At 58.3% G+C, this 115,343-nt stretch carries 107 protein-coding genes, 3 tRNA genes and 1 riboswitch (1 of these 111 only partly in view); of the genes, 41 read left to right on the top strand and 69 right to left on the bottom strand.

Annotation, left to right across the window (positions count from 1 at the left end; all coding sequences use genetic code 11):
* Positions 1–84: 84 nt before the first annotated feature.
* Genes CFA77_RS08145 through rsmA form a run of 3 tightly spaced genes read left to right on the top strand, consistent with a single transcriptional unit; the run spans position 85 to position 3,211 of the window.
* Complete coding sequence (locus tag CFA77_RS08145; RefSeq protein WP_206993026.1) at positions 85–1,329, top strand: peptidylprolyl isomerase; 1,245 nt, start codon at positions 85–87, stop codon at positions 1,327–1,329.
* Between the two features lie 38 nt (positions 1,330–1,367).
* Entirely contained in the window at positions 1,368–2,372 is a 1,005-nt protein-coding gene (gene pdxA / locus CFA77_RS08140) for a 4-hydroxythreonine-4-phosphate dehydrogenase PdxA (RefSeq protein ID WP_242517522.1), read from the top strand.
* The gene (gene rsmA, locus CFA77_RS08135; protein ID WP_206993025.1) at positions 2,372–3,211 is read left to right on the top strand and encodes a 16S rRNA (adenine(1518)-N(6)/adenine(1519)-N(6))-dimethyltransferase RsmA; all 840 of its coding nucleotides are present in this window, start codon (positions 2,372–2,374) and stop codon (positions 3,209–3,211) included. The genes pdxA and rsmA overlap by 1 nt, the downstream gene beginning before the upstream one ends.
* Positions 3,212–3,264: 53 nt before the next feature.
* On the opposite strand, the gene katG is transcribed toward rsmA, so the two are convergent.
* The 16 genes from katG to CFA77_RS08055 all read right to left on the bottom strand — a co-directional run bounded on the left by katG (position 3,265) and on the right by CFA77_RS08055 (position 20,678).
* Positions 3,265–5,478: a catalase/peroxidase HPI gene (katG, locus tag CFA77_RS08130; protein ID WP_206993024.1), complete on the bottom strand. Its 2,214-nt coding sequence runs from the start codon at positions 5,476–5,478 to the stop codon at positions 3,265–3,267.
* 260 nt (positions 5,479–5,738) lie between these two features.
* Positions 5,739–7,892 (bottom strand): sodium-translocating pyrophosphatase, encoded by a 2,154-nt coding sequence (locus CFA77_RS08125; protein WP_206993023.1) that lies wholly within the window; start codon positions 7,890–7,892, stop codon positions 5,739–5,741.
* 145 nt (positions 7,893–8,037) lie between these two features.
* Positions 8,038–8,973, bottom strand: a complete 936-nt coding sequence (thiL, locus tag CFA77_RS08120) for a thiamine-phosphate kinase (protein WP_206993022.1) — start codon at positions 8,971–8,973, stop codon at positions 8,038–8,040.
* A gap of 29 nt (positions 8,974–9,002) precedes the next feature.
* A complete protein-coding gene (locus tag CFA77_RS08115) occupies positions 9,003–9,962 on the bottom strand; it encodes an acetyl-CoA carboxylase carboxyltransferase subunit alpha (protein ID WP_206993021.1) in 960 nt (319 codons plus the stop codon).
* A 48-nt stretch (positions 9,963–10,010) separates the two neighbouring features.
* Positions 10,011–10,937 carry a type II secretion system F family protein gene (locus CFA77_RS08110; RefSeq protein WP_206993020.1) on the bottom strand — a complete coding sequence of 309 codons (927 nt, stop codon included), beginning with the start codon at positions 10,935–10,937 and terminating at the stop codon, positions 10,011–10,013.
* Between the two features lie 15 nt (positions 10,938–10,952).
* Complete coding sequence (locus CFA77_RS08105) at positions 10,953–11,927, bottom strand: type II secretion system F family protein (RefSeq protein WP_242517539.1); 975 nt, start codon at positions 11,925–11,927, stop codon at positions 10,953–10,955.
* A 21-nt stretch (positions 11,928–11,948) separates the two neighbouring features.
* Positions 11,949–13,334 carry a CpaF family protein gene (locus CFA77_RS08100; protein ID WP_206993019.1) on the bottom strand — a complete coding sequence of 462 codons (1,386 nt, stop codon included), beginning with the start codon at positions 13,332–13,334 and terminating at the stop codon, positions 11,949–11,951.
* Entirely contained in the window at positions 13,331–14,551 is a 1,221-nt protein-coding gene (locus tag CFA77_RS08095; RefSeq protein ID WP_206993018.1) for a hypothetical protein, read from the bottom strand. The genes CFA77_RS08100 and CFA77_RS08095 overlap by 4 nt, the downstream gene beginning before the upstream one ends.
* Positions 14,551–14,820, bottom strand: coding sequence for a hypothetical protein (locus CFA77_RS08090; protein ID WP_206993017.1), 270 nt, complete (start codon positions 14,818–14,820; stop codon positions 14,551–14,553). Before CFA77_RS08090 ends, CFA77_RS08095 begins: the two co-directional genes overlap by 1 nt.
* A gap of 2 nt (positions 14,821–14,822) precedes the next feature.
* Entirely contained in the window at positions 14,823–16,121 is a 1,299-nt protein-coding gene (locus CFA77_RS08085) for a type II and III secretion system protein family protein (RefSeq protein ID WP_206993016.1), read from the bottom strand.
* Entirely contained in the window at positions 16,121–17,005 is an 885-nt protein-coding gene (gene cpaB, locus CFA77_RS08080; protein ID WP_206993015.1) for a Flp pilus assembly protein CpaB, read from the bottom strand. The genes CFA77_RS08085 and cpaB overlap by 1 nt, the downstream gene beginning before the upstream one ends.
* A gap of 188 nt (positions 17,006–17,193) precedes the next feature.
* Positions 17,194–18,183, bottom strand: coding sequence for a threonine/serine dehydratase (locus CFA77_RS08075; protein ID WP_206993014.1), 990 nt, complete (start codon positions 18,181–18,183; stop codon positions 17,194–17,196).
* 49 nt (positions 18,184–18,232) lie between these two features.
* Positions 18,233–19,111 carry a UTP--glucose-1-phosphate uridylyltransferase GalU gene (gene galU / locus CFA77_RS08070; protein WP_206993013.1) on the bottom strand — a complete coding sequence of 293 codons (879 nt, stop codon included), beginning with the start codon at positions 19,109–19,111 and terminating at the stop codon, positions 18,233–18,235.
* A gap of 115 nt (positions 19,112–19,226) precedes the next feature.
* Positions 19,227–19,508 carry a hypothetical protein gene (locus CFA77_RS08065; protein WP_206993012.1) on the bottom strand — a complete coding sequence of 94 codons (282 nt, stop codon included), beginning with the start codon at positions 19,506–19,508 and terminating at the stop codon, positions 19,227–19,229.
* A gap of 77 nt (positions 19,509–19,585) precedes the next feature.
* A complete protein-coding gene (locus CFA77_RS08060; protein ID WP_206993011.1) occupies positions 19,586–19,822 on the bottom strand; it encodes a hypothetical protein in 237 nt (78 codons plus the stop codon).
* Between the two features lie 88 nt (positions 19,823–19,910).
* Positions 19,911–20,678, bottom strand: a complete 768-nt coding sequence (locus tag CFA77_RS08055; protein ID WP_206993010.1) for an SDR family NAD(P)-dependent oxidoreductase — start codon at positions 20,676–20,678, stop codon at positions 19,911–19,913.
* A gap of 59 nt (positions 20,679–20,737) precedes the next feature.
* Between CFA77_RS08055 and CFA77_RS08050 the strand changes: the two genes are divergently transcribed.
* The 3 genes from CFA77_RS08050 to CFA77_RS08040 are packed head-to-tail and all read left to right on the top strand — an operon-like array spanning position 20,738 to position 23,643.
* Positions 20,738–21,859: a Re/Si-specific NAD(P)(+) transhydrogenase subunit alpha gene (locus CFA77_RS08050; RefSeq protein WP_206993009.1), complete on the top strand. Its 1,122-nt coding sequence runs from the start codon at positions 20,738–20,740 to the stop codon at positions 21,857–21,859.
* Positions 21,856–22,221, top strand: a complete 366-nt coding sequence (locus tag CFA77_RS08045; protein WP_206993008.1) for a proton-translocating transhydrogenase family protein — start codon at positions 21,856–21,858, stop codon at positions 22,219–22,221. The genes CFA77_RS08050 and CFA77_RS08045 overlap by 4 nt, the downstream gene beginning before the upstream one ends.
* A gap of 3 nt (positions 22,222–22,224) precedes the next feature.
* Complete coding sequence (locus CFA77_RS08040) at positions 22,225–23,643, top strand: NAD(P)(+) transhydrogenase (Re/Si-specific) subunit beta (protein ID WP_206993007.1); 1,419 nt, start codon at positions 22,225–22,227, stop codon at positions 23,641–23,643.
* Here the strand turns inward: CFA77_RS08040 and folK are convergent.
* From folK to CFA77_RS08015, 5 genes are all read right to left on the bottom strand, one after another.
* Positions 23,640–24,164, bottom strand: coding sequence for a 2-amino-4-hydroxy-6-hydroxymethyldihydropteridine diphosphokinase (gene folK / locus CFA77_RS08035; protein WP_206993006.1), 525 nt, complete (start codon positions 24,162–24,164; stop codon positions 23,640–23,642). The two genes, CFA77_RS08040 and folK, sit on opposite strands and share 4 nt — an antisense overlap.
* On the bottom strand, positions 24,157–24,522 hold the full coding sequence (gene folB / locus CFA77_RS08030; protein WP_206993005.1) for a dihydroneopterin aldolase: 366 nt from the start codon (positions 24,520–24,522) through the stop codon (positions 24,157–24,159). The genes folK and folB overlap by 8 nt, the downstream gene beginning before the upstream one ends.
* Positions 24,519–25,355 carry a dihydropteroate synthase gene (gene folP / locus CFA77_RS08025; protein ID WP_206993004.1) on the bottom strand — a complete coding sequence of 279 codons (837 nt, stop codon included), beginning with the start codon at positions 25,353–25,355 and terminating at the stop codon, positions 24,519–24,521. The genes folB and folP overlap by 4 nt, the downstream gene beginning before the upstream one ends.
* A 384-nt stretch (positions 25,356–25,739) precedes the next feature.
* On the bottom strand, positions 25,740–26,141 hold the full coding sequence (locus tag CFA77_RS08020) for a hypothetical protein (protein WP_206993003.1): 402 nt from the start codon (positions 26,139–26,141) through the stop codon (positions 25,740–25,742).
* Positions 26,142–26,325: 184 nt separating this feature from the next.
* Positions 26,326–26,401, bottom strand: a tRNA-Lys gene (locus tag CFA77_RS08015).
* 98 nt (positions 26,402–26,499) lie between these two features.
* Between CFA77_RS08015 and CFA77_RS08010 the strand changes: the two genes are divergently transcribed.
* Positions 26,500–27,273, top strand: a complete 774-nt coding sequence (locus CFA77_RS08010; RefSeq protein ID WP_206993002.1) for a hypothetical protein — start codon at positions 26,500–26,502, stop codon at positions 27,271–27,273.
* Here the strand turns inward: CFA77_RS08010 and tgt are convergent.
* The 4 genes from tgt to CFA77_RS07990 all read right to left on the bottom strand — a co-directional run bounded on the left by tgt (position 27,179) and on the right by CFA77_RS07990 (position 30,834).
* A complete protein-coding gene (tgt, locus tag CFA77_RS08005; protein WP_206993001.1) occupies positions 27,179–28,321 on the bottom strand; it encodes a tRNA guanosine(34) transglycosylase Tgt in 1,143 nt (380 codons plus the stop codon). The genes CFA77_RS08010 and tgt overlap by 95 nt on opposite strands.
* Positions 28,322–28,366: 45 nt before the next feature.
* Positions 28,367–29,359, bottom strand: coding sequence for an amidohydrolase (locus CFA77_RS08000; protein ID WP_242517521.1), 993 nt, complete (start codon positions 29,357–29,359; stop codon positions 28,367–28,369).
* Between the two features lie 97 nt (positions 29,360–29,456).
* On the bottom strand, positions 29,457–30,344 hold the full coding sequence (locus CFA77_RS07995; RefSeq protein ID WP_051607668.1) for a division plane positioning ATPase MipZ: 888 nt from the start codon (positions 30,342–30,344) through the stop codon (positions 29,457–29,459).
* 40 nt (positions 30,345–30,384) lie between these two features.
* Positions 30,385–30,834: a hypothetical protein gene (locus CFA77_RS07990; RefSeq protein WP_206993000.1), complete on the bottom strand. Its 450-nt coding sequence runs from the start codon at positions 30,832–30,834 to the stop codon at positions 30,385–30,387.
* Between the two features lie 101 nt (positions 30,835–30,935).
* On the opposite strand from CFA77_RS07990, the gene panC reads away from it, so the two are divergent.
* Positions 30,936–31,805, top strand: a complete 870-nt coding sequence (gene panC, locus CFA77_RS07985; protein ID WP_206992999.1) for a pantoate--beta-alanine ligase — start codon at positions 30,936–30,938, stop codon at positions 31,803–31,805.
* Here the strand turns inward: panC and hisC are convergent.
* The 4 genes from hisC to xylB all read right to left on the bottom strand — a co-directional run bounded on the left by hisC (position 31,789) and on the right by xylB (position 36,955).
* Positions 31,789–32,880 carry a histidinol-phosphate transaminase gene (hisC, locus tag CFA77_RS07980; protein ID WP_206992998.1) on the bottom strand — a complete coding sequence of 364 codons (1,092 nt, stop codon included), beginning with the start codon at positions 32,878–32,880 and terminating at the stop codon, positions 31,789–31,791. The two genes, panC and hisC, sit on opposite strands and share 17 nt — an antisense overlap.
* A 52-nt stretch (positions 32,881–32,932) precedes the next feature.
* Positions 32,933–33,976, bottom strand: coding sequence for a LacI family DNA-binding transcriptional regulator (locus tag CFA77_RS07975; protein ID WP_206992997.1), 1,044 nt, complete (start codon positions 33,974–33,976; stop codon positions 32,933–32,935).
* 173 nt (positions 33,977–34,149) lie between these two features.
* A complete protein-coding gene (xylA, locus tag CFA77_RS07970) occupies positions 34,150–35,496 on the bottom strand; it encodes a xylose isomerase (protein ID WP_206992996.1) in 1,347 nt (448 codons plus the stop codon).
* 13 nt (positions 35,497–35,509) lie between these two features.
* Positions 35,510–36,955 carry a xylulokinase gene (xylB, locus tag CFA77_RS07965; RefSeq protein WP_206992995.1) on the bottom strand — a complete coding sequence of 482 codons (1,446 nt, stop codon included), beginning with the start codon at positions 36,953–36,955 and terminating at the stop codon, positions 35,510–35,512.
* A 224-nt stretch (positions 36,956–37,179) separates the two neighbouring features.
* On the opposite strand from xylB, the gene CFA77_RS07960 reads away from it, so the two are divergent.
* Complete coding sequence (locus CFA77_RS07960) at positions 37,180–38,067, top strand: aldose 1-epimerase (protein WP_206992994.1); 888 nt, start codon at positions 37,180–37,182, stop codon at positions 38,065–38,067.
* Between the two features lie 11 nt (positions 38,068–38,078).
* On the opposite strand, the gene CFA77_RS07955 is transcribed toward CFA77_RS07960, so the two are convergent.
* Together CFA77_RS07955 and CFA77_RS07950 are read right to left on the bottom strand one after the other, a co-directional pair.
* Positions 38,079–39,128 (bottom strand): LacI family DNA-binding transcriptional regulator, encoded by a 1,050-nt coding sequence (locus CFA77_RS07955; RefSeq protein WP_206992993.1) that lies wholly within the window; start codon positions 39,126–39,128, stop codon positions 38,079–38,081.
* A gap of 138 nt (positions 39,129–39,266) precedes the next feature.
* Positions 39,267–40,388 (bottom strand): endo-1,4-beta-xylanase, encoded by a 1,122-nt coding sequence (locus CFA77_RS07950; protein ID WP_206992992.1) that lies wholly within the window; start codon positions 40,386–40,388, stop codon positions 39,267–39,269.
* 132 nt (positions 40,389–40,520) lie between these two features.
* Between CFA77_RS07950 and CFA77_RS07945 the strand changes: the two genes are divergently transcribed.
* A complete protein-coding gene (locus tag CFA77_RS07945) occupies positions 40,521–42,230 on the top strand; it encodes a glycoside hydrolase family 43 protein (protein WP_206992991.1) in 1,710 nt (569 codons plus the stop codon).
* A 73-nt stretch (positions 42,231–42,303) separates the two neighbouring features.
* Here the strand turns inward: CFA77_RS07945 and CFA77_RS07940 are convergent, their stop codons facing one another.
* The 10 genes from CFA77_RS07940 to CFA77_RS07895 all read right to left on the bottom strand — a co-directional run bounded on the left by CFA77_RS07940 (position 42,304) and on the right by CFA77_RS07895 (position 56,910).
* Positions 42,304–44,880, bottom strand: coding sequence for a glycoside hydrolase family 3 protein (locus CFA77_RS07940; protein ID WP_206992990.1), 2,577 nt, complete (start codon positions 44,878–44,880; stop codon positions 42,304–42,306).
* Positions 44,881–44,956: 76 nt separating this feature from the next.
* Positions 44,957–46,384, bottom strand: coding sequence for a sugar porter family MFS transporter (locus CFA77_RS07935; protein ID WP_206992989.1), 1,428 nt, complete (start codon positions 46,382–46,384; stop codon positions 44,957–44,959).
* 229 nt (positions 46,385–46,613) lie between these two features.
* Complete coding sequence (locus CFA77_RS07930) at positions 46,614–46,994, bottom strand: hypothetical protein (protein ID WP_206992988.1); 381 nt, start codon at positions 46,992–46,994, stop codon at positions 46,614–46,616.
* 98 nt (positions 46,995–47,092) lie between these two features.
* Entirely contained in the window at positions 47,093–48,127 is a 1,035-nt protein-coding gene (locus tag CFA77_RS07925; RefSeq protein WP_206992987.1) for a DUF3137 domain-containing protein, read from the bottom strand.
* Between the two features lie 67 nt (positions 48,128–48,194).
* Complete coding sequence (ilvD, locus tag CFA77_RS07920; RefSeq protein WP_206992986.1) at positions 48,195–49,922, bottom strand: dihydroxy-acid dehydratase; 1,728 nt, start codon at positions 49,920–49,922, stop codon at positions 48,195–48,197.
* Between the two features lie 62 nt (positions 49,923–49,984).
* Positions 49,985–50,974: an isoaspartyl peptidase/L-asparaginase family protein gene (locus CFA77_RS07915; protein WP_206992985.1), complete on the bottom strand. Its 990-nt coding sequence runs from the start codon at positions 50,972–50,974 to the stop codon at positions 49,985–49,987.
* Positions 50,975–51,017: 43 nt separating this feature from the next.
* Positions 51,018–53,900, bottom strand: coding sequence for a valine--tRNA ligase (locus CFA77_RS07910; protein WP_206992984.1), 2,883 nt, complete (start codon positions 53,898–53,900; stop codon positions 51,018–51,020).
* An 81-nt stretch (positions 53,901–53,981) separates the two neighbouring features.
* Complete coding sequence (locus tag CFA77_RS07905) at positions 53,982–54,722, bottom strand: DUF2497 domain-containing protein (RefSeq protein WP_206992983.1); 741 nt, start codon at positions 54,720–54,722, stop codon at positions 53,982–53,984.
* Between the two features lie 95 nt (positions 54,723–54,817).
* Positions 54,818–56,125, bottom strand: a complete 1,308-nt coding sequence (locus CFA77_RS07900) for a TolC family outer membrane protein (RefSeq protein ID WP_206992982.1) — start codon at positions 56,123–56,125, stop codon at positions 54,818–54,820.
* Positions 56,126–56,256: 131 nt separating this feature from the next.
* On the bottom strand, positions 56,257–56,910 hold the full coding sequence (locus CFA77_RS07895) for a protein-L-isoaspartate O-methyltransferase (protein WP_206992981.1): 654 nt from the start codon (positions 56,908–56,910) through the stop codon (positions 56,257–56,259).
* 150 nt (positions 56,911–57,060) lie between these two features.
* Between CFA77_RS07895 and CFA77_RS07890 the strand changes: the two genes are divergently transcribed.
* The 3 genes from CFA77_RS07890 to CFA77_RS07880 all read left to right on the top strand — a co-directional run bounded on the left by CFA77_RS07890 (position 57,061) and on the right by CFA77_RS07880 (position 58,158).
* Positions 57,061–57,134: transfer RNA gene (locus CFA77_RS07890), tRNA-Cys, on the top strand.
* 325 nt (positions 57,135–57,459) lie between these two features.
* Positions 57,460–57,535, top strand: a tRNA-Asn gene (locus CFA77_RS07885).
* A gap of 104 nt (positions 57,536–57,639) precedes the next feature.
* Positions 57,640–58,158, top strand: coding sequence for a DUF3592 domain-containing protein (locus tag CFA77_RS07880; protein WP_206992980.1), 519 nt, complete (start codon positions 57,640–57,642; stop codon positions 58,156–58,158).
* A gap of 23 nt (positions 58,159–58,181) precedes the next feature.
* Here CFA77_RS07880 and CFA77_RS07875 read toward each other — a convergent pair whose 3' ends face one another.
* The 4 genes from CFA77_RS07875 to CFA77_RS07860 all read right to left on the bottom strand — a co-directional run bounded on the left by CFA77_RS07875 (position 58,182) and on the right by CFA77_RS07860 (position 61,637).
* A complete protein-coding gene (locus CFA77_RS07875; protein ID WP_206992979.1) occupies positions 58,182–58,772 on the bottom strand; it encodes an exopolysaccharide biosynthesis protein in 591 nt (196 codons plus the stop codon).
* Positions 58,772–60,148, bottom strand: a complete 1,377-nt coding sequence (locus CFA77_RS07870) for an L-serine ammonia-lyase (protein WP_206992978.1) — start codon at positions 60,146–60,148, stop codon at positions 58,772–58,774. The genes CFA77_RS07875 and CFA77_RS07870 overlap by 1 nt, the downstream gene beginning before the upstream one ends.
* 73 nt (positions 60,149–60,221) lie before the next feature.
* The gene (locus tag CFA77_RS07865; protein ID WP_206992977.1) at positions 60,222–61,403 is read right to left on the bottom strand and encodes an FAD-dependent monooxygenase; all 1,182 of its coding nucleotides are present in this window, start codon (positions 61,401–61,403) and stop codon (positions 60,222–60,224) included.
* Between the two features lie 30 nt (positions 61,404–61,433).
* Positions 61,434–61,637: a zinc-finger domain-containing protein gene (locus tag CFA77_RS07860; protein ID WP_034813464.1), complete on the bottom strand. Its 204-nt coding sequence runs from the start codon at positions 61,635–61,637 to the stop codon at positions 61,434–61,436.
* A 118-nt stretch (positions 61,638–61,755) separates the two neighbouring features.
* Here CFA77_RS07860 and CFA77_RS07855 point away from each other — a divergent pair, with 118 nt between their 5' ends.
* Entirely contained in the window at positions 61,756–62,709 is a 954-nt protein-coding gene (locus tag CFA77_RS07855) for an ABC transporter ATP-binding protein (protein ID WP_206992976.1), read from the top strand.
* A 54-nt stretch (positions 62,710–62,763) separates the two neighbouring features.
* Here the strand turns inward: CFA77_RS07855 and trxA are convergent, their stop codons facing one another.
* The 6 genes from trxA to tsaE all read right to left on the bottom strand — a co-directional run bounded on the left by trxA (position 62,764) and on the right by tsaE (position 71,976).
* Positions 62,764–63,084, bottom strand: coding sequence for a thioredoxin (gene trxA / locus CFA77_RS07850; RefSeq protein WP_034813468.1), 321 nt, complete (start codon positions 63,082–63,084; stop codon positions 62,764–62,766).
* Between the two features lie 61 nt (positions 63,085–63,145).
* Positions 63,146–66,673 (bottom strand): double-strand break repair helicase AddA, encoded by a 3,528-nt coding sequence (addA, locus tag CFA77_RS07845; protein WP_206992975.1) that lies wholly within the window; start codon positions 66,671–66,673, stop codon positions 63,146–63,148.
* Positions 66,666–69,722 (bottom strand): double-strand break repair protein AddB, encoded by a 3,057-nt coding sequence (gene addB, locus CFA77_RS07840; RefSeq protein WP_206992974.1) that lies wholly within the window; start codon positions 69,720–69,722, stop codon positions 66,666–66,668. The genes addA and addB overlap by 8 nt, the downstream gene beginning before the upstream one ends.
* The gene (locus tag CFA77_RS07835; protein ID WP_242517520.1) at positions 69,712–70,440 is read right to left on the bottom strand and encodes a nucleotidyltransferase family protein; all 729 of its coding nucleotides are present in this window, start codon (positions 70,438–70,440) and stop codon (positions 69,712–69,714) included. The genes addB and CFA77_RS07835 overlap by 11 nt, the downstream gene beginning before the upstream one ends.
* Positions 70,440–71,531, bottom strand: a complete 1,092-nt coding sequence (locus CFA77_RS07830; RefSeq protein WP_206992973.1) for an aminoglycoside phosphotransferase family protein — start codon at positions 71,529–71,531, stop codon at positions 70,440–70,442. The genes CFA77_RS07835 and CFA77_RS07830 overlap by 1 nt, the downstream gene beginning before the upstream one ends.
* Positions 71,515–71,976, bottom strand: a complete 462-nt coding sequence (gene tsaE / locus CFA77_RS07825; protein ID WP_242517519.1) for a tRNA (adenosine(37)-N6)-threonylcarbamoyltransferase complex ATPase subunit type 1 TsaE — start codon at positions 71,974–71,976, stop codon at positions 71,515–71,517. The genes CFA77_RS07830 and tsaE overlap by 17 nt, the downstream gene beginning before the upstream one ends.
* Positions 71,977–72,133: 157 nt before the next feature.
* Here tsaE and CFA77_RS07820 point away from each other — a divergent pair, with 157 nt between their 5' ends.
* The 3 genes from CFA77_RS07820 to CFA77_RS07810 all read left to right on the top strand — a co-directional run bounded on the left by CFA77_RS07820 (position 72,134) and on the right by CFA77_RS07810 (position 74,641).
* Entirely contained in the window at positions 72,134–73,381 is a 1,248-nt protein-coding gene (locus tag CFA77_RS07820) for an NAD(P)/FAD-dependent oxidoreductase (RefSeq protein WP_206992972.1), read from the top strand.
* A 17-nt stretch (positions 73,382–73,398) separates the two neighbouring features.
* The gene (locus CFA77_RS07815) at positions 73,399–73,719 is read left to right on the top strand and encodes a 2Fe-2S iron-sulfur cluster-binding protein (RefSeq protein WP_034813477.1); all 321 of its coding nucleotides are present in this window, start codon (positions 73,399–73,401) and stop codon (positions 73,717–73,719) included.
* A gap of 133 nt (positions 73,720–73,852) precedes the next feature.
* Entirely contained in the window at positions 73,853–74,641 is a 789-nt protein-coding gene (locus CFA77_RS07810) for a thioesterase family protein (protein ID WP_206992971.1), read from the top strand.
* 1 nt (position 74,642) lies between these two features.
* Here CFA77_RS07810 and CFA77_RS07805 read toward each other — a convergent pair whose 3' ends face one another.
* Positions 74,643–75,536, bottom strand: a complete 894-nt coding sequence (locus CFA77_RS07805) for a toll/interleukin-1 receptor domain-containing protein (protein ID WP_206992970.1) — start codon at positions 75,534–75,536, stop codon at positions 74,643–74,645.
* A 148-nt stretch (positions 75,537–75,684) separates the two neighbouring features.
* Between CFA77_RS07805 and ychF the strand changes: the two genes are divergently transcribed.
* The gene (gene ychF, locus CFA77_RS07800) at positions 75,685–76,782 is read left to right on the top strand and encodes a redox-regulated ATPase YchF (RefSeq protein ID WP_206992969.1); all 1,098 of its coding nucleotides are present in this window, start codon (positions 75,685–75,687) and stop codon (positions 76,780–76,782) included.
* Between the two features lies 1 nt (position 76,783).
* Here the strand turns inward: ychF and CFA77_RS07795 are convergent, their stop codons facing one another.
* Together CFA77_RS07795 and CFA77_RS07790 are read right to left on the bottom strand one after the other, a co-directional pair.
* On the bottom strand, positions 76,784–77,854 hold the full coding sequence (locus CFA77_RS07795) for an acyltransferase family protein (RefSeq protein ID WP_206992968.1): 1,071 nt from the start codon (positions 77,852–77,854) through the stop codon (positions 76,784–76,786).
* Positions 77,855–77,882: 28 nt separating this feature from the next.
* Positions 77,883–78,968 (bottom strand): hypothetical protein, encoded by a 1,086-nt coding sequence (locus CFA77_RS07790; RefSeq protein WP_206992967.1) that lies wholly within the window; start codon positions 78,966–78,968, stop codon positions 77,883–77,885.
* Positions 78,969–79,304: 336 nt separating this feature from the next.
* Between CFA77_RS07790 and cobT the strand changes: the two genes are divergently transcribed.
* The 11 genes from cobT (at position 79,305) to cobD (ending at position 90,485) form a co-directional block, all read left to right on the top strand.
* Positions 79,305–80,342 carry a nicotinate-nucleotide--dimethylbenzimidazole phosphoribosyltransferase gene (cobT, locus tag CFA77_RS07785; RefSeq protein ID WP_206992966.1) on the top strand — a complete coding sequence of 346 codons (1,038 nt, stop codon included), beginning with the start codon at positions 79,305–79,307 and terminating at the stop codon, positions 80,340–80,342.
* On the top strand, positions 80,339–81,097 hold the full coding sequence (gene cobS / locus CFA77_RS07780; RefSeq protein WP_206992965.1) for an adenosylcobinamide-GDP ribazoletransferase: 759 nt from the start codon (positions 80,339–80,341) through the stop codon (positions 81,095–81,097). Before cobT ends, cobS begins: the two co-directional genes overlap by 4 nt.
* On the top strand, positions 81,088–81,624 hold the full coding sequence (gene cobC / locus CFA77_RS07775; protein WP_206992964.1) for an alpha-ribazole phosphatase: 537 nt from the start codon (positions 81,088–81,090) through the stop codon (positions 81,622–81,624). Before cobS ends, cobC begins: the two co-directional genes overlap by 10 nt.
* Positions 81,621–82,223: a cob(I)yrinic acid a,c-diamide adenosyltransferase gene (cobO, locus tag CFA77_RS07770; protein ID WP_206992963.1), complete on the top strand. Its 603-nt coding sequence runs from the start codon at positions 81,621–81,623 to the stop codon at positions 82,221–82,223. Before cobC ends, cobO begins: the two co-directional genes overlap by 4 nt.
* A 56-nt stretch (positions 82,224–82,279) precedes the next feature.
* Positions 82,280–82,469, top strand: a riboswitch (cobalamin riboswitch).
* 162 nt (positions 82,470–82,631) lie between these two features.
* Positions 82,632–84,479 carry a TonB-dependent siderophore receptor gene (locus CFA77_RS07765; RefSeq protein ID WP_206992962.1) on the top strand — a complete coding sequence of 616 codons (1,848 nt, stop codon included), beginning with the start codon at positions 82,632–82,634 and terminating at the stop codon, positions 84,477–84,479.
* 9 nt (positions 84,480–84,488) lie between these two features.
* Positions 84,489–85,316 (top strand): ABC transporter substrate-binding protein, encoded by an 828-nt coding sequence (locus CFA77_RS07760; RefSeq protein ID WP_206992961.1) that lies wholly within the window; start codon positions 84,489–84,491, stop codon positions 85,314–85,316.
* A complete protein-coding gene (locus tag CFA77_RS07755) occupies positions 85,313–86,305 on the top strand; it encodes an iron ABC transporter permease (protein WP_206992960.1) in 993 nt (330 codons plus the stop codon). The genes CFA77_RS07760 and CFA77_RS07755 overlap by 4 nt, the downstream gene beginning before the upstream one ends.
* The gene (locus CFA77_RS07750; protein WP_206992959.1) at positions 86,298–87,059 is read left to right on the top strand and encodes an ABC transporter ATP-binding protein; all 762 of its coding nucleotides are present in this window, start codon (positions 86,298–86,300) and stop codon (positions 87,057–87,059) included. The genes CFA77_RS07755 and CFA77_RS07750 overlap by 8 nt, the downstream gene beginning before the upstream one ends.
* Positions 87,056–88,540 carry a cobyric acid synthase gene (locus CFA77_RS07745; RefSeq protein ID WP_206992958.1) on the top strand — a complete coding sequence of 495 codons (1,485 nt, stop codon included), beginning with the start codon at positions 87,056–87,058 and terminating at the stop codon, positions 88,538–88,540. Before CFA77_RS07750 ends, CFA77_RS07745 begins: the two co-directional genes overlap by 4 nt.
* Positions 88,540–89,490 (top strand): adenosylcobinamide-phosphate synthase CbiB, encoded by a 951-nt coding sequence (gene cbiB, locus CFA77_RS07740; RefSeq protein ID WP_206993195.1) that lies wholly within the window; start codon positions 88,540–88,542, stop codon positions 89,488–89,490. The genes CFA77_RS07745 and cbiB overlap by 1 nt, the downstream gene beginning before the upstream one ends.
* Positions 89,487–90,485, top strand: coding sequence for a threonine-phosphate decarboxylase CobD (cobD, locus tag CFA77_RS07735; protein WP_206992957.1), 999 nt, complete (start codon positions 89,487–89,489; stop codon positions 90,483–90,485). Before cbiB ends, cobD begins: the two co-directional genes overlap by 4 nt.
* Here cobD and cobU read toward each other — a convergent pair.
* The 9 genes from cobU to ccoN form a co-directional block, all read right to left on the bottom strand.
* On the bottom strand, positions 90,469–90,978 hold the full coding sequence (cobU, locus tag CFA77_RS07730) for a bifunctional adenosylcobinamide kinase/adenosylcobinamide-phosphate guanylyltransferase (RefSeq protein WP_206992956.1): 510 nt from the start codon (positions 90,976–90,978) through the stop codon (positions 90,469–90,471). The genes cobD and cobU overlap by 17 nt on opposite strands.
* Before the next feature lie 76 nt (positions 90,979–91,054).
* On the bottom strand, positions 91,055–91,207 hold the full coding sequence (gene ccoS / locus CFA77_RS07725; protein WP_084333195.1) for a cbb3-type cytochrome oxidase assembly protein CcoS: 153 nt from the start codon (positions 91,205–91,207) through the stop codon (positions 91,055–91,057).
* 6 nt (positions 91,208–91,213) lie between these two features.
* On the bottom strand, positions 91,214–93,457 hold the full coding sequence (locus CFA77_RS07720) for a heavy metal translocating P-type ATPase (RefSeq protein WP_206992955.1): 2,244 nt from the start codon (positions 93,455–93,457) through the stop codon (positions 91,214–91,216).
* On the bottom strand, positions 93,454–93,966 hold the full coding sequence (locus CFA77_RS07715; protein WP_206992954.1) for a FixH family protein: 513 nt from the start codon (positions 93,964–93,966) through the stop codon (positions 93,454–93,456). Before CFA77_RS07715 ends, CFA77_RS07720 begins: the two co-directional genes overlap by 4 nt.
* Positions 93,963–95,435, bottom strand: coding sequence for a cytochrome c oxidase accessory protein CcoG (ccoG, locus tag CFA77_RS07710; RefSeq protein WP_206992953.1), 1,473 nt, complete (start codon positions 95,433–95,435; stop codon positions 93,963–93,965). Before ccoG ends, CFA77_RS07715 begins: the two co-directional genes overlap by 4 nt.
* Positions 95,436–95,443: 8 nt before the next feature.
* A complete protein-coding gene (ccoP, locus tag CFA77_RS07705) occupies positions 95,444–96,328 on the bottom strand; it encodes a cytochrome-c oxidase, cbb3-type subunit III (protein ID WP_206992952.1) in 885 nt (294 codons plus the stop codon).
* Complete coding sequence (locus CFA77_RS07700) at positions 96,321–96,482, bottom strand: cbb3-type cytochrome c oxidase subunit 3 (RefSeq protein WP_206992951.1); 162 nt, start codon at positions 96,480–96,482, stop codon at positions 96,321–96,323. The genes ccoP and CFA77_RS07700 overlap by 8 nt, the downstream gene beginning before the upstream one ends.
* Before the next feature lie 12 nt (positions 96,483–96,494).
* Positions 96,495–97,265 carry a cytochrome-c oxidase, cbb3-type subunit II gene (gene ccoO / locus CFA77_RS07695; RefSeq protein WP_206992950.1) on the bottom strand — a complete coding sequence of 257 codons (771 nt, stop codon included), beginning with the start codon at positions 97,263–97,265 and terminating at the stop codon, positions 96,495–96,497.
* 10 nt (positions 97,266–97,275) lie between these two features.
* Positions 97,276–98,958 carry a cytochrome-c oxidase, cbb3-type subunit I gene (gene ccoN / locus CFA77_RS07690; RefSeq protein WP_339635980.1) on the bottom strand — a complete coding sequence of 561 codons (1,683 nt, stop codon included), beginning with the start codon at positions 98,956–98,958 and terminating at the stop codon, positions 97,276–97,278.
* A gap of 151 nt (positions 98,959–99,109) precedes the next feature.
* Here ccoN and CFA77_RS07685 point away from each other — a divergent pair, with 151 nt between their 5' ends.
* The 4 genes from CFA77_RS07685 (at position 99,110) to CFA77_RS07670 (ending at position 101,665) form a co-directional block, all read left to right on the top strand.
* Positions 99,110–99,376, top strand: coding sequence for a hypothetical protein (locus CFA77_RS07685; protein WP_206992949.1), 267 nt, complete (start codon positions 99,110–99,112; stop codon positions 99,374–99,376).
* A gap of 30 nt (positions 99,377–99,406) precedes the next feature.
* Positions 99,407–100,570, top strand: a complete 1,164-nt coding sequence (locus CFA77_RS07680; protein ID WP_206992948.1) for a PAS domain-containing sensor histidine kinase — start codon at positions 99,407–99,409, stop codon at positions 100,568–100,570.
* A 7-nt stretch (positions 100,571–100,577) separates the two neighbouring features.
* Entirely contained in the window at positions 100,578–101,198 is a 621-nt protein-coding gene (locus CFA77_RS07675) for a response regulator transcription factor (protein WP_206992947.1), read from the top strand.
* Between the two features lie 74 nt (positions 101,199–101,272).
* Positions 101,273–101,665, top strand: coding sequence for a response regulator (locus tag CFA77_RS07670; RefSeq protein WP_206992946.1), 393 nt, complete (start codon positions 101,273–101,275; stop codon positions 101,663–101,665).
* 23 nt (positions 101,666–101,688) lie between these two features.
* On the opposite strand, the gene CFA77_RS07665 is transcribed toward CFA77_RS07670, so the two are convergent.
* The 4 genes from CFA77_RS07665 to CFA77_RS07650 are packed head-to-tail and all read right to left on the bottom strand — an operon-like array spanning position 101,689 to position 106,610.
* Positions 101,689–102,015 carry a metalloregulator ArsR/SmtB family transcription factor gene (locus CFA77_RS07665; RefSeq protein ID WP_034813549.1) on the bottom strand — a complete coding sequence of 109 codons (327 nt, stop codon included), beginning with the start codon at positions 102,013–102,015 and terminating at the stop codon, positions 101,689–101,691.
* The gene (locus CFA77_RS07660) at positions 102,012–105,263 is read right to left on the bottom strand and encodes an efflux RND transporter permease subunit (protein WP_206992945.1); all 3,252 of its coding nucleotides are present in this window, start codon (positions 105,261–105,263) and stop codon (positions 102,012–102,014) included. Before CFA77_RS07660 ends, CFA77_RS07665 begins: the two co-directional genes overlap by 4 nt.
* Entirely contained in the window at positions 105,260–106,249 is a 990-nt protein-coding gene (locus CFA77_RS07655) for an efflux RND transporter periplasmic adaptor subunit (protein WP_206992944.1), read from the bottom strand. The genes CFA77_RS07660 and CFA77_RS07655 overlap by 4 nt, the downstream gene beginning before the upstream one ends.
* A 1-nt stretch (position 106,250) precedes the next feature.
* Positions 106,251–106,610, bottom strand: coding sequence for a rhodanese-like domain-containing protein (locus CFA77_RS07650; protein WP_206992943.1), 360 nt, complete (start codon positions 106,608–106,610; stop codon positions 106,251–106,253).
* Positions 106,611–106,753: 143 nt separating this feature from the next.
* Between CFA77_RS07650 and CFA77_RS07645 the strand changes: the two genes are divergently transcribed.
* The 3 genes from CFA77_RS07645 to CFA77_RS07635 are packed head-to-tail and all read left to right on the top strand — an operon-like array spanning position 106,754 to position 108,712.
* On the top strand, positions 106,754–108,031 hold the full coding sequence (locus CFA77_RS07645; RefSeq protein WP_206992942.1) for an NAD(P)/FAD-dependent oxidoreductase: 1,278 nt from the start codon (positions 106,754–106,756) through the stop codon (positions 108,029–108,031).
* On the top strand, positions 108,031–108,483 hold the full coding sequence (locus CFA77_RS07640; protein ID WP_366917504.1) for a co-chaperone YbbN: 453 nt from the start codon (positions 108,031–108,033) through the stop codon (positions 108,481–108,483). The genes CFA77_RS07645 and CFA77_RS07640 overlap by 1 nt, the downstream gene beginning before the upstream one ends.
* A gap of 25 nt (positions 108,484–108,508) precedes the next feature.
* Entirely contained in the window at positions 108,509–108,712 is a 204-nt protein-coding gene (locus CFA77_RS07635; RefSeq protein ID WP_206992941.1) for a DUF2892 domain-containing protein, read from the top strand.
* A 73-nt stretch (positions 108,713–108,785) separates the two neighbouring features.
* Here the strand turns inward: CFA77_RS07635 and CFA77_RS07630 are convergent, their stop codons facing one another.
* A complete protein-coding gene (locus tag CFA77_RS07630) occupies positions 108,786–109,424 on the bottom strand; it encodes a TetR/AcrR family transcriptional regulator (RefSeq protein WP_206992940.1) in 639 nt (212 codons plus the stop codon).
* A gap of 80 nt (positions 109,425–109,504) precedes the next feature.
* On the opposite strand from CFA77_RS07630, the gene CFA77_RS07625 reads away from it, so the two are divergent.
* Positions 109,505–110,935: a D-arabinono-1,4-lactone oxidase gene (locus CFA77_RS07625; protein WP_206992939.1), complete on the top strand. Its 1,431-nt coding sequence runs from the start codon at positions 109,505–109,507 to the stop codon at positions 110,933–110,935.
* 58 nt (positions 110,936–110,993) lie between these two features.
* Positions 110,994–112,208 (top strand): alanine racemase, encoded by a 1,215-nt coding sequence (locus CFA77_RS07620; RefSeq protein ID WP_206992938.1) that lies wholly within the window; start codon positions 110,994–110,996, stop codon positions 112,206–112,208.
* On the opposite strand, the gene CFA77_RS07615 is transcribed toward CFA77_RS07620, so the two are convergent.
* Positions 112,205–112,441, bottom strand: a complete 237-nt coding sequence (locus CFA77_RS07615) for a hypothetical protein (protein WP_206992937.1) — start codon at positions 112,439–112,441, stop codon at positions 112,205–112,207. The genes CFA77_RS07620 and CFA77_RS07615 overlap by 4 nt on opposite strands.
* 477 nt (positions 112,442–112,918) lie before the next feature.
* Between CFA77_RS07615 and CFA77_RS07610 the strand changes: the two genes are divergently transcribed.
* The 3 genes in view from CFA77_RS07610 to CFA77_RS07600 are tightly spaced (at most 58 nt apart) and all read left to right on the top strand, a layout consistent with a single transcriptional unit that may run on beyond the window.
* Positions 112,919–113,305: a hypothetical protein gene (locus CFA77_RS07610; RefSeq protein ID WP_206992936.1), complete on the top strand. Its 387-nt coding sequence runs from the start codon at positions 112,919–112,921 to the stop codon at positions 113,303–113,305.
* A gap of 58 nt (positions 113,306–113,363) precedes the next feature.
* Positions 113,364–115,205 (top strand): copper resistance system multicopper oxidase, encoded by a 1,842-nt coding sequence (locus tag CFA77_RS07605; protein WP_206992935.1) that lies wholly within the window; start codon positions 113,364–113,366, stop codon positions 115,203–115,205.
* A protein-coding gene (locus tag CFA77_RS07600) for a copper resistance protein B (RefSeq protein WP_034813580.1) crosses the window boundary here: on the top strand, positions 115,202–115,343 show its beginning. The gene runs 662 nt beyond the window's last position; only the first 142 of its 804 coding nucleotides appear in the window; it begins with the start codon at positions 115,202–115,204; its stop codon lies off the right edge, out of view. Before CFA77_RS07605 ends, CFA77_RS07600 begins: the two co-directional genes overlap by 4 nt.

Below are 115,343 nucleotides of genomic sequence, written 5' to 3'. Positions count from 1 at the left end.
TGCGTTGCGCGCGATTGCAGGACTTGTATGGTCCGGCAGTATAATTGCCACGGGGCCCGGCTGGGCACTCAATGGAGGCCATTCATGGTTCGTCAGATTTTCGCAGCTGTCCTTCTTGCAGCCATGCCTGTTGGCCTTGTTGCAGCAGCGCAGGAAGCAAGCGCACCAGAACGGCTGGCGCTGGAAGGTGTCGCCGCCATCGTAAATGACCAACCTATTTCCTATTCAGATGTTCGCCAGCGCGCACGACTACTACTGCTCAGCCTCGGTGGTCAGCAGCCGTCCCAGGAACAGATTCAGCAGATCACAGGTCAGGCTCTTGAACAGCTGATCGATGAGCGCCTCCAGCTGGAGAAAGCCGCCGAATTCGAAATGGAAATTGCGCCGGAAGAGATCAACGGGGCCGTAGACGACATGGCGCGCCAGTCCGGCGCAACGGGTGATCAGCTGAAGCAACAATTGCTGGCCGCTGGCGTGAACCCCACCAGTCTTGAAGAGCAGATGCGTGCCGAGATCGCCTGGAGCCGCGTGATGAGCGGATTGTACGGCTCACGTATCCGCATTTCGGACAACCAGGTGGAAGACCAGCTTAACCGCGTGCGCAGCTCCCTGCAGCAGACCCAGTACCGTGTTTCCGAAATCTTCCTCTACGCACCGGATCCGGAAACCAAGGATCAAGCCCTGCAAGCCTCCAGTTCGATTATCGAGCAGTTGAATCAAGGCGCCGATTTTCGCATTGCGGCACAGCGTATCTCTTCTGCGCCAACTTCGGCCACAGGGGGAGATATGGGTTGGATCACAATAGGTGACCTTGACCCTGTGCTCGCACAAGCCGTCGAAGACTCAGCTGGACCCGGCATCGTCGGTCCGCTCGCAGTCGAGAATGGAATTTACATTCTGAATATTGCCAGCAAACGTGAGCCAGCCAAACTGACAACCAAGGTCGACCTTATTCGCCTGCAAGTGACAGATGGCGATGAAGCCGTCCTCACAGAAGCCATGGAAGCCATCTCCAGCTGTGATGATGTTCAAAGCGTTTCCAATTCGAAATCGAACTTGCGGCATGCTGACCTGACAGACATAAACGTCGACGAGCTAGGCACTGAGGGCAAGGACCTCGTGCTTGCGGCAGACGTTGGCCAGCCCACAGAAATCTTTGCCGCCGGTAGCGGCCTTGCAGTCATGTACGTCTGCCGCCGTGAGGATGGTGCCGAAGCCCTGCCATCGCGCGATGACCTCAAGAGCCGCCTGAAAGATCAGGAACTCAGCATGATTTCGGAGCGAGAGCTGCGCGACATGCGCCGCGAAGCGACGATTATCTATCGCTAGGCCTTGCATGGCCGGCTGTTTGGGTGAAGACCCCCTGAGTGACCGATAAAAGCCGAACTCCACTCGCATTGACAATGGGCGACCCTGCGGGTGTAGGCCCGCCGATCACAGTGTCGGCGTGGAACGCACTAAAGCATGATCCGTCTTGCTGTTTCTTCGTGATTGGCGCGCCACGTTTGTATGCTCGGGACATTCCGGTGCAGGAAATTTCCAGCCCGGCAGACGCACAAGAGATATTCGCTCATGCGCTACCCGTCATTCCGTTGGAAGGGGTACCGGACATCCAGCCTGGACAGGCAGACGACCGCGCCGCCGCATCCATCATCAAATCCATCGAACTGGCCACCACCTTGTGCCTTGATCGCTCTGCAGACGGCATGGTCACCAATCCAATCAACAAGGCGCTGCTCTATGGGACGGGCTTTCGTCATCCGGGCCATACAGAATTCGTGGCCGCGCTGTGCGCGGAAGGCTCTCAGACTTCGTACCTACCGGTCATGCTGTTGACCGGAGGTGGTCTGCGCGTCGCACTCGCAACCATTCATGTCGCTCTGAAAGATGTGTTCAGTCATCTGAACACCAAAGACCTCGCCACACTTGGAGAAATTGTGGCGGAGTCAATGCGTGCGGACTTCGGCATTGCCTCGCCCCGCCTCGCCTTCACCGGATTGAACCCACACGCTGGCGAGAACGGCACGATAGGGCGCGAGGAAGTCGATATCATCAATCCTGCAGCCAGCGCCCTGCGCGCCGCCGGCATCGACATGTCAGACGCGCGGTCAGCTGACACAGTGTTCGCCGAATCTCTGGACGGACGGTTCGATGCCATCATCGCCATGACCCACGATCAAGGGCTCATTCCGGTCAAGACGCTGGACATGTGGGGCGGCGTCAACACGACGATTGGCCTGCCCATTGTACGCACCAGCCCCGATCACGGCACCGGCTATGATGCCGCCGCGAATGACACAGCTCGGCCTGACAGCCTGATCGCCGCAATCCGCCAGGCCCGAATGATCGCTGATAACCGAAAGAAAATTTGATGAGCCGTGACGAGACGCCTCCAGGCCTGACACAGGCAACTGCGCGCAAGGCGCTAGGTCAGCATTTCCTTTTCGATCCGGACATTTTGAAGCGAACGGCACTGGCCGCAGGACCGATAGAAGGCCGGACAGTCATCGAGGTTGGCCCAGGTCCGGGCGGGCTCACGCGCGCCTTGCTGGACAATGGCGCCGCCAAGGTCATCGCCGTGGAGGCTGATGAGCGATTTGCCCAGGCACTACAATCATGGCCAGAAGCCAAAAGCGGTCGTCTCCACGTAATCCTGAAAGACGCACGCAAAGTTCGCTGGGAAGAAATGCTGGCAGAACTTGGCGGCACCACACCAGCCATGATGATCTCCAATCTTCCTTACAATGTTGGCACGCCATTGCTCGTAGCCTGGCTGAAGTCAGGCCCCTGGCGTGGCGAGATGGCCCTGATGTTCCAAAAGGAAGTGGCTGAGCGCGTGTGCGCCAAACCGAATACGGATCAATATGGTCGCCTCGCCGTCCTGACCCATGCGGTTACCGATCCCCATATTGCCTTCACGCTGCCGCCGGGTGCGTTCCGACCCCCGCCGAAAGTGGACAGCGCCGTAGCCGTTCTGCACCCGTTGCCACCGGAAAAAGTCTTTCCCCATCTCGACAAGCTGGAAGAAGTGGCCGGTGCGGCGTTCGGACAGAGGCGGAAGATGCTGCGTGCGGGCCTGAAACCGCTTGCCAAGCGTCATGGGCTCAAAGCGGTGGAATGGCTCCAAAGCCTCGACATTGACCCGACGGCCCGTGCCGAGACGCTCAGCCAGGACGAATTCAGACGGATGGCCGCCTCCCTCGTCAAATAGAAAACGGCGCCCCGGTTTCCCGGAGCGCCGCGCTTTAGACAATCTGTAACCAACTAGTCGCGTTCAAGATCGAACCGATCGGCTTCCATGATTTTCGTCCAGGCCGCGACGAAATCGTGCACGAACTTCTCTTTCGCATCATCCTGGGCGTAAGTCTCCGACAGGGCCCGCAGTTGTGAGTTCGAACCGAAGACGAGATCAACTCGCGTGCCGGTCCATTTCACTTCTCCGGTATTGCGATCACGTCCTTCGAAGACATCCTGCTTCTCAGTGGCTGCTTTCCAAGCGACGCCCATGTCCATCAGGTTCACAAAGAAGTCGTTCGACAGCGTGCCGGGGCGATCCGTGAAGACGCCATGCTTGGAATTAGCATGATTGGCGCCGAGTACACGCAGGCCGCCGACGAGAACCGTCATTTCTGGTGCAGTCAGAGTCAGCAACTGCGCCCGATCCAGTAGCAATTCTTCAGTCGGAACCGAGAATTCGACCTGAAGATAGTTGCGGAAGCCATCGGCTTTCGGCTCGAGGAAGGCATAGGATTCAACATCCGTTTGCTCCTGCGAAGCATCCATACGGCCCGGCGTGAACGGTACCGAAACATTGATGCCCGCATCCTTGGCGGCCTTCTCCACGGCAGCAGAACCACCGAGCACGATCAGGTCGGCCATCGACACCTTCTTTTTGCCTGTCTGGGCGTAATTGAAAGCGCGCTGAACACTTTCGAGCAGACCGAGAACTTTGGCAAGCTTTTCAGGTTCGTTGACTTCCCAGTTCTTTGCCGGGTCCAGGCGGATACGGGCGCCATTCGCACCGCCCCGCTTGTCGGAGCCGCGGAACGTGGAAGCTGCGCCCCATGCCGTCGAGACCAGTTCGGACACAGACAAGCCCGAAGACAAGATCTTCTCTTTGAGATCAGCAATGTCACTGGCGTTCACCAGTTCATGGTCAACTGCCGGAATTGGGTCCTGCCAGAGCAATTCTTCGCTTGGAACTTCCTCACCAAGGTACCGAACGGCTGGCCCCATATCGCGATGGGTCAGCTTGTACCAGGCGCGGGCGAACGCGTCTGCAAACTGATCCGGATTTTCGTGGAACCTGCGAGAGATCTTCTCGTATTCCGGATCCATCCGCATGGCCATGTCGGCCGTGGTCATGATGGTGATCTGCTTCTCGGACGGATTGTGAGCCTTTGGCGCCATGTGCGCCTCGTCTACATCCTTTGGCTGCCATTGGAACGCGCCAGCGGGGCTCTTCACAAGTTCCCACTCATAGCCGAACAGCATATCAAAATAGCCATTGTCCCATTTGATCGGGTTTGGCGTCCATGCGCCTTCGATGCCGCTGGTGATCGTGTCATCGCCATGGCCAATACCGAACTTGCTCTGCCAACCAAGCCCTTGTTCGGCGATGTCGCCGCCTTCAGGCTCTGCACCGACCATCGCCGCGTCACCCGCACCGTGGCACTTGCCAAATGTGTGACCGCCAGCAGTCAGCGCAACAGTTTCTTCGTCGTTCATGGCCATCCGGGCAAACGTTTCACGGATGTCCTTTGCCGAAGCCAACGGATCAGGATTGCCGTCCGGGCCTTCGGGGTTCACGTAGATGAGGCCCATTTGAACGGCTGCGAGCGGGTTCTCGAGCACACGCTCGCCGCTATAGCGGCTGCCGGGCTTATCGCTGGTGGCCAACCACTCTTCTTCCGTGCCCCAATAGATATCTTTCTCCGGCTCGAAAATGTCTTCGCGGCCGCCGCCAAACCCAAACGTTTTACCGCCCATGGATTCAATGGCGCAATTGCCCGCAAGGATCATGAGATCGGCCCAGGAAATCTTGTTGCCGTACTTCTTCTTGATCGGCCACAGCAAACGGCGGGCCTTGTCGAGATTGGCATTGTCCGGCCAGCTGTTCAGCGGCGCAAAGCGCTGCGACCCGGAAGTCGATCCACCCCGGCCGTCACCTGTGCGATATGTACCGGCGCTGTGCCAGGCCATACGGATGAAGAACGGACCATAATGGCCGTAGTCCGCAGGCCACCAATCCTGGGAATCCGTCATCAGCGCGAAAATGTCCTGTTTGATCGCCTTCAGGTCGAGTTTCTTGAATTCCTTGGAATACTTGAACGTCTCGCCAAGTGGATTACCGACCGGCGGGTTCTGGTGAAGGATGCTGAGGTCTAGCTGGTTGGGCCACCAGTCGCGGTTTACGCGCCCTCGCAGCGAATGCATTACGGGGCACTTGCCCTCTGGAGCTGCGTCATTTCCGTCCATATTCATCTCCCTGGATTGGTCTGGCCTGAGAGCAGTCCCTCCCGGAACAACCCTCCTGATTTCACGGTCGCCGAGAGAACATCAGCGCGGAGTAGGCGCAGTCCTTTGACGACAGTCTTGAGGCTACGCAATGATTTTGAATAGAACCAATCAATAGAAGCCTACTCCGGTATCGATATTTTCTATGCATTGAATTAGTGGTACAAAAACAAAGGCCCCGGCACTCTCGCACCGGGGCCTTCCATAAAAAATTCATTCAACTAGTGGCCTGCGAGGACCGCGAGCATGAGCAAGGCCACGATATTTGTGATCTTAATCATCGGATTCACGGCCGGACCGGCAGTATCCTTGTAGGGATCGCCAACCGTGTCTCCGGTTACAGCGGCCTTGTGAGCTTCTGAGCCCTTTCCGCCGTGATGACCATCCTCGATATACTTCTTCGCATTGTCCCAGGCACCGCCTCCGGACGTCATCGAGATGGCCACGAACAGGCCTGTCACAATCACACCAAGGAGCATCGCCCCAACCGCCGCGAGGGCCGCGCCTTTGCCGGCAATCGCAAAGATCACGCCGAACAGGACAATCGGTGACAACACTGGCAGGAGTGACGGGACGATCATTTCCCGGATAGCGGCCTTCGTCAGAAGATCGACCGCCCGGCCATAATCAGGCTTCACTTCGCCTTTCATGATGCCCGGCATTTCGCGGAACTGTCGACGAACTTCCTCAACCACCGCTTGCGCAGCGCGTCCGACGGCCATCATGGACAGGCCTCCGAACAGGAATGGCAACAGGCCACCGAACAGGAGGCCGACCACCACATATGGGTTCGCAATCGAGAAATCAGCCGTTGCATTGTAGAAGAAGTCCCCTTCCACGGCGCGTGCCGAGAAGTATTTGAGATCTTCCGCATAGGCCGCGAACAGAACGAGTGCGCCGAGCCCGGCCGAACCAATGGCATAGCCCTTGGTCACAGCCTTCGTGGTGTTACCAACCGCATCGAGTGCGTCCGTTGTCTCGCGAACTTCCGACGGAAGCTCCGCCATCTCGGCGATGCCGCCCGCATTGTCCGTAACGGGTCCAAAAGCGTCGAGCGCCACGATAATCCCGGCAAGCGCCAGCATGGTCGTGGTGGCAATCGCAATGCCGTAGAGGCCTGCGAGGTTGAACGTCAGGATGATGCCCGCAATGATCACGATGGCCGGAAGGGCAGTCGATTCCAGCGACACAGCGAGGCCCTGGATCACGTTCGTCCCATGACCAGACTCTGATGCCCGCGCGATGGAGCGTACCGGACGATATTTGGTTTCGGTATAGTAAGCCGTGATCACGACGATCAGTCCCGTCACCACGAGGCCGACCACGCCGCAACCAAACAGCATCCAACCGGACACGTCATTGGCGAGGCCAAGCCGTTCGCCGGCATCGTCGAGCACGCCGAAACCATTCGGCAAGACCGTTGCGATTGCGATTGCGAGGCCGCCAATGGACAGCACGCCCGTCACGATCAGGCCTTTGTAGAGCGCCCACATGACATCCGTCTTGCCGGGTGCGAGGTTCACGAAATAGGTGCCGACAATCGACGTGACGATACAGACGGCGGCAATCGCCAACGGCAGCATCATGATTTCGACGATATATGTTGCGCCAGAGAAATAGATTGCACCGAGCACCATCGTCGCCACCAGCGTGACCGCATAGGTCTCGAACAGGTCGGCCGCCATGCCGGCACAGTCGCCGACATTGTCTCCCACATTGTCTGCAATCGTCGCAGCGTTGCGTGGATCATCTTCCGGAATGCCGGCTTCGACCTTGCCGACCATATCACCGCCGACGTCCGCGCCCTTGGTGAAGATACCACCACCAAGACGCGCAAAGATTGAGATCAGCGACGCGCCAAAGCCGAGGGCCACGAGCGAGTCGATGACGAGACGTTTCTCGCTTTCAACGCCCAGATTCAGTCCAACGACCATGGTGAGCAAGCCGTAATAGACAACGATGCCCAGAAGAGCGAGGCCAACCACCAGCATGCCCGTGATGGCACCTGACTTGAAAGCCAACTTCAGACCTGCGTTGAGGCCAGACTTGGCCGCTTCAGTTGTGCGCACGTTTGCCTGCACCGACACTTTCATGCCGATGAACCCGGCCGCGCCGGAAAGCGCTGCGCCGACGATGAAGCCGAGCGGCACCTGCCAGTTTCGGAACAGAATAAGTAACAGAACGACGACAACGACGCCGACGATCGCAATTGTACGATACTGGCGCCCAAGATAGGCATTTGCACCTTCCTGGATCGCTTGAGCAATTTCGCGCATACGCGCATCACCAGCCGGGGCCTTCATGATCGAATTGATCTGGAGCCAGCCATAAAGGACTGACAAGACACCCGCCGCGAGAGCGAGATAATACCACATGGATTACGTTTCCTTCCCTTAAAACAGAACTTCGACGCCAGGTTATTCCTGATCATGCACTGTTTATTATAGGTGACCAGCCTGCCCGGCCCTCGGGAAATAGGCAATATGCCTCCCGTCAGGGGCGAGTCAGCCCAGTCCCACTTCAGCCATGCTCAAAGCCGAGAGTTTCCGGGAGGTTAATGGGCGAATTTCGCAGGGTGACGGAAAGTCCTCCTTCGGGTCGGGTTTCGCCGATAAGCGTAATAACTACGCCAGATCTGCCCGCATCCGCCAGGATTTCATCGCGCCGCGTTTTTTCTGAGGTGAAGAGCAGTTGATAGTCGTCTCCCCATGTCGACAGGCGGATCATTTCGTCCAATTCGGTTGCATTCCCCGCAAAAGGCACGGTCTCAAGTGCTATCAGAATGCCAATGTCGGACGCGCCGGCGAGACTCGTGGCATCCCCCAACAGTCCGTCGGAAACATCCATCGCCGCCGTCGCGAACTGCGCAACAAGATGCGCGGCGGCAAGCGGTTGGACCTGCGGCACCCGATACGCCTCAACCTCGGCGCTTTCATCCGCCCCTTTCTGGATCGCGTCAAAGCCCAGATACGCCGCACCGACACGACCTGTGACCCAGACATCTTCGCCGGGCCCAGCGCCCATCCGCCGAACAGGTGTTTCACCAAGACAAGTCCCGGTCATGGTGAGTGACAGGAAAAGACCACCCGGGCTGCGCACGGTATCTCCGCCGATCAGGTGGATATCGAATGCATCCAGTTCTGCCCCAAGAGCAGATGCGAATTCAGCAAGGTCGGATTCCGGTCGTTCCTTGGGCCATCCGAGCGTGAGCAAAGCTTCAGAGGGCAAGGCTCCGGCGGCGTAGACATCGGACACGTTCACGCGCACAAGCTTTTGGGCAACGGACGCCACCGGGTCAGACGCGAGAAAATGCACGCCCTCGACCAACGCATCAACCGTGATGACCGTCGGAGACTTGCTGTCGGCCAACTGCGCAAGATCGTCCCGCAAGCCAGCTGCCCCGCCCGCTCTGGCGAGCGGCGCAAAATATTTGGCGATCCAGTCTTTCTCAGCCATTGGGTCAGCGCCCCATGCGCCTCATGGCGCTACAACCCTTCGCGGCCGATGGCGTAGAAACGCTCCTTGCGCTGGGTGCGCAGTTCGGACGGGCTCAGGCCTTCCAGTTCCTGCAAGGCCTCATCAAGCGCTTTTGCGGCAGCAGCCATCGCCCGTTTCGGGTCACGATGTGCGCCGCCGACTGGCTCCTTGACGACACCGTCGATGACTTTGGTTTTCAACAGGTCCGGCGCTGTGATTTTCATGGCGTCAGCCGCATCCTTCGCCTTGGCAGCGTCGCGATAAAGGATCGAAGCGCAGCCTTCCGGAGAGATCACCGAATAGATGGCGTGCTCCATCATCAGGACCTTGTTCGCCGCCGCGATACCGATCGCGCCGCCCGACATGCCCTCGCCGATGATCAGCGTGACGAACGGCACGCCCAGTGACAGGCCGCGCTGTGTGCCGCGCGCAATGGCTTCAGCCTGCCCACGCTCTTCGCCGCCCTTGCCGGGATATGCCCCCGACGTGTCCGGAAAGCTCAGGACAGGCAAATTGAACTTCTCGGCCATGTCCATCAAGCGCACCGCCTTGCGATAGCCTTCAGGGTGGGCCATGCCGAAATTGTGCTTCAGGCGCTTCTCGATCGTGCGGCCCTTCTCATGGCCGATAATGACCACGGGACGCCCCTTGAAGCGTGCCAGTCCGCCCATAATGGCTTCATCATTCCCAAACACACGGTCGCCCGCGAGTTCCTCGAAATCGTCGAAGATGTTCTCGATGAAGTCAGACAAATGCGGCCGGTCTGGATGGCGGGCCACAAGAGTCTTCCGCCATGCGCTGAGATCGGAATACATGTCCTTCAGCTGCTTGCTCGATTTGGCCTTCAGCTTTTTCAGCTCGTCGGTGATCGATGGACCTTCCTTGCTGGAAGCAAGCGCTTCCAGTTCGGAGATCTTCGCGTCCAGCTCCGCAATGGGCTTTTCGAATTCAAGATAGGTCGTTGTCATAAGGCGCAAGTTAGCAATGACGGGCTGACTCGCCTAGCCGGGAATTCACTAAAGTGCGCCTTGCACCTTTACCACGGCCGGCAGGATCAAAACGCCGAGCAGGACGGGAAAAACGAATATAATCAATGGCAAAGTCAGCTTTGCTGGCAGCGCCATGGCCTTTTCCTCCGCCATCAGGATGCGACGCTTGCGCATATCTGCCGAGAAAACTCGCAAAGTCTGGCCAAGGCTGGTGCCCATTTCCTCTGCCTGACGGAGCATCGTGGCCAGAGAACTCGCCTCTTCAATGCTCATCCTATCAGCAAAAGCGCGCCAGGCATTCTTGCGCGCCTTGCCCGCGCGCAGCTCCAGCGACAGCTTTTTCATGTGCCCGGCAATGATCGGATGCCGCAATTCCAACTCTTCGCCGACCCTCTGAACCGAGGCATCAAGACTTAGACCGGCTTCTACACAGGCAACCATCAGGTCCATCATGTCGGGAAAGCCAGCCGAGCATTGCTGCTGGCGCGCTTTGGTACGGCGCGAAACGAGCATGTCAGGCGCGAGCAAGCCCGCAATGATCAGGCCAATGCTGAGCATGATCAGGTGTTGCTTCGAAAAGCCACCGAGATGAGGCAAAGCCACCAGCAGAGCGAGCTGAGGCAACACGACGCAAGCAATTCTGGCTATGTAATACCGCCCCACCGCCGACGGGTTAGTGAACCCCGCGAGCAGCAATTTGGCGCGCACCTCGCTGACCGCGTCCTCGTTCGAAGGGGTCGCGCGATTGGCAAGCCCGATGACCGCCCGACCTATCCGTGTATCGTTCCGGCTCTCTTCCTGCACCGCAGGACGTGACTCGCGTCGCTCCAACCGACGCTCAAGATCTTCCTTGGCCTTCCAGCTTCTCACGAAGGCCATAATCGCAGGCACGGCGAGGAAGCCGGCAATGGCCAGCATAATGATGGGCAGAAGAGCAGATGCGGAGAAGGGCATGGGTTTGCTTGGGGCCTACATCTTGAAATTAATCATCTTGCGCATGACAAAATTGCCAATCGCCATCCATACAAACAGGATCGGGAACACCACCCGCACTAGCGGCTCATCGATCACTTCGCCGTAAAATTCCGGGCGCAGCACGTGGATGCCAGACATCACGATGAAGGGTGCCGAGGTAAGGATCATCGCCGAGGCCCGGCCCTCTGACGAAGCTGCCTTCACTTTCAGACGCATGGTCTGACGCTCACGGATGGTTGTCGTGTTCGCTTTCAGGAGCTCACAAAGGTTGCCACCAGTCTTTTCCTGCAGGCGTACCGTGGCGACGAACAGCTCGACGTCAGGGTCGCCCGCCCGCTCGGCCATGCGCTGGACCGCATTGGTCAGCGACATGCCGTATGACACTTCATCCGCCGCCATGCCGAACTCTGTTCCAATCGGATCAGGCATCTCGCGGGCCACCAACGACACGGCTGTCGCAACCGGGTGCCCCGCCTCCAGACTGCGGCAAACTATCTGGAGTGCGTCGGGCAATTGTTCCGACATTTTCTTCATGCGCCGCCCAGCAACCATTTTGAGCCAGACGATGGGTCCGAGCACAAGAATGAGCGCGGCAATGCCGACAGCCGGTCCGGGCCCGCCAACAAAACGCCAATAGGCTAGCCCCGCGACCAGACCTGCCCCGGCTGACATCCCGAACCAGCGCAATGGCTGAAACTTCAGGCCAGACCTGACCACCAGCTGATTGAACCAGCGCAACGGCATGGCAAGATTGCCATTCTTGTCGAGGCCACGACTTTTGCGCAGCTCGACCATGGCTTCACTCGTCGTTTCAAACCGTTCCTTGAACTGAAGACGCTGGTTGACCACGCGGCGGGTTTGGGCTTCCGTCACCAGCCCCATAACTGACTGGATCGCTAGAAATACCGCGCCGATCGCCATGATCACAGGGATCAGGACAGTCAGGCTGATATTGGTGATGTCAGGCATCCACGACAAGAAGCTCGTCTCCTAGAATCGCGTAGAGGGGTCAAACATGCCTTCCGGCATGGGAACGCCGCGACGTTCCATCTCATCGAGGAATTTCGGACGTAGACCGGTCGCGGCGAAGTGCCCCTCGACCTTGCCCTCATCGGTTGTGCCAGTGCGTTCAAAGCGAAAGATTTCCTGCAATTGAACGACTGAGCCTTCCATGCCCGTCACTTCGGAGATTGATACGACTTTTCGCGAGCCATCTGACAGGCGCGTGGCCTGGACGATAAAATTGACGGCCGAAGCAATCTGTCCACGGATCGCCGTCTCGGATATTTTCATACCACCCATCATCACCATCTGCTCCAGACGGGTCAGTGCATCGCGCGGATTGTTAGCGTGGATCGTCGCCATAGAGCCTTCGTGGCCCGTATTCATGGCTTGCAGCATGTCGAACGCTTCTTCTGAGCGAACCTCGCCCAGGATCACGCGGTCAGGCCGCATGCGCAGCGCGTTCTTCACCAGTTCGCGCTGACGGATTTCGCCCTTGCCTTCAATATTGGGCGGGCGGGTTTCCATGCGCGCAACATGAGGCTGTTGCAGCTGGAGTTCGGCAGCGTCCTCAATCGTGATGAGGCGTTCATCTTCATTGATAGCGGCTGATAGCGCGTTGAGCAGGGTTGTCTTCCCCGACCCGGTGCCCCCGGAGATAACGGTAGAGGCCCGGCATTTCACCGCCCCGAGGATGAACTTTGCAACAGGCTCAGGAATTGCGCCAAAGCCAACCAACTTCTCCATTGTCAGTGGCGATTTGGAGAATTTCCGGATGGAGACAAGCGGCCCATCAATGGCAATTGGCAAGACAGCGGCATTGACACGGCTGCCATCCAGAAGGCGTGCATCAACCAAGGGCTGGCTCTCATCGACACGTCGGCCCACAGCCGCCACGATCCGCTGCACAATGCGAAGCAAATGGTCATTGTCTGCAAACCGGACCGGTGCCAGTTGGAGCTTGCCGTGCCGCTCGACATAGACCTGGTCAAAACCATTGATCAGGATGTCGGCAATCGAGTCGTCCTTCAGTAGCGGCTCGATGGGCCCAAGCCCCGTCATCTCGTCCATCACAGCATCGGCAAAGCTTGCCTCTTCTGTGGCCGAGAGCGCCATCTCTTCCTTCTTGATGATCTCCGAAACGATCCCCCGCACACGGCGCCGCATGGTTTCATCATCCAGCTTGTCGAGAACGGACAGATCCAGTTCGTCGATCAGCTTGGCATGGATACGCAATTTGGCATCGAGCTGGTCAAAAGCCTTGGTGTCGGCAGGAGCGGGCGGCGCGGGCTTCGGCGCAGTTGGCTCAGCCACTTCAGCCGCGTTGACCGGTTCAGGCTTGGCGGCGGCGTTCGAAAATCCAAAACGGCTCATTTCGCTTTCCTCTTACCGGCAACTTGTTGAACGGGCTGCCTCGCGGCGTCGGGCATCATCTTGTCGACCAATGTCGAGACATCTGCGACGAGCGCGCTTTTCGGTTTCACGTCACCAATCGGCTTTCCGAGATTTACCGCCGTGCGGGCAGCATCCCAGTCCGACGTGATCGTTGCATCAATCTGACGGTCGATGGCCTTTTCGGCCTTGTCGACGGCAAACTCGGCTCGGAACTTCTTTTTCGGGAACATACGGTTCAGCACGAGCTTGGCCTTGCGATCGGGCCCGCGCAGCATATCAACTTCGCGCGCCATATCCGCAGCAGCGTGCAGGCTTGGCACGGTCAGCTCACTGATAATGATCGCCTCATCAACCGCGCCCAGTATGGGCTTGGTCCACGGCATCATGTGGCGAGGCATGTCCACCAGAACAAATGGGAACTCGGCGCAGGCAACGTCCAGCAATCTGAGGATCGCCGCTTCCGTCGCCAATGCATCTGCGTCCGGATTGCGCGGCGCCGAAATTGTCGAAACACCATCCTCGTGTTGCCAGCACCATGCGGCCAGCAAGCGCGCATCAAGGCGCTCCGGCGCAGCGGACAAGGCTGCAAGGTCGAGCTTTGGCACTGCTTCCAGAAACGAACTGATCATGCCGTCAGACACATTCAGATCAACAAGGCATACCTTGCCGGGTCCGACTTTCTCACAGATGGCAAACGCGCTCTCAATAGCCAGAGTTGAGACACCCGCACCACCGACAGCGCCCCGAAACGCCCAGCATACGGCGGACGCTGGTCCGTCACCGCCACTCTCTGCGGCTTCTGCAGCGGCGCGGATGCGTTCCACGGACTCCAGGATTTCGTCCGCACCGGCGCTGACCGGAAGGATGTCCGACGCCTCAATTTTCATCAAGGCTCTAACGATGTGAACTGGCAGATTGTCTGACACCATCAAGACGGCACTGTCCGGTTTTTCCACCGCCAGCCCCAGCACAACCTGTTCCGCGCCTGTTTGTCCTTGTTCCAACAGGATCAGTGCACCACCGAACTTTTCGACAATGTTCGCAGGGTCCATTGAAGAAAGGTCAATAACATTCCGGCAGATCGACTTGAGCTGCATCAGCCGTTCAGGCCCCGCCAATGCGGCGATCGCAGGGATCATCGCCGGAGCGGATGCCGGATGGGCTCCATCAGACAGTTTTCGCGCTGCGCCTGACATCAGCTGCCTCCCGACGCGCTGACCGAGGAATCCCGCAAGTCTTTGGTTTTGCCTTCATTGAGGGCCTTCACGGCATTGGCTGCACGCAGGCCAGACGTGGACTCGACGGCCTTGGAGTTGCTCAGATTGACGTCACGAACCGATTGCTCACGTATGTTGCTGGCATTGGCTTCACCCAGCAGAAATTTGTCCTGATTGTCATAGCTTGCACATCCGACGAGGAACACGCTCACCATCATGGCACTCATAATACGGCGCTTGAAAGTCATGTTCAGTCTCCTTCGCCGACCAGCGGCGCATGAGTGGTTTGGTTCATGAGGAAGAATTCTTCTTCCGTCGGTTCAGCAAATGCGTCGAGCGGAGTCCGAAGCATGGAAGGGTGTGGAGTAGGTTGAACCAGACGCGGAATGATGATGATCACCAATTCGCTTTCCTGACGCTGGTAGCGCTTGGAAGAGAACAAGGCGCCCAATACTGGCACATTTCCAAGCCACGGTGTCTGCCGAACATCATTGGAATAATCATTCTGCAACAGGCCCGCGATGGCAAAGGCCTGTCCGTCATGTAGCTCTACCGTTGTATCGGCGCGACGGACGGAAATACCGGGGATCTCGATGTCCTGCGCTCGGATACCATTGTTCCGGTCAAGCTGGGACACTTCCGGACGCACCCGCAAGTTCACAAGCCCACCACCCAATACGGTCGGAGTGAAATCGAGGCTCACCCCAAACTTCTTGAACTCGACCGATACTTGGCCATTCTCGCTCGAGACCGGAATGGGGAACTCGCCCCCGGCCAGGAAGCTCGCCGTGTCGCCTGACAGGGCCACCAGATTGGGCTCAGCCAGCGTACGCACGATTCCCTTCTCTTCAAGGGCGCGCAGTTCGACATCAATATTCTCTCCACCGACATTGGTGAACAGGGCAACCGTCTTGGCGGCCAGTCCGGACACGGTCGATGGCTCCGTGAACGCAACCGCGTCGCGCCCATCCATGGAGTTTCCAAATCCGATTTCCTTCACCGCACTACGGCTGGCTTCGAGAAAACGCACCTCCAGCAGGACTTGCTGACTCTGGCCAACAGACAATCCATTGGCCACACCACCCGGAACATAGCGCTCGGCCACTTGCACCGCCATCTCCGCGGCTGCCGCCGTGGTCAGCTTGCCATCCAGGAACACGCCATCATGTACGGGGTATACTTCAATACGCTCGCCTGGCAGCAGATTTCCCAAATCGGCGCGAAGTTCATCAAGGCTCAGCTCAACTTCGACATCAATCAATTCAGAGATCTCGCCCTCTGCATTGTAAATGAGCACGGTGGTTGAGCCGGGCACTTTGCCACGCAGGAAGAAGGACCGGTTGGAGGTTGCCATCGCTTCGGCGATATCAGGGTCGGCGACGACGAGCGTCGAAAATCCCTGATCGGACTCGATGACGGTCGAGCGTCCCTTTTCGAGCACGAGCACCTTGGCATCAGGGCCGGTCGTGCGCTCGGTCCAGGCATGCGCCGGCGCAATTGCGACGATGCCAACAACCAGGAAAAGCAGGATATAAGTCAGTTTAGGCATCAGTTCGCCTCCTCGGTCAGCGGCTTCGGCTGCGCGACAGGCGCGGTCACACTTGTTTCACGATCCCCATTTATGATGCGCACGGTCGCAGTCGTTGCGCGCTTGGGCGCAGCACGACGAACAATAGGGACCTTTTTAGGCTCCGCCTTTACCAGCGTGATGACATCAGCGTCTTCTTCGCGTCCGATCAATGCCAGTCCCAGCGCGCCTTGCATGCTGACCGCACCCAAGCGGAGTGCACCTTCTGGCGTCACTTCCAGCGTTACCGTGCTGGAGGGACGTGCGCCCTCAAGATTCGATTCAAATGTCTGATCGACCGCCAGCACTTTCACTCGCTTGAGCACAGGCCGCGCTATCAGGTCTGATGTGACCCGTACGGCATCGCTGCCAAACGAGTTTGCAGACTGGCCAGGTTCGCGCTGGATGAACTCGTTCACATCGACCCGGTCACCGGGCAGGACGAATCCAGCAACTCCAGTATCACTCCGTACCGTGATGGCCACGGCACGCATGCCGGGCTCGATAGCAGATGCCAGGGTAAGCAGGTTTCCGGCCGCGTCGAGCTTTTCCAGCATGATTGGTTCGCCAGGCAGGATCAGGCCACGTGCATAAAGGATTTCCGACAGTTCCTCCGTCGAGGCCAGAACGCCCTCAGGAACAGAGTCACTTGGCCATTTGATGGCTTTCACATTGCTGGCCGAGACCTCCTCACCTGCTTCGATCGCCGCAGATGCAACGAGAACAGACGACATCTGGACCGCAGGTGCGGCAATCTGGGCTGTCGCGTCATTGGAATTTGACGTCATGTAATAGCGGCCAAGAAACACAGCTGCGATTCCCAGTACCGCAGAAAGACCAAGACTGATCAGGGGTGCGAGTTTCATTCTGAATGCCCTCTCCCGCGCAAAATACGCAATCATCAGCATTCATGATTAATCTTCAGGCGATAAGGTCTCTTGAAGACTTGTAGGGAAATCTAAATCACGAACAGAACCGCGCATTAACCATGCCGCAACTGTTTCGCGGTCAGTTCTTAAAATTCAGCACACGCATGTTAATCTGCTAGGCCGATTTAGCCTCTCAAGACAGTGGAGAACATGTCTGCGTCGACGTTCCCGCCCGTGATAAGCACGCCGACCCGCTGTCCGTGCATCTCGGATGGCAAGCCCTGCACTGCGGCCGCCAGCGCGGCTGCCCCGCCCGGTTCGGCAACGACCTTCAAGTATCGGAAGGCCAAGCGCATCGCCTCACGCACCTCGTCATCCGACACGACCAGCCCACCACTCAACAAGCGCTTGCCGAGGGCAAAGGTGATCTGGCCGGGCATGGGCGTCAGAATGGCATCGCAGATCGACCGCGTTCCGGGCAGATTGCTGCGCAGTTCGCCCGCTGCTAGCGACTGCGCCCAATCATCATGTCCTTCTGGCTCAGCCGTCCAAATACTTGTTTGCGGCGACAGTTCGGCCATCGCGATCGCCACGCCCGTGATGAGTCCACCGCCGCCAGCACAACAGATCAGATGATCCAATGGCGCACCGAATACTTCCATCTGGTGCGCAAATTCGAGCCCCGCGGTACCTTGCCCGGCCACGATGTCTTTGTCATCAAAACTCGGCACGACGACCGCGCCGCGGTCTTCGGCGATCCGGGTCGCGATCTCCTCGCGGCTTTCAGTCTCCCGGTCATAAAAGCGAACCATGCCGCCATCTGCCTCGACGCCTGCCACCTTTATCCGAGGCGCATCAGATGGCATGACAATTATCGCTGGCATACCCAGCAAACGCGCGGCCCGCGCAACGCCCTGCGCATGATTGCCAGAGGAAAAAGCCACCACACCCGCTGCGCGTTGCGCCGCCGGGATTTGTGACAGGCGATTCATCGCGCCGCGGATCTTGAAGCTGCCGGTCACCTGTAGGCACTCAGCCTTGACGAACAGCGATCCGCCAACCAGGGCGTCCAGCGCCTCATGTGTCAGTATCGGCGTCTCACGCGCAACACCCCGCACACGTTCAGCGGCGGCAAGCACATCTTCGAAATCCGGTAGCGCGTCAGCAGCAGTCATGCCGGTGGCCTAAACCGAACCGGCATGCCCTGCAATGCAATAGGATCGACTAGAGTTTGTCGAGCATTGCCTTGGCAAGTGCCTTGGCGTCTTCGCCTATCTCTTCATTGGCAAGCGCATAACCCAGAACAGCTTCGAAATAGCCAAGCTTCGAGCCACAATCATAATCCTGCCCTTCATACTCGTAGGCATAGAAGGACTGGACTTCCATCAGGCGCGCCATGGCGTCCGTCAGCTGGATCTCGCCGCCGGCGCCCTTGCCCTGGCTTTCGAGCAGGCCAAACACTTCGGGCTGGAGAATATAACGACCCGTGATCTTGAGGTTCGATGGCGCGTCGGCGACGGGGGGTTTCTCCACCATGCCCGTCATCTCGATCAGGCGTCCGTCGCGATCATTCCCTTTCGGAGCAATGACGCCATAAGATGACACGCGATCCATCGGCACCTGGTCTACGGCAACGATATTCCCGCCGACCTTGTCATAGGCTTCCACCATCTGCGCGAGACAGGAGGGGCTGCCCTTGACCAGAACATCCGGCAGCAACACGGCGAACGGCTCGTGGCCGACGATATCTCGCGCACACCAGACGGCATGGCCAAGTCCCAGAGGCGATTGCTGGCGCACAAAGCTGGCGGAACCCGCTGGCAAAGTGGTCTGCTTGACCTGTTCCAGAATGGCCTTCTTGCCCTTGGCTTCGAGCGCGACTTCAAGCTCGTAAGGGATGTCAAAATAGTCTTCGATCGAACCCTTGTTGCGCCCGGTCACGAAAACGATGTGCTCAATCCCGGCTTCCAGCGCTTCATCAACGACATATTGAATGGCCGGCCGGTCGACGACGGGCAGCATTTCTTTCGGGATAGCCTTCGTCGCGGGCAGGACTCGCGTGCCAAATCCGGCCACAGGAAGAACAGCTTTTCTAACGCGCATGAACAGGAAGCTCCTTGGAATTCAACATCGGGACCGCGAAAGGCCACCTATGCGGGTTTCTAAGCAGACTTGGACTTAAATCGCGTTAACTCAGAGCAATAAAATGGCCGTAAGTCTAAATCCAGCCAAGGCTGTACAAGCTTAACGCACCAACGCTGCACGCGAGTGACAAAACGAGCACTGTGGCCATGGACCGTTTGACGGAGGGTGCACGTGTCCCACGCATTTCGGCTTCGAGCAGGCTCTGCAAACGACGCGCAGGAGATAGCGTGGGCGGATAACGCGGCTCAGATAGGCTGGCGTCCTGCATATTCGCTGCCGCCAGGTCTGTGGATTTCGCGGCTTCCTGGGCGGTAGATTCGTCTTGAATCGCTGGCTTGCTTTTCGGAAGGGCCATCTGAATTCTCCGGTATCTTCCAGAGAGTGTGCCAGATGAGAGCTAACCGATAGCTAACAAAATCGGATGTACTGAAGTCAGTCCGGAACCGGTCCGAAGAAAACGCCACCGTCTGGCGCTTCATAGCCATTTGAGCAGCGCAACGTGCCATCAGAACCGCGGTCGTCCAGAACGACGAAAGTCTTTAGACGGGATTCTCCGAATTCGCGCGCTTGCGATATCGACTCGCCGCCATCGCTGCGCACTGTCGTCGCCGGTGCGAGGCTTCCCGAAATCATCACGGCGACACCGGTGGACAAAATTTCTTTGAGCATGTTTCGGCCTTTTGGGGGTTACCCGAAATTTACCAACGATAAGGGAGGGAGCGCCGCCTATATTCGTCTGACCGGAAAACTTCAAGAGTTAAAGCGGGGTCAACGTATGACCGCCATCCACAACCAGTGTGGCGCCCGTCATGTAGCCGCCCTGCTCCGACGCCAACAGCAGAAGCGGACCAGACAATTCGTCATAGTTTCCGAACCGACGCATCGGGACGCGCTTTGCCATTCTCTGACCCGCTTCCGATTCGAGGAACTCATCATTTATTGCTGTCTTGAAGTATCCAGGCGCAATCGCGTTAACGCGGATCCCATGCCGAGATGCCTCAAGTGCCATCGTGCGAGTCAGATGATCCACCGCAGCTTTCGACGCTGAATAGGCAGAGATCATGTTTGACGGCCTGAGCGCCGTAATTGACGCAATATTTATGATCGCGCCGCCACAGCCCGCATCGATCATGGCCTTGGTAGCGTATTTGGCAACTCGCCAGACACCGGTGAGATTGGTCTCGATGACAGTGTCCCAATCCTTTTCGGGCATGTCCCAGAACCATCCCTCACGCGACATACCGGAATTGTTGACGAGAACATCGCACGGACGACCAAGCGCTTCGCGAATCTCTGCAAACGCTCCCGTCACGCTGTCGTCGGAAGTGACGTCCATCTGTACAGGCAGCGCCTTTCCACCGCGCTTCTCAATGCTTTCTGCAACTTCTTCCAATCGGTCCAGGCGGCGCGCCGCGAGCACGACATAGGCCCCGGCATCGGCCAGAACATGGGCGAAATGCTGGCCCAAACCGCTTGATGCTCCCGTGACCAATGCCGTCTTATTAGTTAAACTGAACAATCTCATGCCCTCCAATTAGAAAATTCGTGTTGCGCGCCGCAATATTTTTCCTCTATCCCAGCGATATGAAAATATCTGTTCTGAGGGAGCGACGAGCTGGTGAGACCCGTGTGGCGGCTACACCAGAAACCGTCAAGAAGTTGGTGGCCTCCGGCCACTCGGTAACAATTGAGTCCGGAGCGGGCACTGTCGCAGGCTTTCCTGACGACAGCTTTTCTGAGGCGGGGGCCACCCTTGCACCAGACGCGGCCGCGGCAACCAAGGGGGCCGACATTGTCTTCAAGGTGCGCGCACCGGAAGACGGCGAATTTAGCGCCCTGCCCGACGGCGTCGCGCTGATCGCCTTGATGGACCCCAGCAACCTGGATGCGGCGCCGCTCAATGGGAAAAAGATCGCGGCTCTTTCCATGGAATTCACCCCCCGCATCACGCGCGCACAAAGCATGGACGCCCTGTCGTCCCAATCAAACCTTTCCGGCTATCGCTCAGTCATTGAAGGTGCGCAGATCTACGGCCGCGCCATGCCGATGATGATGACCGCTGCCGGCACGATCGCCCCGGCCAAGGTCTTTATCATGGGAGTAGGCGTCGCTGGCCTTCAGGCCATTGCCACGGCGCGCCGCCTCGGCGCGGTCGTCACCGCAACCGATGTGCGTCCCGCTGCCAAGGAACAGGTCGCCTCGCTCGGCGCGAAATTCATCGCGGTCGAGGATGAAGAGTTCAAGGCGGCTGAGACCGCTGGCGGTTATGCCAAGCAGATGTCTCCGGAATACCAGGCCAAGCAGGCCGAACTGACGGCCAGCCACATCACCAAGCAGGACATTGTGATCACGACCGCCCTGATTCCCGGCCGCGCCGCGCCGGTCCTCGTCACCGAGGAGATGGTGAAAACGATGAAGCCGGGCTCGGTCATTGTCGACATGGCGGTTAGCCAGGGCGGCAACTGCCCGCTCTCCAAACCTGATGAGATCGTGGACGTGAACGGCGTGAAAGTGGCCGGGTTTTCGAACCTGCCCGCGCGCCTGCCCGCAGACGCCTCGTCCCTGTTTGCCAAGAACCTCCTCGCCTTCCTGCCGCTGGTCACAGCCGAGGATGGCAGCCTCAATCTCGACACCGATGACGAAATCGTCACCGCCATGCTGCTCACGCGCAATGGCGAGACGGTGAACGAAAGGATCCAATCATGAAGCGCGCACTCCTGACGCTTTCTGCGGCCAGCTTTGCGCTGCCCGCCTTCGCAGATGCCGGTGGCATCGACTCAACCGTCTTCCTGGCTGCCATCTTCGCACTGGCCTGCTTCGTTGGCTACTATGTCGTCTGGTCGGTCACCCCGGCCCTGCACACGCCATTGATGGCTGTGACGAATGCCATTTCGTCCGTGATCATCGTTGGTGCGCTCGTCGCAGCCGCCACGATGGGGCTCACCTCCGACAATTGGGTCTCCAAGATTCTCGGCACGGTCGCCGTGATCCTTGCCAGCGTAAACATCTTCGGCGGCTTCCTCGTCACCCAGCGTATGCTCGCCATGTACAAGAAGAAGGGAGACTAAGACATGGACTCCTTCCAAACCACTTGGGCGCCGCTGCTGTATCTCGTCGCTGGCATTCTCTTCATTCTGGCCCTGCGCGGTCTCTCCAGCCCGGCGACCAGCCGCGCTGGCAACCGCAATGGCATGATCGGCATGGCCATCGCCGTCGGCACCACGCTGGCGCTGGTCTGGTCACAGCTTGACCTGCAGACCTGGGGCCTGATCCTCGGCGGCGTCGCCATCGGCGGCACGATTGGCGCGATCATCGCCCGCAAGATCCCGATGACAGACATGCCGCAGCTCGTCGCCGCCTTCCACAGCCTCGTCGGCCTCGCCGCCGTGCTCGTGGCGGCTGCCGCGCTCTACTCTCCGGTCAGTTTCGGCATTTCCGGCATCGCTGGCATCAAGGCAGCGTCCCTGATCGAACTCGGCCTCGGCTCCGCCATCGGTGCGCTGACCTTTACCGGCTCGCTGATTGCGTTCGCCAAGCTCAATGGCAACATGTCCGGCTCGCCGATCATGCTGCCCGCCCGTCACCTGCTGAACATCGCCCTAGCTGTCGGCATCGTGGTCCTGATGGTCATCCTGATCCAGTCAAACGGTTCGGCACAATGGGCTTTCTGGGGCGTCACGGTGCTTGCCCTGATCCTCGGCATTACTCTGATCATCCCGATTGGCGGCGCGGACATGCCGGTCGTCGTCTCGATGCTGAACTCCTATTCTGGCTGGGCTGCAGCGGCGCTCGGCTTCACGCTGGGCAATTTCGCGCTGATCATCACCGGCGCGCTCGTCGGTTCGTCGGGCGCGATCCTGTCCTACATCATGTGTAAGGGCATGAACCGGAGCTTTATCTCGGTCATCCTCGGCGGCTTTGGCGGCGACGATGCGGCCGCCGGTGGCGCAGGCGCGGATGCAGACCGTCCGTTCAAGCGCGGCTCGGCCGAAGACGCGGCGTTCATCATGAAGAACGCCTCCAAGGTCATCATCGTGCCCGGTTACGGCATGGCCGTCGCCCAGGCCCAGCACGCTCTCAAAGAGATGTGCGACAAGCTGAAGGAAGAAGGCGTTGAAGTGAAATACGCCATCCACCCCGTCGCGGGCCGGATGCCGGGGCACATGAACGTCCTGCTCGCCGAAGCGCAGGTGCCGTATGATGAAGTCTTCGAACTGGAAGATATCAACTCGGATTTTCGCAATTCCGAAGTTGCCTTCGTGATCGGTGCCAACGACGTCACCAACCCGGCCGCGAAGACCGACAAGACCAGCCCGATCTATGGTATGCCGGTCCTCGACGTCGAGAATGCCGGGACCGTCCTGTTCATCAAACGCTCGATGGGCTCCGGCTATGCCGGCATTCAGAACGAACTCTTCTTCCGCGACAACACGATGATGCTGCTCGCCGACGCGAAGAAGATGGTCGAGGACATTGTGAAGAACCTCTAGGCGCTTCGCAGCGACGCAAACCGACGCGTTGCCGCCTCATCCAATACACACATCTGATCGGCCGCCTTCTTCTTGAGGGCGGCCGATTTGCTTGTCACAGTGCCATCTTCCAGAGCCCAGTCCGGCGCAATCTCCGCCAGCGGCTCCAGCACGAACCGGCGCTCCGCCATGCGTGGATGCGGGATGGCCAGCGTCTCGGTGTCGAGCGTCACGCCCTGCATCAGCAACACGTCCACATCCATCTCACGCGGACCCCAGCGCAAACGTTCCTGTCGCCCCAATTCGGCTTCCATGGCCTTGCAGGCATGCAGCAATTGCAGCGGTCCAAGACCTGTCTCGATCAGCACGCAAAGATTCAGGAAATCCGGCTGGTCCGTAACACCCCAAGGCGCGCTGCTGTAAAGATTGGAGACGGAAGCAAGCTCAATGCCCGGCATTGCGGCCAGCAAGTCCACCGCCTGCGCCAGCGCCGCCTCGCGGTCGCCCAGATTGGTGCCGAGGCCGAGCGCAGCCTCAGCCATTGCGGCTGCGTGTGATCGACACGCCGACATGGTCCACCAGATGTCGAATTGGCGCCGACGGCTTGCGCACAGTAACGGTCACTTCCTCGACAATGACCCACTTGGCCAGGATCGCATCGGCGATACGTTCGGCGAAGGTTTCGATCAGATTGAACACAGTCTTCCCGGACAGGTCTTCGGCAAGGTCACAGACCTCCCCATAATGGACTGTCTCTTCCATCTGGTCGGTCGATGTCGCCGGCTGGCCGAGGCGGCAGTCGATGTCGATGAAGAATTTCTGTCCGAGGGATTTCTCCGCCTTGTGGACCCCATGGAAGCCATGAAGGCAAAGATTTGAAACAAAGATGCGGTCGGTCAATTGGCGCTCCCAATGGCTTGAAACATGTCGAGCGCCTCGCGGTGCGCGGCGACATCATGGACACGAAGAATCGTTGCGCCCCGGTAGACGCTGTCGAGCCCGGCGGCAAGCGTCCCGACAAGACGATCCTCCACGGGCTTGCCCGTCATGCGTCCGATAAAGGACTTCCGGGAGACTCCGACCAGGACCGGACATTGGGTATCGACGAGCACATCCAGGTGCGCGATCACGCCGAAATTCTGATCATACGTCTTGGAAAAGCCGACGCCCGGATCGAGCAGGATGTGTGCGCGGGGAATGCCGGCGCGGTCGGCCATGTCGAAGGCGCGCCCGAAGAACGCTGCCATGTCCTCGCGGAGGTCTATGTCGCCATCCGTTTTACCGCGATTGTACGTGATGCAGACAAGGCTTTCAGTCTGGGCCACGGCGTCGGCCATGCCCTCATCCTTGGTCATGCCCCAGACATCATTCACAAGCACCGCGCCCGCTTCGGCAGCGCGCCGAGCGATCTCGGCCTTGTAGGTGTCGATGGAGAGCGGCAAGGCGTCCGGCCCGGCAAGGCGTGTAATGGGCTCACGCACGCGGGCCCATTCGTCTTCGAAGCTCACCGGATCACCTCCGGGCCGTGTCGACTCACCGCCAATGTCGAGAATGTCTGCGCCGTCCTCGGCCATTTGCCGGGCATGCGCTTGCGCAGCGAACAGGGTGTCATGCGCGCCCCCATCGGAAAAAGAGTCAGGGGTCACATTCAAGATGCCCATGATCAACGGCGTCGGGGCCGCGAGCCGCTCCAGCAGCCGGTCTCGAACCGCTATCCGCGCGAGCCTGTCCATAAACGCATCCTTTCCGCTTGGCAGCGTTAACGCCTCAGCAGGGCAGGAACAACGGTTTCGCTGCCACTATCCCCCACGGCTTCCAGATTTTACTGAGGCTTTTCAAAGGCCCCAAAGTCCTGAATCCGACCGGGTCGCCAGATGTATACACTCCACCTGTCGGCATCCTGCGATGAAAGTGCCGACGAAGGTCCGGAGCGCGAAGAGGATTGTCGTCTCTTCTTGGCACTCCCGGCGGATGGACGGAGCCTCGCGTGCACTCGGGGTCATTTCATTCCATCCAACTCACTAAAAAGGCCCCAGCGTCCGGAGCTTTGCTCCATCCGCCAGGACCCGATAGAAAAACCGGACGGGTTTTACCCCAGTCCGGCTCTTTTTGCTGTTTTACTGTTTGGTCTCCACCCCCGGATCGTTCTGGGAATAGGCGTCTTCGAGTTCGTGCGTGTCCGGGGACTGTTTCAACGCGCCCGCCTTTGTGTCTTCGGCCCCTGTATCAGCATTAAACGTCTCGGGTGCACTTGGATGACGCCCATCACGCGGCATCAGAACCGGGTTCTTGCCCTCATCTAGGCGTTGGGCACGTTCTGCGGCGGTACCGGGTGCGTCTGGGCGGTCCTTCTGACCGTCATCCCGCAAGAATCCGTGCTCGCCGTCCTGCGGCTGGTCGTCCGTGCTGCGGTAGCCAGCCTGATTCGTATCCTCGCGGCCGGGGGTCTCGCCATCACCTCGCTGCTGGCTGAGGTCGTTCTGGCGCTGGGTATCGATATCTGTTTCTTGCTTGTTCATGATGAGTCTCCTTTCGAAAAACCAACGGGCGACAAGCGCGAGATGTTCCGAGGAGAAGTGGCCGGCGGGGTTAAATCGGGGTAACTGGAAAGGCGCAGATATCTCAGCTACACCTCAATCATTCTATTCCGATTTTCGCTTCACAGGATCGAAAATTTTTGACTTCGTCAAAAAAGGAAAAGAATGGTGTGCCCTACAGGGTTCGAACCTGTGACCTACTGATTAAAAGTCAGTTGCTCTACCAGCTGAGCTAAGGGCACGCCGGAACGCGCGATTTAGGCGACCAGAACCGAGCGGTCAACCGCCTCTTGCATTGTATGGCTTGAAGTCGCCACAATTTTCGCATCACCCTCGCCGCATGAGACGTATATTCCCCCTTTTCCTTACACTTGCAGCAGTTGGCGCATGCGCCAGCCAACCTGCCCCGACAACACAAAAAACCGCATCGAACGGCAACCTGACCGAAAATGTCAGCGACGCGGCCGGCAGCGCCTATACCCAGACACGGAACGGCCTGTCGGATGCAGCTCTGTCGCCATTGGAAGACTTCAACCTGCGCCGAGAAGAAATCCCTCCCATTCTCAAAGGGGTACAGAGCCCCTACGAGCTTCCAGAGAAAATGAGTTGCGAGGAAATCGAACAGCGATTGGCTGACCTTGATGCCGTGCTTGGCCCTGACTGGGATACGCCGGTTCCGGATGAACGCCTTCGCACCGAGAAACTGGCGGATTCAGCCGCCGATGCGACGCTTGGCGCAATCGCCTCCGAAGCCCGCGGCCTGATTCCGTTCCGGGGTATCGTTCGCAAAGCTACAGGCGCGGAAAGCCACGAGAAGAAGTATAATCTCGCCTACAAGATCGGTGCGCAACGACGGGCATATCTGAAAGGTATGGGCCTCGCCATGGATTGCCCCCTGCCCGCTCGTCCGGATTTCGCCGCAGAGCGCGACCCAACGGCGGTCACTTTCAAGGGCGATGCGCCGACTGTGCCGAATTCAGGCGCGTATGACGCCTATCAACAAAAGCAACTCGACAATCTTACCCCTGTTGGTCCTTCGGAGCCGACCTCGTCGACGCCCACGCCGTCTGAAGTCGATGACGCAGGGCTTCAAACCGTCCCTCCGCAATACTGAGTCGTATCTCGGCCATGAGCGCCTGGAAGAAAGCCGTATTGTGCCAGCTGAGCAGCATGGGCCCGAGATACTCACCCGCCTTGAAAAGGTGGTGATAATAGGCGCGTGAATAGTCCTGACTGGCCTTGCAGTTTACTGCCTCGTCGAGCGGTGAAGTGTCTTCTGCGAACCGCGCATTCTTGACATTCACCGGCCCGTCCCAGGTCCAGGCCTGACCGTGGCGACCGGACCGCGTGGGAAGGACGCAGTCGAACATATCGACGCCACGCGCGACGCTTTCCACCAGATCGATCGGCTTGCCGACGCCCATCACATAGCGTGGCAAATGGCCCGGCAGGTGCGGCACCGTCATGTCGATGGTGGCGCACATCTGGTCATGCCCCTCACCCACAGCGAGCCCGCCCAATGCGATGCCGCCAAAGCATTGCGAGACGACGCCTTTGGCGGACTTCTCGCGAAGGTCTGCGAAGTTTGATCCCTGCACGATGCCGAACAGGGTCTGGCCCTCGCGGTCGCCAAAGGCGTCCAGGCTCCGCTGACCCCAATCAAGCGACAGGTCGAGGCTGCGCTCGGCCTCTGCGTGCGAACAGGGATAATCGGTGCATTCGTCCAGCTGCATGGAGATGTCGGCGCCGAGCAGGTCAGCCTGGATCTCGATGCTGCGCGCCGGCGTCAGCCGGTGGGTGGAGCCGTCAATATGGCTCTGGAAGGTGACGCCGTCGGCATCCATCTTGCGGAGCTGTGCCAGCGACCAGACCTGGAAACCTCCGCTATCAGTCAGCATCGGGCCATCCCAATGCGCAAAGCTATGCAGGCCGCCGAGACGCTTCACGCGCTCTGCGCCGGGTCGCAGCATCAGATGATAGGTGTTGCCGAGGATGATATCCGCCCCGGCCTCCTTTACCTGGTCCATATAGAGCGCCTTGACCGTGCCGGCCGTGCCCACAGGCATGAAGGCGGGCGTGCGGATTTCGCCGCGCGGTGTCTTGAGCGTGCCAGTACGGGCCTTGCCCTCGGTCGCCTTGATCTCGAATGGAAATGTCGTCATGGGCCGAGGCCTATAAAGTCAATGCAGGCCTCTGCCTAGGCGTGGCTACAGCCGGTAGATGCGCCGCGCGGTTTCCGTGAACAGCGCGCGTTGCTCCACTTCGGAGTATTTGGCGGCGATCTTCTTCAAACCATTCCACAGGACCGGGTAGCTGATGGACCAGCGATCCACCGGGAAGTTGCTCTCGAACATGCAGCGGGCTGCACCGAAACAGTCGATCATGTGATCGTAATAGCGCTGTTGGGCCAGCACGAATTCGTCCGAGGTCGGCGGCGTTTCGCGCTCATGCCAGCCCCAGCCATTGTCTGGCATGGCAAGCCCACCCAGTTTGGCCACCACGTTCGGGCAATGGGACAGGTCGGCCATGTCGTCCTGCCACTGCTCGAATATCTCTTCGCGCTTGTCGGCATAGGGGCCGATACCGATGGGTGTCCCGAAATGGTCGAGCACCATGGTCGTATTCGGCACCGCCTTCACCAGGTCGAGATAGTCCCGGTTCTGGTGGTGATAATGCCATGTGTCATAGGACAGGTCGTGCTCGCCCAGCAATTGCACGCCCCGGCGAAAATCTTCATCCGCATAGAGACGCTCAGGCGCCCGGCCTGGAATGCGCAACGTAGCGCCGCTCGTATCACGTGAGCCCGCATGACGGATGCCACGGAACAGGCCGTTGGCAGCGTCCCTGTGAGCGTCGAGCACGTCCTCCAGATGCGGCCCCCGAAGGTCGGCATGCCCGACGATCCCTGCGATATAGGGACCGCCCTTCGCCTTCATTTCGGCTGCAGCGGCGGCCACGAACTCGGTCTCGCCGACGGGTTTGAGATAATCCGGTCCATCCTCGCGATAGGCCGCACCGCACTCCATGAACACGGTCTGGACAACATTGTGCCCGCTGGTCAGGTCAGCGAGGAATTCCGGCACATGGTAGTGCATGTCGGCCTGCGGCCAGAGATGATGATGCGGGTCAACGATTTCCCGATCCGGATCGATAATGTCTTCCTGAACCTGCGCTAGCCAGTCGCTATTGTTGAACACCATCTGCGCTTCCTCCTGTTTTTAGGAGGAGTGTGAGCCCCTGAAACGCGAAAAGCCAGCCCCCGAGGCTGGCCTTTCATAAAATCCATTTCCCAACAGATCAGAATTCGATTTCGGCGCCGACCAGCTCTGGTAGCTGCATGATGATCAGCAAATCGCGCATCTCCTGACGGGCGGCAACATGGCTCATGGTGAAGGAGATATTGGAGCCCTTCTCCGTGAGATCCAGCAGGGTCAGACCGGCCGGGAACAGTTCGCGATAAATCACGCGCTCAGAGAGGCCTGGCGCAAGGCGGAAACCGATCCGCTTGGACAGGTTGGTCAGCGCTTCGCCGACGCGCTCCTTGTTACGTGCCGCCAGGGGCGACATGCGGTTGCGCATCACGATCCAGTCAATCGGACGGCGCGACGTCTGGGCCTTCTTCTTGCGACAGGACCAGACCATTTCTGAGTAGAAGCTCGGGCGCAATACTTCGAGCGTCTGCGGGTTCACATCACCCAACAGGTCGAAATCGACAAAACTGTCATTCAGCGGCGTGATCAGCGTGTCTGCATTCACATGCGCAAGACGCGAGAGATAGGTGTCGCCGCCAGGACCATCGATGATGATGAAATCGCAGGCTTTCTTGAGGCGCGCCACGCTGCTGAGAAAACGCTGGGTCTCCTCGGATTCAGCCTTGTCGAGATCGCGCTCTGTCGAAGCATCCACGCGCACGATTTCCGGCATGGGAAGTTTCGCACCGGTGGATTGCATCCAACGGAGACGATTTTCGAGATATCGGGTGAGGCTGCGCTGACGCACATCAAGATCGATAACCCCAACCTTCTTGCCCATCCGCATCAGAGCGACGGACAAGTGCATGGAGACCGTCGACTTGCCCGCTCCACCCTTTTCATTGCCCACGACAATGACGCGGGCCTCGCGCTGCTGCGCTGACAGGTCCGGGCCGCTAACCGTTTCAAGCGGGGCGAATCCATCAGCGGGCATTACGGGCGACTCCTTCAGAGGTATTTCAGTTCGTTAGGGCTCAGGCGACGTGAGACATCTCGGCGCCAGCAGACTTGCTGCTGGAAACCACGTCCATGAAGAGATCAGCGTCTTCAGCCGGTACGTCACCATAATGCGCAGCCATCGGCTCCCCATCGAACAGGACATCGTCCGACGTGATTGGACCAAAGGCAGCCTGCAAGGGCAGCTCGGCGCTGACGGGGGCATGTGCCGCAATGTCAGTGAGCAATGCGCGAAGGCTGGAAAGCGTATTTGAGACACGTCCGAAGTCGCGGGAATAAAGCGTTGCCGCTTCGGTTACCGGGCTGCCGTCGCGATCAAACATCCATTCGTCGACCGCATTCGGGTTCAGATATTCGCGGATCGGCTCTGGAACAGCCGTTTCAGCGAGTCTGGACTTGCCTGCTGCCAGTCGGAGACCGATAGAAAGCGCGAAGGTTTTTAGCGGAGCGAGAATGCGATGTGTCATGAGTTTGAAATTCCTCCGAATGGGTTAACAACGCGTTTACGAAATCCTTTGGCGAGACGTTTTAAACAATCCTCATACGGGAAGTTTTCATAGTGAATTCCATGACAGGTAAGTTAACGGAGGCCGTCCGATCGCGGGCCGAGCTGCAACAACAGATTCGAGCATGGCGCCAAGCCGGTGAAACTATTGGATTTGTTCCCACAATGGGCGCCCTTCACGGGGGGCACCTTTCCCTTGTGCAGAAGGCACGCACCAAAGTGACAAAAGTGGTCGCGAGCATCTTCGTAAACCCCACACAATTCGCTCCCGGCGAGGATTTCGACACATATCCGCGCGACGAATCGGCCGATCGGGCCAAACTCGATTCGGCGGGATGCGATCTCGTCTACCTGCCTACGGTCGAGGAAATGTATCCGGAAGGCACCCGCACCAATGTCCGCGTCGAGCAGATGTCAGACCTGCTGGACGGGATCTACCGCCCGCACTTCTTCTATGGCGTCGCGACCGTGGTGGCTCGCCTCTTCCTGCACGTCCAGCCGGATGTCGCCGTGTTCGGGGAGAAGGATTACCAGCAGCTCCAGATCATCCGGCGCATGGTGAAAGACCTCGGCTTTCCAATCGAAATTCTTGGTGGCGAAACCACGCGAGATGGTGATGGGCTCGCGCAATCTTCGCGCAATCTCTACCTCTCGCCCGAACAGCGCCGCGCAGCCGGGGCGATGCAGGCCGCTTTGCACCGGGCCTCGGTCCGCCTGTCGCTGGGCGCGACGCCGTCAGACGTGCTGGAAGAAGCCCGGCGCCTGATCATGGCGTCCGGATTCACGGAGATGAATTATGTCAGCCTCGTCGACCCAGCCTCCCTGGAAGACCTGCCCGACGCGCCCCTGTCATCTGGCACGGTTGCGCGGCTGCTCGGCGCGGCATGGCTCGGAAAGACGCGCCTGATCGACAATATCAGCGTGACGCGGTGAACTCTTTCAGCGCGTCCAGGACCGCCTGATTGTCGTCGGTCGAGCCGACTGTAATCCGCAATCGATCCGGCAGGCCGTAGCCCCCAACAGCGCGGACAAGGATGTTGCGCGCCTTGAGGAAGTCGTTCGCCGCCGCAGCGCGCTCTGAGGAGCCGAACTCCGGCAGCACGAAGTTCGCGTCGCTGTGCGGGGTCGGAAGGCCCATCGCATTCAAGGCTGCGGTCATGCGGGCGCGCCAGTCGGTATTATGGTCCCGGCTTTTCGTCAGGAAGTCGGTATCCTGAATGCTGGCCATGCCGGCTGCCACAGCGAGACCATTCACGTTGAAGGGGCCGCGAATACGCTGATAGGTCTCAGCGATCTCGGCAGGCATGTACCCCCAGCCAAGACGCAAGGCCGCAAGCCCATGAATCTTGGAGAAGGTCCGCATCATCACCGTATTGGCTTTCCGGTCCACGAGGTCCCGAATTTGCGCTTCATATTCCGGGCCGACATATTCGGCATAGGCACCGTCGACGACGAACAAGACATGCGGCGGCAGGCTGTCCTGCAGCTGTTCCAGCGCCTCGACGGGCAGCATCGTGCCAGTCGGATTGTTCGGATTCGCGAGGAACAGGATTTTCGTCCGCTCCGAGACCGCGCCAAGGATGGCGTTGACGCCCGCGGTCAGATCGGTTTCCGGGACAGTCACTGGCGTTGCGCCGTGCGACAATGCCGAAACGCGATACATGGAAAAGGCGTGCTCGGTGAACAGGATTTCGTCGCCCGGTCCGGCATAGCTCTGGGTCAACAAGTGAATGATCTCGTCAGACCCCGCGGAAACCATCACACGGCTTGAATCGGCAATGCCGACCGCCTCGGCAATCGTCTCCCGCAGGGCACGATATTCCGGATCAGGGTAGACGTGCACATCGCCCGCCACCGCCTTCATCGCCTCAATGGCTTTCGGGCTGGGGCCGAACGGATTCTCGTTGGAGGCCAGCATGATGACGGAGCCACTCGCGCCAGCGAGCTTGCCGCCGGGCACATAGGGCTTGGTCTGGGCGATATGCGGAAGAGGCGTAATCTTGGTCATCGCCGCGCGACTTACACGAAAGCGGCTGACTGGGAAACTCGCGATTTGCGCGTCATGCGCGTGGCGCGGCAGTGGATTCCCGTAGCATCAACTTGTATTCGAGCAACTTGTGGCGGGGCGCATCGCCGGTAGGGGCAGCCTCTTCCAGCAACATGCTGACGGCCTCTGCAGCAAGTTCGCGACTTGGCTGGTAAATCGTCGTCAAGGACGGACTGATTGTCGTGGCCAGCGGCGTATCGTCGAAACCCACGACGGAAAGGTTGGCTGGTACATTTACCTGGCGGCGATACGCCGTCGCGAGCACACCGGCAGCCATGTCGTCATTACTCGCAAATATCGCGGTCGGACGGTCAGGCAATGACAAGAGTTTCTCAGAGCATGAGACACCGGAGTCAAACGCGAAATCACCATCCTCGATTAGATCAGGATCGAGGGAGATGCCCTCTTCTTCCAGTGCCTGCCGGTAACCGGCAAAACGCCGGACAGCCTGCGCATGAGAATCGGCCCCCTTGATGAAGCCGATCCGCCGATGGCCTAGTCCGATCAGATACTCCGTCATCTCTCGCGCAGCCGCAGCATCGTCGATGGCGACATCCTGACCATGTTCGACGTCTTCTGCGGGCGCAATTCGAACGAATGGAATACCGCGATTTTCGAGTTCAGAGATAAGGTTTTTATCGTCCGACAATGGCGGCGTCAGGATCGCTCCGGCCAGTTTGGTTTCAGCCCTCAGCGCAAGCAGCGATGTATGATTGTCGCTGCAATCCTCGGTGATAAGGCTGTAACCATAGGCTTGGCAGCGTTGCAGGGCGCCCAACTGAACTTCACCAATATAGTTGCGTGATGGGTTCGCATAGAAAAGGCAAATTATGTGACTATGGCGAGCCCGCAGATTGCGCGCATTGTGATTGGTCCGATAGTTCAGTGTCTTGACGGCTTCGAGCACCTTCAAACGGGTCTCTTCGCGCACATTGGTCTCGCCATTCAGCACGCGACTGACCGTCTTGAAGGACACGCCTGCTTCGCGGGCAACATCAATGATGGTGGCAGGCCGGACATGTCCGGAAGTCCTATGCGCTTTTAGCCCGTCAGTCATCGCGGCTCCTCGGTTAGAACCCTTGGGAGCAAGCCAATCGCGCAGCAGAAATCCGCCGCCAGCTAGTTTGTCCGCTCATAGGGGTATGGCGGACAAACCTAGCTTCTTTTTCCCTACAGTGACAAGGCCTTGCCCCCGTTCATTACGCCCGGCAAGGCCTGCCGCTGTTCAGTTTATTTCAGGCTGCGGTTCACGAGGTTTTCCAGCATTTCCTGACGTCCGCTTGTATGGGACGGATTTACACCCGACTCGACGGCCTTGTTGGCGATGCTTTCGAGGCTCGCGCCTTCCGACAGCATCATCTTGCCGAGGTCGGAATTCTCCCAGCCAGCATAACGTTCCGTCTTGAGCTTGGCGATCTCGCCCTTCTCAAGGATGTCGGCCGCCGACAAAAGCGCACGGGCCAGCGCGTCGACGCCGCCGACATGGGCGTGGAACAAGTCATCGACCGTGCTTGACTGACGGCGCACCTTGGCATCGAAGTTGAAGCCGCCGGTGTCGAGGCCGCCGGATGGCAGCAATTCGATCAGCGCCAGCGTAATGTCGCGGATGTCGAGATTGAACTGGTCGGTATCCCAGCCATTCTGGTAGTTGCCGCAATTGATATCGATCGAGCCCATGATGCCGAGCGAGACAGCCGTGGCGATCTCATGGGCGAAACTGTGGCCTGCCAGTGTGGCGTGGTTCGGCTCAATATTGACCTGGACTTCATCTTCAAGGCCGAAGCGCTTCAGGAAGCCATAGACGGTCGCGGAGTCGAAATCATACTGGTGATACATCGGCTCGTGCGGCTTCGGCTCGATCAGGATTTTTCCTTCGAAGCCGATCTTGTGCTTGTGATCGACGACCATTGCGAGGAAGCGACCGAAATTGCCGAGTTCGCGGTCGAGATCAGTATTCAGCAGGGTGTCATAGCCTTCGCGGCCACCCCAGAGCACATAATTCTCGCCGCCAAGCGCCTGCGTCACCTCCATACAGTCGCGGATCTGGCGGACCGCAACCGCGGCGACTTCGGGGTTCGGATTGGTCAGGCCACCGGCGCCGAAGCGCGGATTGCTGAACAGGTTGGCGGTGCCCCAGAGCAGCTTGATGCCGGTCGCTTCCTGATAGGCTGCGAGACGGTCGGCTTGGCGCTTGAGATTGTTCGACAGATCGTCCGGTGTCGGAGAGTCCTCAGTGACATCCACGTCGTGGAAGCAATAGTAAGGCAGGCCGAGCTTGCTGAAGAATTCGAAAGCTGCGGCCATCTTCGCGTCAGCTGCGGCGCGGTCATTGGCGGCACCGTGCCAAGGACGGTTAAACGTGCCACCGCCAAAGACGTCAAAGCCATCCCAGCAGAAGGTATGCCAATAGCAAACAGCCATGCGCAGATGGTCTTCCATCCGCTTGCCCATGACCATTTGGTCCTTGTTGTAATAACGATAAGCCAGCGGGTTGTCGCTGTCTGGTCCTTCAAACTTGATTGGGTCGATGCCCTTGAAGACGGGTTCGCCGCCTACATTGATCTGTCCATCAGCCATGTCTTTATTCTCCTCAGAAGGCATCTTTCAGCATACGGTACAGTGTACCGAATTTCTCGTATTTCGGGGCCAGCCGGTCGCGGTCGCTTTCTTTTGGCTCAACAATCTGCAGCACTTCGGGTGCTTCGAACATTTCCTCGACTGAACCGCCCATGCTGGCGTAGCGAGCCAGGCGCGCAGCGCCATAGGCCGGGCCAGTGGCCGCGCCGTCGCGGTAAACCATGGGGCGGTCCAGCACAGCAGACAGGATACGCCCCCAATAAGTGGATTGTGCGCCGCCGCCGATAACTGAGATCGAATGTACGTCCACACCCGATTCCACAAGGGCGCGGAAACCATCCGCCATACCGAAGGCGACCCCCTCAAGCACGGCCTGGCCGATCTGCGCAGACCCGGAATCATGGGTCAGACCGAACAGGACACCCGACGCATGGGGATTGTTGTGAGGTGTGCGCTCGCCAGACAGATAGGGGAGGAATTGCTCAGACCCGGCTAGGCCTGCCTCTGTCTGGGCGAGCTTCACAAGCTCTCCCGCGTCGGATGTCCCGGTCAGTTTGACGGCCCAGTCGAGGCAGCTCGCTGCACTCAACATGACCGACATCAGGTGCCACCGATCCGGCAAAGCATGACAGAATGCATGCGCCGCAGAATCGGGATTTGAGCGGAACGTATTCCCCGCCACGAAAATCACGCCGGATGTACCGAGCGACAGCAGCGCTTCACCCTCATCGATCACGCCAACACCCGCCGCACCGGCCGCATTGTCGCCGCCGCCAGCAACCACCGGCACGCGGTCCATGCCCCAGGCTTCAGCCGCTTCCTGGCGAAGCACACCGGTCACTTCATGGCCTTCATAGAGCTTTGGCATATGGTCGATCGTGAGACCGCAAGCGGCAAGCAATTCCTCTGACCAGGTCCGCGCCTCGACATCCATCCAGAGCGTGCCCGAGGAATCCGACATGTCGGAGGCGAGATCGCCAGTCATCCGAAGGCGGACATAATCCTTGGGAAGGAGTACCTTGTGCACTTTCTCGAATGCACCTGGCTCATGCCGGCGCACCCATTCGAGTTTCGGCGCGGTAAAACCAGGCATGACAAGATTACCGCCCTTGGACACAAAGGCTGGTGTACTCTTTTGAAGGTCGCGGCACTCTTCAAAGCTGCGCCCGTCGTTCCAGAGGATCGCCGGCCGAATCGGAGCAAGAGATTCATCCAGAAGCGTCGCACCGTGCATCTGTCCGGACAGGCCGACAGCCTTCACCCGATGACGGCGGTTCACGTCCAGCTTGGCGACGGCCATGTTCGTGGCGGTCCACCAATCAGATGGATTCTGTTCGGACCAGAGGGGTTTGGGACGCGAAATCGGAAGTTCCGCCTGGCTGACTTCAACCTGGCGCCCTGCCTCATCAATCAGCGCTGCCTTCACGCTGGATGTGCCTATGTCGATCCCTAGAAACACGTTCCGAATGTCCTCCCTGGCAGCCCGTCTGAGTGCGGCTGTCCACTAAATGATACCGCTATCATTTCAGCTTTGCCATCGCAAGAGCGGAATATCAACTTGCCGAGACGCAGCAGATCCGCCTTTGTCGCAGCGTCAAGTACCGGTGAAAAGACCGATCCTACTTTCCATGTTAGCGTTAGCATGCTTTTTAGCCAACACTTGCGGATAAGGGAGACCGGGGTTTGGCCGATTCAACAGCGCTGTCGCGCCTCATACTCGAAACCAAAGCCATGAAGCTGACCTTGCTGCCCGACCTTGGCGGCAGTGTGGGCGGCTTGACCTACATGGCCCAGGACATTCTGCGTCCATTTGAGCGCACTGCGGATGAAAGCCCACTACAGACTGCGGGCTTCCCCCTTTTTCCGTTCTCGGGCCGAATTTCCGAAGGCCGTTTTGCCTGGAATGACCGTGATGTGTCTCTCGCGCCGAACTTCCTTCCGGAACGGCACGCCATTCACGGCCAGGCCTGGCACGCGGCCTGGCAGGTTGCAGAGCATGGCAGCAATCATGCACGACTGGTGTTTGACTACAGGCCCGAAGATTGGCCGTGGGCCTATCGCGCGGAGCAGGACTTCAGGCTGCGGGATGACGGTCTGGACCTGATGCTTCGCCTGACCAATCACGGGGACGACTCCATGCCCGCGGGGCTTGGCTGGCACCCCTATTTTCCCCGTCTGGATGCGCGCGTGAAAGTACCGGTCGACCGGGTCTGGATGTCGGATGAGGGCATGATCCCCGACAGGCTGGTTATGCCAGCCGCTGGTGCCGATCTGTCAGACTGGCGTATCGTTGATGAGCTCGACCTCGACAATGCCTTCACCGTGTCAGACCGGATAAGTTGTATCGAATGGCCAAGCCGGAACCTGCGCGTAGAAATGGTCTCGGACGCAGAGCTTGGTCACATGGTGATCTACACGCCGAAGCAACAGGAGTTCTTCTGCGTTGAACCCGTAAGCCACGCTCCCGACGCGGTGAACAGCCAGCATCCGGCCGAACTGACAGGGCTGCATAGCCTCGAGCCCGGCGAAACGCTGTCGGCTCAGATAAGCCTGACCATTCGCGAGATCTAAGGCGTCTGGCTTCAGACTTTGATGACCGAATCCCGCTCAATGATCGCAACATCCAGTATCGGATTCAGCTCGCCCAGTTCGGCTTCGTGGTCCGAAATAAACGCAGCAAGTAAATCGACGGACTGATAGCCCATTTCCGCAATTGGCTGGCGCACAGTAGTCAGCTGCGGCCAGATCGCGCTGGCGATGGGCGTGTCATCATATCCGACCACGGAAATGTCTTCCGGCACGCGCTTACCGTGACGGAAAGCCGACGCGATCACGCCGGCGGCCATGTCATCATTGCTGGCAAAGATGGCCGTAGGCTGGTCGGCGAGATCCAGCATCCTGTCGGCCGCCTCCATGCCGCTGCGATACGTAAACCGACCGCGCCGGACGAGATTTGGATCAATGTCGAGGCCATGTTCCTTCATCGCCAGCTGGAACCCGCTATAGCGGCGATGCGACGATATCTGGTCTTCGGCGCCAATCACAAAGCCGATCCGAGTATGGCCACGTGCGATCAGATATTCCGTCATGCGCTTGGCTGCGGCTTCGTCGTCGATCGCGAGGCTTGTTCCGGATTTCGGCGGAGTTTTTGGGGCAATAAGGACGCAAGGAATGCCCGCCTCCTCCAGCCTGGATAGCAGGAGGTCATCTTCGCTGAGCGGGGGAACGACGAGAATGCCGTCCAGACCGGCGCCGCTGACGCGGCCCACAAGCTCATCTACATCGGAAGGGTCTTGGTATGAGGAGAAATCCTCGAGCACGAGGTGGTGCCCCGCTTCCCGGCAGCGGTTCATCGCACCGATGAGCAGTTCACTGAGATAGGAGTTGCTGGGGTTGTTGAAAATCATTCCGATGAATAGGGAGCTCCCACCCGCAAGGCTACGTGCGAGTAAGTTCGGTCGGTACTTCAGTTCGCGGATGGCATCTTCAACACGCGCCCGGGTAGTTTCACGCACGACATCTCGGCGATTGAGCACACGCGAGACCGTCATCTGTGAAACGCCAGCGAGTTCGGCGACCTCCTTGATGGTCGCGTGCTGGCGACGTCCCGACTTTGTAATTTTTTCGGACATACTTGTTCTTCTTATCCCGTGAGCAGGGTTTCCGTCCTGCTTTTCATTCTATGTCTTGCGCCGACTTAACACCCAAACCTCAAGCCTTTATGTAATTTTTTCAAGACGATTCAGCCAGATGGGGTAATGTGGCGCAGTTCACGCACGGGTTGGCGCAGCCTTGAGCGCGGCCGCGACAGCGTCACGCATCAGCTTGGGGCGATAGCTGGAATCGTAAAGAGTCGGTCGTTTCTCTATCCCGTCTTCGCGCGGTTTGAATCCCTGCAACCAGCTGTGACTATCCGCCAGACCCCACATCAACAGATCCTTGGTCTCCCGATAGCTGAACATCATGTCGAGATAGTCCCGCGTAAACGCGGCAATCTCCTGGTCGCGCTGAACAATGCCAGGAGCCATCATCGAGTCATTCACGTCGAATTCGGTGAGGTAGATGTCCAAACCCATACCGATGGCCTCTTCCACGAAGTCCCGCCAGACTTTTTGCTGGGTCGGCGTAAAGGCCGAAGGCGGCGCATCATTGGAATGACTTTGAATGCCAAGTGCATCAATGGGTGCGCCGTTGCGTTTCAAACGCTCGAGCATGCGCAGCACGCCTGTGCGATGTTTTTCGTGGCTGGGCTCCCAGCTCATATAGTCGTTGTACGCCAGCGTTGCGTCCGGCGCTGCTGCGCGTGCCGTGCGGAACGCGAACTCCAATACGTCCGGCCCCATGACTCGGGTAAAAGAGGTTTCACGGATATCGCCGGTTTCCGGGTCAATAGTCTCGTTCACGACATCCCAGGAATAGATGAAATCAGCATCCCGCGACGCCACCGCTGTGATGTAACCGCCCAGGACGGCCTCCGCTTCCGAGGCGTTCGCAAAATCTGAGTCATTGATCCAGTCCGGGAGCCATTGCGGATGCTGCCACAGCAGAGTGTGGCCCCGCATACCGAGATTGTTCGCTTTCGCAAACGCCACCAGCGTATCGCCCGACGTCCAGTTCATGGCATCCGGGGTTGGCTGAATCGTGTACATCTTGTGTTCGTTTTCGGCTACGATGACGGCGCAATCTCGCAAGACAATATCGAGATAAGCCGGATCGGAGACCTCGCGCACATCCATGGCCGTGCCGAAACGGATGCCCTTTGCGGCGGCCAAATCCTTCAACGGCTCGGAACCCGTCCCAAGTTGCACGGCTGGCCCGCCTGCCGACGTGCACGCTGCACCCGTTGCCGACGCCATCAGAGCGAGCGCATGGCGTCTTGTAAATTTGGACATCGAATTCCTCCCGGTTGATTTCGGCTCTTGGCGGCCTTGGCATAGCGATAATGATAACGCTATCATATCGTGAATTGAAACCGGGTCCATACCGGTAGAACGACAGAGGGAGTCGGAAGCGTGATTATTCAAATGCGACATTGGAAGGCGTTTGCCAGTTTCGGGGTGATCGCGATCGCAGCATCGTGCGGCAGTGTCAGTGCGCCTGCGCCGCTGGAAACCTCGGAAGCCCGCTTCTCCTATCTGACATATAGCGGCACTGACCCGATCTTTGATCTGCCCGTCTCCGACAGTCAGGCTCGGAATCCGATCCTGGCCGGATACTATCCAGACCCCAGCATCGTGAAAGTCGACGCCGACTACTACCTCGTGAACTCATCCTTTACCCACTATCCGGGTATCCCGATCTTCCACAGCCGAGACCTGATCCACTGGACCCAGATCGGAAATGTCATCGACCGGCCGGACATGCTCGACTTTTCCGGGCTGACCGTGTCGCGAGGTGTGTTTGCGCCGACAATCGAATTCCATGGCGGCGTCTTCTACGTGATCAATACCTGCGTGGATTGCGGCGGCAATTTCGTCGTGACGGCTACCGACCCTGCCGGGCCATGGTCCGACCCGATCTGGCTACCCCATATTGGCGGGATCGACCCGTCGCTTTTCTTTGACGAGGACGGCAAGGTCTACATCCTGAACAATGACGCCCCTGAGGGCGAGCCCCTCTATGAGGGGCATCGCGCGGTCTGGATCCGCGAAGTTGATGCACAAACGTTCGAACCGGTTTCGGATGCGGTCGTAGCGGTGAATGGCGGCCTGGACTTGTCCGAACAACCCGTCTGGATCGAGGGGCCGCATCTCTACAAGGTTGATGGCAAGTACGTGCTTAGCGCTGCTGAAGGCGGAACAGGCCCGCAGCACTCGCAGGTGATCCTCATCGCGAAGTCCCCCTTGGGGCCGTTTACGCCCCATCCCGATAACCCGATCCTGACGCAACGCGACCTACCGGAAGACCGGGCCGAACCGATCACTTCGGTTGGCCATGCTGACTTCACCCAAGATTCTGAGGGCAATTGGTGGGCCGTATTCCTTGGCACGCGCCCCTATCAAGGCAACGAATACAATACCGGCCGCGAAACTTTCCTCATGCCGGTGTCATGGGACAATGGTATCCCACGCATCACCAAGCCCGGCGACGTCATCCCGCACGTCATTGATCGTCCCGCCCTGCCGGCGCAGCCGAAGGCTTCTTTGCCGCTGACTGGTAACTTCACCTATACGGATGAGTTTGAGGAAGACGTACTTCCGCTGCACTGGCTGACGGTCAGAATACCTGCCCAGAAAGCGTATCGACTGGAAAATGGCGAACTCGTTCTGGAAGCGCGCGCAGACGGAGTCGGCAGCCCTGGACAGCCTTCCTTTCTCGCGCGGCGGCAGCAACACACAAATGCTGAAGCCTATACAGAGGTCTCTTTCGTGCCGGAAGATAGTGACGACGAAGCGGGAATTGCCGCTTTCCAGAATGATGCGGCCTATTATGCGCTCGGCTTGTCGATGAGTGAAGACGGGAAAGCGATTGTGCGGCTGCGCAAGCGCGCTGGTGACGCGACAGACAAGGACGGTGAGATCGTCGCAGAGGTCCCTGCAGCCGCGCCTTTGGGGGCCTCCCTCAAACTGCGGATCGTATCACGGGGCCCTGAGATCGACTTCTATCAGGCTGCCCGAGGCGACGACTGGGAGCCCGTGGCACTCAGCGAAGACAGCACAATTCTGAGCACGGAAAAGGCTGGTGGGTTTGTCGGTACGCTTCTCGGTGTTTATGCCCAGTCCGCCGGAGACTGATCATTAAAAATGAAAATGGCGGCCTTCGAACGAAGGCCGCCATTTGATTTCAGACTTATCTTTCAGGCTGGCGCTATTCAGAGCAACCTTGATCACTCTCGGAAGGTTCGAAGCGGATGTCCGCCACTGCCACTGTCCCAGCATCCATCGTTCCGATAACCGCCGGGATCTGCACGGCAGTAAGGTCAGTCAGACCGAGACAGGCCGCAGGCGCTCGGTATTCCGCCCAGTCGGAACCTGTGACGGTGATCTGCTCAACGGCTTCGCAATTGCCATTCTGGTCGCAAGAGCCACTGACGGATATGACGTGCTCCCCGCCATCCGGCACCTTGGCTGCAACTACGATGTCCAGCGCGGCGTCGCCAGCCGCATTCAGATTGACCGGATTGGCAAAGGAACCAATGGACAGGACGCCAGTCGGATCCGACCATGAAAGCACTAGTCCATCCTCCTGAATTTCGTAGTCCGTCCGACTGATCGAAAGGCCCGCCAGTTCGGTAAGCCCCGGCTGCAGCGTCGTGTAAGCCCCCTCAAACGCGAGGAGCGCGCCCCAGCGGTCTCCTGGGCGTCCGCGCCTGAACAAGGTTCGCGGATCCGCATTGCCCATGAGGTCTTCGGACAGACCCGGATCTTCACTCAGCTCTCCAAGCTCGGTTGCGTCAGAGGCATAGCTGAGGCCGTACCCGTAAGCGAATAGCGGCTCATAAGGTGTGTCTTCCGAATTGAGACGTGACGGCTGGGCTGTCGCCGGCCATGAGAAGGAGAGACGTCCCGTAAAGTCGAAGTCTGGTTCCGTCTGGAATAGCACATCGGCAATCCCGGCACCTTCGGAGCCCGGGAGCCAAGCTGCTACGAACGCATCGGAGTCATTGAGTTCGGGATTTACCCAAAGCGGCCGACCCGACAGGAAAACCGACACGACCGGCACGCCCTTGTCCTGGAAGGCTTCGAGCTTGCTTGTGTCAAAACCATTCGGCACAAAATCCATCGTCCGAATATCGCCGATGCCTTCAGCGTATGGATTTTCTCCGTACACAGCAATTACAACATCCGCATCTACATCGGACTCTCCTGTGGGGTCGAAGATCAGCGTTCCGCCGCCCGGCAGCAGCGCATCCTCAATACCTTCCAGAATGGACTGTCCATTGGGGAAGTGGCCATTGTCATAACCACCGCCCTGCCAGGACAAGGTCCAGCCACCAGCGGCCTTGGTGATACTGTCTGCGCCATCACCGATCACGAGAATGGTTTGCTCCGTGCTGAGCGGAAGGAGATTGTCATTGTTCTTCAGCAAAACGAGCGATTCCCGCACGGCGCGGCGGGCGATCTCTCGGGCCTCGGGCGTTGCCATCAGGCTCTCGTCGTTCGCTCCAGGGCGTTCGCTTGGCGCAGGCTTGTCGAAAATGCCATAGGCGAGCTTCACACGCAGGATACGGCGCACGGCATCGTCGAGACGCTCCATCGGGATGTTGCCATCCTTGGCGTGCTGGAGCGTACTTTCATAGAGCCCCTTCCAGCTGTCCGGTGCCATGTACATATCGAGCCCAGCATTCAACGACTGTGGACAGTCGGTATTCGTACAACCCGGCACCTGGCCGTGACCATTCCAGTCACCGACGACAAAACCAGTGAAACCGAGGCGGTCTTTCAGCACTTCGGTCAGCATGACGTGGCTGCCATGCATCTTGACTCCCTGCCAGCTGGAGAATGACGACATGACGGTCTGCACACCGGCTTCAAGCGCGGTGAAATAGCCTTGAGCGTGAATGTCGATGAGTTCCTGTTCGGTGGCGAGCGTCTCGCCCTGATCGATGCCATCTTGTGTACCGCCGTCGCCGACATAGTGTTTGGCACTGGAAATGACACGGCCCTCGCCGAGAAAGTCCTCATCATCCGGACGGCCCTGCAATCCGTAGACAATCCGTTCGGCATATTCGCGGACAATTTCAGGGCTTTCTGAATAGCCCTCATAGGTGCGGCCCCAGCGGTCATCGCGCGGAGTGGCGATGGTCGGGGCAAATGTCCAATCATGGCCGGAGACAATGAGTTCCTCGGCGGTAATGCGGGCAATGTCTTCGATCAGGTCCGGATCATTGGCAGCGCCAAGGCCGATATTGTGCGGGAAGATGGTCGCACCAAACAGGTTCGCATGGCCATGCACGGCATCGATGCCCCAGATGACGGGGATGGCGATTTCAACACCTTCTGGATCGACCGAGGCGTGCCAATAAGCGTCCGCATCCGCGAGCCACGCGTCCATGGACGCGAACGGTTCGTCACCGGGCGCCGAGCTGCCACCACTGAGAACGGACCCAAGGCGATAGGCCTTTACTTCTTCGGGGGTCACACTGTCGCTGTCCGCCTGGATGACCTGACCGACTTTCTGCTCCAGAGTCATCTTCGCCATGATCTCGTCAATGCGCGCTTCGATCACAGGGTCGAGATCCGGCACAGTGATTTCGGGCCAAAGTTCTGGTGTTGCGACGAGATCCTGCTCAGTCATGAGCGCGGTCTGCACGGGCTCTGCAGCTACCATGGTTTCGATGGCATCGGCATCGGTCGGCGTATGGCTACACGCAGCAATGAGCGCCACACTAGCCACGCCGCCGAGCAGCGAAATGATTGACGATTTCCGGACAGCCTTGGCCATCGCGACCTCCCTTATTCAGTTTTTAAAAAAATGCCCTCGCCGACAGATCGGCGAGGGCGGAATGTATATGCCGGGCCTAACCCTGCATTTCCTCGAGTTCGAGACCTTTGGTTTCCCTGACCGCCTTGAAGACGAAGAAGACGGAAATCAGCGCACACACAGCGTAGAAACCGTAAGCACCCGCCAGACCGATACCAGCCGTTGCCAGCATGATCGGAAAGGTCATCGTGATCGCGAAGTTGGCGATCCATTGCGCAAAGCCGGAGATGGCGAGACCTGCGCCGCGAACCTGGTTCGGGAACATCTCACCAAGGGCGACCCACATGACAGGGCCCCATGACGCGTTAAAGAACACAACATAGGCATTCGCGGCGAGCAGAGCGATCAAGCCAAAGCTGCCGGGCAGACTGACTGCCCCATCAATCGTAACCGCTTGTGAGAAGCAGAATGCCACGATGGCAAGTGTGACCGTCATACCGACCGAGCCGATCCACAATAGTGGTTTGCGACCGATCCGGTCGATCAGCAGCAGCGCAATGATCACGGCAATAATCGAGACCGCACCGGAAATGATGTTGATCAGCAAGGCGTCGCTTTCGGAGAAGCCAACCGCCTGCCAGAGCACGGCGCCATAATAGAAGACGACATTGATACCAACAAGTTGCTGGAACACGGCAAGACCGATACCGACCCAGACAATGGGTTTGAAACCGAATTGACCAAGCGCGTCCTTGAGGGACGGCTTGTGATCATTGGCAAGCGACTGCTCGATCTCGTCGACCTTGCGGTGAGCGGCCTTGGCACCAGAGAGACGCGAGAGCACCGAACGCGCCTTGTCTGTAGAACCTTGTGCCACGAGGTAGCGCGGGCTTTCCGGAATGAACAGAAGAGCCACGAGGAAGAATGTAGCCGGCAGCAATTCCATCCAGAACATCCAGCGCCACGCTTCAAAGCCGAGCAGCCATTCATTCATGGCAGACCCGCCAGTTGCTTGCGCGATCAGATAATTGGACACGAATGCCAGAAAAAGCCCGCTGATGATGGCGACCTGCTGGATCGACGTGAGGCGACCGCGATATTTGGCCGGAGCAACCTCGGAAATATAAGCTGGTGACATGACGCTTGCCGCGCCGACCGCAAGACCACCAATGATGCGATAGACGACAAATTCCGCCGACGAGCCCGCTACACCGGAGCCCCATGCGGAGATTATGAAACAAACCGCAGCAACGATCATCATCGTGCGACGACCGAACGCATCCGACAATGTGCCTGCCAGTGCCGCGCCGACCGCACAGCCAAGCAGCATGGAGGCAACGTTGAAACCTGTGCCCATTTCTTGCGAGTTGAAGGCAACACGGAGACCATCAACAGTTCCGTTGATGACGCCTGAGTCAAAACCAAAAAGAAATCCGCCGATCGTGGCGACGGCGGTGATCAGCAGAACCTGGCCAAAACTGCCCTGTCCTGTTTCCATATTTACAGTCGATGATGCGTCGCTCATACCGCGCGCCCTCCCTTGTTTCGCGGCAGGCAACCCCCTGCCCGCTTTTTGCTTATACCGAAGTCTAGCCTCGAATGTTATCGCCAACAAGAAGTCTATCAAAATTGAGTTGTCAACGTTGACAAGTGTTTCTGCTGCAACGGCTCCTACGAGTCGGGGCGACGACGATGCGCCAGTTGCGCATCATCGCAGGCTGAGGTCCAGCACGAATGGAGAAGGGAATTGCCGCCTATTTGGCGGTGGCGCAGCTCTGATTATATGAGGCAATGTCCTGATTGAACTGGCGTGCAACGGCTTGCAGCCCACGCTCTTTTGCCATCAGCTCCTTCCTGGCAGTCTGATAGGTAGACTTGGTCTCATCAGCTGTCGCAGCGTGCGCAGGCGAGGCCAAGCGATGGATTTCAGCGTCTTCCCAAACCTCACCCAACTCTTCCACACGGATCGCCAATTCATCACGTTTGGCCCGCAGCGTTTCGATCTCCGCCTTCTTCGGCGCCATGGTTGCCGCCATGGCATTACACCGCTTCACGTCCGCAGTCGTCATCGCCTGAGCGACGGCTGTTTGTGCAGCAATGACAAGCATGAAACTGGCGACAATGGATTTCATCATGAAACGGGACCTCTTGCTAAGTTCACGCTTTTTATGGCGGAAAGTCACTGAAGCAAAGCTGAACGCTGTTGCCCCCGAACCGCCTCATTTGAACGATCTCAGTCGCGCTCCTGGCCTTCACGGGCACGACCGATAATGACAGCATCCATGATGCGGAATATGGCCGCAAAATCAGTCAGCAATTCCCGCACGCGATCCACACTATCGAGGGGTTTGAACATGCTGCCAGGCTCAAACAGGTTCCCTCCCTCCAGTGTGATGAACATCTCTCCACCATCAAAACACGCCTTCAGCCGACCGCCGTGGAATGCCTTTTCCAAGTCGACAAGATTTTGCATGAGGTCCGGCGTCAGGAGGTAGCGGCTCTCCACCTGATCGGTGGTGTAGACCTCAAATATCTTTTCAAACACCGGGTCTTCCAGCATGGCACGGGACATGCCCTTTCCCCCGCCAAATCGGTTGAAGAAGCCCGAATCACGCGTGATCAGCGTGCGGCCATAGAAGCGCTTGGAAAACTCGAAGCGCAGGCATTGGCCCTTGAAGACCGTTCTCCAGCGGGTTTGCGTATTGCCTTTGGAATCAGTCGACGTACTGCGCTCTTCGAGATGCGCCTCGAACAATTCGAAATCCACGCCTTTGCGCCGTCCCGTCAGCCGATCCTCATAATTGGCGCGGTCCCAGCTGGGCACGATTCCAACATCATGATGCTTGTAGATAGAGTCGACAGAGCCGGGCTCCGCCAAGAATTGCAGACCAAGCTCTCGCACAACGGGCAGGACAATCAGATCCTTGGCTTCCTTGCCAAGTCGACGCACATCACGGCCTCCCCAGTACAGATAGCCCACACCGACCACCACAGCGATGATTGCTGCGAAGGGATGCCGAACAAGAAACACGCCGGCAAGCGCACCGATAACAGCAACCGCGATCCCCACATAGCGGGCTTGTCGCGCCTTCGCGACGGCGACTTGTCGTTCGGCCTCACGAGTCAAAAGTGCTGGCCTGATCTCATCCTGGAACAGGCGGGGAAACTCCCGGAATTCCTCTGGAAGATCACCCAATGCCTTTACAACATCCGGATCGACAGGAGGTTGTGACGGGAGTGGATCGGTCGATGGCATATCCTGACTCATCTGGGGCGGCCTCTCATAAACAGACCGCCCCAGTTAAGCTTGGATTCCGTGACAGGTAAAACCTGTATCAGATATCGGCGTAGACGTGCCGCTCACCCGCGAAGCCCGGATGGGTCGTCGCGCCCTTGTGTGCAGGGCCGACCAGCGCGGCAAATTTTTGCAGCGCACCGGAGCCATAGGCCGTAATACGGGGCTTCCACTGACGTTTGCGGTCTTCCAGCTCAGCAGGCGTCAGGCGGACATCAATCGTGCCTTTTTCGGCATCGATCGTGATGATGTCGCCATCCTTCAGCAGGCCGATGGGGCCGCCTTCCTGCGCTTCCGGTCCGACATGGCCAATGCAGAAGCCACGCGTTGCGCCGGAGAAGCGACCATCAGTAATCAGGGCCACCTTGTCACCCATGCCCTGACCGTAGATCGCGGCAGTGGTCGACAGCATCTCCCGCATACCGGGGCCACCCTTGGGGCCTTCGTATCGGATGACGAGAACTTCGCCTTCCTTGTAGTCGCGGTTGGACACGGCTTTGAAACAGGCTTCCTCGCCATCAAAGACGCGCGCCGGCCCGGAGAATTGCAGCGTGTGCAGTCCGGCCACTTTCACGATGGCGCCATCGGGGGCGAGCGATCCCCACAGGCCAACGACACCGCCGGTTGGCGAGATCGGATCGGTTGCCGGATAGATGACCTTCTGGTTCGGGTCCCACTCGATGTCTTCGAGGTATTCTGCCCAGGTCTGTCCGGTGACGGTCAGGCAGTCGCCATTGATCAGGCCGGATTCGTGCAGCGTCTTCATCAGCATGGGCACGCCGCCTGCTTCGCCGAAATCCTTGGCAACATAGTCGCCACCGGGTTTGAGGTTCGCGATGTAAGGCGTCCTCTGGAAGATCTTCGCGACGTCTTCGAGATCGAACTGAACGCCGCACTCATGCGCCATGGCTGGCAGATGAAGCGCCGCATTGGTCGAGCCGCCGGTCGCGGCGACGACGATGGCCGCATTCTCGAAGGCTTCCCGCGTGCAGATGTCGCGCGGGCGCAGATTCTTCTCGACCAGTTGCATCACCACTTCACCACTGGCCACGGCATAGCCGTCACGGTCGGTGTAAGGCGCTGGCAGCGCCGAGGAGAGCGGCAAGGCGAGGCCGATGGCCTCAGAGACGCAGGCCATCGTGTTCGCCGTGAACTGGCCGCCGCACGCCCCGTCGCCAGGACAGGCGACCTTTTCCAGCGCGTGAAGTTTCTCGTCGGTCATGGAATTCGATCCAGCGGCGTGCGCCCCGACGGCTTCAAACACGTCGAGCACGGTGACGTCCCGGCCCTCATAGGAGCCCGGCAGGATCGAGCCGCCATAAAGGAAGACGCTGGGCACGTTGAGGCGCAGCATGGCCATCATCATGCCCGGCAGGGATTTGTCACAGCCGGCAATGCCGACCAGCGCATCATAGGAATGGCCACGCATGGACAGTTCGACCGAGTCCGCAATCGTGTCGCGGCTGACCAGCGAGGACCGCATGCCCTCATGGCCCATCGCGATGCCGTCCGTAACGGTGATGGTGCAGAATTCGCGCGGAGTGCCGTCGCCCTTCTTGACGCCTTCGGAAGCCGCATGCGCCTGGCGCATCAGGGCTGTGTTGCACGGCGCCGCCTCGTTCCAACAGGACGCAACGCCAACGAGGGGCTTCTGGATGTCCTTGGTCGACAGGCCCATGGCGTAGAGATAGCTGCGATGCGGCGCGCGCTCCGGCCCTTGCGTAACGTGGCGGGAGGGCATTTTCGATTTGTCCCAAGTCTTGCTCATGACGGTCCTATCCTGTGTGTTCTGCAATGCCCCTAGCGCGCAATCCTGTTGCGGAAAAGGGACTATTCGCCGCCATAGATGGCAGTTCTTGCCCCTGAAGCATCCACGACCCCACGATACATGCCTTCGGAGTTGAAGACGAAGGCATATCCGCCATCCCCATTCACCACGATGACGCCGCCATCGCCGCCCAATTCCGCGACTTCCGCGAGCGTGGATGTTGCAGCCGGTTCGATTTCGTCGTCAGCAAGTTTCACTCTGTCGCAAATGGTCTTTGCCACGCCCACGCGGATGAAATATTCGCCGTGTCCAGTTGCAGACACGGCGCAAACGCCGTTCTCGGCATAGGTCGCTGCGCCAATCAGCGGCGAGTCCCCGATCCGGCCCGCTGCCTTGGCTGTCATGCCGCCGGTCGTCGTCGCCGCGGCAAGATTGCCGTCCTGATCGATCGCGACCGCGCCGACGGTGCCATGACGATCGGCGGCGGTCCGTGCGCGCTCTTCGAGCACGCGCTCCAGAGACTGCCTGCGCCGGTCCGTGTCGAAATAGGAATTGTCGACCATGTCGAGCCCCTGCGCTTCAGCAAAAGCGTCGGCGCCGGTTCCGGCGAACATGACATGTTCGGATTTGTCCATCACGGCGCGCGCCGCCTTGATCGGGTTGCGTACGCGGGTGACGCCAGCGACGGCGCCGGCATTGCGGTCGCGGCCGTCCATGATTGATGCGTCGAGTTCATGAGTACCCGCCGCGGTGAACACGGCGCCGTGGCCGGAATTGAAGAGCGGATCGTCTTCCATCGGGATGACAGCCGCCTCGACCGCATCCAGCGCGCTACCACCGTTTCGGAGCACGGCTGCGCCAGCTTCCAACGCAGTCTCCAGCGCGGCGGTATAGGCCGCTTCCTTTTCCGGGCTCATGCCTTCGCGGGTGATCACGCCTGCGCCGCCATGGACCACCAGCCGCCATTCGGGCGTGGCGGGCTCAGGGTCCGGGGTCGCAGCGCACGCGCCGAGGAGGACCGCCGACGCGATCACCAGTTTGCGGAAATTCATGAGAGCAACTCCTGTTCATGCTCAAACAGGATGCCCGCATTGGTCAGAGACCTTCAAGCCCCTTGCGGGCAGCTTTCAGCTTTTCCCGCCGCGTCGTCCAGTCGCGGATACGCTCGCGATTCTCTTCAACAATCTCTGGCGGGGCGCGCGAAACGAATTTCTCGTTTGAAAGCTTGCCCTCGGTGGATTTGATGTCCTTGTCGAGTTGGGCCAGCTCCTTGTCGAGCCGATTGCGGGCCTCGTCGATGTCGACAATGTCGGCCACCGAAAGCGCAGACATGGTCTCGCCGATGACCGCAGTCACCGCACCTTCGGGGGTCGCATCCGTCATCGAGATGTCTTCAAGGCGCGCAAGGCGCTTCAGGACGTCCTCATGGCTCATCGCGCGGTTTTCGATTTCCGCCCCGGCATTGACCAGGGTCAGCGGCAGCTTGGAGCCCGCCGGAACGCCCAGATCGTTCCGGAGCGAGCGCAGCTCGGTAATCATGTCGATCACCCAATTGATCTCTTCCGCGGCGGCCTCATCCGCGAACGGCTCAGTCGATGGCCAAGACTGGTGCATCAGGAAGCCCTTGGCCTCAGCGCGGCCCTCAGCGCGGCGTTCCCACAATTCTTCGGTGACGAAGGGCATGAAGGGGTGGAGCAGCTTCAGCGATTCATCCAGCACATAGCCGCAGACCATGCGGGTTTCCTGCTTGGCGGCATCGTCCATGCCGGCCAGCAGCGGCTTGATGAGTTCGAGATACCAGTCGCAAAGCGTGTTCCAGATAAATTTGTAGAGCGCGCCCGCGGCTTCGTTGAATTTGTAATCCTCGATGCCCTTGCTGACCTCTGCCGCGCATTGGGACAGCTCCGCCAGGATCCAGCGGTTCACCGGGCTTTCGACCCTGGCATAGTCGATCTCGCCGGGCGCGCCGCACTCATTCATCTCGGCAAAGCGGGCCGCATTCCAGAGCTTGGTGGCGAAGTTGCGATTGCCTTCGACGGCCTGTTTGGAGAGCCGGATGTTGCGCCCCTGCCCGGCCATGCGGCCCATCGTGAAGCGTAGCGCGTCGGCACCGTATTCGTCGACCAGTTCCAGCGGGTCCATGGCATTGCCCTTGGACTTGGACATTTTCTGGCCCTTCTCGTCGAGCACGAGCGCGTGGATGTAGACGTCCTTGAACGGAACTTCCCCCATGAATTCGAGGCTCATCATCATCATCCGGGCGACCCAGAAGAAGATGATGTCGAACGCCGTGACCAGCGTCGCCGTCGGGAAGAAGGTGTCGAGATCCGGTGTCTTGTCCGGCCATCCCTGTGTGGAGAACGGCCAAAGCGCGGAGGAGAACCAGGTGTCGAGAACGTCTTCGTCCTGCTTATACAGTTCCTTCAACACACTCCCATGCTCTCTAACAAAGTCTGAAAGCGTCTCTTCGTTCATTATCCGAAGTTCAATCAATTGCGCGCGAGCTTCGGCTTCTGCTTCTGCCTCTGTCGCCGCGACGATGAAAGGCTTACTTTTAGGTGTGATCACGTCGCCCCATACTTCAATTTCCGCAACGTCAGAATCGCTTAGCACTGTCTCCACATTAAAATGCCAAGCCGGAATACGGTGGCCCCACCAGAGCTGGCGGGAAATGCACCAAGGCTGGATGTTTTCCATCCAGTTGAAATAGGTCTTCTCCCAGTTTTCCGGGATGAATTTGGTCTTGCCCTCTTTCACCGCCGCAATGGCAGGCTGCGCCATCGTCTTGGCGTCGACATACCATTGATCCGTCATCCACGGTTCGATGACGACATTTGACCGGTCCCCGAAGGGCTGTTCGATCTTGAGACTTTCGATCTCCTGAAGAAGCCCGGCGTCCTCGAAGGCCGTGACGATCTTCCTGCGGGCGTCGAAACGGTCGAGACCGCGATACTCAGCCGGAATGCCAGCTACGTTGGCTTCCGCACCATCCACGATATGCGCGGTCGCATTCAGGATATTCAGCGGCGTGTGGCCCGCGCGCTTGCCGACTTCGAAATCGTTGAAATCATGCGCCGGGGTGATCTTCACGGCGCCAGAGCCCTTGTCCGGGTCGGCATACTCATCCGCGATGATCGGTATACGGCGGCCGACAATCGGCAGCTCGACAAACTTGCCAATCAGGCCTGCATAGCGCGGATCTTCCGGGTGCACTGCCACGCCGGTATCGCCAAGCATGGTTTCCGGACGGGACGTGGCGACGACAATGTAGTCGCGCATTTCCTGATCGATGACATTGCCGTCTTCATCCTTGACCGGATGCAGATAGGTGACGCCGTCCGCGAGCGGGTAGCGTAGATGCCAGTAATGGCCCGGCACTTCGCGCTGGTCGACTTCAAGATCCGAGATCGCAGTCTGAAAGTGTGGGTCCCAGTTCACGAGCCGCTTGTCGCGATAGATCAGACCCTTCTTGTGGAGCTCGACAAAGACCTTCGTCACCGCGCGCATCATGCTGTTGTCGGGATCGTTGCGGTCGCCCATTGTGAAGGCTTCTTTTGACCAGTCGCAAGACGCGCCGAGACGTTTCAGCTGGCCGACAATGGCACCGCCGGATTCCTCTTTCCAGTTCCACACGCGATCGACAAAGGCCTCGCGACCCATGTCGCGGCGGGTGACATTGTCACCGGACTGGGCCATCTGGCGTTCGACCACCATCTGCGTTGCGATGCCGGCATGGTCGGTGCCCGGCTGCCACAGCACATTCTTGCCGCGCATGCGCTCGAACCGGATCAGGACATCCTGCAACGTATTGTTCAAGGCGTGGCCCATATGCAGCACGCCGGTGACATTCGGCGGCGGGATGACGATGGAATAAGCTTGTGCAGACGTGTCGCCGGAGGGTTTGAAGCATCCGTTTTCTTCCCAGGCCTTGTACAGGCGGGGTTCGGCTTTGGCGGGGTCAAATCTTTGGTCGAGCATCGTTTCAGGCGTATTCCATCTAAAAGAAAAGGCGCGCCAGTGACGGCGCGCCCTTCCCTATAACGTATTTGTCAGGAGAGGCTAGCGCGCCATGCGTGCGATGCGCTGTACTTCGGCCTCCACCTTTTCCTCGACGATCTTTGCAAGGTTGGCATCGAGCCAGTCCTTCATCATCGGCTTGAGCATCTCGCGTACGAGGCCCTCAATCGTATTGTCGCCGCCCATATCCATTTTGGAAATGAGTTTGCCGAGTGCACCAGCGGCCACATCGGCAGTCTGGTCGTCGGTCAGGATGGTTTGCTGATAACGTGCGGTAGCCGCCATGTCTTCCTCCACGGATACGGATGCAGCCACCGGTTCGGGGGCAGCGGGTTCAGGTTCAAGCTCTGGTTCGGGCTCCGGAGCGACTTCTTCAACGAGCGCTTCGGGAAACACTTCTTCTACGACTTCCTCAGCCTCTTCGGCCTTGGGGGCCGCCACGACAGCGCGCGCCGCGCCAAGCATTTCTTCGAAGCTTGGCGGCTCGCTGACTTCGTCGGCGCTGGAGTCGAATTGCTCGAATTCTACTTCAAAGGCGTCTTCGTCAGCCACGACCTCTTCGGCAGAAGCCTCGTCCGCTGCCGGTTCGTCCTCGAACATGACGTCATCAATATCGTGCAGATCATCCTCATCGAATGAGGCTTCAGCCTCGACAGGCGCGGAAGTCTCTTCGGCGTGCGCCGATTCTTCCGCCTGTGGAGCCGTGTCATCATCTGAGATGATCTTGCGAATCGACGCGAGGATTTCCTCCATCGTCGGTTCTTTGTGTGCTTCATTGGCCATGGCCAGCCCCTTGATATTTGGTGCAGTGCGAATCCCTATGCATTAACCGCTACGGGGATTGTGTTAACAACCGTTTATCGTCGTTAACGCGAGTCTCAGCCCGCGCCATCCAGAACCAGCATGTTCGGAGACAATTGTCCGGTCGCGCGCAGGAGATTGTGAGCGGCGACATAGGAGTCCCGCTCGGCCTGCACGAGGGCAAGCCGGGCTTCGAACAATTGCTGTTCCTGGTCCAACACATCCAGCGTGGTGCGAATGCCCACGGCCAGTTCTTCCGTGGCGCCGTCATAGGCGATCTGGGCTGCGTCGACCTGACGTTCGGAGGCCGAGATGGAGCGCAAGGAAGCTTCATAAGCGAACCAGGATTGTGCGATTTGAGCGCGAATGCTGCGCTGAAGCGTGTCGATCTGGCGCTGCGCCTGAGCGCGCTGCAGCTTGGCCGATTTCACCTGGCTTTTGATCAGGCCGCCTGAAAGCAGCGGGATGGTGCCTTGGGCCACAGCTGAGACGCTCGAATCGCGCTGAGTGAAGTCATTATAGGTTTCCTGGCGCGCCGCAGTGCCCACGATGCTGATCTGAGGCTTGTACTGACCGCGGGCAACGTCAATTGCCTCGCGAGCCGCACGTTCAGCATGGCGGGCGGCGATCAGGTCCGGGTTCGTGTCGAGCGCGATCTGGACTGCTTCGTCCAGCGAGGCCGGAAGGGGCGGCAGCGGTGGCGGCGGCGCGAGATCGACCGGCGCAAGACCGGTGAGGAACTGATAATTTGCAATATCTGCTTCGAGAACTGCTTCGGCGCCGGCCAGAGCGGCGCGCGCGCCTTCGAGGCGAGCTTGAGACAGCGAAACATCGGTCCGCGTCACCACGCCCACGTCGAACCGGTCAGACGCCGCGCGAACCTGCTCACCGGTCACTTCGACATTGTTTTCGCGAATCGAAACGGTTTCGAGGTCGCTGCGCACATCGACATAGGCCGTTATGACCTGAAGGATGAGATCCTGGACGGCGGCATCATATTGCGATTCAGCGGCGTCCACGCCGGCCTTTGCCTGACGGATGCCGGCATTGATACGTCCTCCGGTATAAATGGGTTTGGCAGCCTGAATCTGGGCGCTGGCAATCGGACGGTCGCCATTCGTGCCAGAGAGCGACGCAAAAGCTGCGTTTGAATCTGTGTACTGGTAGCCAGCACTCCCAGTCAGATCGACCGTGGTACGCCCCTGTGAGCGGGCCTGCTCCACACTCTCACGAGCAATATCTGTCTCAACTCGCTGAGATTGCAGCCCCGGATTGGTTGCGAGCGCTGCATTGATGGCGTCGGCGAGTGTGTCTGCTTGTGCTGCGGTCATCCCGGTCAGGCCGAGGGCAAAAAGGCTGACAGAGAGGGATCGGTGGAAATTCATGCGGCGCTCCTTGAGACCCAGACCGACTGAGCCCCTTATATGCTTGATCCCTAATATAAGGGCTCTGACGGCATTAGTGAACACTGTTCACTTTTCTGGAGTCTTAACAAATTGTCGCGGCCTGTCGCTTGTCAGAAGACAAATGACTTCTTGCGGTCGAATGCAGGGAATTTTGGTGGAAAAGCATCGAATCCTTCGCGGGCCGATACTGTGTCGCCTGCGCGCGTGTAAACCTTGCCGCGTCCAAGCCCTTCCCGCTCGAGCGTCACGACGGCCAGTCGACCGCCCTCAGCCAACTGCGAAGTCCAGGCTTCTGGAAGTGTTTCGACCATGCCGCAGACATAGATAACGTCGAAAGGCGCCTGGTCAGGCAATCCTGCAGCGAGATCACCTTCGACGGCAACCGCCTGATCGATCCCAAGCGCTGCAAAGCGCTCTGACATGGCGTCCACGCGCGCATCGGTATCGTCGAGCGCGATAACAGTTTCGGCCAAATGACTGATAAGCGCCACCTCGTAGCCAGAGCCAGCACCAATCACGAGCACAATGTCGGATGGTTTGATGTCGGCCAGCTTGACCAATTTTCCCGTATCGCGCGGCGTCCAGAGGGCACGGCCCACGGACGTCTCGATTTCCAGTTCAGAATAGGCAACCGATTTGCGCGATGTCGGCACAAAGGCTTCGCGAGGCGTTTTCAGGAAAGCCGAGACGATATGCGGGTCAGAGACATCATTCGGGCGCACTTGCGTGTCGACCATGATCTCACGGGCTTTGTCGTAGTTCATCTCGATTCCCTCTCGGGCTTTGTTATAGCGCGGTTTCCCTGCCCTTTAACATGGGTTTTCGGGGGCGCAATGCGCGATAAACGCACGCCGCATGAAAAGGACAGATTGCAAGCTACGAAGTTCGTTGCTAAGTGACGCGCCTTCTGGGACGGCTCTGTGGCGGAGTGGTTACGCAGCGGATTGCAAATCCGTGTACGCCGGTTCGATTCCGGCCGGAGCCTCCAGACTTTCAAATGACCACTCCTATCCGCCACACGCCTGACCAGCGCGCCCCAGCAGGTGTGCCAGCACCCCGACGCCCATGATTTCGGAGTCGTAAACGCGATCCGGCAAATTTTCCCTCACACATTTGCAAACCGTTTACAGCCCGTTAACCAATTTGAGGGATTGTGTACCTGTCTTCTCTTGGAGACACCCACCATCACCCAACGCCTCGGCGGGAGCTTGTCTCCCGCCTTTTTTTTGCGGAATCTGCAAGTTTTTATGACTTCGCAGCATGTGGGGGCTTGAACGGGTATTCGGGTCTGCTATTCACCCGTCTCCGGCTGTTCCGCGATAGCTCAGTTGGTAGAGCAGGCGACTGTTAATCGCCCGGTCGTAGGTTCGAGTCCTACTCGCGGAGCCACCTTCCCTTCCCGAAAAATCCTATACGTGACGTAGCCCATCCACGGGTCGCAGACTTCCAAGTCTTCTTCTACAAATGCTACACACCCGAAAGGGAGTTCATGTATGGTGGAAAAAGATGGAACGCGGCCGATTGGCGGAACGATCGTCCTTTGGATCGTTGCAACCGGGTTTTGCGTGATCGCCCCCTTCATCACCTACTCGGTTCTCAAACCTGTCGGCCTGACCATCGCAGCACAGAACTGGGAGGCGCGTCCGGCCGTCATCCTGTCCAGCCAGGTCCAGAATCGAAACCGGCAATATCGACTGCGAACCGAGTATAGCTATGTCTGGGACAACGAGACTCATGTCTCTCGTCGTACCTTCTTTGATGAAACCTTGGGCGTTCGGAAATCCTATTATCACCAGCTCAATCGCCAACTGAGTCGGCACAAGACTCGGAATGAGCCCCTATCCGTTTGGATTAATCCGAAAAGCCCCTCCAAGGCCGTCATCTATCGCCATATTCGCTGGGACAAGCTTGGGGCGGGGATCCTGTTTCTGAGCCTTTGGGCGCTGATCACATTCATATTGGTTCGCTCTGCCCTGGCCGAACTCAATCACGGACCGTCTTCAGAAGACTGAATTCTCCGCCTGGTCAGGACCGATCAGCCGATCAGACGTTCCCACAGCCGGATGACGAGATAGCAGCTGCCAACAAGACCCAGCGCCGCAAGAATCAGCACAAATCCATCGCGCGCGGTTAGCGCCAGCCCGAACAGGAGCACCGTCAAACCTGGCAGGACCGGCCCGAAAGGAATGAGGCCGAGCGGAAACGAGACGAGCGCCGCCGCGATACAAATCAACGCCACGAGCTGCACAAAAGGCGGGTCGGTCAGGAATGCGAGTCGCGGTTTCAGGAATCGGTCGACCTGGCAAACATAAGGATGCGCCTGTTCCACGCCCAGGATCAGCGCCGATCGCGGAAACTCGAAATCCAGAATGCGCCGCGGTACCCATGGATATTTCAGGCCCAGGACGATTTGACCCGCGATTATGAGAATGATCAGGGCGACGAGCCAGTTTGCGCCCGGAATGATGGTCAACGGGCTGATCGACACAAAACCCAGAAGCAGTAATAGCGGTCCGTAAGAACGTCGACCGACCGCATCAAGCATGGCCCCAACGGTGACCTTCTCTCCCGATGTCTGCTCCCGCAGGCTGTCCAGTAGCGATCCGAGATTGTTGACTTGCGTCATCAGCACTCCACGACGTTGACGGCTAATCCGCCCTGACTGGTTTCCTTGTATTTCGTGGACATGTCGAGCCCGGTCTGCCGCATTGTTTCAATGACCTGATCCAGGGAGACATGCGAATGCCCGGTTGAATGCAAGGCGAGCCGCGCCGCATTGACGGCTTTCACCGCTCCGATGGCATTGCGTTCGATGCAAGGTATCTGGACAAGCCCGCCAACCGGGTCACATGTCAGGCCGAGATTGTGCTCCATACCGATTTCCGCTGCGTTGGACACCTGTTGTGGAACTGCGCCCCAAACGGCAGCGAGGCCGCCAGCCGCCATGGAACAAGCCACGCCGACTTCACCCTGACATCCCATCTCGGCACCCGAGATTGAGGCGCGCTGCTTGTAGAGAATGCCAATCGCGCCCGCGGTAAGCAGGAATTTACGCGTACGGTCACGTGCATCGTCTGTACCACTGCAATAATGGCGGATCACGGAAGGGATAATACCAGCGGCGCCATTTGTTGGCGCGGTGACCACCTGGCCCCCCGACGCGTTTTCCTCATTCACCGCCATGGCATACACATTGAGCCAGTCAAACAATTGCTCGCGCTCGTTTGAGCCATGATCATTCGCGAGCTTCGCCCAGAGCGATGCAGCGCGACGTTTGACATTTAGCTTGCCCGGTAGGGTTCCCGTCTGTGACAGGCCCCGCTCAATGCATTTCGCCATAACGTCAGAGATACGGTCGAGCGCTTCAAACGTTTCAGACCGAGGCCGCAGGGAATCCTCGTTGGCCAGGACGAGATGTTCAATCGTGAGGTCGTTCTGCGAACACATCGTGATTAGCTCAGCGGCAGACGAATAAGGGTAAGGCACGTCGACTTGAGTCTGGATGAGATCGTCTTCAAGCGGCTTTTCAAGTTGGCGCTGGGAGGCAATGAATCCCCCGCCTGTTGAATACCACGTCTCGTCGGACAAAATTTCACCCGATGCGTCGAACGCCCTTAACCGCATGCCGTTGGGATGCAGGCTCGGGATAATTCCATATGCGAATACGATATCCTTATCCGGATCAAACGTGATCTGGTGCGTTCCGGCCAAGGAGAGATTGTGGCTGGAGTTGATCTCAGAGACGGCCGCATCTGCCGCGTCCGGATCCAAAGTCTCTGGTGCAAACCCGGCGAGCCCAAGTAGAACCGCCTTCGGCGTAGCATGCCCCTCCCCCGTCAGCGCCAAGGAGCCCTGTAGCTCCACCTCGATCCGCTGAACTTGTGAGAGATTGCCCGCCTTCGCAAGTCCGTCAGAGAAACGCGCCGCAATCCGGATGGGCCCAACTGTGTGGGAACTGGAGGGGCCAATCCCCACGCGAAATAGGTCGAGAACTGAAAGCATAGGGACCCGAATATTGTTTCAAATGAAACATCTGAATGCCCGCTTCCCAGCGAGCTGACAAGCCGTGCGCCACTCAGCCCAGCGTGACGTCGTGCCCATACAGCCAGTCATTCCGCGAATGGATAAAGCCCTTCATCATGCGGCCGGCCATCCACATGGGACCGTATGTGGATAATTGGGTTACTGGATTACTGCGATGGAAAAGGCTCGCATTCTCTCTCGCGCCCGCCTGAACCTTGCTGGTGCGCGGTTTGCGGCAGGCCTCATAGGCCTTGAGAGCGTCTGGCAGGTCTGCCGCGGACGAAACTTCCCTTGCAAGCACATAGGCATCTTCAATGGCCATCACGGCGCCCTGCGCAAGGAAAGGCAACATCGGATGACAAGCATCCCCCATCAATACTGCGCGCCCGTCGGACCAGCGCGGTAACTCGTCGCGGTCAAACAGCGCCCAGCGGTGCAGCACCGGCGCGTGTTCGATGATGCCGGTGACGGATGAGTGCCATCCCTTGAAATCAGCGAGCGCATCCTCTCGCGATCCTTCAGCGGTCCATGATTCCAGATGCTTCGCCTTGCGCTCCACCACGCCAACGAAATTGGCGAGACTGCCGCCTCTCAGCAGATAGGTGACCGCATGTCTGCGAGATCCGGTCCAGACTGTGGCCGTTGGAGGCGGGATTTCGGTCAGGTCCGATACAGCGGACATGGCCCGCCAAGCCGTCATGCCAGTATATCGGGGCGCTTCAGTGCCGAGCATCTGAGTCCGGACGACAGAATGAATACCATCTGCGCCGACAAGAAGCTCGCCCTCGACAGTTTCGCCGGTGTCCAATGTCGCACGAACGCCAGTCTCATCCTTCTGATAGGAAACAACTTTTCGGCCAAGACTGACTGCTTCCGGACGGCGTGCGACCAGTGCATCGTAGAGAGCCTGGATCAGGTCAGCCCGGTGGACATGGAGATAGTCAGCGCCCCAGCGATTGATCGCCGACTTGCGGAGCGGGATGTCGAACAGCCGACGACCGCTGCGGCCCATCCGCATTTCCAGAGCCTTGGGACGGAACGCATCCTTGAGAATGCGGGCGGATACTCCCAGCTGATTGAGCACCTGCATGCCATTGGGGCTGAGCTGGATACCCGCGCCGACTTCATCCAGCACGCTGGACTGTTCGAAAACGAAAACCTCGTGTCCAAAATGATCGAGCGCCAGAGCGGCGGTCAGGCCCCCAATGCCTCCGCCTGCTATCAGGACGCGCATTCGGACACCTCACACATCATCCGGCCGCAATCATCGCGCCCGTGAAGGGTCTTGCTTGCCGCCGATCAGAACGAATCGCCGGTCACAATATTTGCACTCGACGAAATCCTCGTCGCCCATTTCGTACCAAACGCGCGGATGTCCGAGGGCGCCGCCGCCGCCATTGCACGAGACCCTATGGCTCGTCACCATTGAGATTTCCGGCGGGTCGAACACATCGCGTTTCGTGGACATGACTTGTAATTCCATCTGCAATTTCGTTGGCATGGTTGTTACCGGTGCCACATGGTCCTACCTAGATTGCACCGCCCATCGGCGCAAGATCGAATGGACAGAGTGAAAAGGCCCCCACATGTCGTCCAGCAAACCTGCCCCTGACTTCGCCATTGAAGTCAAAGACCTCAACAAAATCTATCGCGCATCTGGCAAGATGCCCGAAAAGCATGCGCTAAAGGGCCTGAATCTGGAGATTCCGCGTGGCTCTATCTTTGGACTGCTTGGTCCGAACGGTGCGGGAAAATCGACCTTTATCAACATTCTGGCTGGCCTTGTGAACAAGACGTCTGGTTCGGCGAGCATTTGGGGGCTGGATATCGACAAATATCCACGCCAGAGTCGGGCAGCCATCGGAGTGGTCAATCAGGAAATCGTTGCCGATCCCTTCTTCACGCCTTTGGAAATGCTTGAATTGATGGCTGGTTTTTACGGCGTGCCGAAATCGGAGCGCCGCAGCCTTGAAATCCTCACAGCCGTCGGGCTCGATGACAAGAAGGATGCCTATGTGCGCCAATTGTCGGGCGGCATGAAACGTCGCCTGATGGTGGCCAAGGCTCTCGTCCACAATCCCCCCGTCCTGATTCTCGACGAGCCAACAGCGGGTGTCGATGTGGAACTGCGCAGGTCTCTCTGGACCTATGTGCGGGAACTTCACGACAAAGGCACGACAATCATCCTGACGACTCATTATCTGGAAGAGGCCGAGGAGCTGTGTGATTCAATCGCCATCGTGAACCATGGTGAAATTGTTGCTTGCGAGCCGACCCCACAACTACTTTCCCGCCTCGACTACAAGACGCTGGTGATTACGCCGAAGGAACCGCTTGCGACCGTACCCGCTGCCCTGTCGGATATGGATGCAGTGTTGCGCCCCGATGGCGATCTCGCCATTACGTTCCGGTCAAGCGAAACCGGTATCGGCAGGTTGCTGGAGACTGTACGCTCAAACGGAATCGGAATTGGCGACCTGGTTACAGAAGCACCTGACCTTGAAGACGTCTTCATCGCCCTGACCACGCAAGCTGCATAAAAAAACGCCGACATCGCTGCCGGCGTTTTTTCAATATCTACTTAGCAAGACGTTTTAGACGCTTTGCTTGATCCAGTCAGAGATGGCTTGTTTGCTCATCGCGCCCAAGTGCGTCGCGGCAACTTTGCCATCCTTGAAGATCATGAGAGTCGGCATACCCCGAACTCCATACTTCGAAGGCGCGATTGGGTTCTCGTCCACGTCGATCTTGGCGACCTTGATCTGGCCTGCCAGCTCTTCGGACACCGCATCAATGTGCGGCGACATCTGCTTACATGGGCCGCACCACTCAGCCCAGAAGTCCACAACCACCGGCAAATCGGAATCGCCGATCAGGCCGTCAAATTCATCGTCGGTAACATTCACCGCAGCCATAGCGTGGCTCCTTCATGCTTTCTGTTTCAGTTGGAACATACATAGGAACTCTATTGGGAAGTCAAACCGGGCTCTGCGCACCCTTTAGAGCTTCTAATAGCATCTCCTCAGGCAAGAACATCAGGCGTGGACCGTCAGTCCAGCAAAGCGCCGTGCGCACCGTCCGTCCGGGATAGGCCCGCCTCAGAACAGCCCAATAAGCCGCCATCTGGGCACGATACGTTTCTGCTACACCGTCCGGCCTGTCAGGCGCAGGCTGATCGGTCTTGAAATCGACAATCAGCACTTCGTCATCCGTCACCACCAGCCGGTCGACCCGGCCATTGATGATCAGCCCGTCCGGCAGCTCAGGCGCCGAACCGACAATCGCAGCCTCCGCGCGCCCGCCGGGCCGGAACACACGCTGCATGTCTGGCGCGTCCAGAATGCCAAAGACCGCAGCGTTCATTTCGTGGCGATCAGAATCTGTGAGGTCGGATAGGCGGGACAGGTACCTATCCGCGGCCGCCTGGCGCGCGGCAAGGTCCAGCGCCGGCAAGTATTCCAGCAAGGAATGAATGATTCTACCGCGGCGCAGGCGCGCCTGCCGCGTCTGGCTGAAAGGCGCAAGGACCGGTGTCTTGCGGCCAAGCAGGCTGGACGGCGCGCCGAACCTGCGCTGGCGTTCGGCCTGACGGGGTGGCGTAAACACCCAGTCTGGCAGCGCTGAATGCGCTTTGGATTCTTCAAATACATCCCGGTCTTTCGGAGGCACCCGTCCAAACCTGCGGATGCCATCCTCATCAGCCTCTTCAGCAAACCGGCTCATGGCCGCGCCACACAATGCGTACCAGCTCCGGTCATGATACCCGGGCGGGCGCGCACCATGCCAATGACCGGCAATGATCAACCGGTCCTGCGCGCGGGTCAGCGCAACATAGAGAAGCCGGCGAAACTCTTCTTCGGATTTTGCGTTCGCAACAGCACGCGCATGCTCTGCAGCGGGGATGTCGCTGTCCTTGCGGGGAGACCAGATCGGCATGTCGCTGACGGTGAACATGGACGATGAAACAGACTTCGGCCCAGCGGTCGTATCGGGCAGCACGACGACCGGAGCCTGAAGCCCCTTGGCACCATGCACCGTCATCACCCTGACCTTTCCTTCAGGCGCGGCGAGATCTCGCTTGATCTCGACAAGCTTCGACTCCATCTCTGCAACGAAGCCCTGCAGTGAAGACGGCTCCGTCGCATCAAAGCCTTGAGCGCGGGAAAGCAGTGCCTCAACAGGATCATGAGCCGGCGTACCAAGCCGTGCATTGATCTTGTCCCAACCCGTCAAATCGTCCGCCCCCGGCACATCCAGCACCCGCGAGAGAAATTCGTACGGCGGCTCATGGCGACGCTCCAGCAGGCCTGACAAAAATCTTTCGGCAGCCTGCACATCGGGATCGTCACTCGCGCGAACGCGCGACCAGAGCGTCTCGCCCTTTCTGCGCTTGCTCGCAAGCCGGAACAGATACCAATCATCGTCCACCAGTCCGACGAAAGGCCCGCGCAGGATTTCCGCCAGTGTCAGATCACGCTCTGGCAGGAGCGCAAACCGCATCAAGTTCAGGCAATCCTGTACTGCAATATGGTCGGTGAGCTTCAACCGGTCGGCCCCAGCAACCGGGAGACCTTCGGACTTGAGCGCTGAAATCATTGCATCGAAGAGGCCACCCGTCCGGCTACGCACCAAGATCAGAATATCCTCAGGCTTCATGGCCCGGCGCTGCCAGTCCCGTGTCGGCAATTCCTCCCATACGGTCTCGCCCCGATCCACCATGGCTTTCAACTGTTTTGCAAGCCGGCTTGCAAGCTGCGCCTTTGGAGAACTTGAACGCAGCGCATTTACGGGTCGTGACCACGCATCAGCGTCTTCGTCCTCGTCACGCTCATCCACCGGCCAGAGCTCTACCAAGCCGGGCTGGTTCGCGCGACGAGCCGTATGTGTCACCTCATCCGCCGTCAGCGGAGGTTGTGCGCCAGATGCAATGTCGACCGGCGGGGCCGAGTTCCAGACCGCGTCGACGAAGCCGAGAATTTCCGGCGATGACCGGAACGACATTTCCATGGTTTGGGACAGGGCCGCCGGATCCTTCTGGATATAGGCCTGCTCCTGCGCACGAAGCTGGGCAGGCTCTGCGCCCTGGAAGGAATAGATAGACTGTTTCTCATCCCCCACCACGAACAAGGTGCGCGGGTCCTGTTGGCGTTCGGCGCCGATGCCCGCGGTGAATTCTTCCGTCAACGCATTGATCAGCTGCCATTGTTCTGGGCTGGTATCCTGTGCTTCATCGAGCAGTATGTGACTGATTCCTCCGTCCAGTTTGTAAAGTACCCAGTCGGACATGCCGGTCCGGGTGAGCAAGTCACGTGTCTTGCGGATAAGGTCGTCGAAATCGAGCGCGCCGCGACGACGCTTCGCTTCCTGGTATGCGACCAGCGCATCCAGCCCGACTTCCAACAGAGCGGAGGTGCGCTCTACGGTCTCGGCCAGCTTCAACTTCGCCGCGAGCGCCTCAACGCGCGCCACTTCTGACCCAATTTCATCCTTGGTCGCGAACAGCGCGACCACATTGGCATCCTTACCCGCCTCTGCATTGTAAAGGGATTTGTATGCGTTGCCCTGAGCGCCGAAGAAGGCACCCTTGTAACAGCCCCACCGGCGGCCCGGGTCTTCTTCGTAAAGCGCCGCCTCTACGGAATTGGCCGTACGGGTATCATCACGCTTGCCAGAGGCGCGAAGACTGATGAGGGCCTCTCGCAGTGCACCAACCGGCATCTGCGAGCCCATTTCCAGCTCGAGAATTTCTGAAGGGCTCGCCTGAGGTGCGTTCAGCCCCTCAATGAGAGCAGCACGCATCGCAGCCTGATTGAATGCATGCGTTTCAGCGAAATCAAGATAGACGCTCATCTGGAACCGCATGGCATTCAACGCAACGTCCGCACCATCATGCCCCCCTTCCAGCGCCAATACGTTCAAAGCTTCAGGAGCCACCTCACTTGCGTTCAGCACCGCTTGCGCACGAACGGATTGCCAAATTTCCTGAGCCTCATCTTCTTCAATCTCTGCGAAGCCGGGTAGCACGCCGGCCTCCAACGGGAAGCGTCGCAGGATGCGCGCACAGAACGCATGAATCGTTTCGATCCGAAGGCCGCCCGGTGTTTCAAGCGCGCGAGCGAAGAGTGCGCGGGCCGCTCTCAGGTCATCTGTCTTGTAGGCATCTTTCGGTCGCCCCTCCAGGCGGGACAATTCCTCGCGCAACTTGTCGTCGCGCATGATCGACCATTTGCCGAGCGTTCGAAACAGACGCGACAGCATCTCGTTTGCGGCGGCCTTTGTGTAAGTTATGCAAAGGATCGAATCCGGAGCAGCGCCCACGCGCCCATCTTCGCGGCGCAGCAACAGGCGAGCGACGCGATCAATCAGGACTTTTGTCTTGCCGCTGCCCGCATTCGCCATAACGAAAACCGGACGTGCCGGATCGGCCGAAACGAGCTGGGCAGTGTTCGCACGACGGTAGTCTTCCGTATCCGGCGGAGTAATGGGCATCTTCACGTCAGGCATCCCCGCCCTCCCCGTCTTCGGTATCACCTGCCCACTCGGCACGGCGGGCCAGGAGATTGTAGCCATTGTCGTATTTCACGAATTTCACCCGCGGCGCAGACAGGAATTTCGAGCTGGGTTCGCGATAGGCCTCAATCAGGCGCAACAGGCCATCTTCAGCCATGGTTGCCATGTCGGCGGGCTCTGTCGGGAGGTTGTGCTTGCCCCCCAGGCTGAATGCATCGGGCTTCGCCTTGAAGGCCACATAGTGCAACTGGTCAACCCGTGCCGCTGGCACCCCGTCATAGCCACCCTTCTGGGCTATAAGGGCCTGCAAAGGCATTTGCTGGCTAAGCCCTGTGGCCACTTCCTTGTCGCGCGGCGGACTGCCCGTCTTGAAGTCCACAATGACAAGATCGCCCCGGGCCGTTTGCTCTATCCGGTCAGCGGTCGCCGACAAAGTGAACGGCTTACCGGCAACGCTGTACTCAATGGAACCCTTGACTTCCTGCTTCAACTTGCCGCCCGACGTATCTCGCTGACTACGCCAGACCATGAACCAATCTACTGTACGCCGCCACACAGCCTCACGCGCCGCCCATGCGTCGCCAGGTTCGCCCACACGCAGCAATTCCTGCCTGAGCAGGCCCATCAAGTGTTCGGCCGTCTTCGGATTTCCGTCTTCCTCGAACAGCTCTAGCGCCCTATGAATTGCGGTCCCACGCGGCGCAGGGCCGAGTTCATCATTCAGCGCATCGATTGAGGAGAGGCCCAGCACCTGTTCAGCCCAGAGCGCATATGGATCGCGCTGCAAAAGGTCGACGCGTGTGGCGGACAAGCGCGCGGGCCAGCCTTCAGGGCGCGCGGATGGAGTCGGCTCGGCGCTAAAGTCAGAAAATGCATTGACCCGATTCAACTTTAGACCTTCCACCAGTTCGATCGGATCAAACGCCGTGGGGGTGAAATGATCTGTAGCCTGATTTTCCAGCGCGCCTTCTGCGAGCGTCTTGAGCCGCCAGACCCAGCGCGACGCGACTGCCGGTGCATCATTTCGCCGTGAGGCGTAAACCAGAGTGACATCCGGTGCGCAGGCAAGCTGGGCAAAGTCGTGCGCGGCAAGTCCCATGCGCTCTTCAGGATCACCCAGGCCGAGGCGCGCACGGAAATGCCGGGGCAGGAACGCGTCCGGCGCCGGGCGCTTTGGCCAAACGTCCTCATTGAGTCCAGCAAGGATCACCCGATCCGCAGACTGAAGTCGCGCTTCCAGCGGCCCCCAGATCGAGAGTTGCGGATGCTCGGCTTCACCAAAACTGACGGTCATCTGGGACGCCTGCGCATTGACGAGATCGGCGAGTGCGGCCGGTCGCATCGGTCCCAGGGATTCAGAGACCTCGCGCACGAATTCAAGCAAGCGGCTCGTGGCTGCGCCGTCTTCCCCAGCCCAAGGCATCGGCGTCTGGCTGACCGATTCCGCCAAGGCTGCGATACGTTGAATTGCGTCGTCGCCGGTTACTTCTTCAATCTGGCTAAGGTCCGCGTCGGCATGCTCGAACCGGGCAATCAGGGAATCCACAAGCGTGATCCCCCTAATCTGATCATCTGGCCCGAATTGCGGATAGGGCTCGATCATATCTCGAGTGCGAATGCTCTCGACCAGTTCCTGAAGGGATTTCCATCGTCGCGGACCTCTCAGGAAATGAAGCTCAAAGTCGGCGAGATCATCGACTGGCGCGGCCAGTTCATGGGTTAGAACCGCCACGATCAGGACCGGGTCGCCCGGATCGACCGCCCATTTCGCGCAGAGCCCCACGAAGCTACCGGCGGCTGTCCGCCCAACCGGAATACCGGCCGACGGCGGCACACTGATGTCCCAACGCTTCAGCAGGGCGGAAACCCGGCGCGCCAAACCAGCATCCGGCGTGACAAGGGCCGCCGTCCGGTCCTTGGCTTCCAATGTCTCGCGCATCATCAGGGCGATCGCACTCGCTTCAGCAGATTCGTCCGCAGCCTCTACGAGCGACAGGCCTTCCAGTGCGTCTCTTGCAAAACTTGGCACGTCGGTGCCGGCTGTTGCGGAAAGTTGGTCGAGGGTATCTCGCCAGTCTGCTGTGGCATCGGCGGGCGCGAGCGCCTCCATGATCATGCGACGGCGCGCGTCGCGCTTGGGGCCAATCTCGATGCCATGCCATTCAGCCACAGCCCCCGGCTCAATTTCGAGCGCGACCAGTGTATTGAGCAACGTATTTTGCGGATGTCCGACCTCGGAAAGAATACCGGCACGATGCTCTTCCGAGGCGGCAGAATCGAGCCCGGGCAAAACGATAAGCCCCATCGGCAATTGCAGCGCGGCTTTCATCAACACGCGCCCGGCAGGCGTCGCCCCGGTCGAGCCGGCAATGATGACCGGTGCCTCGGGTGGATGCGCCAGCCAAGCCTCTGCGGTCGCTTCCGCAGCCAGCAATCTCCTTTGAAGGGGGTCGGTGACGCCCTGCTCTTCAAGCCATTTCGGCCAAGCATCGGTTATGATTTCGAGGAATTTGGCCGAGTTCTCCCAATGCTGGGCAAGGTCGGCGTCTTTCGCCAGATCTGCCAGCCCACTCCAGTCAGCCCCGGGGCTGAGATGAGCCTGGTCCAGCAATCGCGCCAGCTCGTTCGCGGCTGCAAGCGCCGACGATGGCGGAACATCCATGCCGGAACTCTCGCGATAATAGGCCTGCACAAGAGAGGCCAATGTTCCGAGCCGCTTGGCAGGCGCCAGTGCTGGGGGCAAATCGGTTACTGAAAACTCGGCGACAGGCGGGGCCTCGTCGCTTTCGAGATCGCCCATCGCCCGGATGTCTGGCGACAGGATCGGGGTTTCGTTCGCGGCGAGGAAAAGAGCGGCAGACAATTCCCGCGCAGACCGGCGGTTTGGAACATAAATGGTGGCGTCCGCCAACGCATCCGGGATGTTTTGCAAATCCACCGCGCGAGCCAGTTCCGCTGCGAGGCATTTCAGGAAGTTTTCGCCCGGCGGGATGGACCAGACTTTTGGCGCGCCTACGCCAAACAGGGCAGGATCACGCGCCATGGCAGCGCAACCACATTTCGGCATCTTTCAGGGCGTCCGGATCGCCCACATGCAGCCAGAAATCATCCAGTGGCAGACCATGCAGCCGTCCGGATTCGACAAGCGGCCCCCAAATTCGCCAAGCAACCGAGAAGCGCTCCACGGCGAGGCCTGAGAATGCTTGCGGTTTGAGGATACGTACTCCCGCATAGGCCCATGGGGCAGACGGGTTTTCGCCGCGTCGCTTGAGGCTGCCATCCTCGGCACGGAGAAAGTCTCCGGCGCCCCCATATCCCAGGCTGCGCTGCGTATCCGCGAGAAGGAGGATCTCGTCCATCTGCGCTGGGTCAAATGCGCTGGCCAGATCGAGGAAAGGTCTCGGATCACCCTTACCCCAGAACGCATCTGTATTGACCACGAAGACGGGATCATCGCCAAGCATCGGCGCGGCTTTCACCAGCGCGCCGCCTGTTTCAAGCACTTCGCCACGTTCGTCCGACACAATCAGGTCCACACCCTTGATGCCCGAAACATGATCCTCGACCTGATCGGCGAGCCAATGGACATTGACGACGATCCGCTGAACGCCCGCTTCGATCAGTGGGTCGATCATCCGGTCCATCAGACGCTTGCCACCAACCTCTATCAGGGGCTTCGGACATGTGTCCGTCAGCGGCCGCATCCGGGTACCGAGCCCGGCGGCCAGCACCATCGCCGTATGCGGAATATTTGATGACATCAGCTTTCCTTGAACACGAAGGGGGTCGTCTCCCGCACGAAGGCCGCCATGGGCTCCAGTGCGGGGTGGGACAGATTGCGGGCCAGCAGTTTCAGTTGGCGCGGTTGGAATGTGCCATACCGGGCCTTGCCATCACGATGCTGCAACCGGGAGAACACACCTGCAATACGCAGCGCGTTGAGAGCCCCAATCACGGCGAGCCGCTCGTCAAAGGCCTCGCGCGTCTTGCCGGTCTGGTCGAGATAGTGCCGGATCGCGGCTTCGGACGCCTCATGCGAAACGTCCCGTCGCGCGTCCTGGGTCAGCATGGCCATATCCCACGCATCCCAGCCCTTCACCGCGTCCTGAAAATCGAGCAGCGCGATGCGGTCGTCGCCCAACCAGAGCAGGTTTTCTGCATGATAGTCACGCAGAGTGAACACTCGCGGGAACGACATTGCCTGTTCGATCAGGGCATCACGTTCGGACTCCCACCTAACGCGGGCAAGTCCAGTCAGCGCACCGCCACCCGCCTCCACTGGCAACCAGTCCGCATACAGGTCAGCATTCGAGGACAATGCGAGGCGGTCAAAATCGAGAATGGGCCATTGCTCGGACCCATAGATCACAGCCTCGGGGATCGGTTGCTGATGAAGTTTTGCCAACATGCCAGCGGCCAGCATGTAGGCGGGCACTTCCAAAGCTGGATCCTGCTCGATCTGCCGAGCCAATTCCTTACCGTCGCCGTAATCCTGCAGAATAGCCAACCCGACTTCAGTATCATGCGCAAATATCTCCGGCGCCTCAAAACCGAGTAATCTGAGATGGTGCGCAATCAGGACGAAGGCGTCGACACGAGAGGCCGCCAAACGCGTCTGTGCATTCCAGCCCATCGCGTTGCGCGTGGCATCATCGGCATCCGGTGGGCATGGGTCGGCTTCGATGCGTGGAGCATCCATCAGCATCGCCGCCGAACCATCAGCGCGCACCATCCGAACATACCGGCGCGTGGATGCGTCTTGTCCCAATGGCTTGAGGTCTGCACCACCCCATCCATGACGCGCAAGAAAATCAGCGATCAGCGCGTCGCGGGAATTAGAATTGAAATTCATTGCAGCGCGCCCGCCAATCTTCGCCATGGGGTTCCAGGGATACGAGCCGATGTTCGCCTTCAAAGTCAAAGACGATATCCAGCCGCCACGCAGGAAGGTGCTTTCCCGCTTTCTCCGGCCACTCGACAATCGCCACGCCTTCCGGCGTCTCGTCCCACCCAATCTCAGCCATCTCGTCAGGTGATCCCAGCCGATAGAGGTCAAAATGCCAGACGGGAAAATCCGGAGCCTCGTAGGCTTGGACCAGAGTATATGTCGGGCTCGGCACTTCCTGAATGTCCGGTATGAGCGCTCGGACCAGCCCTCGCGTAAATGTCGTCTTCCCGACACCCAGTCCGCCATGCAAGGCAATCACGTCGCCCGGCTTCAGCAAGGGGGCGATCGCATTGCCGAATGCGAGCGTGTGAGCCTCATTGTCGAGTCGGTAGGTCAATTTCATCATCATGTGCATATAAAAGACTGACCTCACACACCATCGTTTCCTGACCAAATTGCGGCAAAACGCGTGGTGACATGCCTTGCAGTAGCAGGCAGACTGGCCTAGAATATTAAAAATGACGCAGGCGTCACGAATTGACCCTACGTAGACCGGGAATAGCACATTGGATCTGACAGACGCAAAACGCATTGTGGTGCTTGGGGCTGGGCAAGCTGCGGCGCAAGCAATTCAATCCCTGCGCATGGGTGGCTATACGGGCGAATTGACATTGGTCGGTGAAGAACCGGCACTGCCCTACCAGCGCCCACCATTGTCAAAAGCCTATATGAAGGGTGAGTTCGCCGAGGAGCGCCTCTACTTCAAACCAGCCGCCTGGTACGAAGACAACAATGTGGAATTGATCCTTTCGACACGCGCAACCAGCATCGACCGGGCGGAACGCAGAGTGGATCTCGAACATGGTGGCCACCTCGAATATGACGCGCTGATCATCGCGACGGGTTCGCGCCCTCGCGCCCTGCCGATCGACGGTGCAGAGCTTGAGCATGTCTACGCGCTGCGCGGTCTTGCCGATGTCGAGCGGATCCGGCCGCAAATGGTGGCCGGACGCTCCATGGTGATTATCGGAGCTGGTTATATCGGTCTTGAAGCAGCGGCCGTCGCCCAGCAAATGGGTCTGAAAACGACCGTTCTGGAAATGGCACCACGTGTTCTAGCCAGAGTTACAAGCCCGGTCATGAGCGAGTTCTATGAGGCTGAGCATCGCCGCCAGGGCGTTGAGATTCGCACAGAGACGAGCCTGTCGAAGCTTGAAGGGAATGATGGCGCGGTGACCGCTGCCGTGCTCACCGATGGGACCAAACTCGATGCGGACATTGTTCTGGTCGGCATCGGTATCCTGCCAAACGAAGCACTCGCCAAAGATTCCGGAATTGCCTGCAATAATGGCATTCTTGTTGATCGCGATGCGCGCACATCCGACCCACGAATTTTTGCCGCAGGCGATTGCGCCAGTCGGCCGCTGGTGCATTTTGGTCGCTCTGGTCGGCTTGAAAGCGTCCACAATGCCATCGAGCAGGGCAAGCTCGCTGCCGCCGCCATTCTTGGCAAACCGCGACCGAATGAAGATTGCCCTTGGTTCTGGTCAGACCAGTACGACCTCAAGCTCCAGATCGCCGGGCTCGGCGCCGGGTATGACGAGATCGTCGTGAGGGGTTCACCGGAGGATCGAAAGTTTGCGGCCTTCTATCTGAAGAACGGAACGCTCATCGCAGTGGATGCGATCAACAGTCCGCCCGAATTCCTCGCATCCAAGAAGCTCATCATGTCAGGCGCCAAGCTTTCGGCTGACATTCTTGCAGACACATCAATAACAATGAAAGAGATTGCCACTAACGCAGTGGCAGCTTGAAGGAGAGAAACCCGCACATGGCGAAAATTACCTATATCGACCACGACGGCACCGAGCGCGTTGTGGAGGCCCAGAACGGCGAGACCGTGATGGAAGCTGCTATCAAGAACTCCATTCCGGGCATTGATGCCGATTGCGGCGGCGCCTGCGCGTGTGCCACATGCCATGTATATGTCGACCAGGCCTTCATGGACAAAGTTGGAGAGCAGGAAGAAATGGAAAAATCCATGCTGGATTTCGCTGAAAATGTTCAGGAAAATTCCCGCCTGTCTTGCCAGATCACCGTTTCGGAAGATCTGGATGGCTTGAAAGTCACGACACCGGAGAGCCAGCACTAGGCTGCGCCCTATCGAAAACATTGAGCGTCCCGGTGATATGCCGGGGCGCTTTTTTGTTCGCATACCCCGGCGTCAAGAGTTGGTTCCTTTCCAGAACTGACTAAATTGGCGCTCTGTAGTCAGGGAGAGACTGATGGATTTCACCACCCTCATGCGCAGCGGCAAACAGACCGGCGACCATGCCATGTCTTTTCATGTGCCGGAGACCTGGATGCAAGGCCGCACAACCTATGGGGGGCTGACTGCGGCGCTGTGCCTGCAGGCCGCGATGCCGACCTCTGGCGGGCGTCAGATCCGGTCTGCGCAAGTGGCATTTGTCGGGCCTGTGTCGGGTGACGTCGAATGCACCGCCACCCTGCTGCGCGAAGGCAAGAATACCGTCTTTACGAGCGTGCGCATGATGGGCGAAGCAGGCGTTGCTGCCGAGGCGATCTTTGCCTTTGGGGCACACCGTGAGTCATCCCTCAATTTTGCAAACCTTCCTGCGCCTGAAGTTACCTCCCCGGACGAGACCGCATCTTTCTTCGGAGAGTCGCCGAGGCGCCCTGCCTTCACCCGCAACTTCAACATGCGGCTGGCGAATGGAAGCCCCCCGATGTCGGGTGCGCCAGACGCAGACATGTCTCTCTGGATGCGACACAAGGATGGCTCGGTTCCGCCGGACGCGGTTTCCGTCCTGGCACTCGCAGACGCACCACCGCCTGCGGCCATGTCGATGCTGACAGGACAGGCCCGTATCAGCTCCATGACATGGATGGCAGAATTCCTGACAGATGACATTCAGACGAACGAGGGGTGGTTCCTGGCCCAGCATATCGCCGATACGTCAAAGGATGGCTATAACAGCCAAGCCATGACGTTGTGGAATACATCAGGCCAACCGGTCATGATCGGCCGACAGACCATCGCCGTGTTCGCCTGAACTAGTTTTCAGGCTCCGGCTCTTCAGTATCATTCACGATCGGCCCCGGCTCGAGCACTTTCATGAGTGATGCTGGCACCTGGCCTGCTGGACAGGCTTCCTGAAGGACATAAGCATTTCCGACACCCGGTGCACCGGCATAGACCGGAGCGGTGATCGTCTGAGAGCGGAAAATCCAGCTCAGGAAAAACATTGCGAACACGGCTGCGCCAACTGCGGCAATCGTGCCCCATCCCATGCCCAATGGATCTGAAGTGGCAGGCGCCGCTGAGCTTGTTGGGCGTTGGCCTGGACCGGAACTTGCGACATGCGGTTTGACGGAAGCCTTTGCCAAGGCGGCTGCGCTGGCCGTCTCGGCCGCTGGCGCAGGCTTGATACCCATCGCCTTCTCACGCTTCTTCTTTGCATCAATAGCAAGCGGGTCGTCCGGATGAGCCGTGAGCCAGTCTTCCCGCGCTTCTTCATCCTTCGAGCCATACCCCATCCACTCTCGAAGGTCGGAGCGCCCATCGCGCTGGCCGAGCTCTTCGATCAGTTTGTAAAAGCCTTCAGGAGTCTTGCGCGACGTCATGCCCTCAATCGAGAAACGTTTGTCGCTTTTGAACGGCTCGTAAGGGATCGTCTTGTCGACGCTGACCTGGGCCAACATGCCAGGCCGCGAATGCCCGACAGAAGCCGCCGCACGCACCCAGTCGCTCTTCACTGCATGTTCGGACCACATGACAAGCATATGCTTGGAATTGCCCGCATTGCGTGCATCCTTGGCATCGAACGTATTGTCCACCTGCTTTTGATCGAACCAGACCTTGAACTTCAGCGAACGCAGCCGACGTGCGACCAACTTCGCCATGTCGCGATCTTCGATCGCCGATACCAGGAAAACATCGTACGCCATATGCGCGCTACCTCTTGAAGTAATGAGCCAAGCATACCCATAGACCCTTAATATTCCACCCAATTCCGCTATCAGGCGATATTTCCGTCTGTTTTTCGGCTGTGAATACGGCTATTTGCGCGGCGAACCAGTTACTCAGGAGACCGGTATGGGCTTCAAATGCGGCATCGTAGGCCTTCCCAATGTGGGAAAGTCCACACTCTTCAATGCGCTCACTCAAACGGCCACAGCGCAAGCGGCCAACTATCCATTCTGCACGATTGAGCCAAATGTTGGCGAAGTCGCCGTACCAGAGCCCAGGCTGGAGAAGCTCGCCGAAGTGGGTGGCTCGAAGGAGATCATCCCGGCGCGCATGAACTTCGTGGACATTGCGGGTCTCGTAGAGGGCGCCTCCCAAGGTGAAGGCCTTGGCAACAAATTCCTCGCCAATATCCGTGAGACAGACGCGATCATCTATGTCCTTCGCTGTTTCGAGAATGACGATATCACGCATGTCAGCGGGAAGGTCGACCCGATTGCCGACTTCGAAGTCGTCGAGACCGAACTCATGCTGGCTGACATGGAAAGCCTTGAAAAGCGCAAGGCCGGCGTCGTGAAAAAGGCCAATTCCGGTGACAAGGAAGCCAAGGCTCAGGTCGCTTTGATTGATCTCGCACTTGCCGAGCTGAACGAAGGTCGCCCGGCCCGACGCGCTGTTGTCTCGAAAGACGACACAAAAGCGTGGAACATGCTGCAGCTCTTGACCTCAAAACCGGTTCTGTTCGTCGCGAACGTTGACGAGAACAGTGCCGCAACAGGTAACGAATATTCCAGTCGTGTCGAGGCCCGCGCGACTGAAGAAGGCGCTGCGTGCGTTGTGATTTCAGCTCAAATTGAAGCCGAGCTCGCCCTGTTGGATGAGCCGGACCGCAGCGAATATCTTGAGACGCTCGGACTGGAAGAGCCGGGCCTGACCCGTCTGATCCATACCGGATACGACCTTCTCGACCTGCAGACCTATTTCACGGTCGGACCGAAGGAATCCCGCGCATGGACCATCCGGAAAGGTTGGAGTGCTCCCAAGGCTGCCGGGGTTATCCATGGTGACTTTGAGAAAGGCTTTATCCGCGCCGAAACGGTTGCCTACAAGGACTATGTCGAGCATGGCGGCGAAGCAGGCGCGAAAGAAGCCGGCAAGATGCGGTCAGAAGGCAAGGATTACATAGTCCAGGATGGCGATGTGATGCTGTTTCGCTTCAACGTCTAGGCTATTTTGCCGACAACGCAGCGCGCCTTTTCCCGCGCTCGCTTCCAGACAAGCTGGCCCAATCCGGACGGACGTACAGGAAATTGAGCGGCGTGCCGCGAATGAGGGCGTGTAAGGCAAGCGGGAGCGCAACAGCGAATGTCAGGGTCAAGGCGGACGCCAGCCCCACATCGCCGAAGGGCGCTCCGATTGCAGGCAGCACCAGTCGCTCCATCGCAACGAGCGGAAACGCGTAGGTCAGGTAGATGACGATCGAGTGCCGACCGCAATATCTGAGAAAGTCTGCTGCGCGGAACCGGGTCAGCAGCGCTGACACGACGCAGACGGCAGTCGCGCCGGCAATGCCCAGAATGAAACTGGCAACCACTTCTTCATGCAAGGCGAGGCTGACTGCCCACCAATTCAGAATGCCCCAAGCCAGCAAACCAAGGGCTCCGGTCCAGGGCGCTTTGGCCGCCCTTCCGGCAAATCGGAAGATTTGTGGTGCAAACGCGTACCCCATGAAGAAATAAACATACCGGTTTGCGAACCGGTCGATCACGCCCCATCCCGTATCAATCAGCACAAGTTGGTAGAGAGACTGGAGGATGAAGGCGCCTGCAAACACGATCCAGATCGGCACGTTTCGCAGCAAGCGCGTAACCACATAGAAGATCGCCAACATGTGCACGAACCAAAGCGAGTTCGAGGGTTCGACGAAGCTGTAGAACCATAGCTTCAGGACATAACCAGGATGGGACACCAACGCATCGAACTCCAGGACCGGAAGCTGGAGCGTGAGCCAGAGCACGTAGAAATATATGAAATGCACGACTTTCCGGTCGAGATAGTCGGCGAGCGGCGCATGGATCGACCGGCTCAGGAACAGACCCGCCACCAAAAAGAAGTCCGGAATTCGGAAGGGCCGTGCAAAATCGATGATGGGATGCATCCATCCGTGCTCATCGAACAGATATTCGACGCCATTTACCGCGTGCATCATTACCACCAGAATGATGCAGATGCCCTTCGCGTAATCTACCCAATCTACCCGTTGCGCAGGTGGTGCGGCGATAGGATGCGTCGAAACCATTCAATGCAACTCCAATGGCGACATCGTTTCAGCGTCGGGATGAAGAAACCACCGACAAGGTGGGATGATCATTACAATAGGCTTTGATGCAAGCAGTGAACCAATCGAATGTCTGGTCCACGCGGGTGACTGCATCGCGTTGGCGCGACAAAACGCTGGCCTTGCCATGGGGCAACCAGAAATACGGATTGGCCTCCCATATGATGATGTGCCCCTCTGGACGGATGCTATAATCGACCGCGGCAAAGTCCAGCCCGAGCGCCCTGACCGCCTTAACGAGTTCCTGCGCCTCTTCCAAAGGCGCGGAGAAATATGCCTTGTCTGCAGCAATCAGGTCGGCTCGCAAACGCTCATGATAGCCAAAATATCTTGCCAGACGCCGCAGTCGGCTCGCCTCCCGCTGGAACAGACTGTTGGACAGGCCAACGATTCTCTCGGTCGAAAAGAACAGGTGAGATGCCAGAACACGGTCACCACACACGAACGCTCGGGTCTTGTGGTGATAGCGCGCAAAGAGATCGGAGCGGGGCCTGCCAACGTCACGGTATTCCTGACGGATGTCATACAGCTTCAGAACAACTGCTGGCAGTAACCCCTCGCTGTCGAGCGCCTTTGCGTCCTCAGCCTTGAACAGGGTCGCAACCTGTCTTTGTGCATGCTCCTGATCACTTCGGACGATACAGGGAAATCCGATTTGCTCGATCGCGCCCGCCATCTCCTCCAATGTCGATACCGACGCAGCGGCGGCGCATGGTACGCCTGCGTCAGCCCAGATATGCGCCTGCCTGGATTTGGTCGTGTTGCTGAGCGCGTCTGGATGGTTGAGGATACGAATCCCTCGATCAACCGCCTCTTCGGCAATGGCCACAGCATCAACATAACAGGCCGGGTACTTCTGCATCAGAGGATCGCCCAGCCAGAAGATGACCAGCCCCACACCCTCAAAGTTGGCGGACCCGGAGCCTGTGCGATGGATCCGGATATCCTTGAGCAAGGGATCAGACTTCGCTGCCAGCCGTTTCAGGAAAACATCGCCTGTCGGCACTTTGCGGCCGCGACCCGCGCCATGCGTAATGAAGAGAATCTTGCTGTTGCCGGAGGCGTACATACGCACCTTGGTCTCGAATCCTGACAGTCGCACAATCGCCGCGACACACAGACTCTACGACGCAAAAGGTATGCCAAGATAGAGAAACAAGCACAGGATGCATGCGCCAAGTGTGGCGAGACTGTGTGCCTCTTGGCGCCACCGAACCTTGCCCGCCGACTTAGTTGTGACGCCCGGATTTTCAGGCTGCGCAGGACATGCGGAAGCAGATCGGAAAGCCACGCGATTGGCGCCGAACCTCCAGGAAAAAGCTGACATGAGAAATTTGCCGAGCCTGTACAATCGCCTTCGATGCTGCCTAGAACCCCGCCACACGATTTAAGTAAACGGGCATTCTTCATCATGCAGACACCTACAGATACGGATGCATCCCATTCTGAAGCGCAATTTGAAGCTCAGATTCGCGCAGCAATCGACGGCAAAACCAAACCAGTTAGCGCGCTGGGGGGGATCGAAACGCTTGCTGTTCAGATCGCGCAGATCCAGAAATCCCTGACGCCTCGCGCGGACACATGCAGGCTCACCATCTTTGCAGCTGACCATGGCATGGCAACAGCGGGTGTCTCGGCATTCCCGCAGGATGTGACCCGCCAGATGGTGCTCAACTTTCTTTCGGAGGGCGCAGCCGCCAATGTCTTCGCCCGTTCTGTTGGCGCGAGCGTCCGCGTGGTTGACGCTGGAGTAGCGGGACAGCTGATCGATCACCCAGGCCTGATCCCGCGTCGGATCGCAGCAGGCACGGCCAACGCCATTGAGCGGCCCGCGATGACACCCTCCGAACACGCTGCTGCGCTGTCTTCCGGGTCAGCGCTGGGTCATGAAGGCGACGAAGCGGTTGCGTGTTTGGGCGAGATGGGCATCGGCAACACATCTTCGGCCAGCCTCGTTGCGGCCAAAATACTCGGAGTGCCAGTTGCCGACCTGACTGGACGGGGCACAGGTCTCGACGATGATGGTCTTCGCCGCAAATGCGAACTGTTGGAAAAAGCTGCAAACCGGACGAACGATAAACTGGAAGCTGGTCTGGCGCTCCAGGAGTATGGCGGCTTCGAGATTGCCATGATGGCCGGCGCCATGATCGGAGCGGCAGCGAGCGGCAAGATTGTCATCGTGGACGGCTTCATTGCGACAGTCGCCGCATTGGCCGCTGAAGCGAGTTCACCCGATTGCCGGAAGAACATGATCTTTGCGCACCAATCCGCAGAGGCCGGACATGGGCGTGTACTGGCCGCGCTAAAGGCCAGGCCATTACTGCATCTGGGCATGCGCCTGGGCGAGGGTACGGGCGCATTGCTCGCCTTTCCGCTTGTGAAGGCAGCCGCAGCGATGCTGCGCGAGATGGCGAGCTTCGAGAGCGCCGGAGTGAGTGGCCCGGCATGAATGGCGAACTCGCCAAACTCGTACTCGCTGTGCAATTTCTGACTCGGCTACCGCTCAGAACAGACAAGATGTTCACACCGGAGCGCATGGCGCAAGCGCCGAGATATTTCCCCCTGGTCGGCATACTTGTGGGGCTCGTGAGTGCGGGCGTTTTCTGGATCGCCGCCCTGGTCCTGCCGGACTTCATGGCGGCGTTGCTGGCGGTCAGCGCAGGCCTGCTGCTGACAGGTGCGTTCCATGAGGATGGCTTGGCCGACACGTTTGACGGCATTGGCGGCGGACATACACCTGTTCGTGCATTGGAAATCATGAAGGATAGTCGGCTCGGCACATATGGGGCCGCCGCGCTGTTCCTGGCGCTCGCCATCAAGGTGGGTGCGCTGTCGACGATACCGCCAATCTGGGTCTGCGCTGCCCTGCCCGTTGCGCATTGCGTCTCTCGGTTCTCAGCTGTGTGTGTGATCGCGTCCAGCCGGTATGTGCGGGAGGAAGGTACGGGAAAGCCTGTAGCAACGGGTATATCTGCGTCCAGCTTGATAATTGCCGGTTTCACAGCGTTGGGTGCTGTTGCAGTCGGTGCTGTCCTGTTTCCTTTCGTCTCACTCCTGTCCGGTATTGTTTCATTGTGTTTCGCGCATGTTCTAATGCGCCTGTTCTTTGAGCCCAAACTGGGGGGCTATACGGGCGACACGCTCGGCGCGGTGCAGCAAGCAAGCGAGATCGGATTCTATCTGGGGCTCCTCGCATGGCTCTGACCCTCCTTCGGCATACAACGCCTGATGTCGCACCCGGCACCTGTTATGGTCGAACTGACCTGGCGCTCGCGACCTCTTTTGCGGACGAGGCCAGCATCGTTCTGGCCGGACTGCCACGGATAGACCGCATCGTATCGAGCCCGCTGACCCGGTGCGCTGAACTTGCCGAATTCGTCGGAGAACGGAGTGGGCTGAACATCATCCGGGATGAACGACTGGCCGAGATGGATTTCGGAACATGGGAGATGAAGCCCTGGAGCGAATTGCCGAGACATGAACTCGATGCCTGGGCATCGGACTTCCTCCATGCGAGGCCTCATGAGGGGGAAAGCGTCGCCATGCTGACCGCCCGCACTCAGAACGCCATAGCCGAATTCAACCACCCCGACAGCCACACTCTTGTCGTGACCCATGCCGGCGTGATCAAGGCAGCCTTTGCCGCGCTCGGCGGCCACCATCACTATCAGAGCTCGGTCGCCTATGGCGGCCTCATCACGCTGCTGGAACACTCAGGAAACGCGACATGACCGACGACACTTCCCATACTGAAAAGATGAAGGCGCTGCAGGCAGAGCAACGCAAGAAGACCGACGCGGCCGCCGTGCCGGATCGCGGGCTGGTGCTGGTTCACACGGGAAATGGCAAGGGCAAGTCGAGCTCGGCCTTCGGCGTCATTGCCCGTGCCCTCGGCTGGGGCCATCGCGTGGGGGTCGTCCAGTTCATCAAGGGCAAATGGATTACCGGTGAACGACAATTCTTCGACAAGTTCCCCGATCAACTCGAATGGCACACAATGGGTGAAGGCTTCACTTGGGACACACAGGACAAGGCTCGCGACATCGCCGCCGCCGAGGCAGCGTTCGATCGTGCGAAAACCATGATGGCAAATGGCTCCTACAATCTTGTTGTGCTGGATGAGATCAACATCGCCATGCGCTATGACTATCTCTCAACCGACGCTGTTCTCGAGGGACTGAAAGCGCGCGACAGCCAGACCAGCGTCATCCTGACGGGGCGCGATGCCAAACCGGAACTTTGCGACTATGCCGATCTTGTCAGCGAGATGGTCGAGGTGAAGCACCCCTTCAAAGCGGGGCTCAAAGCCAAGCGTGGCGTCGACTTCTGACCATTTTGCCGCGCGTCCTGTAATAGCGGCAGTATTGACAGGTCGCGAGGCTTGCAACATTACCACGTTCAGATGGTGCTTTCTGCAAGGAAAGCTAAGAGGGAAGCCGATGTGAATTCGGCGCTGTACCCGCAACTGTGAGCCGGGAGTTGAAGGCCATACAGCCACTGGAGCAATCGCTCTGGGAAGGCGGCCTGAGATGACGATCGGTGAGCCAGGAGACCTGCCATCGCGTCGTTCGTCCGGAGGCCGGGAATAGTTCTCAGCGGGCGGGAAGGCTTCAAGCCTATCCTTTGTAACGACATCCGAACCCCTGGGCCTGGCCGTCCGCACCAATCACAAGGTGAGGCCAGATTGTCGTTATGAACTGCATCCACCATTCGGGCGGCTGGGATGCGAGGAAAAGATATGTTCTACAAAACCGCCCTGCTGGGGGCTGTTGCGTTCGGCTTTACCGTCTCGGCGACCGCCCAGACTGCAAGCATCGAAGAAACCAAACTCGAAACGATCATCGTCAATGGATCACGCCTTGACCAGACGATGACCGAAATTGGCTCAAGTGTCTCCGTCATCACGCGGGACGACCTGGAAGAGTTGGGCGTCGACTTTGCCCTGGACGCTATTGCAACCGCGCCCGGTGTCACGGTCAACCAGAACGGCGCCTTTGGCGGCAACGCCAGCGTGCGTATACGCGGTGCTTCCAATGACCAGACATTGGTGCTGATCGACGGCGTACCCGTAAACGATCCGACCGGCACCGGTGGCGGCTACAACTTCGCTTATCTGGACACAGACACCATTGAGCGTATCGAAGTGCTGAAAGGCCCGCAATCGACGCTCTGGGGGAGTGATGCCATTGGCGGCGTCGTGTCCATCACGACCAAGCGCCCCACAGAAGGCTTGTCAGGCACGGTGTTCGGCGAATACGGCTCCTTCAATACATTGCGCGGCGGCGCGTCGATCAGCAATGCGAATGAAATCGGTGATTTCCGGCTCGCGGCTACCGGACTGACCACAGATGGTATTTCCAAAGCGGATGAGGCGAATGGTAACTCCGAAGACGACGGCTACGACTCACAGACGGTCTCGGCCAAAGGCGGTTTGAACCTGCCGGCCAGTGTTCGTCTCGAAACCAGCCTGATGTGGAGCGACGCAGAGTCTGAATATGACAGCTATGCGTTCGGTGCGCAGGGCAGCGTGGCGGATGGTGATGAGGTCACGAATTCGGAGACGCTGTCTGGAAACATCACCCTGAAAGCGCCACTGTTCGATGGCCGACTCGAGAACCTTGTTCAGATTGGCTATGCCGATATTGAACGCGAAAATACGTCAAACGGTGTCCAGAGTTATTTCACCGAAGGTGACCGCGTGCTGTTTCGCTATCAGGGCACATTCGCCATCAACGACACAAATACATTGGCCTTTGGAACGGAGCGCGAAGAGACAAGTGCCAATGAGCAAGAGTCCTCGATTGACAGTTTGTTTGCGCTCTACGAATTCAAACCCGTGGACAGTTTGACACTGACAGGCGGAATTCGGGTCGACGATCACGAGACTTTCGGCTCTGAAACAACGGGTCGCGTGGCAGCAGCCTGGACCGCAACAGATCAGCTCACCTTCAAGGCAAGCTGGGGTCAGGGCTTCAAGGCACCCAGCATCTTTCAGTCGACCTATATCTGCACCTTCTGTGGACTGACCGCCCCCAATACCAACCTCAAGGCTGAAACCTCCGAGGCTTATGACATTGGTGTGCAATGGCAGTCTGCTGACGAGCGCATCGTCCTTGGTGCAACCCTGTTCGATCAGGAAACCGAGAACATGATCGATTTCTCTTACACGGCTGGCTACGACAATATCGCCCTTGTGGACTCGCAGGGGGTCGAGTTGACTGGCGCTTATGCGATCAATAACTGGCTGGGTATCGCGGCGAGTTATACGTTCATTGACTCAGAGGATGGCAACGGAAACGCATTGGCCCGCCTCCCGGAAAGCACCGGGCACATCTCAGCTTCTTTTGATCCGGACGGCCCCTTCTCTGGCGCAGTGCTCGTTCGCTATAATGGCGAAGAAGCCAATACAGACGGATCCGAACTCGACAGTTGGACACGCGTCGACCTGACCGGCAGCTATGATCTCAATGATACAGTCGAAATCTATGGCCGGATCGAGAACCTGCTCGATGAGGAGTACCAGCAGATCCTGGGATATGGCACACCCGGACTGTCCGGATCTGTCGGCGTGCGGCTCCGCTACTAGGACATCTCCATGTCGAGGCTGATAATCCCAATTCTTGCGCTTCTTCTGTCTGCTTGCGGACAGGCCGGCAAGAATGTGCTCACAAAGCCTGAGCGCCCTGCCCGGATTGTCAGCCTCGACTATTGCGCCGACCAGTATGTTTTGAAGCTTGTCGACCGGGAACGCATCCTGGCCTTGTCGCCGGATGCGGGTCGGGAATTTTCCTATATGCGGAACACCGCCGACGGCATCGCGACCGTCAGGCCAAACGCCGAGAATGTACTGATCCTCAAGCCCGACCTTGTTGTGCGGTCCTATGGCGGCGGACCGAATGCCGCCGCGTTCTTCGAGAAGGCAGGCGTGCCTGTGGTGGAAGTTGGTTGGACGCCTGACATTCCTTCCGTGATGAAAAACACGCAACGCATCGCCAACGAGTTGGGAGAGCCTGAACGGGGTGCGGTCGTGAACACTGAGATGCAACACCGCCTTGCGCGGTTGAGAAAGCGCGAGACTGGCCAGACCGCATTGTACATGACGCCCGCAGGTGTAACGACCGGCCCGGGCTCGCTGATTCATGAAATGATCGTGGCGGCGGGCCTGACCAATATGGAAACAGAACATGGCTGGCGATCCATCCCGTTGGAAACGCTTGCCTATGAGAAACCTGATGTCGTAGCGGCTGCCTTCTTCGGATCGCGCACCAATCATCCGGACGCGTGGAGTCCGATGAAGCACCCTGTCGCAAAGGCGCAGCTTACGCAGAGCGAAGTCGTATCGCTTGAAGGCGCGTGGACCTCGTGCAGCGGCTGGTTCTTGATGGATGCCGTCGAGGCGTTGGCCGGAAAGGGCGGACAATGACGCGTGAAACCCTGCTCATGCCGACATTGATCGCCGCAAGTGTGTTGGCAATTCTCTCGGCATGCTTCCTCGGATCAACCGCCCTGCCCGCCGACCGGTTGCTGGCAGCCCTCTTCGGGGGAGCGGAAGCGGGCGACCGCCTGGTCGTTTGGCAGATACGGCTGCCGCGGGCGATCGCGGCTTATATCGTCGGGGCCGCGCTGGGCATCAGCGGCGCTGCCTTGCAGGGCTTGCTGAGGAACCCTCTGGCAGAACCGGGAGTTCTCGGGGTTTCAGCCTCGGCCTCGCTTATGGCTACGTTCGCGCTCTATTACGGGATCGCCTCGATCACGCCCTGGGCCGTACCGATTGCCGCGATCATTGGTGCACTGACGGCAACAGCTCTCATTACCATCGCCGCATTGCGCACCCAGTCTGTTGTCACGCTCATCCTGATCGGTGTTGGCCTGTCGAGCTTTGCTGGCGCGGCCATGAGTCTGTTGATGAACCTGGCACCGAACCCGTTTTCACTATCTGACATGATCAACTGGATGCTGGGCTCAGTTGCCAATCGCAGCTTTGACGAAATTACGCTGGCGGCGCCCTTCATCCTTGCGGGCGGCGCAACTCTGTTTGCTACGCGGCGCGGCCTGTCGGCGCTGACTCTCGGCGAAGAGGCAGCAGCAGGGATTGGCCTCAATCTGCGGCGCCAGCAGATATTCACCGTGGTTGGCGCGGGTCTGGCAACCGGTGGCGCGGTGGCGCTGGCTGGAGCAATTGGCTTTGTCGGCATTGTTGCGCCTCATATCATTCGTCCCTTCGTCGGGCATGACCCAGCGCGCTCGCTTGTGCCGTCTGCGCTGTTCTCCGGATTGATCCTGGTCGTCGCTGACATTTTCGTTCGCCTGATGCCGACGTCAGCGGAGCTTAAACTCGGCGTTGTCGCGGCGCTCATCGGTGCACCCGCTTTTGTCTGGATCGCGATGCAAAGGCGGACCGGAAATGACTGATCTCGTCGTCGAAAACATCTCCGTTCTCGCAAGGGAGAGTGTGCTGGTAGACGATGCCAGCTTCCGCCTCGGCTGTGGCGAGTTCGTCGCGCTGCTTGGTCCGAATGGTGCGGGCAAGACGAGCCTGATCCGCGCCGGTCTGGGCCTGCAATCGGCGAGTGCGGGGCTCAGCTTGCTTGGCGGTAAACCGGTTGATGCTCTCTCACCGACGCAGCGCGCCCGGCAAATAGCCTACCTTCCCCAGACCCGGCCGCTTGCCTGGCCGAATAGTGTCCGTGACGTCGTATCCCTTGGGCGGTTCAGCCACGGAGCGCCGTTGGGCCGCTTGAAAGGATTAGACGCCGAAGCCGTTGACCGCGCGCTTCAGGCCTGCGGACTTCTGGAACTGGCGGGGCGCCGAACGGATACGCTTTCAGGCGGGGAGCTGGCCCGCGTCCATTGTGCGCGCGCGTTTGCCGCCGAAGCGCCTTTGCTCATCGCGGATGAGCCCATAGCTGCGCTGGACCCCCGTCAGCAATTTCGGATTCTCGACCTGATCCGCACCTATGTGGACCAAGGTGGCGGCGCACTGGTCGTGCTCCATGATATTCAACTCGCCGCGCGCTACGCCTCTCGCATGATCTGGATGAAGGATGGGCGTATTGAAGCGGATGGCCCTCCGTCCGAAACACTGACAGCCGAGCGAATGAGAGACATTTATGGCGTTGCGGCACGGGTCGAGGGGCTGAACATTCATATTGACGGTGCCGCATGACCGCCCGCGCACTGATGTTGCAAGGCACTGGCTCGGATGTCGGCAAGTCTGTCCTGACGGCGGCCCTTTGCCGGATCGCGCGGCGCCGAGGCCTGAGTGTTGCCCCCTTCAAACCTCAAAACATGTCCAACAATGCCGCCGCCTGTTCAACGGGGGGTGAAATTGGCCGCGCTCAGGCGCTACAGGCGCGTGCGGCAGGTCTGGATCCCCATGTTGACATGAATCCGGTGCTGCTGAAGCCCCAGACAGACCGCACCGCACAGCTCGTCGTACATGGCAAGGCTACTCATGCCATGGAAGCCGCAGACTATATGGCCAATCGCGACCAGTTGATGGGCGCAGTCATGGAGAGCTTTGGCCGACTTACCAATGCGTACGACCTGGTCATTGTCGAGGGCGCCGGCAGCCCGGCGGAAATAAATCTGCGCGACCGGGACATAGCAAATATGGGGTTTGCCCGACGCGTGGGCGTTCCCGTTTGTCTGGTTGGCGACATCGAAAAAGGTGGTGTCATTGCCAGCCTTGTTGGAACACGGAATGTAATTGAGAAGAAAGACAGTGCGATGATCCGCGCCTTTCTGGTGAACAAGTTCCGGGGCGATTTGAAGCTGTTTGATGAAGGCGTGACGGAAATCGAAACCCGCGCTAGGTGGCCGTGCCTCGGCGTGATACCCTGGTTGCCCGCCGCTTCGAAACTGCCTGCCGAAGACGCGCTCGTCCTGGACACGCCGCTCACACCCTCTGGAAAGGCTTTGAAAATCGCGGCACCCATACTGTCGCGGATTGCAAATTTCGACGATGCCGACCCCCTCAAGCTTGAGGAGAACGTCAAATTCAGTTGGATTCCTCCGGGCCAGGCCATTCCGCGCAACACGGATGTTGTTATCCTGTTTGGCACGAAATCAACACTCGGTGATCTCGCTTTCCTGCGCGCACAGGGTTGGGACCACGACATCATCGCGCACGCACGTGCGGGAGGCCGGGTGCTCGGTATTTGTGGAGGATACCAGATGCTTGGCAATCGGGTCTCTGACCCTTTCGGCGTCGATGGTGACCCGGGCGAGGCAGCCGGCCTTGGATTGCTCGATGTCGATACGATCATGACACGACACAAGGAAGTGAAACCTGTTAGCAGAGCCGTGACGGCCCTGGGACCGACTACATCCGGTTATGTCATTCATGCTGGTCGCACGTCAGGCCCTGATGCGAACCGGCCATTCATAAATTTTGGTGCGGAGCAGGATGGCGCGCGCAGCGCAAATGGCCGGATCGAAGGAACATATCTGCACGGAGCATTCGCAGGCAATGAGTTTCGCCGTGCGTGGCTGGAACAGGCCGGACATTTTGGCGGGGGAAATCTCGACTATGATACTGCAGTGGACACCGCTCTGGACGAATTGGCCGATGGCGTCGAGGAAGCCGTGGATGTTGATGCGCTGCTGAAGCTTGCGGAGGAGCCTGGTTGGCGCCGGAAAACTTGATGGGGTTCGCGCCGTTGATACTGTGCGCTTGGGGGTTGGAGGTTACAATTGGCTGGCCTCAACAACTGTTTCGCCGAATTGGTCACCCCGTGACATGGCTGGGCGGGGTAATCGGCACCGCGGACCAGATGCTCAACCGCCCGGATTGGTCGCACGGGGTTCGTTACCTGATGGGCGGATTTGCAAGTGCGGTTCTCGTATTGAGTGTCGCCACTCTGGCGCACGCCATTTCGAGCCTGTTGCCTCCATCGCTTGTCGGAACTGTTCTTGAAGCAGCCATCGCCTCAAGCCTCATCGCGTCCCGTAGCCTTCATTCGCACGTGGCTGACGTGGCGAAACCGCTAACGACCGGAGATATCAGTGGAGCACGCCAGGCGGTTTCATTGATCGTAGGCCGGGACCCTGCGCAACTGGAGGAAGATGGCATCGCGCGCGCAGCGCTGGAAAGCCTGGCCGAAAACATGTCTGACGGCGTGATTGCTCCGGTATTCTGGGGGCTTGTATTCGGATTGCCGGGAATTGCTGCGTACAAAGCCATCAACACACTCGATTCGATGATCGGGCATCGCAGTAACCGGCACTATGCGTTCGGTGGTTTTGCCGCAAGACTGGATGACGCGGCAAACTTCCTTCCGGCGCGCCTGACGGGCTTGCTCCTCGCCCTCACCTCGCTGAAGGGACAAGCGTGGAGAGTGATGCTGAGAGACGCAAGACGACACCGTTCTCCCAATGCGGGATGGCCTGAAGCTGCAATGGCCGGCGCGCTTGGCATTCGGCTGTCGGGACCGCGCGCATATGAAGGACGCACCACCAGTCAGCCCTGGCTAAATGTTGGTGCGAGAGATCCGGCGCGGGGTGATGTGTTGAGGGGACTGGCGCTGTACCGCCGTTCATGCGCGGTGGCATTCGCATTGGTGGCATTGGTCGTTTTCGGAGCGTACATGTTATGAGGCACGATCTCGTTCACGGTGGCTCCCTCGACAAGATGCGCGCCGCATTTCCAAATGCGTCAGGGCCATGGATAGATCTATCGACCGGAATCAATCCGTGGCCCTATCCCGTACCGGATGTTTCGCCAGATACGCTGAATGCCCTGCCGACCCGCGACGCATATCAACAATGCCGAGCCGCCATGGCATCGGTCATTGGCGTGCCCGCTGACACATTGGCGCTCGCGCCTGGAAGTGAATTGCTGATCCGGATGTTGCCGCAGATCATTTCTCCGAAACGTGTCGCGGTTCTGACCCCCACTTATGGGGATCATGCGCAAGTTTGGCGTACCGCAGGATGTGACGTCTTAGAGACCACTTCCCCCCTGTCTTTATCCAGTGACGTAGACGCCGTCGCCATCTGCAACCCAAACAATCCTGATGGGCGTCTCTTCCAGCCGGATGAACTGGAGGCAGCTCGTGCGAAGCTGGCAGAGCGGGGCGGATGGCTGATCGTGGACGAGGCGTATACTGACCTTGCACCAGAACTCAGCCTCGCCCGACATGCCGGGGCACCCGGCTTGATTGTGTTGCGGTCCTTTGGAAAATTTTACGGGCTCGCTGGCCTGCGCCTTGGCGCAATCATCGCTTCTGAAGATATACTGCGACCGATATCAAACCTTCTCGGTGTTTGGCCCGTATCCGGATTGGCGCTCGACATTGGCAAGCGCGCCTATCAAGACACTTCCTGGCAAGTCAGCACACGAGCGCGGCTTGACGATGCCCGAAGACGTCTGGACGAGATATTGGTGGGCACCGGAATCAAGGAGATTCACGGAACCAATCTTTTTCGGTTTGTTGAGTGCGAAGATGCTCATCTGATCTGGAGACGACTCGCCAAGCGCGGCATTTACGTGCGTCGCTTTTCCTGGTCGAACCAGCATCTGCGTTTTGGCCTCATCGCGAACGAAGCGGCAGAGACGCGATTGCGGGAAGCACTCAGCCTTTCAGTCTGAGCGGAAGGCCGGCAGCGACAAAATCTACCTGATCGCAAACAGCAGCAACCTTCTGGTTCAGCCGCCCCTGTGCATCCCGAAAAGCCCGTCCCAAAGATGTCTCCGGCACCAACCCCAGGCCAATTTCATTAGAGACGAGTGCAATCTGCACCTGTGACGACTGGAGCGCATTACAAAGCGCCATAGTTTCCTGCTCTATATCTCGATTGTGGTGGAATAGATTGGAGAGCCAAAGCGTCAGGCAATCTATGAGTACGGACTCACCCGGATTGATCTCTCCCTGAATCACGGACACCAGATCAAGCGGCGCTTCAATTGTTCGCCAGCCTTCACCGCGATCGGCCTGATGCCGTTTAATCCTGTCGGTCATTTCGGCATCGAGTGCCTCGGCGGTTGCCACGAACAGGCGGTGCGGCGAGGCGGCCTCTGCGAGAGCCTGCGCGCGGGCGCTTTTACCGGATCGTGCGCCCCCCAGAATGAGGAATTTCGTCATCGGCTCAATAAGCAGAATTGCATCGGCTTGGCCAAATTATTCGTCTCGGTTCATGTGCGCTCAGTCGGCGGCTGGATCAGGCGGGTGTATCGTCGTCGTTATCCAGAATGCGATAGGCAGGTCCCTGCATGTCGTCAAACTGACCCGAGCGGATCGACCATACAAACGCGCCCAACCCCAGCAGGCCAAGTGCCAGAGCAACTGGAATAAGATAGATGATGATGGTCATAGACCTTTAGTTCTCGATTTGCAGCCGCATTGCGTTGAGGGTTACAATAATTGAGGACAGCGACATGGCAATGGCGGCGATCAGAGGTGTTACGTGCCCGGTCACCGCAATCGGAACGGCGACAACATTGTAGGCAGCGGCCAGCGCGAAATTCTGCCGCATGACCGACCGTGTTTTTCTCGCTACGCGCAAAACGACCGGAATGGCTTCGAGCCCCCCACTATATACGGCGTCGCTCGCTGACTGGGTGATGTCGATCGCGGCTCCCGGTGCCAAAGATGCATGGGCCAGGGACAAAGCGCCGGCATCGTTCAGCCCGTCCCCCACCATCAGGACGCGGCGGCCATCGGCGCGGAGACTCTCCAGACGGGCGACCTTTTCCTGCGGTGTGGCTTCTCCGGTCCAGTCGCTGATCCCGAGGGCCCCGGCCAGCGAGGCAACGGCGCTATTCTGGTCTCCCGACACTATCTCCAACTCGATGCCCTGGTCTCGAAGCGTCTCAAGCGCCTCAGCAGCACCCGGCTGTACATCATCAACGAAGCGAAATTGGACCGCTGGAGTGTCGCCCTGGTCTAGCCACAAGGATGGGCCGAGCAGAGCGCCTTTCGCTGCCGCACCTGTCCAGCCGGCCGAGCCCAGCCGCCAAACCTGACCATCCACTTCCGCCTCAAGACCGCGCCCGGCAATTTCATGTACACCTTCCAGCACAGTTCCCGGTCCCGCCATGGCCACGAGGGCGCGCGAAAGCGGATGATGGCTGACACGGGCCATGCTGGCAGCATCTGCAAGCATGGCCGCAGCCTCAGTCGACGCAAGTGGCACCGGGCAGCCATTCTGCTGAATGCCTTCTAGTTTCGGCGTACCGAGAGTAAGTGTCCCGGTCTTGTCAAAGACGATATGATCCACTTCGGCAAGACGCTCAAAGGCATCCCCGGACCGTAGATAGACGCCCTTGCGAAACAGTCGCCCCGCCGCCACGACTTGAGCCACTGGCGCCGCGAGGGCGAGCGCACACGGGCAGGTAATGATGAGAGTCGCTGCGGCGATCATCAGCGCCTCTGGCAGTGACGCGCCAAGCAGCAACCAACCGACACAGGCGAGCACCGCTGTCGTATGAACGAACGGCACGTAGATGGAAACGGCACGGTCGGCGATCCGGCGATAGGCAGACCGGCGCTGCTCACCAGCCTCCAGCATCTCGCCAATTTGTGACAGCAACGACTCTTCAGCGACCTTCAACGCCTCACCACGAAGAGGTCCGGTCACGTTGATCGCGCCCGCATGAAGCGTCATTCCCGGAGAGAATGTACGAGGCAGAGATTCACCCGTCACCAGGCTCTCATCGACATCGCTGATGCCTGTGAGAATACGCATATCCACCATTGCGCGCTCTCCTGGCGCGAGCAGGATGCGATCCCCTGCCGCAATGTCGCTGGCCGCAACAGAGACGGCGCTTCCATTGTCGTTCAGGCGGGTGACAGCACTTGTCTGCATTGCCGCCAGGGCATTCGCTGCCGCATGCGCCTGCCGACGGAGACGCGCATCCAGGAACCGTCCGATCAACAGGAAGAAGCACAACATCACGACGGCGTCGAAATAGGCGTGTTCACCGCCGCGTATCGTTTCAAAGAGGCTAACCCCAAACGCGAGGCTCAGCGCCAGTGAGATTGGGACATCCATGTTCGCATGCCCCTTGCTGAGCGCGGCCCATGCCGAGCGAAAGAAGTGGCGCCCGGAAAACAGGAGGACTGGAAGAGCAATTATCCCGGAGAGCGCATGCAGCGTTTTGCGTGTCGCCTCGCCCATCTCGCCATGTCCGGCCCAGACAGACACCGACAGCAACATGATGTTGGCGGCCGCAAAGCCTGCGACGCCCATCGAGATGAGGAGGGAGCGTTCTTCGCGCGCCTTGTCGGCTGCGCCGGTATCGGCTGCCTGCGCCGAAACACCATAACCGAGATCGGATATCGTCTGGGCAATCCGGTCAGCGGCAAGAGGGCCGGTCCACCGCACCCGCATCTGTCCGCTCGAAAGGTTCAACCGTGCCTGCGTCACACCCGGCAGGGCCGAGACGGATTTTTCAATCTTGCTGAGGCAGCCACCGCACTTCGCCCCCCGCACAACGAGATCAATCGCGCGCTCGTCTCCGACAATCCGAACAAAGCCCGAATATCCCCTTTTGGTATCTCGCGTGGCTGCAGGTGCAAGACCAGAGGGGCATCCGGGTACGGAGGGAATCGCTGTCGTCACGGCAGAATCACGATCCGCTTGTTCGCACGGAACACCACCTCGTCTCCCTCAGCATCAAAGACCTGGAACTGAGCGTCCCATCTACCAGCCGGTAAATCGGCAACACTCGTGACATAGTCACCTGAACCATGAGACTCGAGCACTACGACCTCGTCGTGCGTCGTACTGCCGGGATGGCGCAACTCGACAGATACCAAACGCGCCGAGATGGGCTCGCCAGCGGAGTCAGCCAGATTGAACACAAGATTTTCGTCATACAGGCCAGCCGCAGCGCTCCATCCAAGCAGGTCTTGCGAGGCCTTCGCTTCCAGCGTGCTGTTATAGTCCAAACCCTGCAGGTAGGACTTCTTCACATCCTCACCCGGAAAGCTGGTAATCGCATGATAGAGGAAAATACCGTTCACCGTGAACATGAGACCGAAGAAGCCCAGCATGATCCAAAACACATGCCATCCGGTCAATTTTCCACTCTTGGAACTCGGGTCAGCGCTCAGCGCATGGTCTGTCATTGTTCATCTCCTCTGAACGAAGATATGTTTACATCGGTCTCACCCGTGGCCGCGTCGCGCACCGTGAACGTCACTTGTCGGCGAGGAACGGTCGCATTTGCCACTACGAGGATGCGGTAGCGATCCACCCCAAATGCCTCCACAGGCAATTCGAGCGTGTCGCTGCCTTCATGCTCCATACCGATCACCTTGAACGCCCCCCCTTCCAATCCACTGACATCAAGCAGCATTGTACGGGGTTCACTTGCCTTGTTCACGAGCTTGAGTGTGTAACCATTCTGAATACGTCCGTCCGAAAGGGTGACAAAGGGGGGCGAGCGATCCTTGAGTATGTTTGCTTCAATGGTCGACTTGGTGGCAAGCCCCCACGCCATCAGACTCCCGATGGCAAGCATGACAACAGCATAGACGACAGTACGTGCTCGAATCAGTTTGTGCTTGGGCGGGATCAGCCCTTCATTTCGCACAGCCACGGCAATCTGTGTATCATAGGCAATAAGACCCTTGGGCCGATCTACCTTCGCCATGATCTCGTCGCACGCATCGATGCATAGTGCGCAATGGATGCATTCGAGTTGCTCACCATCCCGGATATCGATGCCCATCGGACAAACCTGAACACATTGATTGCAATCAATGCAATCGCCACGGTCGTCCCAGTTCTCGGATTTACGCTTCGGACCTCGGGGTTCACCGCGGTCATAGCGATAGGTCACATTGAGGGCCTGCTCATCTGTCAAAGCGCCCTGAATGCGCGGCCAGGGGCACATATAAGTGCACACCTGTTCGCGCATCGTCCCTGCCAGGAAATAAGTTGTCAATGTGAGGATTCCGGCGAACCAATAGGCGGTCAGAGGCGCATCACCGGTAAACCAGCCAGCAGCGACAGTCGGTGCGTCATGCCAGTAGAGAATGAAAGCGCCACCGGTCCAGAATGCGATAACAAGCCAGACAGCATGTTTGCCCAGTTTTCTCGCGATCTTGTTTGCCGTCCAAGGTGCTTTGTCGAGACGCATGCGGGCCGCACGGTCACCCTCAAAGGCGCGCTCGACCCATATGTAGAGATCGGTCCAAACGGTTTGTGGGCATGTGTATCCGCACCAGACCCGACCAAGCAGGGAAGTCACAAGAAACAACAATAGGGAGGCGAGTATCAGCCCGCCAGCCATGTAGTGGATGTCCTGCGGCCAGAGTTCGATAAAGAAAAAGTAGAATTTTTCGCTGGAGAAGTCTGCCAACACAGCCTGATCTGGAATGCCTTCACCGCGATTCCATCTTACCCATGGCAAGCCATAGTAAACACCCAGAGTGGCGGCCATCACAATCCATTTGATCGTCCGGAACTTGCCATGCGCGAGCTTGGGGTAGATCTGCTTGCGCTTGGCGTAGAGGTCTTCATGCCGCGGTGGCTCCCCGCCTGATTGGGCAGGGAGTTCCGAAGCGTGGTCGATCAAGGTTGTGCTGGCCATACTGGCTCCTACTCGCCGCCGCCGAGCGAATGTACGTAAACGGCAATCGCCTTGATAGTTGCGTCATCCAATCGGTCGTCCCAAGCTGGCATGTGGGAATTGCGGGCATTGTAGATAGTGGCTTCGATGTCCGCTTCGCGGTCACCATACAGCCACTCTGCATCCGTCAAATTTGGTGCCCCTTGGGTGCGATCCCCGGTCCCGTCCGCCCCATGACAAGTAGCGCATTGCTGCTGAAAGATTGGTGCGGCCCGCAATACAGCTTCCGGATCATCACTGCGCCCTGACAGATCAAGAACGTACTGCGCAAGATCATCCACTTCGCTGCGCTTCAGCAGGCCATCTCGTCCAAATGCCGGCATCGCGGAAAAGCGGGTTCCATCATCGGTATCGTGACGGATACCGTGTCGGATCGTGTATTCGATACCGTCCAGGGAACCATCCCAAAGCCAAACGTCATCTGCCAGCGCCGGATACCCAATGGCGCCGCGCCCACCTGCCCCATGGCAAGTTGCGCAATTGTCGCCGAAGGCACTTTCACCCATGGCCAACGCAAACTGCTGCAAGGTGCGGTCGGTTTCGATCTTTTCGAGCCCAGCATCCAAAAGGACGATGGATTGTGCGTCACGCGCCGTCTTGAGTTCGCTCACCGCCTTGGCGACTTCAACTCGATCTGAATGTCCGCGAAGACCTTTGGTGTTGGTACCGAGTCCCGGCAACGCAGGTATGGCCGGCATCAGGATCATGTAGACAATCGCCCAAGCAATTGACATGTACCAGACATACAACCACCAGCGCGGCAGCGGATTGTTCAGCTCCTTGATTCCGTCCCACGAGTGTCCGGTCGTCTCAACGCCGGAATGTTGGTCAATGTCCTTGGATTCATCAGTCATTTGACGGCCCCTTGTCTTCAAGCGGAGAATTGGCGGCGCGGTCGAAAGTTTCCTGGTTGCTGGGCCACAAGGCGTAGATCAATGCCCCGGCAAACATGAGGACGAAATAGACCAGGCCACCGGTCTGAGCGAAACTTGAGAGTGCTTCATACATGCGAGTTGCCTCCTAGCGCCGATTGCTGAGGTCATCAGCTTCATAGGTCGAGAAGTCGACAAGCGTGCCGGTCATTTGAAGATAGGCCACAATGGCATCCATCTCCGTGACGCGCCGAGGATCACCATCATAGTCGCGAAACTCAACGGAGCCCTCGCGCCCGGATGCGCCATCATATTGTTCAAGTAAGCCATCTAGATAATCATATCCTTTTTCGTCTGGATCGGCCTGAGCGTAGAGGTGCCCTTCCGCGTTCTCGATCATTTCATCTGTGTAAGGCACGCCAAGCATGCGCTCGGTGCGAAGGCGATCCTCAATCCGGTCGAAGTTCAGCTTCTTCTCTGCAAGAAAGGCATACGGCGGCATGACACTTTCCGGCACCAGCGCACGCGGATCCTTGAGGTGGTCCACTTGCCATTCAGCAGAATACTTTCCACCAACACGGGCCAAATCGGGACCAGTCCGCTTGGACCCCCACTGGAAAGGATGGTCGTACATACTTTCTGCCGCGAGTGAGTAGTGGCCATAGCGTTCCACTTCATCCCGCAAAGGGCGCACCATCTGGCTGTGGCAAACATAGCAGCCTTCGCGGACGTAGATGTCCCGGCCCATCAGTTCGAGCGGGGTGTAGGGACGCATCCCGTCCACTTTCTCGATCGTGTTGTCCATATAGGCAAGCGGTGCCATCTGGATCAGTCCGCCGATGGAGACCACAATCAAGATACCTATGGTGAGCAGAAGCGAGTGACGCTCCAGCAATCCATGTTTGTTCAGAATACTCATGGATTCGCTCCTATTCAGCCGGAACCAGCGTCGTGCGTGGTTCGGGAGTTGCGTATGGGTCGGGCTTGGCCTCGACCGGCTCGGCAGCGCCATGGCCAAGTGCGGTACGCACAAGGTTGTAGGCCATGATCAAGGCACCGCTGAAGTAAAGGCTGCCGCCCAGCGCACGGATCATGTAGCTGATGTGCTTGGCTTCGACGGTTTCCACGAAGCTGTATTCGAGGAAGCCATACTCGTTATAGGCACGCCACATCAGGCCTTCCATGATTCCGGCAAACCACATGGAGATCATGTAGAACAGGATGCCGATCGTGGAGATCCAGAAGTGCCATTCGACAAGAGACTTCGAGAACAGAGCCTTCTTCTTGTAGAGCCACGGCACGAGGCAATAGAGCGCCCCGAAGCTGATATACCCAACCCAGCCGAGCGCCCCGGAGTGAACATGCCCGATTCCCCATTCCGTATAGTGACTGAGTGAGTTGACGGCACGCACTGACATAAGCGGACCTTCGAACGTCGCCATGCCGTAGAACGCCAACGACACGACCATCATGCGAACCACTGGATCCGTGCGCAGCTTATCCCAGGCACCAGACAGGGTCATGACGCCGTTGATCATGCCGCCCCAGCTGGGCATCCAGAGCATGATCGAGAAGGTCATCCCAAGCGTTTGCGCCCATTGGGGCAGCGCCGTGTAATGGAGGTGATGCGGCCCCGCCCAGATATAGATGAAGATAAGGCTCCAGAAGTGAACAATGGACAGCCGGTAGGAATAGACTGGTCGATTCACTCGCTTCGGAATGAAATAATACATGATGGCGAGGAAGCCTGTGGTCAGGAAAAAGCCGACCGCATTGTGACCGTACCACCATTGCGTCATCGCATCCTGAACACCCGAAAATACCTGTACTGACTTTGTGCCCGTCAATGAGACGGGAATGGACAAGTTGTTTACGATGTGAAGCATCGCGATGGTCACGATAAAGGAAAGGTAGAACCAGTTCGCCACATAGATATGCGGCTCTTTGCGCTTCCACAGCGTACCGAGGAACACGAGCAAGTAAGCAACCCACACAATCGTCAGCCACAGATCTACGTACCATTCAGGCTCTGCATACTCTTTCGACTGGGTCACCCCCATCAGGTAGCCAGTCGCCGCAAGCACAACGAATATCTGGTAGCCCCAAAAAACAAACCAGGGCCACATACCGCCCGCTATGCGCGTGCGGCAGGTGCGCTGGACGACATAAAAGCTTGTCGCTAGCAGCACGTTTCCACCAAAGGCGAAGATCACCGCGCTGGTATGCAACGGCCGCAATCGCCCAAAATTCGTCCATCCCAGTTCAGGGAAGTAGAAGATGTTCGGGAAGGTCAGTTGAAGCGCGATAATGACGCCAACCAATAGTCCCGCAATACCCCAGAACATGGACGCGAACACACCATATTTTACCAGCGTGTCTTCATAGCGCGACTCATCGAATGGATTGCGGTCGAGCAAATTGCCAGCCCACAAACCCGTGCCCACCAGAAACGCCGTGGCCAGCGCGATGAACGTCATCGCCTGGATGCCCATGGCGTGATCAATCGTGCGTCCTGCGATGATCAGGGCGAGCACCCCGAAGATCGCGACCAGCGCGGAGACACTTGCGATACTCCCCCCGCTGGCATTCGATGAATTGGTTCGTGATGTCATCATTCTGTTTAGCCCCTTCCGCAGAGCGTTGCGGTTGCGTCGTATGGGGCCTGATTACGGTGATCGCTTTGCGGCGCGTATAGGGGCTTTCCCGTATGGGACAGTTCGTCCGCTTCTCTTAAACGAGGGCGGAAATTGGAGGGTCTTGCCTGTGAAACGAATTCATTCTTATGCCATCGCCGCCGCGCTGGTGTTTGCGGGCATCACCAAGATGGTCTTGCAGGCTTCTGCGCAATCCACGCTCATCCTGCCGACCTGTCTTGGAAAGTCTGTGACTATTCCGATTGAAAGCGCCGGCGCACAACTGACGCATTGCTGGGGATGCTACGTGCTTCTGCTCGGGCTGTTGGCTTTCGGTGCGCTCCTGTTGAACGACCTGCGGCATTCACGTCTCCGCACGAGGTCTGTTCTTTCCTAAATGCCCAGCCGCACCTACAGTGCTGGGATCATGCCGAATCCCCTGTCTGACCTCTGGCGCTTGGAGAATACCGACTTTCAGGATTCGGATTCGCTCCAGTCGATTCTGAGATCCATCCTGCTGTCGGTCCCAGATGCCATGATCGTGATTGATGACACGGGAATCATCATGGCGTTCAGCCGGGCGGCCGAAAACTTGTTCGGCTACAAGTCGGAAGATGTCGTTGGGACGAATATCAAATGCCTGATGACCCAATCTGACCAGACGCATCACGACCAATATATCCGCAACTACCTAACCACCGGAGAGCGCCAGATCATTGGTATCGGTCGGATCGTTGAAGCGCGCCTCGCAAATGGCGATTCCATACCGGTGGAATTGAAGATTGGCGAAGCCAGTATCGGCGACCGCAAGCTGTTTACGGGGTTCATCCGTGATATCACCGAGAAACAGGCCAACATGCATCGTATCGGGGAGCTCCAGGCGGAACTCGGAAACTTCTCGCGGCTGAGCGCGGTCGGGACGATGGCCTCCGCCATGGCTCACGAACTCAATCAGCCGCTCACAGCCGTCGCAAACTATCTCGAAGCCGCACGTGACCTGCTGGATGAACCGAGCGAGAATGACCTGGCCATGGTTCAGGAAGCGGTGTCCGCCGCTGCAGAACAATCAATCCGGGCTGGCCAGATTGTTCGCCGGTTGCGCGATTACGTCTCACGCGGGGAACTCGATCTCAGGCCCGCTCCCCTGAAGGGTGTGATTGACGACGCTGCGGCCATCGCCAAGGTCGGCATCGAAGGCCCCCTCGCCCGAGTAATTCTTCGAATGGAAGATCCCGGGATCATTGTCATGGCGGACAGGCTCCAGTTGCGACAGGTGTTCGCCAATCTCATCAGGAATGCCATTGAGGCGCTTTCGGGAACAGAAACACCTCAGATCTGGATCTATACGCAGTCTTCCGGCGAGGAAGTGACGATCGAGGTCAAGGACAATGGCCCGGGGCTTTCAGAGGAGTTGCTCCATTCCCCATTTGATGCTTTTCAAACAACCAAAGCCAGTGGCATGGGGCTTGGCTTGTCGATTTGCCAAACCATAATCGAGGCGCATGGCAGCACGATTGCGGTTTCGTCCGAACCTGGCGCTGGAGCATCGTTTACGTTTACTTTAAGAGTAGCCACGAACGTGGCAGGGTGAGCATGCGATGACGAAGACCATTTTCCTCGTAGATGACGATGATGCCATCCGGCATTCCGCCAGCTTCATGCTGCGGCATGCCGGCTACACGGTGAAGACCTATCCGGATGGCGTGAGCTTCCTGGACGCATATGAGCCGAACGACTCCGCCTGCATACTTCTGGATGTTCGCATGCCTGTGATGGATGGCCTGACTGTACAGCAGGCCTTGTCCGAACGCGGCAACAAGATGCCCATCATTGTGCTCACCGGGCATGGAGATGTATCGGTCGCCGTTCAGGCCATGAAGAATGGCGCCATCGAATTCCTGGAAAAACCTTATGAGAAAAAGGCTCTGCTTGAAGCCATCGAAACCGGTTTCAGCCGCATTTCCGACGACGAGGCCCAACAAGGGCTCAAGAATGAGGCGGTTGCGAAACTAACCCGACTAACGACCCGAGAATCCGAAGTGCTCGATTGCCTGGTTGAGGGCATGACCAACAAGGCCATCGCCGACGAATTGTCGATCTCCCCCCGAACGGTGGAAATTCACCGTGCAAACCTGATGGAAAAACTTGAAGCCGACAGTTTGTCTGCAGCGCTGCGCGTTGCATTCATGGCGGAACGAGGCCGCAAAGAGGCGCGCTAAGTAGGTCTACTTAGAGACGTCATACTCCTGCGATCATAGATGTGTGACTCCGAAACTATCGAGACCACGCCTAAATGAATCAGTCCGTTTCACAGCCCGACCTGCTGAGGGTTGCACTTGTCGAGGATGATGAGGAGGTTCGCTACTCCCTCATGATGCTCCTGCGATCACGCGGGTTTGCCGTAGATTCCTATCGCAACGGCATGGAAATCCTGATGAACCAACCAAGTCTGCAAGTCGATTGCCTTTTGATCGATTACAAACTACCTCGGTTTGACGGTGTGGATCTTCTCGAGAAAATGAGGCTGGCTGGCGACACGACACCCGCAATCCTGATCACTGGCTTTTACTCCACAACGCTCAAGGAGCGCGCGCTCAAGGCTGGATATGCCGCTGTTGTCGAAAAGTCTTCCGCTCCTCAGGAAATCCTGGACCGATTGTCAGAGGCGACAAAGCAACTCCATTAGGTTCGTCTCGTCTTCTGCAGGAATTACTGGTCGTAGAATTTGCACAATGTCTCTATGACTGCCGTGCCAACACCTCCGGTCGAACGGTAGAATATCGCCTGACCGTCCCGTCGCGACGCAACCAGCCCCTCGGCCTTCAATTTCGACAAATGTTGCGACACGGCTGATAGCGATTGGTTCACTGCCTCGGCAATCTGGTTTACCGGCATTTCACCGTCAAACAACTCGCAGAGAATGCGCAGACGGGTCTCATTGGCCATCGCCCGCAGTGTCGCGCAAACTTCGGATACTTGATCCGACAGCGCATCAACTGAATCAGGATCGGGACGTGGATCGGCAGGCTCGCTCATGCCGTCTGACCTTCTGTGACAAGATCGTCATCGCCATCAGAAACCGCTGGCGCCACCCAATCTGGGCCCTTCAGCGCCACATAGATCGCCGGAATCACGAGCACCGTCAGAGCCGTTGAAGAGGCAAGCCCGAAAAGGAGCGAAATTGCGAGTCCCTGAAAGATCGGATCTGTCAGAATCACTGCCGCACCAATCATCGCCGCCAGCGCCGTCAACAGGATTGGCTTGAAGCGGATCGCGCCCGCATCCAGTAGAACTTCTTTCAATGGCTTGTCCGCAAATTGGCCATGCCGAACGAAATCGACCAGCAAGATCGAGTTTCGAACAATAATTCCGGCAAGGGCTATAAAGCCAATCATGGAGGTCGCCGTAAAGGCCGCGCCGAACAGCCAATGCCCGATCATGATGCCGATCAGAGTGAGCGGCACAGGTGTCAGGATAACGAGGGGTGTCCGGAACGTGCCAAACTGGGCGACCACCAAAATGTATATGGCGACCAGAGCCACCCCAAACGCCACACCCATGTCACGGAAAGTGACATAGGTGATTTCCCACTCGCCGTCCCAAAGCAGGGAGGGCTTTGATTCATCAGATGGCTGACCATAGAGACGGATAGCAGGCTGCTCCAGCCCCGCACTTTTCCAATCATACGATTCCACCTGATCCTGAATTGCCAACATCCCATAGATCGGCGCTTCGAACCGGCCAGCAAGCTCGCCCATGACCATGTCAGCGAAGTAGCCATCTCTCCGGAAAATCGTCGATGACCCCGCTTCCATCCGGGCGTCCACGAGCGTGCCCAGTTCGACAGCTTGCGCGCCCGACTGTATGGGAACTGGCAAACTGGCCGTGCGCTCGGACCAGACCTGCGCAGATTTCGGTAGGCGGATCGATACGGAGAGTGGGTCACGTCCTTCGCCGCGGGGTGCCACGCCAACGATCTGGCCTGAATAGATCAACGCCAGCGAATCCAGTATATCCTGCTCAGCGACGCCCTGATCAGCCGCAATCGTCTCATTCACGGAAAGGACGAGACGCGGTTGCGGTCCTCCGAAGGAATTGTCCACATCGACAATGTACTCCGTGTCTCGGAACAATTGCTCAATCACATCGGCCGTCTTGCGCCGCGTTTCGGCATCCGGGCCGTATATCTCGGCCAGCAGTGTCGAAAGGACTGGCGGACCGGGCGGCACTTCCACCACTTTCACACTCGCCCCTTCGGGCAATGGCACGACATGCAACTGGTCCCGCAAAGCAAGAGCGATGTCATGGCTGGACCGGTCTCGATGACTCTTTTCCAGAAGATTGACCTGCAAATCCCCTAGTTCCGGTGCGGCGCGCAGGAAGTAGTGACGCACCAACCCATTGAAATTGAACGGCGCTGCTGTGCCAGCATAAGCCTGAACGGATTCAACTTCCTCTACATCGTACATCGTCGCGGCGAGGGCAAACAGGGTGCGTTCGGTCTCTTCCAATGTCGTGCCTTCCGGCATGTCCAGCACGATCTGAATTTCCGATTTGTTGTCAAAGGGCAGCAGCTTGACGGTAACAGCCTTGGTGGCAAACAAAGTAAGCGATGCGAGCGTCGCAACGCCGACAAGCCCCAAGAATATCCAGGCATTTTTCCGGCTCGCGACAATCGGTCCCGCAACAGATCGGTAGAAGCGACCCAAACGGGTCTCCTCATGCTCTGAGTGCCCACTGACAGGCGCCTTCCCGGCAATCTTCATCAGCAACCAAGGCGCGATTCCCACCGCGACGAAGAAAGAGAAAAGCATGGCGGCCGATGCGTTTGCGGGAATAGGCGCCATGTAAGGGCCCATGAGCCCCGAGACGAACATCATGGGCAAGAGGGCCGCAATAACGGTAAGTGTGGCAACAATGGTCGGATTTCCTACTTCCGATACCGCATCGATGGCGGCCTGAGCACGTGGGCGACCGTCCTTCATCGCCCAATGCCGGGAGATATTTTCGATCATGACGATCGCATCATCAACCAGAATGCCGATCGAGAAGATCAGCGCAAACAGGCTGACTCGATTGATCGTGTATCCCATCATCAGTGCCGCAAACAAGGTCAGCAGGATTGTGGTCGGGATGACAATCAGGGTCACCAAGGCTTCACGCCAACCAATGGAAAACGCGATCAGCACCACAATCGAAACGGTCGCCAGCCCCAGATGGAAGAGCAACTCATTCGCCTTGTGGTTTGCCGTTTCGCCATAATTGCGGGTCACAGCAATATGGACCCCTTCCGGTATCATTTCACGCTTCAATAGTTCAAGACGCTCGAGGATCTGATCCGCAACCACCACCGCGTTGGCGCCTGGCCGTTTCGCCAGGGAAAGCGTAACGGCAGGAAATGATTCGAATTCCGCACGCTCAGCATTCCGCTCCAGCGTCCAGGCTCGTGCCTCTGTCTCGATGCCGGCCACACGGACCCGCGCGACGTCGGAAAGATAAACCATGCGACCATCAGGAGCTTGAATTTCCAGCCGTTCGAGATCGCCCACAGCGGCGATCCGGTCGCCAGCCTGAATGATGATTGAGTCGCCAGAGCCGCGAGCCGTGCCAATGGGACGCGCCTGAACGGCCTGCGCCGTCACATCGACCAACGCCTGAAGAGAGACGCCATAAGAAGACAGCGCCTCGATGTCGGGTTCAACGCGAAGCTCGAGACTACGTCCCCCAATAACGTCAGTCAGGCCGACATCCTCCACCTTCAGGAGTTCTTTCAGAACCTCATCGGCGAGCATGCGCAGGCTGGTATCGTTCCAGACATTTCCGGTCCACGTTTCCGGGGACAGCGTCAATGTAACGATGGGAACATCGTCAATGCCGCGCCCCACGACTTGCGGCATCTGAACTTCAGGTGGGATGCGGTCGATATTGGCGCGAATCTTTTCGTGAATTCTCAGAATTGCGTCATCGGCATCAGTACCGACCATGAACCGCGCCGTGACGATAGCGCCGTCATCGCGGCTCTGACTGTAGACATGTTCGACGTCGGGAATCGCCTTGATGATTTCTTCCAGCGGCTCAGTGACCTGCTCGACCGTATCAGCCGCTCGCAGCCCGGGCGACTGGACCAGAATGTCCACCATCGGCACTGATATCTGCGGCTCTTCCTCGCGCGGTATAGTCAACAGGGCGATCAGACCAACAGCCAGCGCTGCCAGAAGGACCAGAGGCGTTAGCGGTGAACGGATCGTGGCTCGGGTGATGGAGCCGGAAACATCGGCCTTCATGAGTTCTCCGCTCCCGGCAATGTGACCACATCGCCCGGTCTCAGTCCGGAGAGCACCTCAAAGACCCCATTGGAAACCAATGGCTCCGCCAGCACGACGGGGGCCTCAACGAAGCGATCACCCACCTTTACGCGCACAAAGTCTACTCCATAGCGCGTGGTGACGTATTCCTGTGGCAGAATGATCGCGCGGCGATCACCCACCGGGGCGAGCACATCGGCCCGTTCGCCCACCAGCGCATTCAATCCGCCATCCACAACTGCGTCCGCGACCACTGCACCGTCTCGCAGCGCTGGATAAATCTTCTCAATGCGTGCTGTGCGCACGTCATTGTCGCGCGCGGGCAGGCGTAACGAAACTTCTCCGCCTTCAGCCAGAAAGTTCAAATGCCGCTCCGGCAAGGACAATCGCACCAGCCCGTCGAGCGTCGCGAGGTTGGCAACGACCTGCCCCGGAGATACCACACTGCCTTCAACCACGAGTACATCTGTCACTCGTGAGTCAACTGGCGCGCGGACATACCCTTCCGCCCGACGGGCGATCAGACTGCGGCGTTCTTCTTCTGCGGAGGCTCGATTGGCCTTCACAACATCCAGAGCGGCCTTTTCCTGCTCGAACCGGGCTTTGGGATAAAATCCATCTGCTAACAGTTTGCTCGCGCGGGCGAGGTCTTCTTCCTGCTGTGTCATTTGCGCCGTCAATCCATCGACGCGAGATTGGAGTGCATTGATTTGCGGCGCTATCGTGTCGTCAGCCACGAAGGCGAGCACCTCACCAGCCTTGACCGTTTGGCCCTCATCGATGCTCAACTGTGTGATGACACCCTGAAGGCGAGACCGCGCCATAGCTGTATCACTCGCCTCAATACGCCCCACAACCGGACGAAAATCCGTGATGATGGACTCCTGAATGGTCAGTGTCTGCGCGGTGGCAGTCATGCTCAGCGCCAAGCCAACAATGAGACCACCGATATGTCGGGCGATCATCTCAATAGTCTCCCTTGTCAACGATCGCACCCGTCGACGGGTCCAGCCGAATGCAGGGCTGCCCTGCCGACGTCCAGGCCGCGATGCCTCCCGCCAGATGAGCCGCGTCTGCGCCTGTTTCCTTCATGAAAGTGTTGAGCGCCATTCTGGACCGTTTGCCAGATCCACACTGAAACACGATCCGCCTGCTTCCATCCGCAGGAATCGCTTTCGGTTCAAACGTGGATAAGGGGTGCAGCAATGCGCCATGAATGCGTTGGTTTGCGAATTCTGCAGGCTCGCGGACGTCGACCAATACGATCTTGCCAGCCTTGAGGTCTGTAAAGACACTTTGCGGTGTCAGGTCATATTTATCAGCCATGATTTTTTCCTCTGCCAAGCCACCGGTCGCATTCGCGCAGTCGGTCTTTGATTTAGCTCACTGCCATCGTGACCTATATAGGTAATATTGCGTATTTGCGAAAGTGCTAATATACAACATGTTTCCGGCAAGGAGGATTGGTCATGGCGAACATTGTAATTCTCGGCGCGGGCCTAGGCGGATTGATCGCCGCCTATGAAATCAAAAAGACCCTCGGGCGGGACCATCAGGTTTCGATCATCAGCGAAACGGACTACTACCAGTTCCAACCTTCCAATCCCTGGGTGATGGTGGGGTGGCGGGATCGCAAGGACATCACGGTCGACTTGGCAAAACCCCTCCGCAAGCGAAACGTCAACTTGATTGTCGGCAGGGCAGAGAAAGTTGATCCCGCGCACAAATGCGTGCGTATGCCGGATGGGTCGCAGGTAGAATACGACTATCTGGTCATAGCCACGGGTCCGGAACTCGCCTTCGATGATGTCGAAGGCCTGGGCCCGAACGGCCACACTCAATCGGTCTGCCACATCGACCATGCCGAAGCAGGAGCCTCGGCCTTTGAGGCGTTTTGCAAGAATCCGGGCCCAATCGTGATTGGAGCGGCACAAGGGGCTTCCTGTTTCGGGCCAGCCTATGAAACCGCGATGATCATTGAGACCGAACTGCGCAAACGCAAGATGCGCGATCAGGTGCCGATCACCTTTATTACTCCCGAACCCTATATCGGTCACCTCGGCCTCGATGGTGTGGGCGATACCAAAGGTCTGCTCGAAAGCGAGATGCGCAATCGCCATATCAAATGGATACGCAACGCCAGAGTTCTTGGCGCCGAAGCCGACATGGTACGTGTTGAGGAGTTGAACGAAGATGGCTCTGTCAAGCAAACGCATGAACTGCCGACCCGGTACACTATGCTCATGCCACCTTTCAGGGGGGTCGAAGCCGTGCGTGATGTCGAGGGCTTGGTAAACTCCAAGGGTTTCGTGATTACGGACGACTTCCAGCGTAATCCAGAATGGCCGGATATCTTTGGTATCGGCGTCTGCATCGCGATTCCCCCCATGGGGAAAACGCCCGTGCCAGTTGGCGTACCCAAAACAGGCTTCATGATCGAATCCATGGTGGAAGCAACCGCCCGCAACATCGCGCAGCTTATCGAAGGAACCCAGCCAACACACAAGGCGAGCTGGAATGCGATCTGTCTCGCTGACTTCGGCGATGGCGGCGTGGCGTTCGTTGCGCAGCCCCAGATCCCCCCTCGCAATGTTAACTGGTCGGCTTCCGGGGGATGGGTACACTTGGCCAAGGCGGGATTCGAAAAGTATTTCCTACACAAGCTGCGTACAGGCCGGTCTGAAACCTTCTATGAAAATGCAGCGTTGGGTCTACTGAAGACTCATAAATTGAAAGACCCTTCCTGATGCCTGATCACCAGCATATTGTTTGCACCAAATGTGGCGCTGTAAATCGTACGCCCATAGGGGGTAGTTTGGCGAGAGGCCATTGTGGATCGTGCAAGGGTGACCTTGCCAGCGATGCTCCCGTCGAAATCAACACGAAGATTCTCAACCGACTCATGTCCCGTGACGAAGGCAGTTTTCTCCTGGATGTATGGGCCCCTTGGTGTGGACCGTGTCGGATGATGGCGCCTTCATTTGCTGAGGCCGCAAAGCACTTTGATGGCAATCTTCGCTTCTTCAAACTCAACACGGAAGCCCATCCGGAAGGTGGAGCCGCTTTGAATGTTCGCGGCATTCCTGCCCTCCTGTTGTTCCAGGACGGCAGCGTGATTGATCAGCGGTCTGGTGTAATGACTGCGCCCACAATCATCCAGTGGGTGAATAGCCTGAATATTCTGAAAACCAGCGCCTGACAGTATCTGACGAAAGGAAACAGATATGAATCTTGATCGTGCCGTACTCGCCTTTGCCGGATTGGTCGTTCTGATCAGCCTCGCATTGGGATACTGGGTATACCCCTATTGGTTCCTGCTGACTGCTTTTGCGGGGCTTAACATGTTTCAGGCCGCCTTTACCGGTTTTTGTCCGGCCGCACTGGTCTTCAAGGCTATCGGCATACGGAGCGGCAACGCCTTCAAATAACGTTTGAGAGATTTGAGTTCGACCTTGGGTCAACAGCACATCACAAGGGCGACGTCCGCCGCCAGCTATCGCACTAAGCTTGATGGCTCATCGCTTGTCGCAAACTGAAGGCCAACATGGAAGCCGTCTGCCGAAGGATCTCGCCTTCATCAATCGACGGTTCGTCAAACACCATCTCGACTACTGCATACCCGATCTCAACACTCAGCCTCGCTGATGGCAGGATACGTCCATGATCAAGATCAGGTCGTGTTTTGATTATCCGTTCCGCCAACAATCGCGCAACATGTCGGTGAGACTCAACCCTGACACCCGCCAATACAGGCGTGGCATGCATGGACCGCATAATCCACGCGCCTGCTTTGGTCTGTCGAGTTACCCGTATTGTCTCGAGGAGTAGCGTTTCGATTTCGGCCTCAAGATTGCTCAAGTCACCTGCGTCAAGGCTCCAATTCTCCATCAAAATATTCTGCTGAGCCATCAGTCGCTCGCCCAGTTCTTTCAGGACCGAATATTTGTTCGGGAAGTAGCGGTACAATGCCGGCGGCGTGAGTTCAGCTCGTCTACAGATCATGTTTGTCGAGAGCTTCTCGAACCCGACCTCCTCAATCAAGTCAGCCGCGGCGATCAAAATCTGCTCAAGCGTGTCTCGACTTCGCTGCTGGTTAGGCGCGGATCGTCTTGTGGTGTTGGGTTCGATTTTCGTTGTCATCACTCAAACGTACTTCATTGACAGTTCAAGGGCGGCTGCCTATCGATAGTCATCGCTACCATTTTGGGGAGGTTGGCGCAATGGGAGTATCCAGACGGATAGTGGTTCAAGCTGGCCTTGGACTCACGGCAGTATCTGCCGTTCCAATAGTTCAACACGTAGCGTGGGGCACGAGAGACTATGTCCGCGACGACTACGCTCCAGATCATCCTGAGCCACCTATTGGCGAAGAGAGTTGGAGAAACTGGTCAGGCGCGCAAACTGCCACGCCCAAACAGTTTCGGTCTCCAGCGTCAGCTGCCGAACTTTCGGAAATCATCCGAACTACGCCAGGACGCATCCGCCCAAGAGGCAGCGGCCATTCTTTTTCGGGGCTCGTACCCAGTGAAGGAGTTATTCTGGATGTTGGGCAGCTCGCCGGCTTGAAAGCCTATGACCCTGTAACTCAGCGCGCGACCTTTGGCGCTGGAACCGTTCTGTTCCAGGCAGCATCCCAATTGAATGAGATTGATCGGGCCTTTCCAAACCTTCCCGACATCGTCGACCAAACACTCGCGGGATCCTTCTCGACCGCCACCCACGGCACAGGCCAAACCCTGACCGCACTTCATGACTACATCCACTCCTTCAAACTGGTAACTGCCGACGGCAGTCTGTTGAACGTCACGGCCGATTCCAACCCCGATCTGTTTTCTGCGGGCAAAGTCTCTCTCGGTGCGCTGGGCGTGATCAGCGAGTACACGGTTGAGACCATCCCCTCCTTCAATCTGAGGCGTATCGTCAGTGCAGAGCCCATAGATGCCGTACTCGATGACGCTTTTTCTCGTGCCAGCTCATATCGAAATTTCGAATTTTATTATCTTCCAGGTACGGGACTCGCTGCCAGTATCACTCACGATCTGCATCACGGAGAGACGACCGGCCTGGAACCTTCCAACGATGACGATGAAATGTTGGAGGGCCTTAAACAGCTACGGAATGAATTCGGGTGGTGGCCCTGGCTCCGAAAACGCATTGCGCAATCTGCTCTTCCCAGCGGCACGATTGAAGATGTCAGTGATGCCTCCCTCCAGCTCCTGGCCACGACCCGCCCGATAAAGTTCAACGAAATGGAGTATCACCTCCCTTGGGACGATGGTCTCAAGGCCTTGAGGCAGATCATCAAAATGATGGATCAGCGAAAGCACGTCTTCTTTCCCATGGAGGTCCGGTTTACCGCTCCCGACGATGCCTGGCTTAGCCCGTTCCTTGGTGGCCCCCGAATATCCATCGCGATCCATGCGGCAGTCGACGAAGCCTATGATTATTTCTTCAGCGAGTTCGAACCAGTTTTCAGAATGTATGGCGGCCGCCCCCATTGGGGCAAACACCACAGCCTGCAACGCAAAGATTTGGAAGCTCTCTATCCGGACTTTACCAAGTTCGCAGACTTGCGCCGTTCGCTCGATCCGACTGGAAAATTCCTGAACCCCCATCTCGCCGATGTGTTTGGAGTTCCCTTCAATGCCTGAACTTAGCAGAAGGACACTCTTGATCGGAGGAACAGCTTTAGCAGGAGTAGCAACTCTCATGTCGAAACCCAGTGACAAGAGCGGACCAAGAGATCCTTATTTCTTGCAAATGCAAAAAGCTCTCACCGATGCAGGGATCGCAACACCGACCCTGGTGATCGATCGCGCACGGCTCAACGCCAATATTGATACGCTGAAACACCACCTGCCGCAGGGCATGGGATATCGTATTGTCGCCAAGTCCCTGCCATCGCTTCGATTGATTGACCATATTTGCAAGCGAACCGACACGGATCGGTTGATGACATTCAATTTACCCATGCTGCTGGCACTGAGCACGGAAATGCCCGAAGCCAGCCAGTTGCTTGGCAAGCCCCTGCCCGTTCAGGCTGCGCGCCAATATTTTCACAAACTACCGCCCGAGCGTTCTGATGCGGCAGGCCGCGTCCAATGGCTCATAGATACTCCGAAGCGACTTGAGCAGTACCAGGATCTCGCAAAGGATGTTGGTCGCACCCTGAATATTAATCTGGAACTGGATGTGGGACTCCACAGGGGCGGCTTCGAACCAGGTTCGGAGTTGGGGGCCGTGTTGCACGAAATAGAACTGGATCCGAATTTGGAATTTGCGGGTTTCATGGGTTACGAACCGCATATTCCCAGCCTGCCCACAAGCTTGGGCTGGCGCGACAAGGCGCTCGCAGGAGCTTGGCGTTCATACAGAGCGGCGCTTGATCAAGCCGCTGAGGTGTTTGGCAAGGAAGCCATAGAGCAAATCACCCGAAACGCAGCAGGCAGTCCAACCTATCGCTACTACGAGGACACTTCGATTGCGAATGAAGTCTCTGCAGGGTCGTGCCTGATGAAGCCAACGCATTTTGACACTGAATTGTTGGAGCCCCATACGCCCGCGAGCTTCATTGCAACACCGGTCATCAAATCTTTTGCCAGAACACGAATGCCCGGCCTCGAGTTCGCCGACAACACCAAACGGGCGTGGGATCCGAACTACAGCAAGACCATATTCATTTATGGAGGCCACTGGCTCGCCGACCCGGTTGATCCGCCCGGCCTGGAATACAATTCGACGTTCGGACGCTCCTCCAACCAGGAAATGCTGAATGGTGGGCCGGAGCTGCAAATCGCGCCAGACGAGTTCGTATTTCTTCGTCCGCACCAGAGCGAAGCAGTCTTCCTGCAATTCGGGGATATCGCCGTTTACGAAGACGGAGAAATTGTGGACTCCTGGCCCGTCTTTGAGGCTTCAGCTTAGACTGTTTCATCAGTATCTTCAGCCAGGAGCGTGAGACTGCTCCGCAACGCCTCGTCCGCTTCAGCCAGACCGTTGCGGGGTATCATGGCAACTTCCAGAGATCGGGTACGCAGGGCGACCTGGATCACGCCGCGTCTGTCGAGATCTTTGAAGCGGGTCGGGACACGCCGGACATAGTGCCACCAACCGCTCCGATCCTTTAGGAATTTTGATCCAAGTGAGAAATGCTTCATCGCCGTTTGTAGTGCAAAAAGTTTGCATTTTGTGGTGCAAATTGTAGTGCACGACCGGCGAACAGATATGGAGTCCCTCAGGCTTCTCCAGTATTTTCAATGATTTCAAGGGATGTGTCAGGCGTCACCCTGAAAGAAATGGCGCGAGTGACGCGCCCGGTAATCGTGCTTGAAATTAAATTAATTCAACGCACTATGGCGCTCGAAACTTCGCTTGTTGTGCAGATTGTTTGCAATTTGTAGTGCAAACTGTGGTGCAGCCCTTTCGTGTTGTCAAAGTTCGACGCTGCCTATCAGCGACATTCGCATCGCTAACATGATTTGCTGGCCGTTCAAATTCGCGCTGGAGCGTAGCCATGCAACTTTTCGCTCGGGACTGACCCGCGGGTCTGGGTTGATCCTGCTCCGTTACGACAAACCTTGAGTGCTCAGAGGTTCTTTCTTGATTTAAACCCCTATGGGGTATAAGTGGTAGTCATGAACTTTGTTGTCGCAACTCTCGTGACGGTATTTTTCAGCCTGTCGCAGGTGCTCTGCGCGTGTCCCGTCGATATGTCGGCGACGAACAGCATGGCAACCGAGTTCACCGCTCATTCTCACCAGGCGCCCGCCGATGGGCCTGAGGCGCCCTGCGATGATGAGACTGATCACTGCAAGCTTCAGACAGCAACGGTCGCCCAAGCCGACAAGACGGCGAACCCGGTCCAGCACGTATTAGGCGATACGACGCCCATCGGGCTTGCTACACCCTCATGGCAACACGCATGGAAGCGCGTCGTCAATGTCCGCACGCCCTGGCCTGAGGCCCGAAGTTACCTGCTGCAACAAACGCCAGTCACATTGAAGGTGCGTTCCCTGAGCTGATTTCGTGCGTCGCTGCATTAGCAGCCCGATTGCATAAATTCACCTCATGGAGACGATTATGTTGAACAGACGACGTATGTTGCAGACGGTGCTCGGCACCGGCGCAACCTTGGGGGCAAGCAGCCTCCTGCCCGCTTGGGCAAAATCTTCCAGCAACGGAAACCTTGGTGTGCCCTCGCTTTCGGGCACGCGCTTCGACCTCGAAATCGGGCGGTTCCCGGTCAGGCTCAACGGCAAAGCCGGTATGGCGACCGGAATCAATGGCACACTTCCCGGCCCGCTCTTGCGTTTGCGCGAGGGCGATGACGTTACAATGAACGTCACCAACCGGCTTGCCGAAGACACCTCGATCCATTGGCACGGACTGCTTGTCCCCTTCCATATGGACGGCGTGCCGGGCGTCAGCTTCCCGGGCATCAAACCGGGCGAAACGTTCAAATATCAATTCAAGGTGCCGCAAAATGGCACTTACTGGTATCATTCCCATTCTGGTCTGCAGGAACAACTCGGCCATTACGGTCCGATCGTCATAGATCCGGCAGGTACAGACCCAGTGGCTTATGACCGGGAATATGTGCTCGTCCTCAGCGACTGGAGTTTCACGCATCCGCACCGGATCTTCGACAAGCTCAAGAAGAATGCCGAGAGCCTGAATTTCAACCGCCCGACCCTGTCGAACCCAACCGGACTTGGCGGCATGTGGGGGCAGATGCGAATGAGCCCGCGCGATCTCGCAGACGTGACCGGCGAAACCTACACCTACCTGATCAATGGCCATTCGACGGCCGATAATTTCAATATGGTCTTCCAGCCGGGCGAGCGGGTTCGCCTGCGCATTATCAACGCCTCCGCCATGACCCTCTTCAATGTCCGCCTCCCGGGCTTGCCGATGACCGTGGTCCAGGCCGACGGCCTGAATGTCCAGCCGGTTGAGACCGACGAATTCCAGATGGGCGTGGCCGAGACGTATGATGTCATCATCGCGCCAACCGAAGCGCGCGCCTACGCCTTTGTTGCCGAATCGATCGACCGCTCCGGCCAGGCCGTTGCCACGCTCGGCCCGCAGGCCGGCATGCGGGCCGATGCGCCTGCGCTTCGTCCCGTGCCCATGCTGACCATGCGGGACATGGGAATGGCTCATGGAGACATGGCGGGCATGTCAGGCATGGGGGGCATGGATCATGGTCGGGACACCCCGACGGCCGAGGACGACATGAAAGGCCACGACATGGGTGCCATGTCGATGATGCCCGACCCTCATGGTCCGGCGGTCCAGCCCGTCAAGATTGAAGCAGATATAGAGCGCGGCCCCGGTGTCGCAAAAGTATCAGGCATGACGATGAGCCGCTTGGGCGAACCCGGTCTCGGGCTTGATGATGTCCCCCACCGCACGCTCACCTATAACCAGCTTCGCGCGCTCGACATGAATGAGGACCATCGCCCGCCTGGCCGCGAAATTGTCATTCATCTGACGTCGAACATGGAACGCTACATGTGGTCGTTCGACGGTGTAAAATTCTCCGAGGTAACCGAGTCAATCAAGTTCTACGAGGGTGAACGTGTTCGCCTGACGCTCGTAAACGATACAATGATGCCACACCCGATCCATTTGCACGGCATGTTTTTCGATCTTGTGAATGGCGGTGGTCATCACATGCCTCGAAAGCACACAGTAACGGTCAAGCCTGCAGACAGGGTCAGCGTCGACATCACCGCAGAACATGTCGGTGACTGGGCGTTCCACTGCCATCTGCTTTACCACATGCACGCTGGCATGATGCAGGTCGTCAGCGTCATTCCGCCAGCAGACGATACGACACCAGCTGAAAAAATGCCGGCAGGTCAGATGAATATGCCCATGGACCATCACGGCATGAACCATGGGGAGGGAAAATCATGATGAAACCGAATTTGGCAGCCCCTCTCCTCCTCGGCTTCGCGCTCTACGCGACCGGCAGCGCGTTCGCGGAAGACACAAATCAAACCCCGCCCTGGGATCAGGCCGACGCCATCTACGGCGAGGATGCAATGGCGGACG

The sequence above is a fragment of the Hyphomonas sp. KY3 genome, from assembly GCF_017309975.1.
GTDB lineage: Bacteria > Pseudomonadota > Alphaproteobacteria > Caulobacterales > Hyphomonadaceae > Hyphomonas.
The sequence above is the reverse complement of the archived record's forward strand: the minus strand, read 5'-3'. Positions and strand labels throughout refer to the sequence as shown.

Coding starts and splice junctions, on each gene's coding strand:
- thiL (WP_206993022.1), bottom strand. CDS start 8,973: ATGGCTGAGAAAGACTGGATCGCCAAATATTTTGCGCCGCTCGCCAGA.
- CFA77_RS07755 (WP_206992960.1), top strand. CDS start 85,313: ATGACGCGTGAAACCCTGCTCATGCCGACATTGATCGCCGCAAGTGTG.
- ccoO (WP_206992950.1), bottom strand. CDS start 97,265: ATGAGTATTCTGAACAAACATGGATTGCTGGAGCGTCACTCGCTTCTG.
- CFA77_RS07855 (WP_206992976.1), top strand. CDS start 61,756: ATGTCGTCCAGCAAACCTGCCCCTGACTTCGCCATTGAAGTCAAAGAC.
- CFA77_RS07665 (WP_034813549.1), bottom strand. CDS start 102,015: ATGAGCGAGCCTGCCGATCCACGTCCCGATCCTGATTCAGTTGATGCG.
- CFA77_RS07995 (WP_051607668.1), bottom strand. CDS start 30,344: ATGCCCGCTGATGGATTCGCCCCGCTTGAAACGGTTAGCGGCCCGGAC.
- CFA77_RS07900 (WP_206992982.1), bottom strand. CDS start 56,125: ATGAATTTCCACCGATCCCTCTCTGTCAGCCTTTTTGCCCTCGGCCTG.
- CFA77_RS08060 (WP_206993011.1), bottom strand. CDS start 19,822: ATGCTCAAAGAAATTTTGTCCACCGGTGTCGCCGTGATGATTTCGGGA.
- CFA77_RS07660 (WP_206992945.1), bottom strand. CDS start 105,263: ATGAAGGCCGATGTTTCCGGCTCCATCACCCGAGCCACGATCCGTTCA.
- CFA77_RS07745 (WP_206992958.1), top strand. CDS start 87,056: ATGACCGCCCGCGCACTGATGTTGCAAGGCACTGGCTCGGATGTCGGC.
- CFA77_RS07620 (WP_206992938.1), top strand. CDS start 110,994: ATGTCGAAACCCAGTGACAAGAGCGGACCAAGAGATCCTTATTTCTTG.
- CFA77_RS07760 (WP_206992961.1), top strand. CDS start 84,489: ATGTCGAGGCTGATAATCCCAATTCTTGCGCTTCTTCTGTCTGCTTGC.
- ccoG (WP_206992953.1), bottom strand. CDS start 95,435: ATGGCCAGCACAACCTTGATCGACCACGCTTCGGAACTCCCTGCCCAA.
- CFA77_RS07650 (WP_206992943.1), bottom strand. CDS start 106,610: ATGGCTGATAAATATGACCTGACACCGCAAAGTGTCTTTACAGACCTC.
- cpaB (WP_206993015.1), bottom strand. CDS start 17,005: ATGAAACTCGCACCCCTGATCAGTCTTGGTCTTTCTGCGGTACTGGGA.
- panC (WP_206992999.1), top strand. CDS start 30,936: ATGACAGGTAAGTTAACGGAGGCCGTCCGATCGCGGGCCGAGCTGCAA.
- CFA77_RS07925 (WP_206992987.1), bottom strand. CDS start 48,127: ATGAGTCAGGATATGCCATCGACCGATCCACTCCCGTCACAACCTCCT.
- folP (WP_206993004.1), bottom strand. CDS start 25,355: ATGGACAGGCTCGCGCGGATAGCGGTTCGAGACCGGCTGCTGGAGCGG.
- CFA77_RS07940 (WP_206992990.1), bottom strand. CDS start 44,880: ATGGCCAAGGCTGTCCGGAAATCGTCAATCATTTCGCTGCTCGGCGGC.
- cobT (WP_206992966.1), top strand. CDS start 79,305: ATGCAGACACCTACAGATACGGATGCATCCCATTCTGAAGCGCAATTT.
- CFA77_RS07860 (WP_034813464.1), bottom strand. CDS start 61,637: ATGTCCACGAAACGCGATGTGTTCGACCCGCCGGAAATCTCAATGGTG.
- CFA77_RS07675 (WP_206992947.1), top strand. CDS start 100,578: ATGACGAAGACCATTTTCCTCGTAGATGACGATGATGCCATCCGGCAT.
- trxA (WP_034813468.1), bottom strand. CDS start 63,084: ATGGCTGCGGTGAATGTTACCGACGATGAATTTGACGGCCTGATCGGC.
- CFA77_RS07610 (WP_206992936.1), top strand. CDS start 112,919: ATGAACTTTGTTGTCGCAACTCTCGTGACGGTATTTTTCAGCCTGTCG.
- CFA77_RS07635 (WP_206992941.1), top strand. CDS start 108,509: ATGAATCTTGATCGTGCCGTACTCGCCTTTGCCGGATTGGTCGTTCTG.
- tgt (WP_206993001.1), bottom strand. CDS start 28,321: ATGACGACATTTCCATTCGAGATCAAGGCGACCGAGGGCAAGGCCCGT.
- CFA77_RS07955 (WP_206992993.1), bottom strand. CDS start 39,128: ATGTCCGAAAAAATTACAAAGTCGGGACGTCGCCAGCACGCGACCATC.
- CFA77_RS07700 (WP_206992951.1), bottom strand. CDS start 96,482: ATGTATGAAGCACTCTCAAGTTTCGCTCAGACCGGTGGCCTGGTCTAT.
- hisC (WP_206992998.1), bottom strand. CDS start 32,880: ATGACCAAGATTACGCCTCTTCCGCATATCGCCCAGACCAAGCCCTAT.
- xylA (WP_206992996.1), bottom strand. CDS start 35,496: ATGGCTGATGGACAGATCAATGTAGGCGGCGAACCCGTCTTCAAGGGC.
- CFA77_RS07945 (WP_206992991.1), top strand. CDS start 40,521: ATGCGACATTGGAAGGCGTTTGCCAGTTTCGGGGTGATCGCGATCGCA.
- rsmA (WP_206993025.1), top strand. CDS start 2,372: ATGAGCCGTGACGAGACGCCTCCAGGCCTGACACAGGCAACTGCGCGC.
- cobC (WP_206992964.1), top strand. CDS start 81,088: ATGGCTCTGACCCTCCTTCGGCATACAACGCCTGATGTCGCACCCGGC.
- katG (WP_206993024.1), bottom strand. CDS start 5,478: ATGGACGGAAATGACGCAGCTCCAGAGGGCAAGTGCCCCGTAATGCAT.
- CFA77_RS08040 (WP_206993007.1), top strand. CDS start 22,225: ATGGACTCCTTCCAAACCACTTGGGCGCCGCTGCTGTATCTCGTCGCT.
- CFA77_RS07795 (WP_206992968.1), bottom strand. CDS start 77,854: ATGGTTTCGACGCATCCTATCGCCGCACCACCTGCGCAACGGGTAGAT.
- CFA77_RS08095 (WP_206993018.1), bottom strand. CDS start 14,551: ATGTCAGGCGCAGCGCGAAAACTGTCTGATGGAGCCCATCCGGCATCC.
- cobO (WP_206992963.1), top strand. CDS start 81,621: ATGACCGACGACACTTCCCATACTGAAAAGATGAAGGCGCTGCAGGCA.
- CFA77_RS07645 (WP_206992942.1), top strand. CDS start 106,754: ATGGCGAACATTGTAATTCTCGGCGCGGGCCTAGGCGGATTGATCGCC.
- CFA77_RS07830 (WP_206992973.1), bottom strand. CDS start 71,531: ATGAATTTCAATTCTAATTCCCGCGACGCGCTGATCGCTGATTTTCTT.
- CFA77_RS07895 (WP_206992981.1), bottom strand. CDS start 56,910: ATGAACTACGACAAAGCCCGTGAGATCATGGTCGACACGCAAGTGCGC.
- CFA77_RS07865 (WP_206992977.1), bottom strand. CDS start 61,403: ATGCGCGTCCTGATAGCAGGCGGAGGCATTGGGGGCCTGACCGCCGCT.
- CFA77_RS07670 (WP_206992946.1), top strand. CDS start 101,273: ATGAATCAGTCCGTTTCACAGCCCGACCTGCTGAGGGTTGCACTTGTC.
- CFA77_RS07805 (WP_206992970.1), bottom strand. CDS start 75,536: ATGGCGTACGATGTTTTCCTGGTATCGGCGATCGAAGATCGCGACATG.
- CFA77_RS07630 (WP_206992940.1), bottom strand. CDS start 109,424: ATGACAACGAAAATCGAACCCAACACCACAAGACGATCCGCGCCTAAC.
- CFA77_RS07950 (WP_206992992.1), bottom strand. CDS start 40,388: ATGTCCAAATTTACAAGACGCCATGCGCTCGCTCTGATGGCGTCGGCA.
- ccoS (WP_084333195.1), bottom strand. CDS start 91,207: ATGACCATCATCATCTATCTTATTCCAGTTGCTCTGGCACTTGGCCTG.
- CFA77_RS07640 (WP_366917504.1), top strand. CDS start 108,031: ATGCCTGATCACCAGCATATTGTTTGCACCAAATGTGGCGCTGTAAAT.
- CFA77_RS08050 (WP_206993009.1), top strand. CDS start 20,738: ATGAAAATATCTGTTCTGAGGGAGCGACGAGCTGGTGAGACCCGTGTG.
- cobS (WP_206992965.1), top strand. CDS start 80,339: ATGAATGGCGAACTCGCCAAACTCGTACTCGCTGTGCAATTTCTGACT.
- addB (WP_206992974.1), bottom strand. CDS start 69,722: ATGGCGCGTGATCCTGCCCTGTTTGGCGTAGGCGCGCCAAAAGTCTGG.
- CFA77_RS07815 (WP_034813477.1), top strand. CDS start 73,399: ATGGCGAAAATTACCTATATCGACCACGACGGCACCGAGCGCGTTGTG.
- CFA77_RS08105 (WP_242517539.1), bottom strand. CDS start 11,927: ATGCCTGACATCACCAATATCAGCCTGACTGTCCTGATCCCTGTGATC.
- CFA77_RS08110 (WP_206993020.1), bottom strand. CDS start 10,937: ATGCCCTTCTCCGCATCTGCTCTTCTGCCCATCATTATGCTGGCCATT.
- CFA77_RS07835 (WP_242517520.1), bottom strand. CDS start 70,440: ATGTCATCAAATATTCCGCATACGGCGATGGTGCTGGCCGCCGGGCTC.
- CFA77_RS07655 (WP_206992944.1), bottom strand. CDS start 106,249: ATGATCGCCCGACATATCGGTGGTCTCATTGTTGGCTTGGCGCTGAGC.
- galU (WP_206993013.1), bottom strand. CDS start 19,111: ATGCGCGTTAGAAAAGCTGTTCTTCCTGTGGCCGGATTTGGCACGCGA.
- CFA77_RS07625 (WP_206992939.1), top strand. CDS start 109,505: ATGGGAGTATCCAGACGGATAGTGGTTCAAGCTGGCCTTGGACTCACG.
- CFA77_RS08045 (WP_206993008.1), top strand. CDS start 21,856: ATGAAGCGCGCACTCCTGACGCTTTCTGCGGCCAGCTTTGCGCTGCCC.
- CFA77_RS07765 (WP_206992962.1), top strand. CDS start 82,632: ATGTTCTACAAAACCGCCCTGCTGGGGGCTGTTGCGTTCGGCTTTACC.
- cobD (WP_206992957.1), top strand. CDS start 89,487: ATGAGGCACGATCTCGTTCACGGTGGCTCCCTCGACAAGATGCGCGCC.
- CFA77_RS07915 (WP_206992985.1), bottom strand. CDS start 50,974: ATGAATTTCCGCAAACTGGTGATCGCGTCGGCGGTCCTCCTCGGCGCG.
- CFA77_RS08125 (WP_206993023.1), bottom strand. CDS start 7,892: ATGTGGTATTATCTCGCTCTCGCGGCGGGTGTCTTGTCAGTCCTTTAT.
- folK (WP_206993006.1), bottom strand. CDS start 24,164: ATGGCTGAGGCTGCGCTCGGCCTCGGCACCAATCTGGGCGACCGCGAG.
- CFA77_RS08085 (WP_206993016.1), bottom strand. CDS start 16,121: ATGCCTAAACTGACTTATATCCTGCTTTTCCTGGTTGTTGGCATCGTC.
- CFA77_RS07715 (WP_206992954.1), bottom strand. CDS start 93,966: ATGACAGACCATGCGCTGAGCGCTGACCCGAGTTCCAAGAGTGGAAAA.
- CFA77_RS08100 (WP_206993019.1), bottom strand. CDS start 13,334: ATGAGCCGTTTTGGATTTTCGAACGCCGCCGCCAAGCCTGAACCGGTC.
- CFA77_RS07930 (WP_206992988.1), bottom strand. CDS start 46,994: ATGATGAAATCCATTGTCGCCAGTTTCATGCTTGTCATTGCTGCACAA.
- CFA77_RS07905 (WP_206992983.1), bottom strand. CDS start 54,722: ATGGCCAATGAAGCACACAAAGAACCGACGATGGAGGAAATCCTCGCG.
- tsaE (WP_242517519.1), bottom strand. CDS start 71,976: ATGATGATGAAATTGACCTACCGACTCGACAATGAGGCTCACACGCTC.
- CFA77_RS07990 (WP_206993000.1), bottom strand. CDS start 30,834: ATGACACATCGCATTCTCGCTCCGCTAAAAACCTTCGCGCTTTCTATC.
- CFA77_RS08090 (WP_206993017.1), bottom strand. CDS start 14,820: ATGACTTTCAAGCGCCGTATTATGAGTGCCATGATGGTGAGCGTGTTC.
- CFA77_RS07875 (WP_206992979.1), bottom strand. CDS start 58,772: ATGACGCAAGTCAACAATCTCGGATCGCTACTGGACAGCCTGCGGGAG.
- CFA77_RS08000 (WP_242517521.1), bottom strand. CDS start 29,359: ATGGTGTTCAACAATAGCGACTGGCTAGCGCAGGTTCAGGAAGACATT.
- CFA77_RS08065 (WP_206993012.1), bottom strand. CDS start 19,508: ATGGCCCTTCCGAAAAGCAAGCCAGCGATTCAAGACGAATCTACCGCC.
- cbiB (WP_206993195.1), top strand. CDS start 88,540: ATGGGGTTCGCGCCGTTGATACTGTGCGCTTGGGGGTTGGAGGTTACA.
- ccoN (WP_339635980.1), bottom strand. CDS start 98,958: ATGACATCACGAACCAATTCATCGAATGCCAGCGGGGGGAGTATCGCA.
- ccoP (WP_206992952.1), bottom strand. CDS start 96,328: ATGACTGATGAATCCAAGGACATTGACCAACATTCCGGCGTTGAGACG.
- CFA77_RS07605 (WP_206992935.1), top strand. CDS start 113,364: ATGTTGAACAGACGACGTATGTTGCAGACGGTGCTCGGCACCGGCGCA.
- CFA77_RS08010 (WP_206993002.1), top strand. CDS start 26,500: ATGAGACGTATATTCCCCCTTTTCCTTACACTTGCAGCAGTTGGCGCA.
- CFA77_RS07870 (WP_206992978.1), bottom strand. CDS start 60,148: ATGCTTTCAGTTCTCGACCTATTTCGCGTGGGGATTGGCCCCTCCAGT.
- CFA77_RS07910 (WP_206992984.1), bottom strand. CDS start 53,900: ATGCTCGACCAAAGATTTGACCCCGCCAAAGCCGAACCCCGCCTGTAC.
- CFA77_RS07880 (WP_206992980.1), top strand. CDS start 57,640: ATGGTGGAAAAAGATGGAACGCGGCCGATTGGCGGAACGATCGTCCTT.
- CFA77_RS08020 (WP_206993003.1), bottom strand. CDS start 26,141: ATGAACAAGCAAGAAACAGATATCGATACCCAGCGCCAGAACGACCTC.
- CFA77_RS07975 (WP_206992997.1), bottom strand. CDS start 33,976: ATGACTGACGGGCTAAAAGCGCATAGGACTTCCGGACATGTCCGGCCT.
- addA (WP_206992975.1), bottom strand. CDS start 66,673: ATGCCTGACGTGAAGATGCCCATTACTCCGCCGGATACGGAAGACTAC.
- CFA77_RS07935 (WP_206992989.1), bottom strand. CDS start 46,384: ATGAGCGACGCATCATCGACTGTAAATATGGAAACAGGACAGGGCAGT.
- CFA77_RS08075 (WP_206993014.1), bottom strand. CDS start 18,183: ATGACTGCTGCTGACGCGCTACCGGATTTCGAAGATGTGCTTGCCGCC.
- CFA77_RS07680 (WP_206992948.1), top strand. CDS start 99,407: ATGCCGAATCCCCTGTCTGACCTCTGGCGCTTGGAGAATACCGACTTT.
- cobU (WP_206992956.1), bottom strand. CDS start 90,978: ATGACGAAATTCCTCATTCTGGGGGGCGCACGATCCGGTAAAAGCGCC.
- ychF (WP_206992969.1), top strand. CDS start 75,685: ATGGGCTTCAAATGCGGCATCGTAGGCCTTCCCAATGTGGGAAAGTCC.
- CFA77_RS07810 (WP_206992971.1), top strand. CDS start 73,853: ATGGATTTCACCACCCTCATGCGCAGCGGCAAACAGACCGGCGACCAT.
- CFA77_RS08055 (WP_206993010.1), bottom strand. CDS start 20,678: ATGAGATTGTTCAGTTTAACTAATAAGACGGCATTGGTCACGGGAGCA.
- CFA77_RS07750 (WP_206992959.1), top strand. CDS start 86,298: ATGACTGATCTCGTCGTCGAAAACATCTCCGTTCTCGCAAGGGAGAGT.
- ilvD (WP_206992986.1), bottom strand. CDS start 49,922: ATGAGCAAGACTTGGGACAAATCGAAAATGCCCTCCCGCCACGTTACG.
- CFA77_RS08115 (WP_206993021.1), bottom strand. CDS start 9,962: ATGACAACGACCTATCTTGAATTCGAAAAGCCCATTGCGGAGCTGGAC.
- CFA77_RS08145 (WP_206993026.1), top strand. CDS start 85: ATGGTTCGTCAGATTTTCGCAGCTGTCCTTCTTGCAGCCATGCCTGTT.
- CFA77_RS07615 (WP_206992937.1), bottom strand. CDS start 112,441: ATGAAGCATTTCTCACTTGGATCAAAATTCCTAAAGGATCGGAGCGGT.